Origin of the sequence: Pseudomonas yangonensis (assembly GCF_009932725.1) — a bacterium.
GTDB classification, from domain to species: domain Bacteria; phylum Pseudomonadota; class Gammaproteobacteria; order Pseudomonadales; family Pseudomonadaceae; genus Aquipseudomonas; species Aquipseudomonas yangonensis.
In genome coordinates, this window is the sequence record NZ_BLJU01000002.1 from 1 (window position 1) to 113559 (window position 113559).

103 protein-coding genes and 1 other RNA gene (1 of these 104 only partly in view) are annotated in these 113559 nt (G+C 64.4%); 48 read left to right on the forward strand and 56 right to left on the reverse strand.

The annotated features are described in order from the left end of the window. Nucleotides 1-228: 228 nt before the first annotated feature. Nucleotides 229-846 carry a lipoprotein insertase outer membrane protein LolB gene (gene lolB, locus GYB81_RS01570; RefSeq protein WP_178101892.1) on the reverse strand — a complete coding sequence of 206 codons (618 nt, stop codon included), beginning with the start codon at nt 844-846 and terminating at the stop codon, nt 229-231. After that, the gene (locus GYB81_RS01575) at nt 843-2570 is read right to left on the reverse strand and encodes a tetratricopeptide repeat protein (RefSeq protein WP_161867338.1); all 1728 of its coding nucleotides are present in this window, start codon (nt 2568-2570) and stop codon (nt 843-845) included. Before GYB81_RS01575 ends, lolB begins: the two co-directional genes overlap by 4 nt. Nucleotides 2571-2779: 209 nt before the next feature. Between GYB81_RS01575 and hemA the strand changes: the two genes are divergently transcribed. From hemA to GYB81_RS01605, 6 genes are all read left to right on the forward strand, one after another. Next, the gene (gene hemA / locus GYB81_RS01580; RefSeq protein ID WP_161867339.1) at nt 2780-4060 is read left to right on the forward strand and encodes a glutamyl-tRNA reductase; all 1281 of its coding nucleotides are present in this window, start codon (nt 2780-2782) and stop codon (nt 4058-4060) included. After that, nucleotides 4057-5139, forward strand: coding sequence for a peptide chain release factor 1 (prfA, locus tag GYB81_RS01585; RefSeq protein WP_161867340.1), 1083 nt, complete (start codon nt 4057-4059; stop codon nt 5137-5139). Before hemA ends, prfA begins: the two co-directional genes overlap by 4 nt. Before the next feature lie 274 nt (nt 5140-5413). Further along, nucleotides 5414-6247, forward strand: coding sequence for a peptide chain release factor N(5)-glutamine methyltransferase (prmC, locus tag GYB81_RS01590; protein ID WP_161867341.1), 834 nt, complete (start codon nt 5414-5416; stop codon nt 6245-6247). 4 nt (nt 6248-6251) lie between these two features. Next, nucleotides 6252-7001 carry a molybdopterin-synthase adenylyltransferase MoeB gene (locus GYB81_RS01595; RefSeq protein ID WP_161867394.1) on the forward strand — a complete coding sequence of 250 codons (750 nt, stop codon included), beginning with the start codon at nt 6252-6254 and terminating at the stop codon, nt 6999-7001. A gap of 76 nt (nt 7002-7077) precedes the next feature. Then, complete coding sequence (gene murI / locus GYB81_RS01600) at nt 7078-7869, forward strand: glutamate racemase (RefSeq protein WP_161867342.1); 792 nt, start codon at nt 7078-7080, stop codon at nt 7867-7869. Between the two features lie 94 nt (nt 7870-7963). After that, nucleotides 7964-8479, forward strand: coding sequence for an acyloxyacyl hydrolase (locus GYB81_RS01605; RefSeq protein WP_161867343.1), 516 nt, complete (start codon nt 7964-7966; stop codon nt 8477-8479). A gap of 68 nt (nt 8480-8547) precedes the next feature. On the opposite strand, the gene GYB81_RS01610 is transcribed toward GYB81_RS01605, so the two are convergent. From GYB81_RS01610 to GYB81_RS01680, 15 genes are all read right to left on the reverse strand, one after another. Then, complete coding sequence (locus tag GYB81_RS01610; protein ID WP_161867344.1) at nt 8548-9408, reverse strand: LysR family transcriptional regulator; 861 nt, start codon at nt 9406-9408, stop codon at nt 8548-8550. 113 nt (nt 9409-9521) lie between these two features. Next, nucleotides 9522-10655, reverse strand: a complete 1134-nt coding sequence (locus GYB81_RS01615; RefSeq protein WP_161867345.1) for an HPP family protein — start codon at nt 10653-10655, stop codon at nt 9522-9524. A 179-nt stretch (nt 10656-10834) separates the two neighbouring features. Next, nucleotides 10835-10975, reverse strand: coding sequence for a hypothetical protein (locus GYB81_RS24660; protein ID WP_233787462.1), 141 nt, complete (start codon nt 10973-10975; stop codon nt 10835-10837). Between the two features lie 490 nt (nt 10976-11465). Then, entirely contained in the window at nt 11466-11780 is a 315-nt protein-coding gene (locus tag GYB81_RS01625) for a YkgJ family cysteine cluster protein (protein WP_161867346.1), read from the reverse strand. A 178-nt stretch (nt 11781-11958) separates the two neighbouring features. Then, a complete protein-coding gene (locus GYB81_RS01630; RefSeq protein WP_161867347.1) occupies nt 11959-12486 on the reverse strand; it encodes a DUF2878 domain-containing protein in 528 nt (175 codons plus the stop codon). Beyond that, the gene (locus GYB81_RS01635; protein ID WP_161867348.1) at nt 12479-13753 is read right to left on the reverse strand and encodes an SAM-dependent methyltransferase; all 1275 of its coding nucleotides are present in this window, start codon (nt 13751-13753) and stop codon (nt 12479-12481) included. The genes GYB81_RS01630 and GYB81_RS01635 overlap by 8 nt, the downstream gene beginning before the upstream one ends. Then, nucleotides 13740-14540, reverse strand: coding sequence for a DUF1365 domain-containing protein (locus GYB81_RS01640; RefSeq protein ID WP_161867349.1), 801 nt, complete (start codon nt 14538-14540; stop codon nt 13740-13742). Before GYB81_RS01640 ends, GYB81_RS01635 begins: the two co-directional genes overlap by 14 nt. Further along, a complete protein-coding gene (locus tag GYB81_RS01645; protein ID WP_161867350.1) occupies nt 14540-15787 on the reverse strand; it encodes an NAD(P)/FAD-dependent oxidoreductase in 1248 nt (415 codons plus the stop codon). The genes GYB81_RS01640 and GYB81_RS01645 overlap by 1 nt, the downstream gene beginning before the upstream one ends. Further along, complete coding sequence (locus tag GYB81_RS01650; protein WP_161867351.1) at nt 15784-16539, reverse strand: SDR family NAD(P)-dependent oxidoreductase; 756 nt, start codon at nt 16537-16539, stop codon at nt 15784-15786. The genes GYB81_RS01645 and GYB81_RS01650 overlap by 4 nt, the downstream gene beginning before the upstream one ends. Continuing rightward, nucleotides 16536-16958, reverse strand: a complete 423-nt coding sequence (locus GYB81_RS01655; RefSeq protein ID WP_161867352.1) for a nuclear transport factor 2 family protein — start codon at nt 16956-16958, stop codon at nt 16536-16538. The genes GYB81_RS01650 and GYB81_RS01655 overlap by 4 nt, the downstream gene beginning before the upstream one ends. Beyond that, nucleotides 16955-18391, reverse strand: coding sequence for a deoxyribodipyrimidine photo-lyase (gene phrB, locus GYB81_RS01660; RefSeq protein WP_161867353.1), 1437 nt, complete (start codon nt 18389-18391; stop codon nt 16955-16957). Before phrB ends, GYB81_RS01655 begins: the two co-directional genes overlap by 4 nt. Continuing rightward, nucleotides 18388-19335, reverse strand: coding sequence for a MerR family transcriptional regulator (locus GYB81_RS01665; protein WP_161867354.1), 948 nt, complete (start codon nt 19333-19335; stop codon nt 18388-18390). Before GYB81_RS01665 ends, phrB begins: the two co-directional genes overlap by 4 nt. Nucleotides 19336-19339: 4 nt before the next feature. Further along, nucleotides 19340-20290 (reverse strand): YbgA family protein, encoded by a 951-nt coding sequence (locus tag GYB81_RS01670; protein ID WP_161867355.1) that lies wholly within the window; start codon nt 20288-20290, stop codon nt 19340-19342. A 165-nt stretch (nt 20291-20455) separates the two neighbouring features. Continuing rightward, the gene (locus tag GYB81_RS01675; RefSeq protein WP_161867356.1) at nt 20456-20698 is read right to left on the reverse strand and encodes a TIGR02450 family Trp-rich protein; all 243 of its coding nucleotides are present in this window, start codon (nt 20696-20698) and stop codon (nt 20456-20458) included. Beyond that, nucleotides 20695-21681, reverse strand: coding sequence for an NAD(P)/FAD-dependent oxidoreductase (locus tag GYB81_RS01680; RefSeq protein WP_161867357.1), 987 nt, complete (start codon nt 21679-21681; stop codon nt 20695-20697). The genes GYB81_RS01675 and GYB81_RS01680 overlap by 4 nt, the downstream gene beginning before the upstream one ends. Before the next feature lie 203 nt (nt 21682-21884). Here GYB81_RS01680 and GYB81_RS01685 point away from each other — a divergent pair, with 203 nt between their 5' ends. The 4 genes from GYB81_RS01685 to GYB81_RS01700 all read left to right on the forward strand — a co-directional run bounded on the left by GYB81_RS01685 (nt 21885) and on the right by GYB81_RS01700 (nt 26235). After that, a complete protein-coding gene (locus GYB81_RS01685; protein ID WP_161867358.1) occupies nt 21885-22787 on the forward strand; it encodes a TIGR01777 family oxidoreductase in 903 nt (300 codons plus the stop codon). A gap of 12 nt (nt 22788-22799) precedes the next feature. After that, nucleotides 22800-23822 (forward strand): ferrochelatase, encoded by a 1023-nt coding sequence (gene hemH / locus GYB81_RS01690; RefSeq protein ID WP_161867359.1) that lies wholly within the window; start codon nt 22800-22802, stop codon nt 23820-23822. Between the two features lie 164 nt (nt 23823-23986). Continuing rightward, entirely contained in the window at nt 23987-25318 is a 1332-nt protein-coding gene (locus GYB81_RS01695; protein WP_161867360.1) for a spinster family MFS transporter, read from the forward strand. A 143-nt stretch (nt 25319-25461) separates the two neighbouring features. Then, nucleotides 25462-26235, forward strand: coding sequence for a hypothetical protein (locus GYB81_RS01700; protein WP_161867361.1), 774 nt, complete (start codon nt 25462-25464; stop codon nt 26233-26235). 35 nt (nt 26236-26270) lie between these two features. Here GYB81_RS01700 and GYB81_RS01705 read toward each other — a convergent pair whose 3' ends face one another. Beyond that, nucleotides 26271-26612, reverse strand: a complete 342-nt coding sequence (locus tag GYB81_RS01705) for a zinc ribbon domain-containing protein YjdM (RefSeq protein ID WP_161867362.1) — start codon at nt 26610-26612, stop codon at nt 26271-26273. A 460-nt stretch (nt 26613-27072) separates the two neighbouring features. Here GYB81_RS01705 and GYB81_RS01710 point away from each other — a divergent pair, with 460 nt between their 5' ends. Beyond that, nucleotides 27073-27882, forward strand: coding sequence for a gamma-glutamyl-gamma-aminobutyrate hydrolase family protein (locus GYB81_RS01710; RefSeq protein ID WP_161867363.1), 810 nt, complete (start codon nt 27073-27075; stop codon nt 27880-27882). A gap of 23 nt (nt 27883-27905) precedes the next feature. Here the strand turns inward: GYB81_RS01710 and GYB81_RS01715 are convergent, their stop codons facing one another. From GYB81_RS01715 to GYB81_RS01725, 3 genes are all read right to left on the reverse strand, one after another. After that, nucleotides 27906-28379: an LEA/WHy family protein gene (locus GYB81_RS01715; protein WP_161867364.1), complete on the reverse strand. Its 474-nt coding sequence runs from the start codon at nt 28377-28379 to the stop codon at nt 27906-27908. A gap of 54 nt (nt 28380-28433) precedes the next feature. After that, the gene (locus GYB81_RS01720; RefSeq protein WP_161867365.1) at nt 28434-29279 is read right to left on the reverse strand and encodes an EamA family transporter; all 846 of its coding nucleotides are present in this window, start codon (nt 29277-29279) and stop codon (nt 28434-28436) included. Between the two features lie 120 nt (nt 29280-29399). After that, nucleotides 29400-30206 carry an outer membrane protein OmpK gene (locus tag GYB81_RS01725; protein WP_161867366.1) on the reverse strand — a complete coding sequence of 269 codons (807 nt, stop codon included), beginning with the start codon at nt 30204-30206 and terminating at the stop codon, nt 29400-29402. A gap of 355 nt (nt 30207-30561) precedes the next feature. Here GYB81_RS01725 and GYB81_RS01730 point away from each other — a divergent pair, with 355 nt between their 5' ends. Further along, nucleotides 30562-31356 carry an SDR family NAD(P)-dependent oxidoreductase gene (locus tag GYB81_RS01730; RefSeq protein WP_161867367.1) on the forward strand — a complete coding sequence of 265 codons (795 nt, stop codon included), beginning with the start codon at nt 30562-30564 and terminating at the stop codon, nt 31354-31356. A gap of 46 nt (nt 31357-31402) precedes the next feature. Here GYB81_RS01730 and GYB81_RS01735 read toward each other — a convergent pair whose 3' ends face one another. Both GYB81_RS01735 and GYB81_RS01740 read right to left on the reverse strand, forming a co-directional pair. After that, the gene (locus tag GYB81_RS01735) at nt 31403-31969 is read right to left on the reverse strand and encodes a TetR/AcrR family transcriptional regulator (protein WP_161867368.1); all 567 of its coding nucleotides are present in this window, start codon (nt 31967-31969) and stop codon (nt 31403-31405) included. A 29-nt stretch (nt 31970-31998) separates the two neighbouring features. Beyond that, entirely contained in the window at nt 31999-32568 is a 570-nt protein-coding gene (locus tag GYB81_RS01740; protein WP_161867369.1) for a PaaI family thioesterase, read from the reverse strand. A gap of 95 nt (nt 32569-32663) precedes the next feature. Between GYB81_RS01740 and GYB81_RS01745 the strand changes: the two genes are divergently transcribed. Next, a complete protein-coding gene (locus GYB81_RS01745; protein WP_161867370.1) occupies nt 32664-33863 on the forward strand; it encodes an MFS transporter in 1200 nt (399 codons plus the stop codon). A 15-nt stretch (nt 33864-33878) separates the two neighbouring features. Beyond that, the gene (gene lpdA, locus GYB81_RS01750) at nt 33879-35279 is read left to right on the forward strand and encodes a dihydrolipoyl dehydrogenase (protein WP_161867371.1); all 1401 of its coding nucleotides are present in this window, start codon (nt 33879-33881) and stop codon (nt 35277-35279) included. Between the two features lie 146 nt (nt 35280-35425). On the opposite strand, the gene GYB81_RS01755 is transcribed toward lpdA, so the two are convergent. From GYB81_RS01755 to GYB81_RS01790, 8 genes are all read right to left on the reverse strand, one after another. After that, nucleotides 35426-35791, reverse strand: a complete 366-nt coding sequence (locus GYB81_RS01755) for a DUF5064 family protein (RefSeq protein ID WP_161867372.1) — start codon at nt 35789-35791, stop codon at nt 35426-35428. A gap of 46 nt (nt 35792-35837) precedes the next feature. Further along, nucleotides 35838-36764, reverse strand: coding sequence for a carbamate kinase (arcC, locus tag GYB81_RS01760; protein ID WP_161867373.1), 927 nt, complete (start codon nt 36762-36764; stop codon nt 35838-35840). 156 nt (nt 36765-36920) lie between these two features. Continuing rightward, a complete protein-coding gene (locus tag GYB81_RS01765; RefSeq protein WP_161867374.1) occupies nt 36921-37931 on the reverse strand; it encodes an ornithine carbamoyltransferase in 1011 nt (336 codons plus the stop codon). Between the two features lie 66 nt (nt 37932-37997). Continuing rightward, nucleotides 37998-39248, reverse strand: a complete 1251-nt coding sequence (gene arcA, locus GYB81_RS01770; RefSeq protein ID WP_161867375.1) for an arginine deiminase — start codon at nt 39246-39248, stop codon at nt 37998-38000. Nucleotides 39249-39319: 71 nt separating this feature from the next. Next, entirely contained in the window at nt 39320-40747 is a 1428-nt protein-coding gene (gene arcD, locus GYB81_RS01775) for an arginine-ornithine antiporter (RefSeq protein WP_161867376.1), read from the reverse strand. Between the two features lie 423 nt (nt 40748-41170). After that, nucleotides 41171-45106, reverse strand: coding sequence for a trifunctional transcriptional regulator/proline dehydrogenase/L-glutamate gamma-semialdehyde dehydrogenase (putA, locus tag GYB81_RS01780; protein ID WP_161867377.1), 3936 nt, complete (start codon nt 45104-45106; stop codon nt 41171-41173). A gap of 248 nt (nt 45107-45354) precedes the next feature. Beyond that, complete coding sequence (locus GYB81_RS01785; RefSeq protein WP_161867378.1) at nt 45355-45957, reverse strand: LysE/ArgO family amino acid transporter; 603 nt, start codon at nt 45955-45957, stop codon at nt 45355-45357. Further along, nucleotides 45957-46370 (reverse strand): ACT domain-containing protein, encoded by a 414-nt coding sequence (locus tag GYB81_RS01790; protein WP_161867379.1) that lies wholly within the window; start codon nt 46368-46370, stop codon nt 45957-45959. Before GYB81_RS01790 ends, GYB81_RS01785 begins: the two co-directional genes overlap by 1 nt. Before the next feature lie 95 nt (nt 46371-46465). Between GYB81_RS01790 and GYB81_RS01795 the strand changes: the two genes are divergently transcribed. Continuing rightward, complete coding sequence (locus GYB81_RS01795) at nt 46466-47362, forward strand: LysR family transcriptional regulator ArgP (RefSeq protein ID WP_161867380.1); 897 nt, start codon at nt 46466-46468, stop codon at nt 47360-47362. A gap of 98 nt (nt 47363-47460) precedes the next feature. Then, the gene (locus GYB81_RS01800; RefSeq protein ID WP_161867381.1) at nt 47461-48459 is read left to right on the forward strand and encodes an NAD-dependent epimerase/dehydratase family protein; all 999 of its coding nucleotides are present in this window, start codon (nt 47461-47463) and stop codon (nt 48457-48459) included. Here GYB81_RS01800 and GYB81_RS01805 read toward each other — a convergent pair. Then, a complete protein-coding gene (locus GYB81_RS01805) occupies nt 48450-48734 on the reverse strand; it encodes a hypothetical protein (protein WP_161867382.1) in 285 nt (94 codons plus the stop codon). The genes GYB81_RS01800 and GYB81_RS01805 overlap by 10 nt on opposite strands. 361 nt (nt 48735-49095) lie before the next feature. Here GYB81_RS01805 and GYB81_RS01810 point away from each other — a divergent pair, with 361 nt between their 5' ends. Further along, complete coding sequence (locus tag GYB81_RS01810) at nt 49096-49947, forward strand: coiled-coil domain-containing protein (RefSeq protein ID WP_161867383.1); 852 nt, start codon at nt 49096-49098, stop codon at nt 49945-49947. Between the two features lie 193 nt (nt 49948-50140). On the opposite strand, the gene GYB81_RS01815 is transcribed toward GYB81_RS01810, so the two are convergent. After that, nucleotides 50141-51190 (reverse strand): alkene reductase, encoded by a 1050-nt coding sequence (locus GYB81_RS01815; RefSeq protein ID WP_161867384.1) that lies wholly within the window; start codon nt 51188-51190, stop codon nt 50141-50143. A 26-nt stretch (nt 51191-51216) separates the two neighbouring features. After that, nucleotides 51217-51519, reverse strand: coding sequence for an ArsR/SmtB family transcription factor (locus tag GYB81_RS01820; protein WP_041769672.1), 303 nt, complete (start codon nt 51517-51519; stop codon nt 51217-51219). A gap of 122 nt (nt 51520-51641) precedes the next feature. Between GYB81_RS01820 and GYB81_RS01825 the strand changes: the two genes are divergently transcribed. Beyond that, on the forward strand, nt 51642-52241 hold the full coding sequence (locus tag GYB81_RS01825) for an acyl carrier protein phosphodiesterase (RefSeq protein WP_161867385.1): 600 nt from the start codon (nt 51642-51644) through the stop codon (nt 52239-52241). A gap of 105 nt (nt 52242-52346) precedes the next feature. Here GYB81_RS01825 and GYB81_RS01830 read toward each other — a convergent pair whose 3' ends face one another. Then, nucleotides 52347-55064: a cation-transporting P-type ATPase gene (locus GYB81_RS01830; RefSeq protein WP_161867386.1), complete on the reverse strand. Its 2718-nt coding sequence runs from the start codon at nt 55062-55064 to the stop codon at nt 52347-52349. Nucleotides 55065-55215: 151 nt separating this feature from the next. Between GYB81_RS01830 and GYB81_RS01835 the strand changes: the two genes are divergently transcribed. Beyond that, entirely contained in the window at nt 55216-56064 is an 849-nt protein-coding gene (locus GYB81_RS01835) for a universal stress protein (protein WP_161867387.1), read from the forward strand. Nucleotides 56065-56142: 78 nt separating this feature from the next. Here the strand turns inward: GYB81_RS01835 and GYB81_RS01840 are convergent, their stop codons facing one another. Both GYB81_RS01840 and olsB read right to left on the reverse strand, forming a co-directional pair. Further along, the gene (locus tag GYB81_RS01840; RefSeq protein ID WP_161867388.1) at nt 56143-56925 is read right to left on the reverse strand and encodes a lysophospholipid acyltransferase family protein; all 783 of its coding nucleotides are present in this window, start codon (nt 56923-56925) and stop codon (nt 56143-56145) included. 91 nt (nt 56926-57016) lie between these two features. Then, nucleotides 57017-57748 (reverse strand): L-ornithine N(alpha)-acyltransferase, encoded by a 732-nt coding sequence (gene olsB / locus GYB81_RS01845; protein ID WP_161867389.1) that lies wholly within the window; start codon nt 57746-57748, stop codon nt 57017-57019. Between the two features lie 147 nt (nt 57749-57895). On the opposite strand from olsB, the gene GYB81_RS01850 reads away from it, so the two are divergent. The 10 genes from GYB81_RS01850 (at nt 57896) to GYB81_RS01895 (ending at nt 70467) form a co-directional block, all read left to right on the forward strand. Next, a complete protein-coding gene (locus tag GYB81_RS01850) occupies nt 57896-58786 on the forward strand; it encodes an acyl-CoA dehydrogenase family protein (protein WP_161867390.1) in 891 nt (296 codons plus the stop codon). Between the two features lie 66 nt (nt 58787-58852). Then, complete coding sequence (locus GYB81_RS01855; protein WP_161867391.1) at nt 58853-59638, forward strand: oxygen-binding di-iron domain-containing protein; 786 nt, start codon at nt 58853-58855, stop codon at nt 59636-59638. A 108-nt stretch (nt 59639-59746) separates the two neighbouring features. Then, nucleotides 59747-60865, forward strand: a complete 1119-nt coding sequence (locus GYB81_RS01860) for a serine hydrolase domain-containing protein (RefSeq protein WP_161867392.1) — start codon at nt 59747-59749, stop codon at nt 60863-60865. Next, a complete protein-coding gene (locus GYB81_RS01865) occupies nt 60862-61182 on the forward strand; it encodes an amidase (RefSeq protein ID WP_161867393.1) in 321 nt (106 codons plus the stop codon). Before GYB81_RS01860 ends, GYB81_RS01865 begins: the two co-directional genes overlap by 4 nt. Nucleotides 61183-61325: 143 nt before the next feature. Continuing rightward, a complete protein-coding gene (locus GYB81_RS01870; protein WP_161864619.1) occupies nt 61326-61898 on the forward strand; it encodes a YceI family protein in 573 nt (190 codons plus the stop codon). 2 nt (nt 61899-61900) lie between these two features. Continuing rightward, nucleotides 61901-63055 (forward strand): phospholipase D-like domain-containing protein, encoded by a 1155-nt coding sequence (locus tag GYB81_RS01875; protein WP_438810694.1) that lies wholly within the window; start codon nt 61901-61903, stop codon nt 63053-63055. 154 nt (nt 63056-63209) lie between these two features. Continuing rightward, a complete protein-coding gene (locus GYB81_RS01880; RefSeq protein WP_161864617.1) occupies nt 63210-64226 on the forward strand; it encodes an alpha/beta fold hydrolase in 1017 nt (338 codons plus the stop codon). A 273-nt stretch (nt 64227-64499) separates the two neighbouring features. Further along, the gene (locus tag GYB81_RS01885) at nt 64500-66293 is read left to right on the forward strand and encodes a DUF1302 domain-containing protein (protein WP_161864616.1); all 1794 of its coding nucleotides are present in this window, start codon (nt 64500-64502) and stop codon (nt 66291-66293) included. A gap of 27 nt (nt 66294-66320) precedes the next feature. Further along, nucleotides 66321-67688, forward strand: a complete 1368-nt coding sequence (locus GYB81_RS01890) for a DUF1329 domain-containing protein (RefSeq protein ID WP_161864615.1) — start codon at nt 66321-66323, stop codon at nt 67686-67688. Nucleotides 67689-67860: 172 nt separating this feature from the next. Next, nucleotides 67861-70467 carry a LuxR C-terminal-related transcriptional regulator gene (locus GYB81_RS01895; protein ID WP_161864614.1) on the forward strand — a complete coding sequence of 869 codons (2607 nt, stop codon included), beginning with the start codon at nt 67861-67863 and terminating at the stop codon, nt 70465-70467. A gap of 290 nt (nt 70468-70757) precedes the next feature. Here the strand turns inward: GYB81_RS01895 and GYB81_RS01900 are convergent, their stop codons facing one another. From GYB81_RS01900 to GYB81_RS01915, 4 genes are all read right to left on the reverse strand, one after another. Then, on the reverse strand, nt 70758-72101 hold the full coding sequence (locus GYB81_RS01900) for a short-chain fatty acid transporter (RefSeq protein WP_161864613.1): 1344 nt from the start codon (nt 72099-72101) through the stop codon (nt 70758-70760). Nucleotides 72102-72458: 357 nt separating this feature from the next. Then, nucleotides 72459-73640 carry an acetyl-CoA C-acetyltransferase gene (locus tag GYB81_RS01905; RefSeq protein WP_161864612.1) on the reverse strand — a complete coding sequence of 394 codons (1182 nt, stop codon included), beginning with the start codon at nt 73638-73640 and terminating at the stop codon, nt 72459-72461. A gap of 146 nt (nt 73641-73786) precedes the next feature. Then, nucleotides 73787-74443: a CoA transferase subunit B gene (locus GYB81_RS01910; protein WP_161864611.1), complete on the reverse strand. Its 657-nt coding sequence runs from the start codon at nt 74441-74443 to the stop codon at nt 73787-73789. Between the two features lie 155 nt (nt 74444-74598). After that, entirely contained in the window at nt 74599-75297 is a 699-nt protein-coding gene (locus tag GYB81_RS01915; RefSeq protein ID WP_161864610.1) for a CoA transferase subunit A, read from the reverse strand. 102 nt (nt 75298-75399) lie between these two features. Here GYB81_RS01915 and GYB81_RS01920 point away from each other — a divergent pair, with 102 nt between their 5' ends. Continuing rightward, a complete protein-coding gene (locus GYB81_RS01920) occupies nt 75400-76293 on the forward strand; it encodes a LysR family transcriptional regulator (protein WP_161864609.1) in 894 nt (297 codons plus the stop codon). A 34-nt stretch (nt 76294-76327) separates the two neighbouring features. Here the strand turns inward: GYB81_RS01920 and GYB81_RS01925 are convergent, their stop codons facing one another. The 4 genes from GYB81_RS01925 to ssrA form a co-directional block, all read right to left on the reverse strand. Beyond that, nucleotides 76328-76909 carry a nucleotidyltransferase family protein gene (locus GYB81_RS01925; RefSeq protein WP_161864608.1) on the reverse strand — a complete coding sequence of 194 codons (582 nt, stop codon included), beginning with the start codon at nt 76907-76909 and terminating at the stop codon, nt 76328-76330. 2 nt (nt 76910-76911) lie between these two features. Next, nucleotides 76912-79110 carry an OsmC domain/YcaO domain-containing protein gene (locus GYB81_RS01930; RefSeq protein ID WP_161864607.1) on the reverse strand — a complete coding sequence of 733 codons (2199 nt, stop codon included), beginning with the start codon at nt 79108-79110 and terminating at the stop codon, nt 76912-76914. 112 nt (nt 79111-79222) lie between these two features. Then, complete coding sequence (locus GYB81_RS01935; RefSeq protein WP_161864606.1) at nt 79223-79492, reverse strand: hypothetical protein; 270 nt, start codon at nt 79490-79492, stop codon at nt 79223-79225. A gap of 68 nt (nt 79493-79560) precedes the next feature. After that, nucleotides 79561-79917: a transfer-messenger RNA gene (gene ssrA, locus GYB81_RS01940) on the reverse strand. Between the two features lie 129 nt (nt 79918-80046). On the opposite strand from ssrA, the gene GYB81_RS01945 reads away from it, so the two are divergent. Beyond that, nucleotides 80047-82962 (forward strand): hybrid sensor histidine kinase/response regulator, encoded by a 2916-nt coding sequence (locus GYB81_RS01945; protein ID WP_161864605.1) that lies wholly within the window; start codon nt 80047-80049, stop codon nt 82960-82962. Between the two features lie 11 nt (nt 82963-82973). Here the strand turns inward: GYB81_RS01945 and GYB81_RS01950 are convergent, their stop codons facing one another. Together GYB81_RS01950 and GYB81_RS01955 are read right to left on the reverse strand one after the other, a co-directional pair. After that, nucleotides 82974-83219 (reverse strand): PA2433 domain-containing protein, encoded by a 246-nt coding sequence (locus GYB81_RS01950; RefSeq protein ID WP_161864604.1) that lies wholly within the window; start codon nt 83217-83219, stop codon nt 82974-82976. Nucleotides 83220-83284: 65 nt separating this feature from the next. Then, nucleotides 83285-85117, reverse strand: a complete 1833-nt coding sequence (locus GYB81_RS01955; protein WP_438810695.1) for an Lnb N-terminal periplasmic domain-containing protein — start codon at nt 85115-85117, stop codon at nt 83285-83287. 164 nt (nt 85118-85281) lie between these two features. Between GYB81_RS01955 and GYB81_RS01960 the strand changes: the two genes are divergently transcribed. From GYB81_RS01960 to GYB81_RS01975, 4 genes are all read left to right on the forward strand, one after another. Continuing rightward, nucleotides 85282-85605, forward strand: coding sequence for a TraR/DksA family transcriptional regulator (locus GYB81_RS01960; RefSeq protein ID WP_161864602.1), 324 nt, complete (start codon nt 85282-85284; stop codon nt 85603-85605). Between the two features lie 80 nt (nt 85606-85685). Further along, on the forward strand, nt 85686-86204 hold the full coding sequence (locus GYB81_RS01965; RefSeq protein ID WP_161864601.1) for a sigma-70 family RNA polymerase sigma factor: 519 nt from the start codon (nt 85686-85688) through the stop codon (nt 86202-86204). Further along, nucleotides 86191-87114, forward strand: coding sequence for a DUF4880 domain-containing protein (locus tag GYB81_RS01970; RefSeq protein WP_161864600.1), 924 nt, complete (start codon nt 86191-86193; stop codon nt 87112-87114). The genes GYB81_RS01965 and GYB81_RS01970 overlap by 14 nt, the downstream gene beginning before the upstream one ends. A 101-nt stretch (nt 87115-87215) precedes the next feature. Continuing rightward, nucleotides 87216-89678, forward strand: coding sequence for a TonB-dependent siderophore receptor (locus GYB81_RS01975; protein ID WP_233787464.1), 2463 nt, complete (start codon nt 87216-87218; stop codon nt 89676-89678). A 6-nt stretch (nt 89679-89684) separates the two neighbouring features. On the opposite strand, the gene GYB81_RS01980 is transcribed toward GYB81_RS01975, so the two are convergent. Beyond that, nucleotides 89685-91325 (reverse strand): cation:proton antiporter, encoded by a 1641-nt coding sequence (locus tag GYB81_RS01980; RefSeq protein ID WP_161864598.1) that lies wholly within the window; start codon nt 91323-91325, stop codon nt 89685-89687. Between the two features lie 175 nt (nt 91326-91500). Between GYB81_RS01980 and GYB81_RS01985 the strand changes: the two genes are divergently transcribed. The 7 genes from GYB81_RS01985 (at nt 91501) to bamJ (ending at nt 98059) form a co-directional block, all read left to right on the forward strand. Continuing rightward, entirely contained in the window at nt 91501-93984 is a 2484-nt protein-coding gene (locus GYB81_RS01985) for a Lon protease family protein (protein ID WP_161864597.1), read from the forward strand. A 164-nt stretch (nt 93985-94148) separates the two neighbouring features. Further along, a complete protein-coding gene (locus GYB81_RS01990; RefSeq protein WP_161864596.1) occupies nt 94149-94502 on the forward strand; it encodes a PA4575 family protein in 354 nt (117 codons plus the stop codon). A gap of 142 nt (nt 94503-94644) precedes the next feature. Next, the gene (locus tag GYB81_RS01995) at nt 94645-95136 is read left to right on the forward strand and encodes a TIGR00645 family protein (RefSeq protein WP_161864595.1); all 492 of its coding nucleotides are present in this window, start codon (nt 94645-94647) and stop codon (nt 95134-95136) included. Nucleotides 95137-95268: 132 nt separating this feature from the next. Continuing rightward, nucleotides 95269-95571 carry a DUF6482 family protein gene (locus tag GYB81_RS02000; RefSeq protein WP_161864594.1) on the forward strand — a complete coding sequence of 101 codons (303 nt, stop codon included), beginning with the start codon at nt 95269-95271 and terminating at the stop codon, nt 95569-95571. An 11-nt stretch (nt 95572-95582) separates the two neighbouring features. Beyond that, entirely contained in the window at nt 95583-97136 is a 1554-nt protein-coding gene (locus GYB81_RS02005; RefSeq protein ID WP_161864593.1) for a cryptochrome/photolyase family protein, read from the forward strand. Next, on the forward strand, nt 97133-97270 hold the full coding sequence (locus GYB81_RS02010) for a DUF2256 domain-containing protein (protein ID WP_161864592.1): 138 nt from the start codon (nt 97133-97135) through the stop codon (nt 97268-97270). Before GYB81_RS02005 ends, GYB81_RS02010 begins: the two co-directional genes overlap by 4 nt. A 159-nt stretch (nt 97271-97429) precedes the next feature. Then, on the forward strand, nt 97430-98059 hold the full coding sequence (gene bamJ, locus GYB81_RS02015) for a BamJ family beta-barrel-assembly machinery protein (protein WP_161864591.1): 630 nt from the start codon (nt 97430-97432) through the stop codon (nt 98057-98059). A 128-nt stretch (nt 98060-98187) separates the two neighbouring features. On the opposite strand, the gene GYB81_RS02020 is transcribed toward bamJ, so the two are convergent. Together GYB81_RS02020 and GYB81_RS02025 are read right to left on the reverse strand one after the other, a co-directional pair. Then, a complete protein-coding gene (locus tag GYB81_RS02020) occupies nt 98188-98418 on the reverse strand; it encodes a PA4570 family protein (RefSeq protein WP_161864590.1) in 231 nt (76 codons plus the stop codon). Between the two features lie 269 nt (nt 98419-98687). After that, nucleotides 98688-100313, reverse strand: coding sequence for a methyl-accepting chemotaxis protein (locus GYB81_RS02025; protein ID WP_161864589.1), 1626 nt, complete (start codon nt 100311-100313; stop codon nt 98688-98690). Nucleotides 100314-100534: 221 nt separating this feature from the next. On the opposite strand from GYB81_RS02025, the gene GYB81_RS02030 reads away from it, so the two are divergent. Then, nucleotides 100535-101689 (forward strand): L-talarate/galactarate dehydratase, encoded by a 1155-nt coding sequence (locus GYB81_RS02030; protein WP_161864588.1) that lies wholly within the window; start codon nt 100535-100537, stop codon nt 101687-101689. Nucleotides 101690-101692: 3 nt separating this feature from the next. Here the strand turns inward: GYB81_RS02030 and GYB81_RS02035 are convergent, their stop codons facing one another. The 6 genes from GYB81_RS02035 to GYB81_RS24440 form a co-directional block, all read right to left on the reverse strand. Then, a complete protein-coding gene (locus GYB81_RS02035; RefSeq protein ID WP_161864587.1) occupies nt 101693-102598 on the reverse strand; it encodes a LysR family transcriptional regulator in 906 nt (301 codons plus the stop codon). Nucleotides 102599-102769: 171 nt separating this feature from the next. Continuing rightward, complete coding sequence (locus GYB81_RS02040) at nt 102770-104290, reverse strand: tripartite tricarboxylate transporter permease (RefSeq protein ID WP_161864586.1); 1521 nt, start codon at nt 104288-104290, stop codon at nt 102770-102772. Nucleotides 104291-104299: 9 nt separating this feature from the next. Beyond that, complete coding sequence (locus GYB81_RS02045) at nt 104300-104812, reverse strand: tripartite tricarboxylate transporter TctB family protein (RefSeq protein WP_161864585.1); 513 nt, start codon at nt 104810-104812, stop codon at nt 104300-104302. 66 nt (nt 104813-104878) lie between these two features. Then, nucleotides 104879-105856 carry a tripartite tricarboxylate transporter substrate binding protein gene (locus GYB81_RS02050; RefSeq protein WP_161864584.1) on the reverse strand — a complete coding sequence of 326 codons (978 nt, stop codon included), beginning with the start codon at nt 105854-105856 and terminating at the stop codon, nt 104879-104881. Between the two features lie 35 nt (nt 105857-105891). Beyond that, a complete protein-coding gene (locus tag GYB81_RS02055) occupies nt 105892-107286 on the reverse strand; it encodes an enolase C-terminal domain-like protein (RefSeq protein WP_161864583.1) in 1395 nt (464 codons plus the stop codon). Nucleotides 107287-107342: 56 nt separating this feature from the next. After that, nucleotides 107343-107504 carry a hypothetical protein gene (locus GYB81_RS24440; protein ID WP_178101761.1) on the reverse strand — a complete coding sequence of 54 codons (162 nt, stop codon included), beginning with the start codon at nt 107502-107504 and terminating at the stop codon, nt 107343-107345. Nucleotides 107505-107833: 329 nt separating this feature from the next. Here GYB81_RS24440 and kdgD point away from each other — a divergent pair, with 329 nt between their 5' ends. From kdgD to GYB81_RS02080, 5 genes are all read left to right on the forward strand, one after another. Continuing rightward, nucleotides 107834-108745, forward strand: a complete 912-nt coding sequence (gene kdgD, locus GYB81_RS02060; protein ID WP_161864582.1) for a 5-dehydro-4-deoxyglucarate dehydratase — start codon at nt 107834-107836, stop codon at nt 108743-108745. Nucleotides 108746-108861: 116 nt separating this feature from the next. Next, nucleotides 108862-110211 carry a glucarate dehydratase gene (gene gudD, locus GYB81_RS02065; protein ID WP_161864581.1) on the forward strand — a complete coding sequence of 450 codons (1350 nt, stop codon included), beginning with the start codon at nt 108862-108864 and terminating at the stop codon, nt 110209-110211. Between the two features lie 88 nt (nt 110212-110299). Beyond that, nucleotides 110300-111625 (forward strand): MFS transporter, encoded by a 1326-nt coding sequence (locus GYB81_RS02070; protein ID WP_161864580.1) that lies wholly within the window; start codon nt 110300-110302, stop codon nt 111623-111625. A gap of 22 nt (nt 111626-111647) precedes the next feature. After that, nucleotides 111648-113204: a galactarate dehydratase gene (gene garD, locus GYB81_RS02075; RefSeq protein WP_161864579.1), complete on the forward strand. Its 1557-nt coding sequence runs from the start codon at nt 111648-111650 to the stop codon at nt 113202-113204. A gap of 1 nt (nt 113205) precedes the next feature. Beyond that, nucleotides 113206-113559, forward strand: the start of a protein-coding gene (locus tag GYB81_RS02080; protein WP_161864578.1) for an FAD-binding oxidoreductase. The gene runs 1065 nt beyond the window's last position; 354 of the gene's 1419 nt are visible here — the first part of the coding sequence; its start codon is at nt 113206-113208; its stop codon lies off the right edge, out of view.

A 113559-nucleotide genomic window follows, 5' to 3' on the forward strand; every position in this document is an offset into this window, starting at 1 on the left:
GGATGCAATCCGGGGCTTGGTGGCGATGGTTCGCGGATTTCATCCGGGTGACGGCCGTGTGCGCGAAACCGGTAGGAGCGAGCTCTGCTCGCGAAGCGGTTGGCGCCTTGTCGGGTTGCAGGGGGATTTCGGCGTGGTTGGGGATGGTGCTTTCCATCCGCCAGCTGTGTGCTGTGGAAGGGCTGGGCAAGCTGTCGCGGCTAAAGCCCCTCCCACAGGATAGTGAGCTTATTGCCCCAACTGGCGCGGCTGCCAATCCTTGATCACCAGGGTCACTTCCAGATCCTGGCCGTATAGCTTCATCCGCTCTGGCAGGGCGTAGCCGTTCTGCTCGGTATAGCGCTGGTATTCGACTTTCCAGCCGTCCTGCTCCAGCTGCGCCAGGTGGCTTTCGCCGTCGAGGGTGATGCGGCTGCGGCTTTCCGGGGCGGGCAGGCCGCGAATCCACCAGAGCAGGTTGGAGACTGGCAGATCCAGGCGCAGTTGCTCGTGCAGCAGGGCCTCGGGAGATTCGGCGCGGAAGCGGCCACGGTTGGACACTTCCAGCAGAACGTCACCCGGGCGCCCGGTCAGGCGCGCGGCGCCACCGCCCAGCGGGCCGGACAGGCGGATGTCGTAGTAGTCCTGGCGCTGCAGCCAGAACAGCGTGGCGCTGCCGGAGTCCTGCGGGGCGCGGATGCCGATCTTGCCGTTGATCTGCCAGCCGTCGAGCTGGGTGATCTGCTGTTTGTGGGCTTTCCACTGGGCCGGGTCGCCCTGGCCTTCCAGCGCTTCGTGCGAGGTGAGGCCGGCGCAACCGGCGAGCAGGGCGAGAAGGCTGAATACGAGTAGGTGACGAAGCATCAGGGAGTCTCGGAACCGGTCAGGCGCAACAGCGTGTCACGCAGGATGGGACTATCGGGCGTTTTACGCAGTGCGTCGCGCCAGATGCCACGGGCTTCACGCTGCTTGCCCTGGGCCCAGAGCACTTCGCCGAGGTGGGCAGCGACTTCGTGGTCGGGGAATTTCTCCAAGGCCTGGCGCAGCAGACGTTCGGCCTCGTCGAGATTGCCCAGGCGATAGTTGACCCAGCCGAGGCTGTCGAGAATCGCCGGGTCATTCGGGTTGAGCTGATGCGCCTTGGCGATCAGCTCGCGCGCTTCTTCGTAGCGCGTGGTGCGGTCGGCCAGGGTGTAGCCCAGGGCATTGAGGGCCATGGCATGCTCCGGCTCGCGCTCGATGATGTAACGCAGGTCGGTTTCCAGCTGAGCCAGGTCATCGCGTTTTTCCGCCAGCATGGCGCGGGTGTAGAGCAGGTTGAGGTCGTTGGGGTACTGCTCCAGGCCCTCGTTGATGACCTTCCAGGCCGGCTCGACCTGGCCGCTGTTGCTCAGCCCTTCGGCCTCGATCAGGTACAGCTGGATGGCGTAATCCGGCTGGGCGTCGCGGGCCTGGGCCAGGCGTGCGCTGGCTTCTTCGCTGCGCTGTTGGGAGAACAGCAGTTCGGCCTGGCGCTGCTGGGCTGGCAGGTAGTCGTTGCTCGGACCAACCAGGGCGTATTCCTGCAGGGCGCTGTCGTCGTCGTTCAGCTCTTCGTAGGCGCGGCCGAGGTTGTAATGGGCGGCATCGACATGACTGCGACGTTCGACCAGCTCCTCCAGATAGACGATGGCCTCTTCCCAGGCTTCGGCTTCCAGGCACACCAGGGCCAGGGAGAAACGCAGGTCGTCATCGTTGGGGTTCTCCTGCACCAGCTTGGAGAACTCGCCCTTGGCGTCGTCGAGGCGGTCCTGTTCGACCAGCAGGCGCGCGTAGGTCAGGCGCAGACGTTTGTCATCGGGGTTCTTGCGGATGCCTTTCTGCAGCAACGGCAGGGCCTCGTCGCCACGACCGAGGCTTTGCAGCAGGCGGGCGCGCAGCAGGATCGGCGAAACCTGATCGGCACTTGCGGCACTGTCTTCGAGCAGCGCCAGGGCCTCTTCGGAACGGCCATCCTGTTGCAGGAGAATGGCCTTGCCGAACAGCAGCTGGCTGTTGTCCGGGTTCTTGCTCAGCAGGCGGTCAAAGCCTTGCAGCAGACCGGCACGGGTGTCCGGGTCGGTTTCCGCGGCAGAGAGCGCAAGGAAATCGAAGTGGGTATCACCCTGGCGCTGCAGCACCTGCTCCATGTAGGTCATGGATTCGTCGTAGCGGCCGGCGCGGGCCAGCTGTACGGCGGCGGCGCGTTGCGCATCGATGTTGCCCGGTGCGTTGCTGGCCCAGATCAGCGCGCTGTCCAGGGCAGCCTGTTCGGCGCCAAGGTATTCGGCAATGCGGAAGGCGCGTTCGGCTACGCCGGCATCGCCTGTGCTCTGCGCCTGCTGCACGTAGTTGCCGAGGGCGATGTCGAAGCGGTTGCGCTGCCCGGCCAGCTCGGCGGTGAGCAGGGCGAACAGGGTTTCCTGACTGAACGAGCCGTACTCGCTCGGTTCCAGTTGGGTGGCCTGGTCGGCTTCCTGCACCGGCGGCGTACCGTCCGGCTCGCTGGGGGCGAAGGTTTGGCAGCCGCTGAGGAAGGCGAATGCGGTGAGCAACGCGAGGGGTCTGTTCATAGTGCCTTGTCGTGCGTTATTCCGGGGCGAGGGCCTTGCTGGCTCGTGCCCTGCGACGTTCGCGGCATCATGACACAAGCCTTTGAGCAAGCCCACTGGCCAGCACGATGCGGCGAACCGTCTATTGGGACAATAGGTCGCAGGAGTTGTTCTATCGGGGGCGAAGTAGGACAATTGCCGGCTCCCGTATTGCCCCTCAGCGACTCTGCATGGCCTTTATCGCCCTCGGCATCAACCACAAGACCGCCTCGGTAGAGGTGCGCGAGCGCGTTGCCTTCACCCCTGAGCAACTGGTCGAGGCGCTGCAGCAGCTGTGTCGGCTGACGCCCAGCCGTGAAGCGGCGATCCTCTCCACCTGCAACCGCAGCGAGTTGTACCTGGAGCAGGATCAGCTGAGCAGTGACGACGTGCTGCAGTGGCTGGCCGACTACCACCGCCTGAGCATCGATGAACTGCGTGCCTGCGCCTACGTGCACAGCGAGCAGGACGCGGTGCGCCACATGATGCGCGTGGCCTGCGGTCTCGACTCGATGGTCCTCGGCGAGCCCCAGATTCTCGGTCAGCTCAAGTCCGCCTATGCCGTAGCGCGTGAGGCCGGTACCGTCGGCCCGCTGCTCGGCCGCCTGTTCCAGGCCACCTTCAGCACCGCCAAGACCGTGCGCACCGACACCGCCATCGGCGAGAACCCGGTGTCCGTGGCCTTCGCTGCGGTGAGCCTGGCCAAGCAGATCTTCGCCGACCTGCACCGCAGCCAGGCGCTGCTGATCGGCGCTGGCGAGACCATCAGTCTGGTGGCGCGCCACCTGCATGACCAGGGCATCAAGCGCATCGTCGTCGCCAACCGTACCCTGGAACGTGCCAGCCAGTTGGCTGAGCAGTTCGGGGCGCATGCGGTGCTGCTCTCGGATATTCCCGATGAGCTGGCGCACAGCGACATCGTCATCAGCTCCACGGCCAGCCAGTTGCCGATCCTCGGCAAGGGTGCGGTGGAAAGTGCGCTGAAAAAGCGCAAGCACAAGCCGATCTTCATGGTCGACATCGCCGTGCCGCGCGATATCGAACCGCAGGTGGGCGAGCTGGATGACGTCTACCTCTATACCGTCGATGATCTGCACGAGGTCATCGAGGAAAACCTCAAGAGCCGCCAGGGTGCGGCGCAGGCTGCCGAGGAGCTGATCGCTGCCGGCACCGACGATTTCATGCAGCGCCTGCGCGAGCTGGCCGCAGTCGACGTGCTCAAGGCCTACCGCCAGCAGGCCGAGCGCCTGCGCGACGAGGAGCTGGCCAAGGCCCAGCGCATGCTGGTCAATGGCAGCAATCCCGAGGACGTGCTGGCGCAACTGGCGCGCGGCCTGACCAACAAACTGCTGCACGCGCCCAGCGTGCGCATGAAGAAACTTACCGCCGAGGGGCGCGTCGATGCGCTCAGCCTGGCCCAGGAATTGTTCGCCCTCGACGAGAGCGCGCCGCAGGACAAAGGTCTGCAATGAAAGCTTCACTGTTGAACAAGCTGGATAACCTCAGCGACCGCTTCGAGGAACTGACGGCGCTGCTCGGCGATGCCGAGGTGATTTCCAAGCAGACGCAGTTTCGCGCCTACTCCAGGGAATACGCCGAGATCGAGCCGGTGATCGCCACCTTCCGCGAGCTGCGCAAGGTGCAGAGCGATCTCGAAGGCGCCCAGGCGCTGCTCAAGGAAAGCGACCCGGACCTGCGTGAGATGGCCGAAGAAGAAGTGGCCCAGGCCAAGGAAGCTTTGACCACCCTGGAAGACAAGCTGCAGCGCATGCTGCTGCCCAAGGACCCCAACGACGGCCGCAACGTCTACCTGGAAGTGCGCGCCGGTACCGGCGGCGACGAGGCGGCGATCTTCTCCGGCGATCTGTTCCGCATGTACTCGCGCTACGCCGAGAAGCAGGGTTGGCGCGTCGAGGTGCTGTCGGCCAACGAGGGCGAGCACGGCGGCTTCAAGGAGGTGATCGCCCGCGTCGAGGGTGAGAACGTCTACGCCAAGCTCAAGTTCGAGTCCGGCGCCCATCGCGTGCAGCGCGTGCCGGAAACCGAATCCCAGGGCCGCATCCATACCTCCGCCTGCACCGTGGCGGTGCTGCCGGAGCCGGACGAGCAGGCGGCCATCGAGATCAACCCGGCCGATCTGCGCGTCGATACCTACCGCAGCTCTGGCGCTGGCGGCCAGCACGTCAACACCACCGACTCGGCGATCCGCATCACCCACATTCCCACCGGCACCGTGGTGGAATGCCAGGAAGAGCGCTCGCAGCACAAGAACCGCGCCAAGGCCATGGCCTGGCTGGCGGCCAAACTGCAGGACCAGCAGGAAGCGGCGGCGCACAAGGAAATGTCCGACACGCGCAAGCTGCTGGTCGGCTCGGGCGACCGTTCCGAGCGCATCCGCACCTACAACTTCCCGCAGGGCCGGGTCACCGACCACCGCATCAACCTGACACTGTATTCGCTGAGCGAAGTCATGGCCGGCGGCGTGGAGGCAGTGATCGAGCCCTTGCTGGCCGAGTACCAGGCCGACCAGCTGGCGGCGCTGGGGGACTAAAAAGCGGCTGCAGGCCACAGGCTAAAAGCCGTAGCCCGGATGCAATCCGGGAAGAGCTGACAGCAAGCGCCAACGTAGCGCCTAACAGTCCCCTCTCCCCTCGGGGAGAGGGTTAGGGAGAGGGGGGCGCAACGACACACCCTCTCCCCCGACCCCCGCTCTGCGTCCCAGCCCCTCGCAGAGCCCAGGGCGCTTGAGCGGGCGAAGTGATGCTTCGCTATCTCCGCTCAAGCGCCGCAAGCGGGAGAGGGGAGAAAAGCAGTCAGGATGAACCATGGCCACCATCGAATCTCTGCTCGACAACGCCGATCTGCCCGACTCGCCCACGCCGCGGCTGGACGCCGAGCTGCTGCTTGCCGCCGCGCTGAACAAGCCGCGCAGCTACCTGCGTACCTGGCCGGAGCGCGAGCTGGATGACGAGCAGCTGGCGCTGTTCCAGGCGAATCTAATGCGTCGCTGTCAAGGCGAGCCGGTGGCCTATATCCTCGGCCTCCAGGGTTTCTGGAGTCTGGAACTGGAGGTGGCGCCGCATACCCTGATCCCGCGCCCGGACACCGAACTGCTGGTGGAAACCGCTCTTGCTCTGCTGCCGGCTGCACCCTTGACCATGCTGGATCTCGGCACCGGTACCGGCGCCATCGCCCTGGCCCTGGCCAGCGAGCGGCCGGCCTGGCGGGTGACCGGGGTGGATCGTGTCGAGGAGGCCGTGGCGCTGGCCGAGCGCAATCGCCAGCGCCTGCAACTGGACAATGCTGCGTTCATGCTCAGCCATTGGTTCTCTGCCCTGAGCGGGCAGCGTTATGGCCTGATCCTGAGCAATCCGCCCTATATCCGCGCCGACGACCAGCACCTCGTGCAGGGCGACGTGCGCTTCGAACCAAGCAGCGCGCTGGTAGCTGGTTGCGACGGGCTGGACGATATTCGTGCGATCATCCAGGCCGCGCCGCAGCACCTGCTATCCGGTGGCTGGCTGCTGCTGGAGCATGGCTTCGACCAGGCCGAGGCGGTGCGCGGGCTACTGGCCGCCGCCGGCTTCGCCGAGGTGCATAGCCGGCGTGACCTGGGCGGCCATGAGCGCATCAGTCTGGGACGTTTCGACCATGAGTGACGATATGCTGAGCGATGACGAGCTGCTGCGCTACAGCCGGCAGATTCTGCTGAAACAGATCGATGTGGACGGCCAGTTGCGCCTGAAACAGGGCCGCGTGCTGATCGTCGGCATGGGCGGGCTGGGCTCGCCGGTGGCTCTGTACCTTGCTGCCGCCGGCGTCGGTGAACTGCACCTGGCCGACTTCGACACGGTGGACCTGACCAACCTGCAGCGGCAGATCGCCCACGACACCGCCAGCATTGGCCAGGCCAAGGTGGATTCGGCCATCGTGCGTCTGGCGGCGATCAATCCGCAGATCAAACTGGTGCCGCATCGCCAGGCGCTGGATGCCGACTCGCTGGCTGCCGCAGTGAGCAGTGTCGACCTGGTGCTGGACTGCTCGGACAATTTCTCTACCCGCGAGGCGGTCAATGCCGCTTGCGTCGCAGCCGGCAAGCCGCTGGTGTCCGGTGCGGCGATCCGCCTGGAAGGGCAGCTGTCGGTGTTCGATCCGCGCAATGCCGCCAGCCCCTGTTACCACTGCCTGTACGGCCACGGCAGCGAGGCCGAGCTGACCTGCAGCGAGGCCGGCGTGGTCGGCCCGTTGGTGGGCCTGGTGGGCAGCCTGCAGGCGCTGGAGGCGCTCAAGCTGCTGGCCGGTTTCGGCGAGCCGCTGGTCGGTCGCCTGTTGCTGATCGATGCACTGGGTACGCGCTTTCGCGAACTACGGGTCAAACGCGACCCGGCCTGCGAGGTGTGCGGTGGGCGTTAAGGACCGTAGGAGCGAGCTCTGCTCGCGAATGTCGCCGCAGCCTCAAGACGCTTCGCGAGCAGAGCTCGCTCCTACAATGAGCCGGTCACAGGCGCCGGTTGGCGTTTTCGATTCCGGCGTCGGCGGTCTGTCGGTGCTGCGCGAGATTCGCCAGCTGCTGCCCAACGAGTCGCTGCTCTACGTGGCCGACAGCGGCCATGTGCCCTACGGCGAGAAGAGCGCGGAGTACATTCGCGAGCGCTGCGTGCTGATCACCGAGCACCTGCTGGCGCAGGGCGCCAAAGCCCTGGTGCTGGCCTGCAATACGGCGACGGCGGCAGCTGCTGGAGAACTACGCGAACGTTATCCGGATTTGCCCATCGTCGGTATGGAGCCTGCGGTTAAACCGGCGGCAGCGGCGACCCGCAGCGGCGTGGTCGGTGTGCTGGCGACCACCGGTACGCTCAAGAGCGCGCGGTTCGCTGCGCTGCTCGATCGCTTCGCCAATGATGTGCGGGTGATCACCCAGCCTTGCCCGGGGCTGGTGGAATGCATCGAGGCCGGCGAGCTGCAGGCGCCGGCCACCCGTGAACTGCTGCAAGGTTATGTGGCGCCGCTGCTGGCAGAGGGCTGCGATACCTTGATTCTCGGTTGCACCCACTATCCCTTCCTGCGCCCGCTGCTCGCTGAGCTGGTGCCGGCATCGGTGAGCCTGATCGACACCGGTGCTGCGGTGGCGCGCCAGCTGCAGCGCCTGCTCGCTCACCACGATCTGCTGGCCACTCAGCCTGCCCTGTCAACGCGTTACTGGAGCAGTGGAGAAGCCTCGCAACTTTGCCGAGTATTGCCGATTTTGTTGGGTGAACAGGCCAAGGTTCATTCGATTTAGTGAATCTTTTTCAAATTGCGCTTTCATTGACACTAGATGTTTCTATATTTTGTTACAGGCCTGATAAAACCTCTCGCTATTAAAGGAATGACTCATGAAGAAGTTGTGTGCCTTTGCTGCAGCTACGGCCCTCTCGTTCGGAACCATGGGCGCTGCGCAGGCTGCGGATGTAACCGCGGCTATTGGTCAGAGTGGCGATTCCACCATGGTTTACCGTTTGGGCGCGCAGTGGGACTGGAACCATAGCTGGCTGGAAAGCAGCTACGGTCGTCTGACGGGTTACTGGGACCTGGGCTACACCTACTGGGACGGCGACGACACGGCGAGCAACCACAGCCTCTCCTTCGCTCCGGTGTTCGTTTACGAATTCGCCGGGCAGAATGTGCGCCCCTATATCGAAGCCGGTATCGGCGTTGCCGCGTTCTCCAGCACCGAGCTGGAAAGCAACGATCTGGGCTCTTCCTTCCAGTTCGAGGACCGCATCGGCGTAGGCCTGCGTTTCGCCGGGCAGGAAATCGGCCTGCGTGCGATCCATTATTCCAACGCCGGTCTGAAGAAGCCGAACGATGGCGCCGAAGCCTACACCGTGCATTACCGCATGAGCTTCTAAGCGGTCATCGACGTCGCCATAAAGAAATCGCCCCTCTGTACGAGGGGCGATTTCGTTTCAGATGGCGTTCAGATCATCGGGTCCCAGCGCTGCGACCAGTCGGTGTCTTCGGCGATGATCTCGCGCAGCAGATCGAACGACTGCTGCAGCACTGCCGAGTCGCGTTCCCGGGAATACACCAGGTAGGTCGGGTAGCTGAACTCCGGCGCGCGAGGCACGCGTTTGAGCACCTTCTTGTCCAGGTAGCTCTGCACCACCCGCGTGCGGAAGTAGCCAGAGCCACCGTGTTCGAGGATGTACTGCAGGGCCAGCGGGCCGAGGTTGAAGGACACCGGCGCCTTGGCCCGATCCGGTAGCGCGCTGTCGTGCTGCAGGCGGAAGGCCTCGCCCCAATCGACGTACACGTAGGGTTCGGGATTCTTCGCGCGCACCAGGATCAGCTTTTCTTCCAGCAACTGCTCCACCTGCATGCCCGGCCAGTAGTTGGGCTGATACACCAGGGCGGCATCCAGCACGCCCAGCTCCAGCTGACGCAGCAGCTCCTGGCCGTCGCCGATATGGGTGTGCACGGCGTAGTGGTCGATGTTGGCGCGGATGCGGCTGACCCAGCGCAGCATCAGCGGGTTGCACAGGCTGACTTCGCCGCCGACGTGGACCACGTTGTTATAGCCGTCCGGCAGGGGCAGGTCGCGCTGCGCCGCCTCCCAGGTTTGCAATATCTGGTTGGCATAGGCGACGAAGGCTTCGCCGTCGGCAGTCAGCTTGGCCCCGGCTCGGTTGCGTACGAACAGCGTGCAGTTGAGGTGACCTTCAAGCTTTTGGATGCGCGCCGTGACGGCTGTCTGGGTAATGTGCAGGCGTTCGGCGGCGGCGATGAAGCTGCCGCTGCGAACGATTTCCAGAAAGGTGCGAGTCAGATCGATGTCCATGTCGTGGCGGGGCTCAGCAAGCGGGCAGACGCGCAGTGTAAGGGCTGCTCTGGCACTTTTCGATGCGCAGCCGCATTACGCCGTCACGAGCTGCGTCACTACAGATCGTCGTTTCAATCGAAGTGGGCCAGCAGATCTCGTTGCAACGCGGCGATCACGTCGGTCTGGGTGATGATCCCCACCAGCTTTTCGTTCTCCAGCACCGGCAGGCAGTGCAGACCGCGGTCGGACAACACGCCGATCAGGTCGACCACGTGCGTATCGACATCGGTGCAGCGCACCGGGCTGCTCATCAACTCGCCCAGGCGCGGGCGAGGGCGCCGCCTGAACAGGCCGAAGCGCCTGGCCGGCCGGCGATGTATGGGAGCAATCAGGTCGCTGAGGCTGACGATGCCGACCAGTCGCTGGTTGTGGTCAAGGATCGGCAGCGCCTTGAGGTGGTGGTGGCGCAGCAGGTGCAGGCCCTGTTTGATGCTGGTGCCCGGCGTGGCGCAGACCAGGTCGCGTGACATCACCTGGCCGGCGCGTATGTCGCCCATGCTGCGACGCAGCGCATGGCGCTCGGTGCTTTTCACGATCATGGCCAGGTCTTCGCGAGTCACGTCGACGAAGGCGCCGAGTTCATCGAGCGCCTGGTCGAGGTCGGTATCGCGAATGCCCACACGCTCGCCGGGCAACGGGTCGCGGGTATGGTGGGCATCGGCGGGAGGGGGGGGCTGGCGCGGGTAGCGCATGCCGGTGAGGTTGTTGTAGATCAGCGCGCTGCTCAGCAGGCCCAGCGCGGCCATCACCGCCGTCACGGCCGGGTGCCAGGCGGGTATTCCCGGCGCCACCGGCGCGAACACCACGCAGAAGGCGATGGCGCCACCCGGCGGGTGCAGACAGCGCAGCGGGCACATCAGCAACAGGCTCAGGCTTATGGCCAGGGCTGCGCCGATCAGGCTGTGATCGAGCCAGTGGCCGACCAGCAAACCAACCAGCGTGGCGCACAGATAGCTGCCGAGTATCGACCAGGGCTGCGCCAGCGCGCCCGAAGAGACGGCGAACAGCAGCACCGCAGAGGCGGCCAGCGGGCCGGAGAAATGCACGGCCAGCTGCAGGCCGAAGAGCTGGCTGCATAGCCAGGTGCTGAAGGCAAAACCGATGCAGGCACCGAGTGCCGCGCGCAGCCATTCTCGTGGGCGGGTGTGCGCAGCGTCGGGGATAAAGGCGATGCACCATTGGTACAGGCGTGATGATGTGTTCATGGTTTCCGGTAGAAAAAAGTGGGCTCTTCACTGCTGAAAAGCCCATAGGGTGCCGCAGGCGGCACTTCTGGACGCCCGTCCATGGGCGGAGCATCAAACGAGAAGGTGCTCTCCGGTCGTATTGCCGGGTTTTTCGCGTGGCTGCGTGGTGATCTCCCACGGCCGGCCCGCTGCATGCCTCATGCGCGCCGCCGCCTCCGGCGGGCGGCAAAGGGCTGCAGGCTGGCCTGGTCGAGCGTCGACGGAGTGCGACCGCTCAGCCAGCAACCGAGCAGGCAACCCAGCGTGGCGAGGACCTGCAGAATCAGGGCGTCAGGCATGGGCTGCGGCTCCACCAGCCTGGGGCGAGAGCCCCGACATGTCATGGCCGATGGCCCGGTCGGCGTAAGGGGAAAGCGCGTTGACCGTCCTGAGGGCCATTTCACGGCGCAGGGCGGTGAGGGTGAAACGGCGAACGATCTCGTAGGGGTGAGAGTGGGGGCAGTCGCAAGGGCAGCCATCATCATTCCGTCTTGCTGAGAATTCAGGCGTGCTCTCCTGTCGCTCGGAGTGGCCGTCGGTGGGGCACGTCAGGTCCGTAAGGGAGAGCCCCGAAAGTGTGCGCGACGGTTATGAATTCGACTAATTAATAATAAATTCAGTTTTGTTCTATTTTTTTGATATCAACCCGTGAGGTGCGTATGAGTAACGCACTGGATTGGTGCTGGCGCACTGAAATGGCTCGGTTTTGAGCCAGGGAATTCCTCGCCGTCGCCGGTGATGTATTTATAGAAATGCACTTATTCAGCATTAAAATTCATACATAAAATGTTACTGACTGTAGGCGGTGGCGATGCCGCGGCGTTCTTCCAGGCATTCGGCGGCGCCGAGTTCGAACTCACGGCAGATCAGCGGGCGCTGTGCGTAGATGGTGCAGCGCATGGTGTCGCGATCAAGCGCTATGCACCAGCCATCGTCCAGGCGGCGCATGACTTCGCCGCCCCAGTCGTCGGTCTCGATGTAGCGTTGGGGCACCCCGGTGTCGCCAATCAGCATCACTTCCAGCTGGCAGCAGCAGGCCGCGCAGGTGCTGCAACTGACGGTGGGGGCGGTCGGCAGTTGGGTGTGGGGGATGGTCTCGCTCATGGCGCGGCAGTGTACGCCATGCTGTGGATACGCGGGGTTTGGGCTGACAGGGTGCAGTGGACAGTGCCGCCAGTTCAGCAGGCCGGCCAGCGGCTTTTCGTAGGCGCCTCGGGGCGAAGCTGTCGTACCCGAAGCAAAGCGGTTCGCGGCGAGGCGCCGCTCCAGCAGAGGCTATCGGCTAGGCCGAGCGGCGGCTGCGCAGGCGCTGTTGGTACTGCTCACGATACAGCTTGGCGAAACCATGCAGCACCGGCATCACCAGCGCCCAGACCAACGCAAGAATCGCCAGGGTCGGCCAGGTACCGAGCGGCAGGGTGACGCCGGCGATCTTGGCGCCGCCGTAGTAGGACAGTGGTGCCGCAAGCGCGCCCAGCAGGCTGCCGCGCCACCAGGGCTGCGCGGTCCAGGCCAGGCAGTGGTTGAGCGTGCTGGCCAGCAACAGCCAGAGCAAGGCCAGCCACAGCGGGATCAGCTGGCGCGGTTCGCCGAAGTCGAACACCCCCAGATTGAGCAGAAAGCTGTCCAGCGCGCTGCCGGCGAGGAACACGCTGAGCAGCAGCTTGCCTTCCGCCGCCCAGCTACTGATCCACAGCAGGTGCACGCCGATGATCGCCGCCACTACCAGCAGCCAGGGGCCATCGCCGGCGAACACGCAGACGAGCCAGCCGAGCTGGAACAGGAGGGCATTGGCGATCAGCTTAGGCATCGAAGTTTCCCAACAGTGGCGCAGGGCGAGCGGCCGGTTTGGCCAGCAGCAGTTGCGCGGTGCCAATGGTGCGTTCGAGGAAGCCGCCTTCGCAATAGCAGAGGTAGAACTCCCACAGGCGATAGAAGTAATCGTCGTAGCCCAGCTGCTCCAGACGCTGGCGGGCCTGGCGCAGGTTCTCGTGCCACAGGCGCAGGGTGCGCGCGTAGTGCAGGCCGAAGTCTTCCATGTGATGCAGGTTGAGGTCGGTATGGCGGGTGACCACGTCGAGCATCTTCTGCATCGACGGCAGGGCGCCGCCGGGGAAGATGTAGCGCTGGATGAAATCCACCGATCGGCAGGCCTGCTCGTAACGCTGGTCGCGAATGGTGATGGCCTGTAGCAGCATCAGCCCTTCGGGCTTGAGCAGGCGCGCGCACTGCTCGAAATAGGTGGGCAGGTAGCGGTGGCCGACGGCCTCGATCATCTCGATGGAAACCAGCTTGTCGTACTGGCCGTCGAGGTCACGATAGTCCTCCAGCAGCAGGGTTACGCGGCCCTCCAGGCCCAGCTCGCGGATGCGCCGCTCGGTGTAGGCGTATTGCTCGCGCGACAGCGTGGTGGTGGTCACCCGGCAACCGTAGTGGGTTGCGGCATAGAGCGTCATGCTGCCCCAGCCGGTGCCGATTTCCAGCAGATGATCGGACGGCTGCAGGGCGAGCTTCTGGCAGATGCGTTCGAGCTTGTTCAGCTGGGCCTGCTCCAAGCTGTCGTCTTCGCCTCTGAACATGGCCGCCGAGTACATCATGGTCGGGTCGAGAAACTGCTCGAACAGGTCGTTGCCCAGGTCATAGTGCGCAGCGATGTTGCGCCGTGAGCCCTGCCGGGTGTTGCGGTTGAGCCAGTGCAGGCCCTGGATCAGCGGCCGTCCGAGGCGCGCCAGGCCGCCTTCCATGGCGTCCAGTACATCGAGGTTGGCGACGAAGATGCGGATCACCGCCGTCAGGTCCGGCGTGCTCCAATAGCCGTGGATGTAGGCCTCGCCCGCGCCGATGGAGCCATTGCCGGCCACCAGCCCCCAGACGGCAGGATCGCTCACCCGGATCTCGGCGCGCAGCTCGCTCTGCGGCGTGCCGAAATGCAGGGTGTCGCTGCCTTCCTGGATCAGCAGCAGGCCATGGCGCAGATTTTCCAGCTGGCGCAGTACGGCGCGCCGCAGCAGGCCGGCGCCGATGCCATTGCCACTGCGTACCAGGCTTCGGGTGGAGGTCAGGCTAGAGCTCTTCATGGGGCATGTCCTTCACGTGCGGGCGGGCAACGCGGAAGCTGCCTTCCGCGGGGGAGTGGTCGAAAATCGGGATGCGCTTGAGCAGCAGGCGCAGGGCCTGCCAGTAGATGGCCGCCACGGTCTTGCCGGTCATCCAGGGAAAGCTGAGCAGATAACGCTGCAGGCTGGCGCGGTCGAGCGCCTGGCGCTGCAGACTGAGGCTGGCATCGAACAGCTTGGTTGCGCCTTGCCAGTCGGCCATGTGCACGCCAAGGCGTTCACCGACAGGGCTGAAACTCATGCGGTATTCCAGCTCGCGCGGCAGAAAGGGCGATACGTGGAAGGTCTTGTCCACGCTGACCCGGTGACGCCCGTCGCCCTCAGTCGGCAGCACGTAGTGATAGCGCTCGCGCCACGGCGTATTGCTGACTTCGCAGAGAATCGCCACCAGGCGTTCTTCGCTGTCATGACAGTAGAAAATGCTCACCGGGTTGAAGGCCAGGCCCCAGCTGCGCGGTTGCGTCAGCACGCAGATGCGGCCTTGCGGGCGTGTGCCCAGAGCTTCTTGCACGCGGTTGCGCACCGCCTCGTGCAGTGCCACGCCCTGGCGGGTGGATTCGGGCAGGTAGTCGGTTTCGCGAAAGGCGAACGGCGCAAAGCGGCCGCGTCCGGCCAGCTTCGAGAGGGCGAACAGCTGCGCCTGCTCGCTCAGATCGAGATACAGCAGACCCATGCGATAGCGAAAGGCATGGGCGCGTGGGGCGAAGCGACGATGCTGCACCCAGCCGCTGTACAGGGCGCTGTGCATCACAGCGTCTCTCCGAAGGCGCGTGCCACGCGCAGCGCGCTGACCACACCGTCTTCATGGAAGCCGTTGGCCCAGTAGGCGCCGCAGTAGTAGCTGTGCTGGGCACCGAGCAACTCTTCCCAGCGTGCCTGGGCGGCGGTGCCGGCCAGGCTGTACTGCGGGTGGGCGTACTGGAAGCGTGCGAGGATCTTGGCCGGATCTATGGCGGCGGTCTGGTTGAGGCTGACGCAGAAGTTGGTGTCTGCCTCGACGCTCTGCAGGATGTTCATGTTGTAGGTGACGGCTGCAGGCTGATCGGTCGGCCCGCCCAGCCGATAGTTCCAGCTGGCCCAGGCCAGCTTGCGCTTGGGCAGCAGGCGTGTGTCGGTGTGCAGCACCACGTCGTTGTTGGCGTAGGGCAGGGCGCCGAGAATGTCCCGCTCCTGTTCGCTGGGCTGATCGAGCAGGGCCAGGGCCTGGTCGCTGTGGCAGGCGAAGATCACCTTGTCGAAGCGCTCGCTGCCGGCTGCGCTGTGCAGGGTGACGCCCTCCTGATCACGGACGACGCGGCTGACCGGGCAGTTGAGGCGAATACGTTCGGCGAAGCTTTCGGTCAAGGGCGCCACGTAGCTGCGCGAGCCGCCTTCGATCACCTGCCAGGTCGGGCGGTCGCTGACCGAGAGCAGGCCGTGGTTCTTGCAGAAGCGCACGAAGAACTGCAGCGGGAAACCGAGCATGTCGGCCAGCGACATCGACCAGATGGCCGAGCCCATCGGCACGATGTAATGCTCGATGAAGCGGCGGCCATAGCCGTTGCGTTCGAGGTACTGGCCGAGCGTGGTATCGGCGCTGATGCGGTTGTTGGCCAGGTCGTCGAGCGACTGACGATTGAAGCGCAGGATATCGCGCAGCATGCCCCAGAAGGCCGGCGACAACAGGTTGCTGCGCTGGGCGAACAGGGTGTTGAGGTCGTGGCCGTTGTACTCCACGCCGGTGGCCGGGTCGCTCACCGAGAAGCTCATTTCGGTGGGCTTGAAGCCGACCCCGACCTGCTCCAGCAGGCGAATGAAATTGGGGTAGGTCCAGTCGTTGAAGACGATGAAGCCGGTGTCGATGGCGTAGTTTCGCCCCTCCACCTGCACGTCGACGGTGTGGGTATGGCCGCCGATCCAGTCGCTGGCCTCGAACACCTGGATGTCGTGCCGGCGGTTGAGCAGGTAGGCGCAGGTCAGGCCGGCGATGCCGCTGCCGACGATGGCGATTTTCATGCGTTGTCCTCGTTACGCGCCAGGCGGCGACCTATGGCCAGTTGCAGGCTGCTGGGCAGGCTGCCGAGCAGTTTCAGTACGGCGATGAAGGGAGTGGGAAAGGCGATTTCGTGCGGGCGCTTGTCCAGGCGCGCGGCGATATGCCGGGCTGCGCGCTCCACGGGCCAGCGCATGGGCATGGGAAAGTCGTTCTTCTGCGTCAGTGGGGTGTCGACGAACCCCGGACTGACCAGGGTGACGTCGATGCCTTCTGCCGCCAGATCGATGCGCAGCGTCTGCATCAGGTAACGCATGGCCGCCTTGGAGGCGCCATAGGCCTCGGCACGCGGCAGCGGCATGAAGGTCACCGAGCTGCCGACCCCGACCAGGTGCGGGCGATTGCCCTGGCGCAGCAGGGGCAGGGCGGCTTCGATGCAGTAGCTGGCGGAAAACAGGTTGGCGTTGACCACGCGTTGGATCATCGCCGCCTCGAACTGGCGAACCTCGACGTATTCGCAGGTGCCGGCGTTGAGGATCGCGCAATCCAGCGCGCCCCACTGCTGAGCGATGCGTTCGCCGATGGCGCGCACCTGCTCGGCGTCGGTCAGGTCGCCCGGGGCCACCAGCACTTGCTCGCCATAGCGCGCGGCCAGTGCCTGCAGCGGGCCGCTGCTGCGCGCGCTGAGTGCCAGGCGATGGCCGGCGCGCAGCAGTTCTTCTGCCAGTGCGGCACCGATGCCGCTGCTGGCGCCGGTCAGCCAGATGCGCTTCATGCCAGCCTCCGTTTCAGCCAGGCGATCACGCTGCCGAGTACGGGCAGGTGTTCGTAGAGCAGGGCGCCGGCATCGAAGTAATCCCGGTGCCGGTAGACGCGCTCGCGCCAGAGCAGATGCGAGCAGCCTTCCACGGCAATTTCGGCGCCGCCGCGCAGGCGTGGATGGCGGTAGTACATGGTCCAGCGCAGGTAGCCTTCGCCGTCCGCGACCTGGTCGAAGCCGTGAAACTCGAAGCGCAGCGCCTCGACGTTGGCATACAGCTCGGCGAAGTAGCGACGCATCTCGCTCAGGCCGCGCACTTCATGCAACGGGTCGCGAAACAGCACGTCGTCGCTGTACAGCTCGCCCAGGCGGTCGAGGTTGTCCTTGTTCAGCGCGGCGAAGCGCTGGGCGAAGTCGTGCAGGAAGTCGCTCATGCCGGCAGCTCCTGCGCCGAAAGGTTCTTGAACGCCGTCAGTGCGCGCTCGCGCGAGCGCGACAGCTCGACGATCGGCCGCGGATAGCCGGACGGCGCGAACAGGCCGCCGAGCGCGGACGGATCGTGGATGTCGCGCTTGTTCAGGCCCGACAGTTCAGGCACCCACTGGCTAATGAAATGGCCGTCGGGGTCGAACTTCTGCGACTGGGTGATCGGGTTGAAGATGCGGAAGTAGGGCGCGGCGTCGGTGCCGGTGGAGGCGCTCCACTGCCAGCCGCCATTGTTCGCGGCCAGGTCGCCATCGATCAGATGGCGCATGAAGAAGCGCTCGCCCTCACGCCAATCGATCAGCAGGTTCTTGGTCAGGAACATGGCGACGATCATGCGCAGGCGGTTGTGCATCCAGCCGGTTTCCAGCAACTGGCGCATGGCTGCATCGATGATCGGCAGGCCGGTGCGACCTTCCTGCCAGGCGGCCAGTTCCTGCGGCGCGTTGCGCCAGGGCACTGCCTCGGTTTCCGTGCGGAAGGCGCGATGCCGCGAGACCCGCGGGTAGCCGACCAGGATGTGCTTGTAGAACTCGCGCCAGAGCAGCTCGTTGATCCAGGTGACGACGCCCTGGTTGCCACTGTCGAACTCGCCGCGGTTGGCCGACAGGGCCGCGTGCAGGCATTGGCGGGGCGAGAGAACGCCAGCGGCCAGGTAGGCCGAAAGCTGGCTGGTGCCCGGTTTGCCGGGGAAGTCGCGCTCGTCCTTGTAGAAGGCCACCTGCTCGTCGGTGAAATGCTGCAGGCGCTGCAGTGCCGCCTCTTCGCCGGCTGGCCAGAGCAGGCGCAGGCTGTCGCTGGGAGTAGCGAAACCGTCCACTGCGGAGGGGATGGCGTCGCTCTTCACTGCCAGCGGCGTCTGCGCCTTGGGCAGCGTGACCAGGCCGGGCAGGGCACTGTGCAGACGTTCGTAACAGACCTTGCGGAACTGGCTGTAGACCTGGAAATAACCACCGGAGCGGGTCAGCACGCTGCCCGGCTTGAACAGCAGTTGGTCCAGGTAACTGTTCCAGGCGATGGCCTGCTGGCTGAGGTAGGCGCACACCTGTCGGTCACGCAGGCTTTCGTTGATGCCGTATTCCTCGTTGACGTGCACGGCGCAGATGGTGTGCTCGCGGCACACATCGGCGATCAGTACCGGCACCTCATTCCAGTCATGGCACTGGCGCACCAGCAGCGGCACGTTGAGTGCGGTCAGGGCCTTGCTCAACTCGACCAGGTTGCGCAGCCAGAAGTCCACCTTGCACGGCGCATCGTCATGACGTTGCCACTGGCCGGGCGTGATCAGATACAGGGCGATGGTCGAGCCGCGACTCATGGCCTGGCTCAGGGCGGTGTTGTCCTGAACGCGCAGGTCACTGCGAAACCACATCAGTTGCTTCATGGGGTTACCTCTTGTGCGCTTAGCAGACCCTGACGCTGCAGCCAGGCATGCGCTGCGAGCGGGTCGTTGGCCGACTCCAGACCGGTCAGCGCATCACGGTGAATGTGCGCAGAGGGGCCGGCGATCAGCAGCGGCACCGGGCATTGTTCGGCCAGACGGGGCAACTGGCGGCGCACCAGCGTGCCGTCCAGTGCATCCTCGGCGTAGAGCAGCACGGCACGCGGTGCGATGTGTTCCAGTGCCGTCAGCAACTCATTGGGCGGTAGCGGCCAATCGAAGACCTCCACCGGGCAATCGCTGGCACTGGCCAGCCAGGCGCACAGCCACAGGCCCGGTTCCATCGGTGCTTCACCCAGATTGATCAACAGCAGGGGGGCGCCACCGACCTGTCGGTTGCAGTGGTAGATGCGCGTGGCCAGCTTGCTGCGCAGCCAGGAGAAAAAGAACACCTGCTCCGCGCGTGCACCGAACTGACCCTGCCAGCGCTGGCGCAGATCACCGAGCAAGGGCCAGAACAGCTGCTCGACCAGGGTGCAGGCCGGGTAGAGCGCCAGTGCCGCGTTGAAGCGATCATCCAGGCGGCGCTCGTTGAACTGGACGATGCAACCGAGGATGTCGTTGCGCTGGCGTGTCCAGTTGTCGCCGCTGGTGGCCTGCGGCACCTGGCCATGGTCGAGCAGCGCCTTGACCTGGCCTACGGCCACGCCGCGGGCCAGCCAGGCGAGAATGGCGTTGATGCGTTCGACGTTGGCCGGCGAGTAGAGGCGATGGCCCTTGGGCGTGCGGTACGGCACGATCAGGCCGTAGCGGCGTTCCCAGGCGCGCAGGGTGACGGCGTTGATGCCGGTACTGCGCGCCACCTCGCGAATCGGCAGGTAGCCCTCATCGAGCGCCTGGCGGTAATCGTGGCTGGTGTCTTCGTCGGCGATGGTTTCGCGGGTCATGGCGTCACAGTGCGTTGCGCAGGGCAAGAGGTTCGGGGTGCGGCTGCAGATAGGCCTGCTCGGCGATGTAGCGATCCGGGTGGCGGCGGAAGTGGTGCTTGAGCAATGTCAGCGGTACCACCAGCGGCACGATGCCCTCGCGGTACTGGCCGATCAGCTGCTGCATTTCCTGCTTTTCGTCGGCGCTGAGGGCGCGCTTGAGGTAGCCGCTCAGGTGCTGCAGCACATTGCTGTGGGTACGGCGCGTGGCGCATTTCTTCAATGCGCTCATCAGCTCGCTGAAATAGCGCGGTGCCAGTTCGCCAAGATCGTGCTGGCTCAGCTCACCAAGCATGCGCCCCAGTGACTTGTAGCGCAGCGGATCGGTGGCCATCAGCAGGTACTTGTAACGCGAGTGGAAGGCGATCAGCGCGCGGCGCGTCAGGCCCCGCTGCAGCAGGCGCTGCCATTCGGCGTGGGCGTAGACACGGGTGATGAAGTTCTCGCGCAACACCGGATCGTTGAGGCGGCCGTCTTCCTCCACCGGCAGATCCGGATGCCGCGCGCAGAAGGCGGCGGCGAAGATGCCACGGCCCGGCTCGCTCGGGCGTCCGCCCTCCTGATAGACCTTGACCCGTTCCAGGCCGCAGGAGGGCGATTGCTGCATGAAGATGTAGCCGCTGATGCCTTGCAGTTCCTGCGCCATGCGCTCGCCGTAGACGGCCAGCGCGTCGGTCACGTCGCGCGAGCGGTCCACCGTGCCAACGGCGCGCGGCGCCTGCGGGTCACCCACCAGGCGGATCGGCTCGCGCGGGATCGGCATGCCGATGCCGACCTCCGGGCACACCGGGACGAAGTCGAAGTACTCGGTCAGGCTGCGGCTGCACAGGGGTGACAGCTTGTGGCCGCCGTTGTAACGCACTTCGGCGCCCAGCAGACAGGCGCTGATCCCCAATTTGGCTTTGCTCGCTTGCATAACCTGACCTCATGATCCTTATACATGGACTGATCCATGTACAACTTGTGTCTATCATAGGTGCGCAGTTATACAAGTCAAATTATTTGTATAGCTTTCGTATTGCTTTGTGTGTGGCGGCGGGTGGCGCCAGTTGAACCTGGCGCCATGGAGGAGCGGGGCAGGTCAGCGCCAGCCTTGCAGCCAGTGCTCGGTGTCTTGCAGTTGGCGCCAGTCGAGCTGCTGACTGCGCTGGGTGAGGACGGCCTGAAGCTCGACGCCGAGAATGGTGTCCGCTTCGTCGCGGATCAGCTCGGTTACCAGAAAGTGGCGCTCGCGGTTCTGCGGCTGCGCTGCCGTCCACTTCGAAAGCAGGAGCTTGCGCGGGTTGAGGCGACGCTTGCCAGGCTTGTCGTTGAACGGGGTCATTGCAGGTGCTCGAGCAGGCGACGCGCCGCATCCTGGCCGCTGAGCCAGGCGCCTTCGACGCGGCCGGACAGGCACCAGTCGCCGCAGGCATACAGCCCCAGGTCGGCATCGGCCAGCGCCCCCCACTGATGCGCTTGCGCCGGCCGAGCGTAGAGCCAGCGGTGGGCGAGGGTGAAGCTAGGGGGCGGCACAGCGCAACCGATCAACTCGGCAAAGGCCCCGTGCAACTGTTCGATCACGGCTTCCTTGGCCAAATCCAGATGCTGTCGGCTCCAGGCGCTGCTGGCGTGCAGTACCCAGGTATCGAGGCGGTTGTCGCGCCCTGGTTTGCTGCGGTTGCGGGCCAGCCAGTCGAGTGGGCTGTCCTGTACGAAGCACCCTTCCACGCGGGTATCCAGCGGGCTGTCGAAACCCAGTGCCACTGCCCAGGTCGGTTCCATGATCACGCTCGCTGCGGCGCCGGCCAGCTTGGGGGCGGCCGCCAGCAGGGCGCTGGCTTGCGGGGCGGGTGTGGCGACGATGACGTGACTGTAAGGGCCGTGGCTGTTGCCGTCGGCGTCCAGCAGACTCCAGTAGCGATCGCCGCGGAAAACTTCGGTGATGCGGCAACTGAACCTGACCGGCAGGGCGCCGAGCATGGCGCGGGTGATGGCGCTCATGCGGGGGCTGCCGACCCAGCGTACCTGCTCATCCGGCGAGGCGCTGAGCTGCGCGTCCTGAGCGTTGTACAGGCTTGGCTGCCACTCGGCGACCCAGCCGCGTGCCTGCCATTGCTGTACCACTTCGACGAAGCGCCGGTCGCGGGCGGTGAAGTATTGCGCGCCCAGATCCAGGCTGCCGGCGTCGCTGCGTTTGCTCGCCATGCGTCCGCCGCTGCCGCGGCTCTTGTCGAACAGCTCGATGCCTTGCCCGGCGGCATGCAGAGCCTGTGCGGCGGAGAGTCCCGCGATGCCGGTGCCAATGATGGCGATGGGTGCGTTCATGGTTACCTCGTCAGCGCAGAATGCTATACAGGCTAAGGTTTGGACAAAAGCTATACAAGAGTGTTTTCATGTATAGATGTCGCTGGAAGTCGCGCTCCTTGCTTTAGGTTTAGGACAAACGCGGCATTCGATAAAGGCACGTGTGCGCGTCATGAACCAGACTAAAGGTGAAGTCTCATCAATTGCCATGCGAGGACGATGCCATGCATATCCTACTGACCGGCGGTACCGGCCTGATCGGGCGTGCGCTTTGTGCGCACTGGGTCGAGCACGGCCATCGCCTGACGGTCTGGAGTCGTGAACCTGGCAAGGTCGCCGGCCTGTGCGGGCCTGAGGTCAGGGGCATCGGGCGGCTCGAGGAGCTGGCCGAGGAGCCGCTGGATGCGGTGGTCAATCTGGCCGGAGCGCCCATCGCCGACCGTCCCTGGAGCAGCAAGCGCAAGGCGTTGCTGTGGTCCAGCCGTATCGGTTTGACCGAGCAGTTGCTGACCTGGTTGCAGGGCCGGACCCAACGTCCGGCGGTACTGCTGTCGGGCTCGGCGGTGGGGTGGTATGGCAACGGCGGCGAGCGCGAATTGCACGAGGAAACGCCGCAGGTCACCGACGACTTTGCCGCGCAGCTCTGTGGAGCCTGGGAAGAAACTGCACTGCGCGCCGAGGAGCTGGGTATCCGTGTGGTGCTGATCCGTACCGGTCTGGTGCTGAGCGCCGAAGGTGGCATGCTCAAACGCCTGCTGCTGCCATTCAAGCTCGGCCTGGGCGGGCGCCTCGGGGATGGTCGGCAATGGATGCCGTGGATTCATATCGCCGATCAAATCGACCTGATCGATTTTCTCTTGCAGCAAGACGATGCCCGCGGTCCTTATAATGCCTGCGCGCCGACACCGGTGCGCAATGCAGAGTTCAGCAAAGCGCTGGGTCAGGCGCTGAGCCGCCCGACCATTTTCCCTGCGCCGGCTTTCGTCCTGCGCGCTGCACTCGGTGAGATGTCCGAGCTGCTGCTGGGCGGTCAGCGTGCCGTGCCGACGCGCCTGCTGGAGGCGGGCTTCAGTTTTCGTTTTACCCATCTGGATGTGGCTCTGGCCGATCTGCTGGGCCACCCCTGACTAGGATTTCGCATGACCGATCACGCATTGTTGCTGGTTAACCTGGGTTCGCCCGCGTCCACCGAAGTAGCCGATGTCCGCCGTTACCTCAATCAGTTCCTGATGGATCCCTACGTGATCGATCTGCCCTGGCCGCTGCGTCGCCTGCTGGTGTCGCTGATCCTGATCAAGCGCCCGGCGGCGTCGGCGCATGCTTATGCATCGATCTGGTGGGATGAGGGCTCGCCGCTGGTGGTGCTCAGTCGGCGCCTGCAGGAAGCGATGAAGGCGCACTGGTCGCATGGACCGGTGGAACTGGCGATGCGTTACGGCGAGCCGTCCATCGAGGCGACCCTGCAACGCCTTGCTGACCAGGGCATTCGCCAGGTGACCCTGGCACCGCTCTACCCGCAGTTCGCCGACAGCACCACCACCACGGTGATCGAGGAGGCCAAAAGTGTGGTGCGCCAGCGTGGCCTGGATTTGCGTTTCTCCATTCTGCCGCCGTTCTACGACCAGCCGGAGTACCTCGATGCCCTGGTGGCCAGTGCCAAACCCTATCTGCAGCAGGGCTTCGACCACCTCCTGCTGAGCTTTCACGGCCTGCCCGAGCGCCACCTGCACAAGCTCGATCCCAGTGGTCATTGCCTGAAGGGCGACGACTGCTGCCGCAGCGCTTCGCCCGAGGTGCTCGCCAACTGTTACCGCGCGCAATGCCTGCGCAGCGCCGAGCTGTTCGCTGAGCGCATGGGCCTGCGTCCGGAACAATGGTCGGTGAGCTTTCAGTCGCGCCTGGGTCGTGCCAAGTGGATCGAGCCCTACACCGAGACGCGTCTCGATGAACTGGCAGCGCAGGGGGTGAAGAAGCTGCTGGTGATGTGCCCGGCCTTTGTCGCCGACTGCATCGAGACTCTCGAGGAGATCGGCGACCGCGGCCGCGAGCAATTCGTCGAGGCCGGTGGCGAGAGCCTGCAGCTGGTGCCCTGCCTGAACGATCACCCGGACTGGGTGGCGGCACTCAAGGTACTTTGCGAGAGGGCGCCGCAAGCCCTCTGATGCATGCCTCTGCTCGCCGCGGTGAAGCATTCGCTGCGGCGGGTATGAAGCATTCGCCGGCCTGATAACACCTTCGAGCGATACTCACCGCCGTTTATATCGTCCTAAGCTGACGCTACTTTCAACCGCCGCGCACCGCGTCAGCGGTGCCGAGGAGAGCGTCCGTGCATAACAACAATAACGGCTATCCCTCCAGTGCCCGAGCCTGGGTCACTGTCGCCATCCTGATGGTCGCCTACGTGCTGTCCTTCGTCGATCGGCAGATTCTCAACCTGCTGGTCGAGCCCATCCGCCGCGATCTTGCGATCAACGACACGCAGATGAGTCTGCTGATGGGCCTCTCGTTTGCGCTGTTTTACACGATATGCGGGATTCCTCTCGGGCGTGTGGCCGATACTCGCAGCCGGCGGGGCTTGATCGCCGTGGGCATCCTGTTCTGGAGCGCTGCTACTGCCGCCTGCGGCATGGCCAAGATGTACTGGCAGTTCCTGCTCTGCCGCATCGGTGTCGGTGTGGGCGAGGCGGCGCTTTCGCCTGCAGCCTATTCGCTGATTGCTGACAGCTTTCCCGCCGAGCGCCGGGCCACGGCGATCAGCGTTTATTCGATGGGCGTTTATCTGGGCTCGGGCCTGGCCTTTCTGGTGGGCGGTCTGGTCATTCAGTTCGCCTCGGCGCAGGGCGACGTGACGCTACCGGTGCTGGGAGAGGTGCGTCCCTGGCAGCTGATCTTCCTGATTCTCGGTGTGGCCGGCGTGCTGTTCACCCTGCTCATGCTGGCGGTCAAGGAGCCCGCTCGGCGTGGCGCCGGTGCCGGCGTGGCGGTGCCGCTCAGTGAAGTGGGTCGCTATATCCGCGCCAACCGGCGTACCGTGCTGTTGCACAACTTCGGCTTCGCCGGCCTGGCCTTCGCCGGTTATGGCAGCGCGGCCTGGGTACCGACCTTTTACATTCGCACCTACGGCTGGGACGCCGGCCAGGTGGGTATCGTCTATGGCAGCATCGTCGCGGTGTTCGGCTGTCTGGGTATCGTCTTCGGCGGCCGGCTGGCTGACTGGATGGCGAAACGCGGGCGCAGCGACGCCAACATGCGCGTCGGTCTGTACGCCGCGCTCGGCGCGTTGCCGCTGGTAGCGCTGTTCCCACTGATGGACACCGCGTTCTGGGCCAGCCTGCTGCTGGCGCCGACGGTGTTCTGCCTGAGCATGCCGTTCGGTGTGGCGCCTGCGGCGATTCAGGAAATCATGCCGAACTCGATGCGCGGCCAGGCTTCGGCCATCTATCTGTTCGTCATCACTCTGTTCGGCCTGGGAGTAGGGCCGACCGCCGTGGCGCTGGTTACCGACTTCGTCTTCGCCGATGACGCGGCGCTGCGCTATTCGCTGCTGATCGTCACCACCCTGGCGGTGCTGACGTCGGTCATCCTGCTGGCCAAGAGTCTCAAGCCTTATCGTGAGAGCGTGACGCGACTGGAGCAATGGGCTGCCAGCCCGGCCTGAGCCTGCGCGTTTTTCTGCGGTGCCGAGCGTTGTTCGGCACGGTTCATGCGCCAGCGCACGGCCAGCATGGAATTTTTGCGCTTTACTGAGGTTCTGAGTGTTGCGCGCGTCACTCCGGCGCGTGCCAGCCAGGGAACTTCCATATGGGAGCTAGGCCAGCATCTGCCAGCCAGGGCAGGGCATTCAACGACTCGGTAAATTTTCGACGGTTATTGCTGCCGGGGCTGGCTGCGCTCTTGTTGCTGAGTGGCTGTACCGGCCGGTTGGACAATGACTCGATCGTCCACACGCGCAGCCCGCTCAAGCCTGCCGAAGTGCTGCAAACCGATGTCGACCGCATGGCGACCCTGGCCATGCGCAACAACCTCAACAGCCTGTACCGGCTGATGAACAAGCTGTATCAGCGCAACCCTCGCGAGTGGCGCAAGAACTCGCTGCCCGACGCCGCGGCGGCCGAGCGCGCCATCCAGTACGCCATCGAACACAATCAGGATTGGCCCACGCTGGGCGGTCGGCGCGATGTCGCGGCGCTGGATTACTCGCTAAGCCCGGCGTTTCAGGGCGATCGCGTGGCAGCTTTCACCTATGCCATCGGCAGCATGCTGGTCACTGCGCACGGCGGTCGCACCGAGTTCTACCTGACCGACAGCTTCGATGCGCAATTCATCCACAACGCCGCACGTAACCTGGAGAAAGCCGGCTGGATGCTGTCGCAGCGGCGTGACGCCACGGGCCAGCCGCTGCTGTTGTCCAACGAATTCACCGAGCAGGGCGCCAACCTCAGCTATGCGGTGGAGTTCGGCAAGATGGTGGCGCGCCTCGATCTACTCACGCACGTGCTGGAAGAGCGCTACCGGCGCATGGGCGCCAACTATGCGCAGAGCCTGTTCCTGCTGAACTTCCTGCCGGTGCAGTGAGCGGGACGCCGCCCATTGCGGGCGGCGGCGGAGCGTCAGACCTTGCGCACGAACTCCGACTTGAGCTTCATGGCGCCGATGCCATCGATCTTGCAGTCGATGTCGTGATCGCCATCGACCAGGCGAATGTTCTTCACCTTGGTACCGACCTTGACCACCAGTGACGAGCCCTTGACCTTGAGGTCCTTGATCACGGTGATGGTATCGCCGTCCTGCAACAGGTTACCGACCGAGTCCTTGATCACGCGCGCATCGTCGCTGGCATCGGCATTTTCGCCGGCTTTCCACTCATGGGCGCATTCGGGGCAGACCAGCTGGTCGCCGTCTTCGTAGGTGTATTCGGAGTTGCATTTGGGGCAGGGCGGCAGAGCGGTCAAGGGGCGTCCTCGGGCTGATGAGAAAACCGTAGATTATATAGGGTTTTGTTGGCTGGCGCCGCTCTAGGACGAGGCGCTCTTGATGGGGGTGTTTTAAATATTGGACCTTTCGCCTCTGCTCCATTTGCCAGAAATTTCGTTGGGCGCCTTATGAAGGGCGCTTTACGGATGTTCGGGAACAACATTGTCAGAAAAAGTTGAGCGGATTTGTTTGACATATTTTACGGCTCGGGCAGACTGGCTGCAGATTCCGTTGCCGAACCGGGTAACGGGCAGCCTCGCTGCAGCCCCTCTCTGGATGGAGCTGACCCGGTTCGAGCCGCCGTCGGAAGGCGACACTCTGGCTCAGGAAGAGCGTGGGTGCACGGAGTTAGCCAAACAGGCCATGGTGGCGGCAGAACCTTCTGCTGGGCACAGGTCTGCACAGCAACGACAGGCCCGGCCTGTCCCAAGGTGACGTATGTCCGACAACAAGATCCGCAACGATTCCTGCAAGAACAATCCCCGCAAACCCGTCGTGTTGATGTCCATGGGCGCTCAAGAGCGCAAGGGCCACGACTATCAAGTAATGACCCATAAATACATCCAGCCTCTGGTTGAGTTCTCCGGTTGCGTGCCGATGCTGGTGCCCACCTGCTGTGGCACCGCGGACCTCGAGCAGTATCTGGACATGGCCGATGGCGTGTACCTGACCGGGGCCGGCAGCAATATCGATCCAGCGCTCTACGGGCAGGAGAACGAAACGCCGAACAAGGGCCAGGATCGTGACCGCGACCTGTTCGACCTGCCGCTGATTCGTGCCGCCATCGCCCGTGGCCTGCCGATCTTCGGCATCTGTCGGGGCATGCAGGAAATCAACGTGGCGCTGGGCGGCGACATCTATCAGAAGGTCTACGCCGAGCCCGGCTTCAACGATCATCGCGAAAATCCCGATGACCCGGTCGAGGTGCAGTACGCACCCAGCCACAGCGTGCGCCCGGTACCCGGAAGCTGGTTCGCCGAGTTGCTGGGCAAGGACGAGATTCAGGTCAACTCCCTGCATGGCCAGGCCATCCGCAACCTGGGCAAGGGCCTGGAGGTTCTGGCCACCGCCGAGGATGGGCTGATCGAGGCGGTTCACGCGCCGAGCCTGTCGCCTTTCCTGTTCGCGGTGCAGTGGCACCCGGAATGGCAGGCGGCGCTGAACCCGGACTCGGTGAAGATCTTCCAGGCATTCGGTGACGCCTGTCACCGCCGTGTGGCCTCGCGCAACAGCCGTCAGGCTGCCTGACCCCGCTCAGCCGTCGGCCCTTATCAGTAAGGGCTTGGCGGCTGTGGCCAGTTCAGGGTGCCGCTGTCGCTGAAGCGGCGGGTGCCGAACAGGCCGTCTGCCAGCTTGCCGCGCAGCCTGTAAGGCACCTCTTGGCCCGGTTGGTAGCCGGCCACGCCCCAGGCTTGGCGCATCACCGAAAACGCGGAAATGCTCACCGGCACGCTTACCACCGTTTCACCGAAGCGCGGCACGCTGCCGCTCTGGTCGCTGACGCCACTGGCCAGCGGCTGGCCGTTGACGTCCAGATCCAGCGCCATGCCGTTGAAGCTTACCGCGCTGTCGTTGGGGTTCTGCACCCGCAGCTTGACCGCAAAGCGCACCTCCAGGCCCTGACCGGGCAAGGGCTCCAGGCCGACCAGATCGACCCGCAGCGGATCACGATTGCCCAGGCTGGCACAGGCGCTGAGGCCGGCCACGAGCAGGCTGACGAGGCAAAGACGGAGCAGGCGGGGCATGGCGATCTTCCCTGGATTTTGTGGGTTCAGGATAGAAGACCGCTGCGCGCGCCATTAGCTCCCGGCACGTTGCCGGCTGCCCAGTACCAGCGCGATCCCGCCGAGCACGGCAACGGCGCTGAGCAGCAGACGCAGGCTCAGCGCTTCGCCCAGCAGCAGGCTGCCGCCGAGTGCGGCGAGAATCGGTACGCTCAATTGCACCGTGGCCGCCTGGCTGGCGCGCAGGCCGGGCAGGGCGCTGTACCAGATGGCGTAGCCGATGCCCGAGGTCAGCGCGCCGGACAGCAGTGCGTAGAACAGGCCGGGCCCGTCCCAGTCGAGCTGTCCCCATAGTAGCGCCGTCAGCAGCAACGCCAGCGGTGTGGCGCGCATGAAATTGCCGGCGGTTACTGCCAGCGGATCACCCTGGCCGCGACCAAGCAGGGAGTACGCACCCCAGGCGATACCGGCCAGTAGCATCAGCAGTGCGGCCTGCGGCGGTGGTGCGCTGGCGCCCGGTAGCAGCAGCGCCAGCAGGCCTGCGGTGGCCAGTGCTGTACCGAGGCTGGCGGCGAGGCCCAGGCGTTCGCCGCGCAGCAAGCCCCAGAACAGCATGCTCAACTGCACCGCACCGAACAGCAGCAGGGCGCCGGCACCGGTATCCAGTTGCAGGTAGGCGAAGGAAAAGGCGGCCGCATAGGTGAACAGCGCCAGCGCGCCAGGCCAGTTGCCGGCCATGGGCTGCGTGCCTTGTCGCAGTTTCAGCAGCAGCCAAAGGGTCACCGCGCCGCAGAGCAGGCGAATGGCGGTGAAGCTGGCTGCGTCGATTTCGGTTTCACGCAGTGCCAGGCGGCACAGCAGCGAGTTGCCGGCGAAGGCCAGCATGGCGAGGGTGGTGAGCAGCAGGATACGCGCAGGCATCGTCCATCCTTGGGTGAAGGTCTGGTGATGCCTTGCAGCTAACCATGCCAGGCGGGTGCTGGGCATTGGCAGAAGGTCGCAAGTGACTGCGACCTTGGCCATTCACCCGCTGGGCATCGATCAGAAGTGCGCCTTGACCAGCAGGCTCGCGGTGTTCTGGTCGGTCGGGCCAACGAAGTTGTCGCTGACGAAGCCGCCGTCCTTGATGCCGTACTTGTTCTTCCAGTAATCGTACTCGATGCCGACGTAGAGCTGTTTCTCGCCCCACTTCATGGCCTTGCCCAGGTCGTACTTGATCTGCGGATTGAAGTGCAGGTTGGCGTGGTAGTCGCCACGGCGGTTGCTGTCGTTGTCCACCACCCAGTCCATGAAACCGTCGATGAGGATGTCGGACTCGCCGACCGCAATGGTGTAGCTCCACACCGGGGTGATCTGCCAGACGTTCTTGCCTGGGCGGCTGCCGTCCGGCTTGCGCAGGTAGGTATTGAGCTGGAAGTAGTCGAAACCGGGGATATCCAGGTCGAAAGCCGGACCGAGCAGATAGGCATCGACGTCCTTCTCGCCGAACTCGTAGGTGAAGGCCAGCAGCACGTCCTTGATCGGGCCGAAGGACAGGTCGGCACCGCTGATCTTGCCGAACGACAGGCGCGGGCTGAATTCACCGTAGTAGGTGTGGCCGTCGCCGTTACCGTTGCGTGCGTCGGTGTTGTACTTGATCAGGTCGGTAAAGAAGAACAGGTCACCGAAGCTCCAGCCGCTGGCGTGCTCGAAGGTAACGGTCTGCTGGATCTCCGGATCGATCTTGAAGTCCTGCCCATAAAGGTAGGTCAGGCTGTTGTTCTGCCAATGCAACAGATCGCCGGCGATGGCCTGGCCGCCGGCCAGCAGACCGCTGGCGAGCACCAGCGAAGAGAGGGTGCGGTTCATGGAAGCTCCTGGTGGTTAAGACGTGTCGTTATGGTTGTTAAACCTGTCCGCCTGGTCAGGCTGGTGCTGCCAGAGCAAAAACGGCGCCAATTCTGGTGATTGCTGATATCCGTTGCAATTCAATTGGATGCGAAGCTCTTTCGGATGTTTGTGATTGGCTTTTCTGCACCCTTTCTGACCGGGAGGACAAGTGCAGCCATAACTTGGTGCGCAACCCTTCTGGTCGATGCAGTGCTGCTGCTTCCCGCTGTGCTTGTTTATTTTGATTATGGTTGTAATATGATAATTGAATTATGGTTGTAATCTAATCAGTGAGAGGATGTCCTCTCACTCATCACACCCCTGGAGAATCACCATGAATACCCAAGCCACCCGCGGGACCGCTTTGATCACAGGCGCCTCAACCGGTATCGGCGCGACCTATGCCGAGCGCCTGGCCCGGCGCGGTCACGATCTGCTGCTGGTGGCACGCGATGCCCAGCGCCTCGATACCCTGGGCAAGCGCCTCGGTGCCGAGTACGGCGTTGCGGTCGAGGTAATGCCTGCCGATCTGACCCACAAGGACGACGTGCTCAAGGTAGAGCAGCGCCTGAGAGGGGATTCGACTATCACTCTGCTGATCAACAATGCCGGGGTTGCCATGAACGGCACGCTGGCGGCCGCCGATCTGGATCAGGCCGAGGCGATGATTCAGCTCAATGTAGTGACCTTGACTCGTCTGGCCGCCGCCGCGGCAGCCAATTTCTCCGCCGCCGGACGTGGCGGCATCATCAACCTTGGCTCGGTGGTGGCTCTGGCGCCCGAGATGTTCAACGCCGTATACAGCGCGACCAAGGCTTACGTACTGAGCCTGACTCAAACGCTGGCTGGCGAGCTGCGCGAGCGCGGGGTGCAACTGCAGGCGGTGATGCCGGGCGTGACCCGCACCGAAATCTGGGAACGCAGCGGCACCGATGCCTCGGCGCTGCCGCCGTCGATGATCATGGAAGTGGGGGAAATGGTCGACGCGGCACTCGCCGGCTTCGATCAGAAGGAGCTGGTGACCATTCCGTCGCTGCCTGACGCCGCCGATTGGGATGCCTTCGTCAAGGCGCGCGCAGCGTTGGGGCCGAATCTGTCGCGCAATCAGGCGGCTGCGCGCTACAAGTGATGCCAAGCGGCGCACCCGGGCTGCAGGGTGCGCCAAGTGGCTCGCGTTACTGCTTCTGCGCCTGTTCGATCAGCAGGCGTCGAGTCGTTTTCAGCAGGCGGTCGGACAGTTCCGGGTCCTTGACGCTGCGCGACAGCAGCAAGGCGCCGACCATGGCCGAGAGCATCAGCACACTTTCATCTTTCGCATCATCGCCTGGCAGATTGTTCTCGATCAGCGCCAGGCGGTTACGCACCATCGCATCGGTGGTGGCGCTGGGCTCGCCACGCTGGCCCAGCTCCGCAGACATGGTCGGCAGTGGGCAGCCAGCGCCCGGATTGGCGCGGTGCGCACTGGATAAATAGTTCGCGATAAAGTTCGGCAGCGGTGCCTCGGCATCCTTCTCCAATGCCTCGGTGCTGCTGGCCAGTTCCTGCACGGCATGTTGCAGGGCGGTTTCCACCAGATCGTCCTTGGATTTGAAATGGGCGTAGAAGCCGCCGTGGGTCAGGCCCAATGCCTTCATCAGCGGCTGCAGGCCGGTAGCGCCGACACCGTCGCGGCGAAAACGCAGGGCCGCTTCCTCGATGATGCGTTGATGAGTCCTGGCCTTGTGGTCTTCCGAATAGCGCATGGGCTTTCCCGTCGTTCAGATGCTGCTCGTCATCTTACACCTGTGTCGCTGTTCTGGCGTGGGGCATTCATGTCGAGAATCAGGCAGGTGGTGGAGGCCACGGCGTAGAGGCGTTCGTCGACGTCGTACAGGCGTCCCTCGGCCAGGGCGGTGGAACGACCGAGGTGAATGATGCGGCCCTCGGCGCGCACCGGGCCGGCCTCGCTGCGCAGCGCACGGATATAGCTCACCCGCAAGTCGGCGGTGGTGTAACCCTGACCTGGTTTGAGCAGGGTATGCACCGCGCAGCCCATGCAGGAGTCGAGCAGGGTAGCGATGTAGCCGCCGTGCACGCTGCCCAGCGGGTTGTAATGACGGTGATCCGGCGAGCCCTGGAATATGAACAGGCCGCTGGCCCATTGCACCGGAGTGAAGTCGAGGACGCTGTTGATCGGCGGGGAGGGCAGGTCGCCGCGACCGATGGCGTCGAAGAAATCCATTGGCCTCATGGCGGCCACCTCGGCCAGGCTGAGGGTGCCGGGCGCGGCGAGCTGGCTGCGAATGGCCTTTTCCTCGGCGATCCAGGTGGCGAGACGGGCATCTCGTGAAAGGTCGGTCATGCGGGCTCCAAGTAAATATGATGGACGACATTTAATGCTTCATATTATGGTTGAAATATAAATAGCCGCCAGTCGTTGTCGAACGGAGCTTTGCCATGCAGCCGTCCCGCGTCCTGTTGATCATCCTGATGCTACTCACCGCGCTCGGGGAAACCTCCACGCAGTTGCTGATCCCCGCACTGGGCGAGCTTGAGCGCGGGCTGCACGCCCAGCCCGGCAGCAGCCTGCTGGCGTTGTCGTTGTTCGTCGGTGCTTTCGGCCTAGGCCAGCTGTGGCTCGGGCCGCTGTCGGATCGCCTGGGGCGCCGGCCGGTATTGCTCGTCGGCCTCAGCCTCTATCTGCTGGCGACTCTTGGCATGCTGCTGGCGCCGAATATCGAGGTGCTGATCGGCATGCGCGTGCTGCAGGGCCTGGGCGCCTGCGCGGCGCTGGTGCTGGCGCGTGCCATCGTGCGTGACGTATGGCAGGAGCGGGCAGGACCGGCCCTGGCGCTGACCGTGCTGGGCATGTTCGCCGCCATCGTCCTGTCGCCGGTGGTCGGTGGGCTGCTGACCCAGTACGGCGGCTGGCGTGCGCCTCTGCTGGCCACCCTGGTGCTTGGCAGCCTGGCCCTGCTATCCGTTTTTGGCGGCTATCGCGAGACGCATCTGCAACCTGATCCGCATGCCGGTCGCCTCAAGGGGCTGCTGGCCAACTATCTGCAGGTTTGGCCCAGCTGCCGCGCGCTGGCGCTGACCATCGCCTGCACCTACGGCGCGATGTTCGTCGTGGTGGCCGGCTCGTCGTCGGTATACATCGGGCTGCTGGGGCTGAGCGCCGCGCAGTACGGGCTGACCTTTGCCCTGATCGTTTCCGGCTTGCTCGGCGGTGCGCTGTTCACCCTGCGCAACGTGCAGCGCATGGGGCCGCAACGGGTAGTCGGCATCGGCGTGGCGGTGGTGCTGCTCGGGGCGTTGCTGACCCTGGCGGTTTATCAGTTGTCCGGTCTGTCGCTACTGGGACTGTCGTTACCGCAGGTACTGGTGACGCTGGGCGGTGGCATGCTGCTGCCCGCCGCCGTGGCCGGCGCGGTGATTCCCAATCCGCAGCGTGCCGGACTGGCGGCGGGGCTGATGGGGTTCTCGCAGATGGCCGGCGCCACTCTGTCGGGCCTGCTGCTCGGCGCGCTGCAGGATGGCTCGGCCTGGCCTATGGTTGCTCTGAACGCGCTGTTCGCCATGCTGGCGTTTCTGTTCTTCCACCTTCTGCGTACCCGCCCGGTCGTTACGGCTGCGGTGGCCGGCAAACTTCCCTGATTCGAGGACAAAGCAATGAGCAGCTATGACGTGGTCATCATCGGCGCCGGACCCGGCGGTTACAACGCCGCCATTCGGGCTGGCCAACTGGGCCTGAAGGTGGCCTGCGTGGAAGGACGCGAAACCCTCGGCGGTACCTGCCTGAACGTCGGTTGCATGCCGTCCAAGGCGCTGCTGCATGCCTCCGAACTCTACGAGGCGGCGGCCGGTGGTGAGCTCAGTGCGCTGGGTGTGGAAGTCACACCAACGCTCAACCTGGCGCAGATGATGAAGCAGAAGGAAGGCAGCGTCGAAGCGCTGACCAAGGGTGTTGAATTCCTGTTTCGCAAGAACAAGGTGGAATGGGTCAAGGGCTGGGCACGCATCGACGGCCCTGGCCGTGTGCAGGTCAAGCTGCACGAGGGGGGCGAGCGCCTGCTGGAGACGAAGAACATCGTCATCGCCACAGGCTCGGAGCCGACACCCTTGCCTGGCGTGAGCATCGACAATGCGCGCATTCTCGACTCCACCGGTGCGCTGTCGCTGCCCGAGGTGCCCAAGCATCTGGTGGTGATCGGTGCCGGGGTGATCGGCCTGGAGCTGGGCTCGGTATGGCGCCGCCTGGGCAGCCAGGTCACGGTGGTGGAGTACCTCGAACGCATCTGCCCCGGCCTGGATGGCGAGACTGCCAAGACCCTGCAGCGCACCTTGGGCAAACAGGGCATGAGCTTCAAGCTGGGTACCAAGGTCACCGGCGCGAAGACGAGCAAGTCCGGCGTGATCCTGAGTCTGGAGCCTGCTGCTGGTGGCGCGAGTGAAACCCTGGACGCCGATTACGTGCTGGTAGCCATTGGCCGGCGTCCCTATACCAAGGGGCTCGGCCTGGAGAGTGTCGGCCTGAATACCGACAAGCGCGGCATGCTGGACAACGAAAAATACCAGAGCGGCGTACCCGGTGTGTGGGTGATCGGTGACGTCACTTCCGGACCGATGCTCGCCCACAAGGCTGAAGACGAGGCTGTGGCCTGTATCGAACGCATCGCCGGGCATAAGGCAGAGGTCAACTACGGGGTGATTCCAGGCGTGATCTATACGCGCCCAGAGGTGGCCAGCGTCGGCAAGGGCGAGGAGGAGCTGAAGGCAGAGGGACGTGCCTACAAGGTCGGCAAGTTTCCCTTTACCGCCAACAGCCGGGCGAAGATCAACCACGAGACCGAAGGCTTCGTGAAGATCCTCGCTGACGCCAACACCGACCAGATTCTCGGCGTGCACATGATCGGCCCGAGCGTGGGCGAGCTGATCGGCGAGTACTGCGTGGCCATGGAGTTCTCCGCCTCGGCCGAGGACATCGCGCTGACCTGCCACCCGCACCCGACCCGCTCCGAGGCCGGGCGCCAGGCGGCGATGGGCGTGCATGGATGGACGATGCAGGCGTGAGAACGGAAAGGGGCGGCCCAGCCCAGACCTTGCGCGCCGGGCGTTGAGCCGAATGACTGATGGCATAGGTGCGGGCGGCACGCCCTACCTGGAGACGCGTGGCCCGGATGCAGTCCAGGCCCCGTTATCCTGATGGGCGTGCTGTTTCAGGGCACGTGATCGAGGTTCACCGGTTCGCCCGGTTGGACGTGCAGCTTGTTGCGGATATCGGCGAACACCTTGTCGTACTCGTCATGGCCACGCATGACCGGGCTGCTGTTGGGCGGCAGGCCATGGCGGGCGGCGATGCGGGTGGCGACGCTGGCAAAATTGAAGGCTACGTCGCGGTGCAGCTCGAAGGTTTCTTCGAAGTGCCGACCGTCCACTTCGCCGACCATGCGCATATGCAGCATTGGTCCCTGCTGTGGGTCGTTGCGCACTTCGTAGTAGAAGTCCACCGAGAAGGGCGGCGCCAGGCGCAGGCCTTCAGGGCGGTCTAGGTTATCGCGGTGCAGATGGCCTGGTGTGAACATTTCTTTGCTCCTGCGAGACGCGACAAGGCCTTGGCCTCGTCACGGATCAGCGGTAATCGATGCCTTCGGTATCCAGACCGATGCGGGTACCGGAGCTGCCCTGAACGATTGCCTCGATGTTTTCCAGCGAGCCAATCACGGCTGTTTTGCCGGTGTTGCGGGCGAATTCGCAGGCAGCCTGTACCTTTGGTCCCATCGAGCCGGCGGCGAAGCCGAGCTTTTCGATTTCCTCAGGGTGGGCGGCAGCGATGGATCTCTGTCCGGGTTTGCCCCACTCGATATAGGCGGCGTCGACATCGGTGGCGATCACCAGCAAATCGGCGTTCAGTTGTTCGGCCAGCAGGGCCGAGCACAGGTCCTTGTCGATCACTGCCTCGACGCCGCGCAACTGTTTGCCGTCGTACATGGTGGGAATACCGCCGCCACCCGCGCAGATCACCACGCTGCCCTTTTCCAGCAGCCATTTGATCGGGCGGATCTCGAAGATACGCTGCGGTCTGGGGCTGGCCACCACGCGGCGGAACTTGTCGCCGTCCGGGGCGATGCTCCAGCCTTTCTCGGCGGCCAGACGTTCGGCCTCTTCCTTGCTGTAGACCGGACCGATGGGCTTGGTGGGTTTCTTGAAGGCCGGATCGCCGCTGTCCACTTCGACCTGGGTGAGGATGGTGGCGAAGGGCACCTCGAAGGGCAGCAGGTTGCCCAGCTCCTGTTCGATCATGTAGCCGATCATGCCTTCGGTTTCGGCGCCGAGCACGTCCAGCGGGTAGGGGTTGGCCGCGTCATAGGCGTTGCCCTGCAGGGCCAGCAGGCCGACCTGTGGGCCGTTGCCGTGGGCGATCACCAGTTCGTTGCCGGGCGCCACCTTGGCGATCTGCCCGCAGGCGATACGCACGTTTTCGCGTTGGTTTTCCGCAGTCATGGCTTCGCCGCGGCGAAGCAGGGCGTTGCCGCCCAGAGCGATGACGAGTCGCATGGTGTTCTCCTTGTTCGTGTTCGTAGCCCGGATGCAATCCGGGCAGTGGAACAGACCTTTCCCGGATTTCATCCGGGCTACGGGCTGCGTTGCCGGCCAGACCCTCTCCCCCGGCCCCTCTCCCATTAATGGGAGAGGGGAGACAAGTGCGCAGCGTCAGATGTCAGCCAGGGTCGAAACCAGAATCGCCTTGATCGTGTGCATGCGGTTTTCCGCCTGCTCGAAGGCGATGTTCCAGGGCGATTCGAAGACGTCTTCGGTGACTTCGATGCCGTTCTTCAGGTTCGGATATTGTTCGGCGATCTGCTTGCCGACCTTGGTCTCGCTGTTGTGGAAGGCGGGCAGGCAGTGCATGAACTTCACCCGCGGATTACCGGCGGCCTTCATGATCTCGGCGTTGACCTGATAGGGCAGCAGTTCCTGGATGCGCTCGCCCCAGGCCTCGACCGGCTCACCCATGGAAACCCAGACGTCGGTGTGAACGAAGTCCACCCCCTTGACCGCTTCCTTCGGGTCTTCGGTGAGCAGGATGCGTGCGCCGCTTTCCTCGGCGAATTTCTTGCACGCAGCAACGTGTTCGTCGCTCGGCCACAGTGCCTTGGGCGCGGCGATGCGCACGTCCATGCCGAGCTTGGCGCCGATCAGCAGCAGCGAGTTGCCCATGTTGTTGCGCGCATCACCCAGGTAGGCGTAGGCAATGTCGTGCAGCGGCTTGTCGGCGTGCTCGCGCATGGTCAGTACGTCGGCGAGCATCTGCGTCGGGTGATATTCGTCGGTCAGGCCGTTAAAGACCGGCACGCCGGCGTACTGGGCCAGTTCTTCGACGATTTCCTGCTTGAAGCCGCGGTACTCGATGGCGTCGTACATGCGCCCGAGCACACGGGCGGTATCCTTCATCGATTCCTTGTGGCCGATCTGCGACGAGTTGGGGTCGATGTAGGTGACGTTGGCACCCTGATCGTATGCCGCTACTTCGAAAGCGCAGCGGGTACGGGTGGAGGTCTTCTCGAAAATCAGCGCGATGTTCTTGCGCTTGAGGTGCTGTTGCTCGGTGCCGGTGTACTTGGCGCGTTTGAGATCGCGGGACAGGTCGAGCAGGTAACGCAGCTCGCGGGTGCTGTGGTGCATCAGGCTGAGCAGGTTACGGTTGTGCATGTTGAAAGCCATGGTTCTATCTCCTTGTGGGCAGCTTGAAACGGGCCCGGCGGCGGGTCGCCGCCGGGGCTGGCTTGTTCAGTAATCGATGGGGTCGCGGATGATCGGGCAGGTCATGCAGTGTCCGCCGCCGCGACCACGCCCCAGCTCGCTGGCGCTGATGGTGATGACCTCGACGCCGGCCTTGCGCAGCAGGGTATTGGTGTAGGTGTTGCGGTCGTAACCGACCACCACGCCCGGTTCCAGGCAGACCACGTTGTTGCCGTCATCCCATTGCTCGCGCTCGGCCTCGTAGGCGTCGCCACCGGTTTCCACCACGCGCAGTTGCTTGAGGCCGAGGCACTCGGCGACGACGTCGACGAACGGCTTGTCCTCGCGGCGCACGTCGATGCCGCCGGGGCGGCTTTCGTCCGGACGCAGGATGAAGGGCACGATGCTGTTGGCCACTTCCGGGAAGATGGTCACCAGATCGCGGTCGCAGAAGCTGAACACGGTGTCCAGATGCATGGCCGCGCGTGAGCGGCCGAGGCCGGCGACCACCACCTTGTCTGCCGCGCCCTTGGCGAACAGCGCGCGTGCCACCTGGCCAATGGCCTGGTGCGAGGTGCGCTCGCCCATGCCGATCAGCACGGTGCCGTTGCCGATGGGCATCACGTCGCCGCCTTCAAGGGTGGCCGAGCCATGATCCTTGTCCGGATCGCCGTACCAGATCTCGAAGGGTTCGTTGGCGAAGTCCGGGTGGAAGGTGTAGATGGCGCTGGTGAGCAGGGTTTCCTGACGGCGTGCCGGCCAGTACATCGGGTTGAGGGTGACGCCGCCATAGATCCAGCAGGTGGTGTCGCGAGTGAACTGGGTGTTGGGCAGCGGTGGGAAGATGAAGCTGGCTTCGCCCAGGTAGGCGTTGAACATCTTCGCCGCCTCGGAATCCTTGTGCCTGGCCAGATCGGCACCGGATACACCGCCGATGAGGAACTCGGCGATGCGCCGCGGTTCCAGACCTTCGATGAAAGAACGCACTTCGTTCTGCAGGCCGAGGCCTACGCTGTTGGGAGTGATCTTGCGGTCGAGAATCCACTTCAGCGCATGGGGATCGCTGACGGTTTCTTCCAGCAGGTTGTGCATTTCCACGACCTCGATACCGCGTTCGCGCATCTTGGTCATGAAGTCGAAATGGTCGCGCTTGGCCTGCGATACCCAGATCACGTCGTCAAACAGCAGTTCGTCGCAATTGGCGGGGGTCAGGCGCAGATGGGCGAGGCCCGGCGAGCAGACCATCACCTTGTGCAGTTTGCCGGCTTCGGAATGAACGCCGAGGGGCTTCTTGGACATGTCGAACTCCTTCTCGTAGAGCGAGTTTTCAGGCTGGCCGGCAGCCCGTTGCGGGCCGCCGGCCAGCGGTGTTACAGACTCAGGAAGCCGTCATACAGCCCGTAGGCGGCGATGGCGGCACCGATCAGCACGACGACGAAAATCAGCTTCTCGACGCCGGTGAAGATGGGTTGACCCAGTTCGCGCTTGGCCTTGGCGAATAGAATCGCGCCAGGCGCATACAGCAGTGCCGAGAGCAGCAGGTACTGCACGCCAGCGGCGTACACCAGCCAGACCGCATAAAGGGTAGAGATACCCGCGATCAGCAGATCCTTGTTGCGCTCGCCAGCGGCGTTTTCGTAGGTCTCGCCGCGCACGGCCAGCAGCACTGCATAGGCGCTGGACCAGAAGTACGGCACCAGAATCATCGAGGTGGCCAGGTACAGCAGGCTGAGGTAGGTGGAGGCACTGAACAAAGTGATGATCAGAAAAAGCTGGATCAGCCCGTTGGACAGCCACAGCGCATTGGCCGGAACCTGGTTGGCGTTCTCCTTGCGCAGGAACTCCGGCATGGTGTGGTCGCGCGCGCTGGCGAAGAGAATCTCGGCGCACAGCAGCGTCCACGACAGCAAGGCTCCAGCCAGTGAGACGATCAGGCCGATGGCGATCAGCTGTGCGCCCCAGGGACCCACTACCTGCTCCAGTACACCGGCCATGGAGGGGTTCTTCAGGCCGGCCAGTTCGGCCTGAGCCAGAATGCCCTGGCTGAGCACGTTGACCAGCACCAGCAGCAGGAGCACGCCGACGAAGCCGAGCACCGTGGCCTTGCCAACGTCGCTGCGTTTCTCGGCTCGGGCCGAGAAGATGCTTGCGCCTTCGATGCCGATGAACACCCAGACGGTGACCAGCATCATGTTGCGCACCTGATCCATCACGCTGCCCAGTTCACTGTTGCCATGGCCCCAGAAATCCGCGGTGTAGACGTCGAACTTGAAGGCGATGGCGGCGATGATGATGAACAGCGCCAGGGGAACCATCTTGGCGATGGTGGTGACGGTGTTGATGAACGCCGCCTCCTTGATGCCGCGTAGCACCAGAAAGTGCAGCAGCCAGAGCAGCAGCGAGGCGCAGATCACCGCCGGCAGGGTGTTGCCTTCACCGAACACCGGGAAGAAGTAACCCAGGGTGGAGAACAGCAGCACCATGTAGCTGACGTTGCCGATCCAGGCGCTGATCCAGTAGCCCCAGGCCGATGAGAAACCCATGTAGTCGCCGAAACCGGCCTTGGCGTAGGCGTAGACCCCGCCGTCGAGTTCGGGCTTGCGGTTGGCCAGGGTCTGGAACACGAACGCCAGGGTCAGCATGCCGACACCGGTGATCAACCAGCCGACAAGCGTGGCCCCGGCGCTGGCGCTGGCAGCGATGTTTTGCGGAAGGGAGAAAATACCGCCGCCGACCATGGAGCCGACGACCAGCGCAATCAATGCGCCGAGGCGGAGTTTTTGTGTCGAATCAGACATCTCAATTACCTCCGTGTCACAAGGGGACATAGGTATTGAGCGCGTTTGACGAGCACTGCATCCTGACTTGAATCAATAGTCAGGATTCGTCAACGCACATCCCTGTATGCAGGCGTTGTCGAGCACCTGAACGAGTCAGGAATGCAGCTCCGACCGGCGCGCCTGGGCGCACCAGTCCTGACACGATAGTCCGAACTTTTCGTTACGCAATGATGGCTAACTGAGATGGAGTTTCGAGGGGGGAAGAGCGGGCGGGGCGTTTGGCCCCGCTCGATGCGCCGGCCGGGTAGGCTGGCGCAGACCCGAAGGTCGGAAGGAGAGAACGCGGTGCCGGGCGGGTAGCCCCTGCAGGCAGTTGCGCCGCGTGGGTACAGCATGGCGTGGAAAGCTTTCAGCCAGCTTTCCACGAGATGACAGCGGCGTTTAACCGATGGTCATCAGGCTGGCGTTACCGCCGGCCGCTGCGGTGTTGACGCTCAAGGCGTGCTCGATCAGCAGGCGCTCCAGCGCAATGTCGGTTTCGCCCTTGTTCAGCCCGTGCACGCCGACGATGGCGCCCTTGCGCTGCGCTGCCTGCTCGCTCACCGCGCGCAACTGGTCGGAATCGCCGTGGTGCAGGATGGCGTCCAGCTCCACATCGATGCTGTTCCAGTCGGCCACCAGCTGGATGTGCTTCTGCACCTCCTTCGGCAGTTCGGCATGCAGCGCGCGTTGGCTTTCCAGCCAGATCGCCTTGCTGCCCACCGCCAGGGTGGCGGCCAGTTGGGCCAGCAGGTCGCTGCGCTCGTCGGCCAGGTTGAGCACGCGCTCGCGCGGCAGCAGGCTGTAGCTGTTGCGCTCGCCGGTCGGGCCGGTCAGCGTGTGGCTGCTGTAGCTCTGCGACAGCGCGCGGTACTGCTCGAACAGCGCGCCGATGCCCGGCTCCTGCTTGCCTGCCCACTCGGCGAAGGCGGCGCGCACCTTGTCCAGTTCGCTCGGAACCGGCAGGGTCTGCACCTCGGCCTGTTGCAGGTACTGGGCGACCGCCTCCTGCGGACGGGTCGACAGCAGACGATACAGGTACAGCGGGCCACCGGCTTTCGGGCCGGTGCCGGACAGACCTTCGCCGCCGAACGGCTGCACGCCGACAACGGCGCCGACCATGTTGCGGTTGACATACAGGTTGCCGACCTTGGCGGTGCCGACCACCTGGGCGATGGTCTCGTCGATGCGGGTGTGCACGCCGAGGGTCAGGCCGTAGCCGCTGTCGTTGATCTGCTGCAGCAGCTTGCCAAGGTCAGCGCGCTGGTAGCGCACCACGTGCAGCACCGGGCCGAAGATCTCGCGCTTCATTTCGTCGAAGCTGTCCAGCTCGATCAAGGTCGGTACGACGAAGGTGCCGCGCTTGATCTCCTCGCCGTTGACGCGTGCCAGTTGAGTGACCTTGCGGCCTTTCTCGCGCAGCTTGGCGATGTGGGTTTCGATGCCGGCCTTGGCTTCGGCGTCGATCACCGGGCCGATGTCGGTGTTCAGACGCTCCGGGTTGCCGAGGCTGTATTCGGCCATGGCGCCCTTGAGCATGGTCAGCACGCGATCGGCCACGTCGTCCTGCACGCACAGCACGCGCAGGGCCGAGCAGCGCTGGCCGGCGCTGTCGAAGGCAGAGGCGACCACGTCCATCACCACCTGCTCGGTCAGCGCCGAGGAGTCGACGATCATGGCGTTGAGGCCGCCAGTCTCGGCGATCAGCGGAATGGTGCGGCCCTGGGCGTCGAGACGACCGGCGATGTTGCGTTGAAGGATGCCGGCCACTTCGGTGGAGCCGGTGAACATCACGCCACGCACGCGCTCGTCACCCACCAGGCGCGCGCCGACGGTTTCGCCACGGCCCGGCAGCAGCTGCACGGCACCGGCTGGTACGCCGGCTTCGAGCAGGATGCGCACGGCCTGGGCGGCGATCAGCGGGGTCTGTTCGGCCGGCTTGGCCAGCACGGTGTTGCCGGCGGCCAATGCGGCGGCCACCTGGCCACTGAAGATCGCCAGCGGGAAGTTCCACGGGCTGATGCACACCACCGGGCCCAGCGGACGGTGGCTGTCGTTGCCGAAGCTGCGCGCCTGGATCGCGTAATAGCGCAGGAAGTCCACCGCCTCGCGCACTTCGGCGATGGCGTTGGCGAAGGTCTTGCCGGACTCGCGTACCAAGAGGCCCATCAGCTGCTGCAGCTCGGCTTCCATCAGGTCGGCGGCGCGCTCCAGTACGGCGGCGCGCTCGGCCGGCAGGGTCGACTGCCAGATCTGCCCGCTGGCCAGGGCGCAGAGCAGGGCGCTGTCGACATCGGCAACGCTGGCTTCGCGCACATGGCCGACCAGGTCACGATGATCGGCCGGGTTGCGCACCGGCTCCGGCTCGCCCGGGTTGGCGCCATCGCAACCGAGCATCGGCTCGGCCAGGTAGCTGTGGTTGACGGTGGACAGCAGCGCCGAGGACAGCGAGCCGAGGCGATGTTCGTTGGCCAGATCCAGGCCTGAAGAATTGACCCGCTCCTTGCCGTACAGGTCGCGCGGCAGCGCGATGCGCGGGTGCGGCAGACCGACGGCGCCTTCCTGCGCGGCCATCTGCTCGACCTGCTGCACCGGGTCGAGCACCAGATCCTTGAGCGAGATGCTGTGGTCGGCGATGCGGTTGACGAAGCTGGTGTTGGCGCCGTTTTCCAGCAGGCGGCGTACCAGGTAGGCCAGCAGGGTTTCGTGGCTGCCCACCGGCGCGTAGATGCGGCACGGGCGGTTCAGCTTGCCGTCCTTGAGCTTGCCCACCACCTGCTCGTACAGCGGCTCGCCCATGCCGTGCAGGCACTGGAACTCGTACTGGCCCGGGTAGTAGTTCTGCCCGGCCAGGTGGTAGATGGCCGACAGCGAGTGGGCATTGTGGGTGGCGAACTGCGGGTAGATGGCTTCCGGCGCGGCCAGGAGCTTGCGCGCACAGGCGATGTAGGACACGTCGGTGTACGGCTTGCGGGTGTACACCGGGTAGCCTTCCAGGCCGTTGACCTGAGCCAGCTTGATCTCGCTGTCCCAGTAAGCGCCCTTGACCAGGCGGATCATCAGGCGATGACGGCTGCGCTTGGCCAGGTCGATGACGTAGTCGATGACGTACGGGCAGCGCTTCTGGTAGGCCTGGATGACGAAGCCGATGCCGTTCCAGCCGGCCAGGCTCGGCTCGAAGCACAGGCGCTCGAGCAGGTCCAGCGACAGCTCCAGGCGGTCGGCTTCCTCGGCGTCGATGTTGATGCCGATGTCGTACTGCTTGGCCAGTTGGGTCAGGCCCAGCAGGGTCGGGTACAGCTCGTCCATCACGCGCTCGTACTGGGCGCGGCTGTAGCGTGGGTGCAGGGCAGAGAGCTTGATCGAGATGCCCGGGCCTTCGTAGATGCCACGACCGTGCGAGGCCTTGCCGATGGCGTGGATGGCCTGCTCGTAGGAGGCCAGGTAGCGCTTGGCGTCTTCCTCGGTCAGCGCGGCTTCACCGAGCATGTCGTAGGAATAGCGGAAGCCCTTGGCTTCCAGATTGGCGGCGTTGGCCAGGGCTTCGGCGATGGTCTCGCCGGTGACGAACTGCTCGCCCATCAGGCGCATGGCCATGTCCACGCCCTTGCGGATCACCGGCTCGCCGCTCTTGCCGATGATGCGGTTGAGCGCCGAGGTCATGCCGGCCTCGTTGTGGGTGGACACCAGCTTGCCGGTGATCAGCAGGCCCCAGCTGGCCGCGTTGACGAACATCGACGGGCTCTGGCCGAGGTGCTGACTCCAGTTGCCGTTGGCGATCTTGTCGCGGATCAGCGCGTCGCGGGTGGCCTTGTCGGGGATGCGCAGCAGGGCTTCGGCCAGGCACATCAGCGCCACGCCTTCCTGCGACGACAGCGAGAACTCCTGCAGCAGGCCCTGCACCAGGCCCTGACGGCCGCTGGCGTTCTTCTGGTTGCGCAGCTTCTCGGCAATGCCCAGCGCCAGCTTCTGCGAGGCCTCGGCCTGCTGCGGGTTCAGGCGCGCCTGCTCCAGCAGCATCGGCACCACTTCGGTTTCCGGGCGACGGTAGGCGCTGGTGATGGCAGCGCGCAGTACCGACTGCGGCAGGATGCTCTCGGCGAAGTCGAGGAACACCTGCAGACCCTGCTCGGTCAGCGACTCCAGGGCTTCCTCACCGGCAGCAGCGGCCAGGCCGGCATGCTCGGCGGGCGTCAGGCCACTCTCGACCTGCTCCAGATAATTGAAGATCGCCTGCTTGATCATCCAGTGCGGGGTGCGGTCGATCTTTGCTGCGGCGGTCTTCAAGCGCTCGCGGGTGGCATCGTCGAGTTTTACGCCAAGGGTCGTGGTAGCCATGGGGGAAGTCCTACTTGTTCGGGTTATTCACGGCAAAAAATCTGCGCGAGATTAAACCCGTAAAAAAGCGGGTGCAACCAGGTGCAACCATTATTTTCAATGACCCGACGGACGTCGCTCGATGCCCGGAACCACTCTGATCGGCTTGATAAGGTAAAAGGTGCAACCCGCCGCCATGGCCTCGGTATTTGAGGATAGACCATCGTCAGGGTAGCGGTTGCGACACGTCCTGACCGGCGGCGGGCCTTTCAGATTGTTCCGACTATCAACTGGGCCGCCACCGCGAACATCATCGCCGCCACGCCCAGGTCGATCAGGCGCCAGGTCAGCGGCCTGGCCAGCCAGGGCGCAAGCCAGGCCGCGCCAAGCGCCAGGGCGCTGAACCAGAGCAAGGAGGCGCTGGCAGCCCCCGCCGCATAGGCACCGGGTTCGGGCTGCTGGGCGCCGAGCGAACCGATCAGCAGCACGGTATCGAGATAGACGTGCGGGTTGAGCAGGGTGACCGCCAGCGCTGCGAGCATCACCGCTCGAAGCGAACGCGGTTCGCTGCCAGCCGCCTGCAGTGATTGTGGGCGGGCGGCGCGCAGCAGCGCCTGGCTGCCGTACCAGAGCAGAAACGCGGCGCCGCCCCAGCGGGAGATGGCCAGCAGCGTCGGGCTTTGCGCAAGCAAGGTGGCGAGGCCGAACACGCCCGCCGCCACCAGCACCGCGTCACAGACGATGCACAGCGCCGCCACCGACAGGTGATGTTCGCGACGCAGGCTCTGCGCCAGAACGAAGGCGTTCTGGGCGCCGATGGCCATGATCAGACCGATGGCCACCAGCAGGCCATTGCTGTAGCTCTGCCACATCAGGCTGACTCCGGCGTGGCGGCGGCTGCAAGCGCGCGCAAGGTGGACAGCGCCCGTTCGGCGCGTTCGATGGGCACGAAGAGATGGTCGTGATGAAAGCCGGCGACCACGTTGCAACTGATACCGGCCTGAGCCAGGGCGGCGGAGAACGCCGCGGTCAGGCCCACGGCCGCCAGCGACGAATGGACCTGCAAGGTGATCCACGCGGCGATGTAGTCGTAACCCAGACCGTGGGCGTCGGCGACGTCGCGCTGCAACACCAGGCTCAGGCCCTCGGCTTCGCGCAGGCTGGCGATGGGTTGCAGGCCGCTGCAGTCGTGGTCGGCGGCGACGCAGCAAAATACGTACTGCCCGGGGTTGAGTCGCGGCGTCATGCCCTGCAGCAAACGTGAGAGATCGGTTTCGCCGGCCATGCTGGGCTCCAGAGGTAAGGTGGATGCTGGCGAGTCTGCGGCGCGAAGGTGTATAAGAGAAACAAATAATGCTGATTGCACATTAGGAAAATCGATTGTTCGATTACAAATTGCTGGCCGCCCTGGCAGCGGTGGTGGAGCAGGCCGGTTTCGAGCGGGCGGCGCAGGTGCTGGGCCTGTCGCAGTCGGCGGTATCGCAACGCATCAAGCTGCTCGAGGCACGGGTCGGCCAGCCGGTGCTGGTGCGTGCAATGCCTCCGGCGCCCACCGAGATCGGCCAGCGTCTGCTCAACCACGTGCAGCAGGTGCGCCTGCTCGAGCGCGACCTGCAGGCTCAGGTTCCCGCGCTGGATGAACAGGCCTTGCCGGAGCGTCTGCGCATCGCCATCAACGCCGACAGCCTGGCCACCTGGTGGGCGGCGGCGACGGCCGAGTTCTGCGCCACCCGGCGGGTGCTGATGGAGCTGGTGGTAGAGGATCAGGAAGTGGGCCTCAAGCGCATGCGCGCGGGCGAGGTGGCCGGCTGCGTATGCGCCGCCGAGCGTCCGGTAGCCGGCGCGCGCAGCCTGGCACTGGGGGCGATGCGTTATCGCGCGCTGGCCAGCCCGGCCTTCATCGCGCGGCACTTTTCCACTGGCGTCACGGCCGAGGCGCTGGCGCGGGCGCCGGCCATCGTCTATGGCCCGGACGATCAGTTACAGCACCGCTACCTGGCGGGATTAGGGGTTACCGGCGCCTTTGCCTATCACCTGTGTCCCTCATCGGAAGGTTTCGTGCGCCTGACCGAAGGCGGCCTGGGCTGGGGCCTGGTGCCGGAGTTGCAGGTGCGCGAGGAGTTGGCCTGCGGCAGGCTGGTAGACCTGGTGCCGGAGCGCTTCATCGACGTGCCGCTGTACTGGCACCACTGGCGCAACGGCGGTGAGCTGTTCGGCGAGCTGACCGCGCAGTTGCGTCGCCACTCGGCTTCGGTGCTGGTACCACAGCTTTCATAAGCGGCCTGCCGGGTCGTCGTTCTGGCCTTCGCCGACAGCGCAGTCCGGAATGAGCGCTGCTAGAGTGCGGCCATTATAAAAAACATGTTGGGGGGACGATGAGGATTCTGGTCACTGGCGCGAGTGGTTTCATCGGTGGGCGTTTTGCCCGTTTCGCCCTCGAGCAAGGCCTGACGGTGCGGGTTAATGGCCGCCGTGCCGAGGGTGTGCAGCACCTGATCAAGCGCGGCGCCGAGTTCGTTCAAGGCGACCTGGGCGATGCCGAGCTGGCCCAGGCGCTGTGCCGGGACGTAGAGGCAGTGGTGCACTGCGCCGGCGCCGTTGGCGTGTGGGGCGACTATGCGCATTTCCATCAGGCCAATGTGACGGTCACCGAGAACATCGTCGATGCCTGTCTCAAGCAGAAGGTGCGGCGTCTCGTGCATCTGTCTTCGCCATCGATCTACTTCGATGGCAAATCCCATGTCGATGTCCGGGAGGAGCAAGTGCCCAAACGCTTTTCCGATCACTACGGCAAGACCAAATACCTGGCCGAACAACAGGTATTCGCCGCGCAGGAGTTTGGCCTGGAGGTGATCGCCCTGCGCCCGCGATTCGTCACCGGAGCCGGCGACACCAGCATCTTCCCGCGACTGATCGGCATGCAGCGCAAGGGCCGCCTGGCGATCATCGGCAATGGCCTGAACAAGGTCGATTTCACCAACGTGCACAATCTCAACGAGGCCCTGCTCAGCTCGCTGCAGGTCGGTGGTGCGGCCCTCGGGCAGGTGTACAACATCAGCAATGGCGCGCCGGTGCCATTGTGGGATGTGGTCAACTACGTGCTGCGCCGCCTGGAGCTGCCACCGGTGACCCGGCATGTGCCGTTGCCGCTGGCCTATGCTGCGGCGACGCTCAACGAGGGTGTGTGTCGCCTGCTGCCCGGGCGGCCCGAACCGAGCCTGTTTCGCCTGGGCGTGGCGGTGATGGCCAGGGATTTCTCCCTGAACATCGATCGTGCCCGTGAATACCTGGGCTACGAGCCCAGGGCCAGCCTGTGGGAAGCGCTGGACGAATTCTGCACCTGGTGGCAGGCGCAGATGGGGCCTCAGGCGTAGATGCGCTGGCCGCGATAGATGCGCACCGAGCCGGTTGCGCCGCCGGCCGGCAACTCCGCTGCCGCCTCGGGCGTCGCGACGCCCCGGGGTTGATCGGAGAGCTCGGCCAGGCGCCTGCCCAGGCTGCGGGTTTCTTCGTCATCGGACTTGAGGCTGCCATCGAGCATGGCACCGATGGCGTCGGGCTGGCTGAGGCGAATGTCCACTGCCTGCTCTTCGCGCAGGCGACGACGCAGCGCTTTCATGCAGTCCAGTACTTCTTTGTTCAGTTCCATCGCGACTTCCCCCGGTTGGTTGAAGGGGCACGGGGTGCGGCATTCCTCGCCCGCCGTGACCTGGCTAGCCACTTCCTGGTGGCTTTCACACGTATTTTCGTGCTGAGTGCATTGAAGAACTTTCAGGCCGCTTGCTGGCTCGTGAGCGACGCACCATGAGCGCGTTCAGGACGAGATCAAAAAAGCAAAGTGCGTACCAGTTCAAGTTTTGCGGAACTGCCGGGCTGCAGGCGAGTCGATGGCCCTGTCGCGCCCTTTGTCGGTGCGCCACGCACCTGCTTGGCGCGACGCTGATGCCATAGTGGCGAATCGGTATACTGCGCGGCATTTCCGTTTCTACGTTCCAGCCATAGGTCCGACCATGCGCAATGACGCCAATGATGAGCTCGACAACCTGCCCAGCCTGACCCCGGAGCGCCGCGAGGATTTCGCCGAGCCACGCGAGGAGCCGGCCCCGCGCAGCGGCCGCGTGACCAGCAGCAAGGCGCCGGCGGCCAGGGGGCCCAGCACCGGGCCGTTGTGGGCGTTGGTTGGTGCGCTGAGTTTCGCCCTGGCCGGCCTGGGCTGGTGGAGCCTGCAACAGATCGGCCTGATGGAGCAGCGCCTGGTGGCGACCCAGGAGAGCTTCGCGCGTATCAGCGAAGAGGCCGCCGGACGTATTCAGGATATTTCCGGCAAGGTGGTGGCCACCGAATCCAGCGTCACCAGCGGCAGCGAGGCGCTCAAGCTGCAGGTCAAACAGTTGGAGACGCGCCTGGCCGAACTGAGCAAGCAGCAACAGCAGAGCGCAACCGCTCAGGCCGCGCTGGACAAGCGCGTCGAGCAACTGGGTAGCGAACTGAAGAGTGGCGTTGGTGCCAGCGCCGATTTCGACAAGCGCCTGCAGGCGCTGAGCAGCGAGCAGGCAGCGCTGAAGGCCGCGCAGGGTGACGCCAAGGCGACGCAGGCCGAACTGGCCAAGCTCGATACCCGTATCAAGGCGCTCGGTGGCGATATCGATGCGCTGAAGAAGCAGGGCAACCCGGCCCAGGCCATCCGCAGCCTGGAGCAGGATCTGCTGGTACTGCGCAGCGAGCTGGACAATCGCCCGGCCGCCACCGGCGCGGGCCCGACTACCGCCGAGTTCGATGCCTTCCGTGCACAGATGACGCGCAACATCAACACGCTGCAGAGCCAGGTGGCGAATCTGCAGCAGCAGATCAATCAGCGCTGAGTGCTGATAGTTCGATAAACAACGCCCCGCATTGCGGGGGTTGGCTTATTGGTCGCGGCTAAAGCCCCTCCCACAGTGAAGCGCTTGAGACCCGCGACTCGTGAGCGGAGCTCGCTGCTACCTTGAGCAGCAACAGAAACGCCGCGCTCCTGCAGGGGAACGCGGCGTTTTGCTGTTCAGAAGCGCAAGCGCGTTACAGCCTTGGATAGTCGATATAGCCGACCGGGCCGGAACCGTAGAAGGTTTCCGGATGCGGCTCGTTCAGCTCTGCGTCCTGCTGCAGGCGCTCCGGCAGGTCCGGGTTGGCGATGAAGGGGATACCGAATGCCACCGCATCGGCCTTGCCTTCAGCCAGCCAGGCGTTGGCCTGGTCCTTGGTGAAACGCTCGTTGGCGATGAACACGCCGCCGAATTCCTTCTTCAGTTGCGGTGTCAGGCTGTCGTCGCTTTCCTTCTCGCGGGCGCAGATGAAGGCGATGCCGCGCTTGCCCAGTTCGCGGGCGACGTAGCCGAACGTTTCGGCGCGGTTGGCGTCGCCCATGTCGTGCGAGTCGGCACGCGGCGCCAGGTGTACGCCAACGCGGCCGGCTCCCCACACGGAAATGGCGGCATCGGTCACTTCCAGCAGCAGACGCGCGCGGTTTTCGATGCTGCCGCCGTAGCGGTCGGTGCGCTGGTTGGTGCTGCTCTGCAGGAACTGGTCGAGCAGGTAGCCATTGGCACCGTGGATTTCCACACCGTCGAAGCCGGCCGCCATGGCATTCTCGGCACCTTGACGATACGCCTCGACGATATCGGCGATCTCTTCGGTTTCCAGTGCGCGCGGGGTGACGTAGTCCTTGATCGGCCGCACCAGGCTGACATGGCCGGCCGGCTGGATCGCGCTGGGCGCGACCGGCAGTTCGCCGTTCAGGTAGATCGGGTCGGAGATGCGCCCGACGTGCCACAGTTGCAGGACTATCTTGCCGCCATTGGCATGCACCGCCTGGGTGATGTTGCTCCAGCCACGCACCTGCTCGTCGGACCAGATGCCGGGCGTGTTCGGGTAGCCCACGCCCATCGGCGTGACGGCGGTGGCCTCGCTGATGATCAGGCCGGCCGAGGCGCGCTGGGTGTAGTACTCGGCCATCAGTGCATTGGGCACACGGCCTTCGTCGGCACGGCAGCGAGTCAGCGGCGCCATGATGATGCGATTGTTCAGGTGCAGATCACCGATCTGGATAGGGTCGAACAGTGTGGGCATGTGATTTCTCCGAAGGAAGAGTCAAATCAGAGTTGCTGGCCTAGGCGCTCGACGAAGGCCTGGATCAGCTCGTCGTTACGCTTGAAGAAGTGCCACTGGCCGACCTTGCGGCTGGTCACCAGACCGGCGCGTTGCAGGGTGGTCAGATGGGCGGAAACGGTGGACTGCGAAAGCCCGGTGCGCAGGAAGATCTTGCCGGCGCACACGCCGATCTCCAGCGGGTGATCCTGTTCGGCGAAGTGGCGTTCGGGCTCCTTCAACCAGTCGAGGATGTCGCGGCGTACCGGGTGGGCGAGGGCCTTGATGATGGCGTCGAGATCGATGTCCATGGCGTGATCGTTGCGTATCGGCATGTGGCGAACCTTATATCGTCTCTGAGCGATATACAGATCGTTTGTTCCGATAGTCTCCATCAACCGTTTCGATGTCTTGTCAGTGCTAAGCTCGCCGGATGAACTACCTCGCCCATTTGCATCTCGGCGGCGATGCGCCGGCACAGCTGCTTGGCAGCCTCTATGGCGATTTCGTCAAAGGCCCGCTCAACGGACGCTGGCCGGCGCAGATCGAGGCCGCCATCCGTCTGCACCGGCGTATCGATGCCTTCACCGACAGTCACCCGCTGCAGGCACGCGCACGAGCGCGTTTCCCGCTTGAGCGACGGCGCATGGCCGGCATGCTGCTGGACCTGTTCTTCGACCATTGCCTGGCGCGTGATTGGCAGGCCTATGCCACTTTGCCGCTGGAGCGCTTCACTGGTCGGGTGTATCAGGTGCTGGCTGCCGAACCGGAGTTGCCGGGGCGTCTGGCTCTGATGGCGCCGCGCATGGCTGCGCAGGACTGGCTGGGCAGCTACCGCGAGTTCGCGGTGCTGGAGCAGGTGATTGCCGGCATGCAGCGGCGGCTGTCCAGACCACAGTTGCTCGACGGCAGCCTGAGCGAACTGGAGCGTCTGTACGAACCGCTCAGCGAAGACTTTCGCGCCTTCTATCCGCAGCTGATGGCATTCGCCGCGGCCGAGCTGGGGCGTGGCCCGGAGGCAATCCGGGGGTGAGCAGCATTCCCGCTCGCCGCTGAAGCGCCTCCCACAGAAGCGGATGTCTGGCACCGTGGGAGGGGCTTCAGCCGCGACGACATCACTGCATCGTTGCTCTGGCGTTCAGACCGCCTGCGGATGCAGGTGATAGCGCCGCACCACCCATTTCTCCAGCTCTGCCAAGGCAAATAGCGCCAGGCCCGCCAGCAGCACCCGCAGCCATTGCTCCAGGCTCATGCCGACCGAGCCGAATACGCCTTGCAGCGGCGGCGCGTAGGTGAACAGCCCCTGCAGCACCAGACACAGGGTGATGGTCAGCAGTACCGCTCGGTTGCCCAGCAGGGCTTCGCGGCTGAGCACCGAGCCGAACAGGCTGCGGCAGTTGAGCAGGTAGAAGATCTCGCACATAACCACGGCGTTGACCGCCACGGTCCTTGCACTGCCCAGGTCGTTGCCAAGCTGCAGTTCCCACAGGAACAGGGCTATGCCGGCACCGGCGATGAGCACCGAGATCATCACCACCCGCCAGACGAAGAAGCCGGACAGTAGAGGCTCGTTCGGCGCCCGCGGAGCGCGGTTCATAAGGCCGCGCTCGCTGGGCTCGAACGCCAGCGCCAGACCCAGGGTGCTGGAGGTGACCATGTTGATCCACAGCACCTGCGCCGGTGTCAGCGGCAGCATCACCTGGAACAGGATGGCGAAAATCACGATCAGCGCCTGGCCGCCGTTGGTGGGCAGGGCGAAGAGGATGAATTTCTTCAGGTTGTCGTAGATCGCCCGACCCTCGCGCACGGCGCCGGCGATGGAGGCGAAATTGTCGTCGGCCAGCACCACTTCGGCCGCTTCCTTGGCCGCTTCGGTGCCCTTCAGGCCCATAGCGACGCCTACATCGGCGCGTTTCAGGGCCGGCGCATCGTTGACTCCGTCACCGGTCATGGCCACCACCTGGCCGCTGTCCTGCATGTTCTGCACCAGGCGCAGCTTGTGCTCCGGGCTGGCCCGAGCGAATACCTCGACGCCGGGCAGCACCTCGCGCAGGCGGCGGTCATCGAGCAGCTCCAGCTCGGCGCCGGTCAGCGCCGGCAGGCCGACGCCGATGCCCAGTTGCGCGCCGATGGCGCGTGCGGTTTCGGCGTGATCGCCGGTGATCATCTTCACTCGAATGCCGGCGCGCTGGCATTCGGCCACGGCGGCGATGGCTTCTTCCCTAGGCGGGTCGATGATGCCGACCAGGGCCAGCAGCGTCAGCCCATCCTCCACGTCGGCGAAGTTCAGCGTGCGCTGTTCAGCCGGTGCGGCCTTGCTGGCCAGGGCCAGCAGGCGCAGCCCACGGGCGGCCAGGTCGGTGGCCTGGCGTCGCCAGTAATCGGCGTCCAGTGGCACGCTGCCGCCGTCTGCGCTGCGCTGGCTGGAGCACATCTCCAGCACGCGCTCCGGAGCGCCCTTCAGATAGATCAGACCATGGCCGGTGTGATCGTGATGCAGGGTCGCCATGAAGCGATGCTCGGACTCGAACGGAATCGCGTCGCTGCGTGGCAACTGCATCTGCAGGCTGTGAATATCGAGGCCGCTTTTCAGTGCCAGAGTCAGCAGCGCGCCTTCGGTGGGGTCGCCGTGCAACAGCCAGTGGCCGGCTTCGTTCTGATGCAGGCGGGCGTCGTTGCACAGTTGCGCGGCGCGGGCGATCTCCAGCAGGTCGGCGTCGGGCTCGTGCAGCGTGCCGTCCTGGTGGAAGGCTCCTTCCGGGGCGTAGCCAACACCGGAGACATCGAGAACGCGGCTGGCGCTGACCACGCGCTGCACCGTCATCTCGTTGCGGGTCAGGGTGCCGGTCTTGTCCGAGCAGATCACCGTCACCGAACCCAGGGTTTCCACCGCCGGCAGGCGCCGTACGATGGCGTTGTGACCAGCCATGCGCTGCACGCCGAGGGCCAGAATCACCGTCATGATCGCCGGCAGCCCTTCAGGGATGGCCGCTGCGGTCAGGGCCACCACCATCATGAACATGTCGCCGGGGTTCTGACCGTTCCACAGAATGCCGAGGACGAAGGTGGCGAAGGCCAGGATCAGGATGATCACCGCCAGCCAGCGGCTGAATTGTTCGATCTGCCGCAGCAGCGGGGTCGACAGCGCCTGAACCTGTTGCAGCATGGCGCCGATGCGCCCCAGTTCGGTGTCGGCGCCGGTGGCCACCACCACGCCGGTGGCCTGGCCGCTGCTGACCAGCGTGCCGGAATAGGCCATGCAGCGACGGTCACCGAGTGCGGCGTCGAGGCTGCAGTGGGCTACGGATTTTTCCACCGGGACCGATTCGCCGGTCAGTGCGGCTTCCTCCACCAGCAGGTTCTTCACGCCGAGCAGGCGCAGATCGGCCGGCACCTTGTCGCCGGATACCAGCAACACGACGTCGCCGGGCACCAGGTGTTCGGCATCGATTTCGTGGCGTTCGCCGCCGCGCAGCACCATGGCGTGAGGCGAGAGCATGTTGCGGATGGCGTCCAGCGCATTCTCCGCCTTGCCTTCCTGGATGAAGCCGATGATCACGTTGATCAGCACCGCGGCGAGAATTACCGAGGTGTCGATCCAATGGCCGAGCAGGGCGGTGATCAGCGCGGCCACCAGCATCAGATAGAGCAGCACGTTGTGAAACTGATAGAGCAGGCGCAGCAGCGGCCCACGGCGTTGCGGTGGTGGCAGGCGGTTGGCGCCATGGCGCTGCAGACGTCGTTCGGCTTCGGCCTGGCTGAGGCCGCTGGCGCTGCTGTGCTGCGCCTCGAGCGCCTGTTGTGCAGTCAAACCGTGCCAGGCGTGGTCACTATCTACAGAGGGTGAGCCGGACATGGACGCATCTCCTTCGGCGAGTCGGGTGATCTCACGGGCTTTCCTGGCAACCCTAGAGCGCTTTGCTGCGCTGTGCCTGACCTGCATCAAGGAGTGGACCGGCAGGAGCGGCTTGAATGTAACTCGGTGTGAATCCCATGGAGGAAACGAGATGATCAAGATTCTGGTAGCGACCGACCTGTCCGAGCGTTCGGCGCACGCGGTGCAACGCGCCGTACAACTGATCCGTCGCCAGGGTGGCGGCGAATGGAGCCTGCTGCATGTGATCGACGACGATGCGCCGGCGGCGCACGTGCAGCGTCAGGTGCAACAGGCAGAAACGCTGTTGCAGGCGCAGGCCGAGCGCCTTGGCGAACAGGCCGGCAGCGTGCCGCGGGTGATCGTGGCCACCGGCGAGGCCGCCACTCTGATCGTCGAAGGTGCCCAGGGCATGGGCGCCGATCTGCTGGTGGTGGGGGCCCATCGCAAGTCGGCATTGCGTGATTTCTTCGTCGGCACCACGCTCGAACGCGTTGTGCGCAGCAGCCATCTGCCGGTGCTGCGGGTCAATGGTCCGGTGACCCACGAGTACCGTCACGCGCTACTGGCGATGGACCTGTCGCGCACCTCGCAACACGCCCTCAAACGCGCACGCGACCTGGGTCTGGCGAGCCTGGACAACCTGCATGTGGCCAGCGCGGTTGAGCCGCTGGCAGCGGGGGCGATGATGGAGGCGGGTATCAGCGCCGAAGTGATGGAGAACCAGCGCAAGCTGCTGCGTGAGCAACTGGTGGAGCGTCTGGATGCAGTCGGCGCGACGCTGAGCCACGAGCGCCTGCTGGTGCAGATCGGATCGCCCGAAGGGGTGATCGGTGAGGCCTTGCGTCAGTCCGGTGCCGATCTGCTGGTACTCGGCACCCATGCCCGTGAGGGCGTCTCGCGCTTCTTCCTGGGCAGCGTGGCCAGCCGCCTGTTGGGTACGCTCGACAGCGATGCCTTGATCGTGCCGCCGGCTGGCTGAACGGCTATGGCCTGTAGCCTGGATGAAATCCAGGGAGCCCTTGCAAAGCCCCGGATTGCATCCGGGCTACGCGGTGGATCAGGCGGCTTCGGCTTCGGTCGGCACCATGGCGGGCGTTTCCAGCTGCAAGGCGCAGGCGATTGCGGCCTGGCTGTGCCGGGCCAGTTCGTTGCGGCTGCGTGATTCGCTGGAAATCGGCTCAAGCAGGTGGATCTCCACCTCGCAGGCGGAACTGGAAAGCAGGCGCAGCAGGTGCGAGAGCATGTCATCGTCGCCCACGAAAGGCGCCACTGGGCAGGGCTGACCATCGCGCAGGTAGCGGATGGCCACGGGCTGTACGGCCACGCCACTGTCGATGGCGCTGCTCAGCAAACGGCCGTGGAAGGTGCGCAGGGCCAGGCCATCGGTGGTAGTGCCTTCAGGGAAGATCAGCAGGTGATGGCCCTGCTGCAGGTGACGGGTGAGCTGCTGGCCGACCTGGCCGCTGTCGCCCGCGCCGCGACGGATGAACAGCGTACCGCCCTTGTGCGCCAGCCAGCCGGCAACTGGCCAGGCGCGCACTTCCGCCTTGGACAGGAAGGACAGCGGCTGCAGGGCGCCGAGCAGGGGAATGTCGGTCCATGACACATGGTTGGCGACCCACAGCATCGGCTTTTCGGGCAACTCGCCTTCGACCCGCACGCGAAACGGCAGCGCACCACCCAGGCGTGCCAGGAACCAACGCGTCAGGCGCTGGCGCAGCGGCATCAGGTCGTGCCGTACCACGCGTTCGCACAGGCTGACGACGCCGGCCAGCAGGGTGCCGAAGGCGATGACCAGGGCCAGGTGGAACAGGCGTAGGGATAGACGCAGTCTGGCCATCGAGGCCTCCGGTTGAAAGCAGGTGCCGGCATTATCCACGGGTTTCGCCGTTTGGCCATTAGCGGCAGTCATGTCGCTCCTGCAACCGGGTTCAGACTGCGGCCTTGAAGTGCCGGGCGTAACGCGGGCACAGCTCGTCGCGCTTGAGCAGGATGAACACGTCGGCCACCTGGAAGTCCCTGTCCCAGCAGGGTTCGCCGCAGATCTTCGCGCCCAGGCGCATGTAGGCCTTGAGCAGCGGCGGCATTTCGGCGATGACGTTGCCCGGCAGATCCAGCTGCGGCAGTGGGTGCTTGGGTTCGGCACGCAGGTGCTCGGTGCACAGGTAGCGCTCGCGCAGGCGCTGCATCACGGCATGGGCCTGGATGCCGCCGTCCTGCATGGAGATGCTGGCGCAGCCCATCAGGTAGCGATAGCCGCCCTCGTTGAGCACTTCGGCCAGTTCGCTCCAGAGCACGGCGATGGTGGCGCCGTTGCGGTAGGCGATATCGACGCAGGTGCGGCCGATCTCCAGCACCGGGCCTTCGAGGCCGGCCAGGCCGTGCAGAGCGAATTCCTCTTCGCTGTAATAGCGCCCCAGGCCTGCGGCGGCCTGGTGGTCGAGCAGGCGGGTGGTGGCTACCAACTGGCCGCTTTCCAGGTCACGCACGCCGATATGGCGGCAGTGGATATCGTAGTCGTCCATGTCCAGACCCAGTTCGGCGCCGTTGAGCTTGGCGTCGAATTCTGCGCTGAACACGCGATAGCGCAAGGCCTGAGCTTCACGCAGGGCGGCGGGGCCTTGCAGGCGTTCGGCCTGCAGACGGCGAGCGTTTTGAGTCATGCCAGATCCTCCGTGTGCCGGCTGGGTGCTTGCAGCCGGTCGATCTTGTTGGGCAAGCTCAGGCTAGGTAGCTGCGGTGTCACCACCGTGAAGCTTTTTTGATGCTTGTGTGACGGCAGTCGGAAGCTGCCCACGAGGAGAGCCGCGATGCCCTGGTCGAGCCTGTTTCAGCCCATCGAGCGTCTGACTGCCGAAGCCGGGCTGGAGGATTGGTATGCACGTCTGCTGGCGCGACTGGGCGGCACGCCGCAGCCTTTCGAGCTCGCTTTGCTGGGCGGTCTGCAGGCGGCCACGCCGGGCCTGGCCTTTCTTGCCGGCTATCAGGCGGCGCTGCGCATGCTCTGGCCGGCGGCGCCCTGGACGGCCGGCGCGCTGTGCGTAACGGAGAGTCGCAGCACGCGACCTGCCGACATGACCACGCGCATCGAAGGCCTGCAGATCAGCGGTCGCAAGGATTTCGTCACCGCCGCCGAATGCGCCGACTGGCTGCTGGTGGCGGCGCGCGAGGAGGGCGAGGGACAACCGCCACGCCTTGCCCTGGGTGTGGTGCGCCAGGGGGCACCGGGCGTGCGTATCGAGCCACTGCCTGCGCTGCCGTTGATGCCGGACATCGGCCATGCGCGACTGCATCTGCAGCAGGCGCAGAGCGAGCGCCTGGCCGGCGATGGTTGGGACGACTACGTGAAACCCTTTCGAACCCTGGAGGACGTGCACGTGCTCACAGCGGTGAGCGCCTGGCTGTTCGGCATCGGCCGTGAATGTAACTGGCCGGACGCCTTGCTCTTGCGTCTGCAGGCGCTGCTCGCCGGGTGCGCCGAGGTGGCGCGGCAGGCGCCCAATGCGCCGACCACACACTTGCTGCTGGCCGGCCTTTTCGCGGAGCAGCAGGCCTTGGCCGACGAGGTCGAGGCCGCTCTGGCGACCGGGCCGACGCATTGGGCGGAACTGTGGCGGCGTGACAGGGGCTTGCTGCGTATTGCCGAGGCGGCGCGCGCTAAACGCCTGGAGAAAGCGCGGCAGATTGTCGCCGGCTGTTGATCCATATCAGTACCGGCTGGCTGAGGCGCGCATAAGGTTGCCTGGTGAATCATCCAAGAGGTTTCCATGCGCCGCGAGCCCATCGTGCTGTTCGATAACGGCAGCCACCAATGCCTGATGTTCGATGACCTGGTCAGCGGCGAAGGCGTGCAGTCCAACCAGTTTCTGATCACCGACAACGAGCAGTATCTGCTGCTCGATCCGGGTGGCGACCTGACCTACACACCGCTGTCGCTGGAGCTGTCCAAGCATATTCCGGTGCAGGATCTGACCTACATCTTCGCCTCGCACCAGGACCCTGACATCATCGCCTCGCTGGACAAGTGGCTGCTGCACACCCGCGCGCGGGTGATCTGCTCCAAGCTGTGGGCGCGCTTTCTGCCGCACCTGACGGCCAACTACCTGGTGCTGAGCCGCGGCATCAACACCTTCGACCGCATCATCGCCCTGCCTGATCGCGGCCAGAGCATTCCGCTCGGCAAATGCTCGCTCAAGGCCGTGCCGGCGCACTTTCTGCACTCGGTGGGCAACTTCCAGGTGTACGACCCGGTGAGCAAGATCCTCTTCTCCGGCGACATGGGCGCCTCGATGGTCGACGACGCTACGCCGGTGCGCGATTTCGTCAACCACGTGCCGAACATGGAGGGCTTCCATCGCCGCTACATGGCCGGCAACAAGGCCTGCCGCCTGTGGGCGGCGATGGTGCGCGAAATGGATGTGGAAATGATCGTGCCGCAGCACGGCCGGCCCTTCGTCGGCGCGGAAATGATCAGCGCCTTTCTCTACTGGATCGAGAACCTCGAATGCGGTCTCGATCTGATGGGGCCCGAGGATTATCAACTGCCCAAGTAACGGCAGAGGCGCGCTGCCCGAAAGAGCCGCGGAGATGGCGCAACAGGCCCTTCAAGCCGTCATCTTCGCCATGCTAGGGTGCGCCACGATTTCTGATCGAGGCCGCCCATGCCCACTTCCTTGCTTCGCCGACTGAGCCTGGCGCTCGCTCTCAGCCTGGCTGCCAGCGCCGCTCTGGCGGAAACCTGGCCGCAACCCGACTGGCAGAGCCAACCCCGTATCGACAGCGCCGCGCTGGCCGAACTGGAGCAGTACGCCTTTCCCGAGCGCGATGACGTCGAGCGCACGGGCGTGCGTACCGATGCCCTGCTGGTGATACGCGACGGGCAGATCGTCTACGAGCGCTACGCCGAGCCCACCACGGCGCAGACCGCACACCTGACCTGGTCGATGGCCAAGAGTCTGCTCGCCACCACCCTCGGTGTGGCCTATGGCGAAGGGCGCTTCAAGCTCGATGCGCCGGCCGCGCAGTACTACCCGGCGATGGCCGAGCATGCGCAGATCAAGATCGGCCACCTGCTCAACTGGGCCTCGGGCCTGGCCTGGGAGGAAGACTACGAATACGCGCCGCTGAAATCCTCGGTGGTGGCCATGCTCTATACCCGTGGCCGCGCCGACATGGCCGCGTTCACCGCCGCACATGAGACCGATGCCGCGCCTGGCGTGCGCTTCCGTTACTCCAGTGGCGACAGCAATGTGCTGGCTGCCGCGTTGCGCGGCATGGTTGGCGACCAGGCTTATGCCGATTATCCCTGGACGGCGCTGTTCGAGCCGCTGGGCATCACCAGCGCGACCTGGGAGCGCGATGCCAGCGGCACCTTCGTCGCCTCGTCCTATGCCTACCTGAGCGCGCGTGACCTGGCCCGGGTCGGCCTGCTGATGCAGCGCGGCGGACGTTGGGGCGAGCGCCAGTTGCTGCCGACGGCCTGGGTCGATTTCGTCTCCACGCCGTTTGCCGGTTATCAGCCACAGCATTTCGCACCGGGCGACGCGGTGCCGGGCGGGCACTGGTGGCTCAATGCCGAGTTGCCGGGCGCCGCGCGGCCCTGGCCGGATGCGCCGGCCGACACCATCGCCGCGCTGGGCCACTGGGGGCAGGGGTTGTACGTGATGCCGCAGGAGAAGCTGGTGGTGGTGCGCTACGCCGATGACCGCGACCGCAGTTTCCAGCACAACGAATTGCTCAAACGCGTGCAGGCGGCCTTCGCCACGGAGGTGCAGCCATGATTCGTCGTCACCCGATCCTCAGCATGCTGGCGCTGCTGCTGATCCTGCTGCTGGCCTGGGCCTGGCCGAACCGCGCGCATCTGGCGGCGTTTCCCGACATCATCGGTGCCTACACGGCCAAGGAGTATTGCTCCTGCCGTTACGTCAGTGGTAACCCGGCGGCCTATTGCGAGGGCTATGTGAAGCAGTACGTGCCGATCAGCAGCCTGCTCGATGACGAGAACGCCAGGCGCGTGACCGCCAGCGGGCTGGGCCGCACCCACAGCGCGGTATGGCTGGGCGAGCGGCAGGGCTGCCAGTTGTTGCCGAACGAGTAGAGCCGGCCCTCTCCCCCCCAACCCCTCTCCACCAGGCGTGCCCCCATAAAATTAATAGGAGAGGGGAGCCAGGCGCGTCTTGCTTTGCAACGCCGGCCTTGGCGACTATCGTTGCCGCCTGGTCATGCCTTTATCGAGTTTTCATGCGCCGTTCGCTCCTCGCCCTGTTGCTTGCTGCCGCCTTGCCCGTTCACGCCGACTGGTATCTGGACAACGAGTCCTCGCGGCTGTCGTTCATCTCCACCCATTCCGGCAGCCAGTCGGAGGTGCATCGCTTCCTCACCCTGCACGGGCAGATCGCCGCCGATGGACGTGTGCGCCTGCGTGTGGATCTGGACTCGCTGAGCACCGGCATCCCACTGCGTGACGAACGACTGCGAACCCTGCTCTTCGACACCTCGCGTCTGCCCGAGGCGCGCGTCAGTGCCCAGGTCGAGCTGCCGCAACTCACCGACCTGGCGCCCGGCGCGCAGTTGGAATTGCGTATGCCGCTGCAGCTGACCCTTAACGAGCGCACACAACAGCTGGACAGCGAGCTGTTGGTGACCCGCCTAGATGATCGCCGCTTTCAGGTCGTGACCCTGGCGCCGTTGGTGTTGCACGCCGAGGACTTCGCCCTGGGCAGTGGCATCGAGGCGCTACGCAAGCTCGCCGACCTGCCGGCCATCAGCCTGTCGGTGCCGGTGGGTGCCGTGCTGATCTTCACGGCGCGTTGAGCGTGCACAAGCGCGGCCGCATATTTCCCTGGCGCGGTGGCAATCGCTTCGAGTTGCTGCTGGACGGGCCGGCGTTCTTCCCGCGCATGCTGGCAGCCATCGAGGGCGCCAGGCGGCAGGTGGAGATCGAGCTGTACCTGATCGAGGACGGGCGCTGCAGCGAGCGTCTGGTCGATGCCCTGTGCCGGGCGGCTGAGCGTGGGGTGACGGTGCGCGGCCTGTTCGATGCCTTTGGCGCGGCCCGCCTGGGGGCCGCGCTGCGTGAGCGCATGCAGGCCGCGGGGGTGCAGTTGCGCTGGTATAACCCGGTGCGTTGGCGGCGTGGCATCCGCAACTTTCACCGCGATCACCGCAAGCTGCTGCTGGTGGATCAGTGTCTGGCATACGTGGGCGGCACCGGTTCCACCGACGAGTTCTGGCTGCCGGATGAAGCCCGCAGCCCCTGGCACGAAGCCATGGTGGAAATCGAGGGGCCGCTGGTGGGCGACTGGCAGCAATTGTTCGAGCAACTCTGGCGTGCACGGTTTTCCTGGCGCCCGAGTCATCAGCCGGTTGCGCTGAGCCTGCCCGAATGTCCGCCAGCCGGCGTCGGTCTCGGGCGTGTCGCTTATGCCGATGCGGCGCAGCATCGCGACATTCTGCTTTCACTGCTGCGCGCGCTACGAGGCGCCAGGCAGCGCGTCTGGCTGGCCACGCCGTACTTCCTGCCCACCTGGAAAATTCGCCGTGCCCTGCGCCGCGCGGCGGCCCGAGGTGTCGAGGTGCGCCTGTTGCTGGCCGGGCGCAACACCGATCATCCACCGGTGCGTTTCGCCGGTCAGCGCTATTACCCAAAGCTGCTTAGGGCCGGCGTGCGCATCTTCGAGTACCAGCCGCGTTTCCTGCATCTGAAGATGGTGCTGGTGGATGACTGGGTCAGCGTCGGCTCGTGCAATTTCGACCACTGGAACCTGCGCTTCAACCTCGACGCCAACGTCGAGGCTCTCGATCCGGCCTTCGCTAAGGCGGTGGCGGCCAGTTTCATCGAGGACTTCGGTAACAGCCGCGAGATCACGCTCGACGACTGGCGCCGGCGCCCCTGGTGGCGCCGCGCGCAACAGCGCCTCTGGGGCTGGCTGGATCGCCTGACGGTAAACCTGCTGGACCGTTGGCGCTGAGGCTACGAAGGCTCTATCTCAGACGTTTCGTTCACATTCGGAAAAGCATTGCCGCGTTGGCGCAGCAGGGTGGTTGCTATAGTCGCCAGCTCAGTGACGTCTGCGCCTGGCCGTAGCAGGCGTTCAGCCGCGAAACCGCCATAGGAATGCGCACGTGAAGAAATCCCTGCTCATCGCGACACTTTCCGCCAGCCTCCTTCCCCTCTCCCTGCTCCAGGCTGCACCTCAGGCCGGTTATGGCCCGCAGTTGGAAGGCTTCGACTATCCCCATCCCATCGAACGGTTCGAATTCAGTTCGCAGCAGCAGAAGCTGTCGATGGGCTACATGGACGTGAAGCCAGCCGGCGAGGGCAATGGCCGCACGGCGGTGCTGCTGCATGGCAAGAACTTTTGTGGCGCCACCTGGGAGGCGACCATCAAGGCACTGAGCGATGCCGGCTACCGTGTGATCGCCCCGGATCAGATCGGTTTCTGCAGTTCGAGCAAGCCGCGCGGCTATCAGTTCAGCTTCGGCCAACTGGCCAGCAATACCGATGCGCTGCTGGAGTCGTTGGGGGTGGAGAAGGCCACGGTGATCGGCCACTCCATGGGCGGCATGCTGGCCGCGCGCTACGCACTGGCGCATGCCGATCGGGTGGAAGGGCTGGTACTGGTCAACCCCATCGGTCTGGAGGACTGGCAGGCCGAGGGCGTGCCCTACGTGACGGTCGATCAGCTCTATCAGGGCGAGCTGAAGACCTCCTACGAGAGCATCAAGAACTATCAGCTGAAGTTCTACTACAACGGCGTGTGGAAGCCCGAGTACGACCGCTGGGTCGATATGCTCAACGGCATGTACAGCGGTCCGGGCAAGGAGATCGTGGCCTGGAACCAGGCGCAGACGGCGGAGATGCTTTTCACCCAGCCGGTGGTGCATGAGTTTGCCAACATCAAGGCGCCGACCCTGCTGTTGATTGGCGGCAAGGATCGCACCGCACCGGGCGCCAACCGTGCGCCGGAGGATGTCGCCAAGCGTCTTGGCAATTACCCGGAACTGGGGCGCAAGACTGCCGAGACGATTCCCGAGGCGAAACTGGTGGAGTGGCCGGAGCTCGGCCATTCGCCGCAGGTGGAAGCGCCGGCGCTGTTCCACGAAGTGTTGTTGCGCGAACTGGCAGCCAGCGGCAACTGATCGACCTGGCAGAGCCTGGCCCCAGGCTCTGCCCCTTCTTCAGGACGCCATTCGCTTCGTCCTCTGGCAGAGTCATCGGTGTCTGCCTGCAAATAGTTCCCCACCCGCCTGATGGTCCGTCATTCAGCAAGCTGAGGTCGGCCCGCGTGCGCCCGTTTCAGGGCGCCGTTCATCCTTTCGGGCGACAGGTGAAATCCCTCCTTGGTGCGCTTATCCGGGGCCTGTTCCCCGCCTAGGGTTGGCGCTGCAGTACCCAATACCTAGGAGACCCGCATGACAACAACAACAGGGCCCGGACTATTCCAGCCGCACACCTTGGCTTTGGCCGTCGCCGTCGGTTTCGCCGCTCCGGCGCAGGCCGTCACTTTCAATATCGGTGAGATCGAAGGGCAGTTCGACAGCGCGTTGTCGATCGGTGCCAGTTGGTCGATGCGCAGCCCCGATCGTGACCTGATCGGCCCCAACAATGGTGGCCAGGGCCAGGCGCAGACTGGCGATGACGGGCGCCTGAATTTCAAGAAGGGCGAGACCTTCTCGAAGATCTTCAAGGGCATTCACGACCTGGAGCTGAAGTACGGCGATACCGGCGTCTTTGTGCGCGGCAAGTACTGGTACGACTTCGAGCTCAAGGACGAAAGCCGCCTGTTCAAGGACATCAGCGACCACAACCGCAAGGAGGGGGCCAAGTCCGCCGGGGCGGAAATTCTCGACGCCTTCCTCTACCACAATTACGCCATCGGCGATCTGCCGGGCACGGTACGGGTCGGCAAACAGGTGGTGAGCTGGGGCGAGAGCACCTTCATCGGCAACAGCATCAACTCGATCAACCCCGTCGACGTGGCCGCCTTCCGTCGCCCTGGTGCGGAGATCAAGGAGGGCCTGATTCCGGTGAACATGCTCTACGTTTCGCAGAGCCTCACCGACCGTTTGAGCATGGAGGCCTTCTACCAGCTGGAGTGGGACCAGACCATCCTCGACAACTGCGGCACCTTCTTCTCCACCGCCGACGTAGCCGCCGACGGTTGCGACAGCGGCTATCACATCGGCTCGCCGGCCATCGCACCGCTGCAGCCGGTCGCAGCTGCGTTCGGTCAAGGCTTTCGTGTCGACAGCGAAGGGGTGATCCTGCCGCGCGCCGGTGATCGTGATGCGCGCGACAGTGGCCAGTGGGGTCTGGCGTTGCGTTGGCTGGGTGACGAGACCGAGTACGGCGCCTATTTCATCAACTATCACAGTCGCACGCCGATCGTCGGCACGCAGAACGCCGGCCTGGCGACTCTGGCGGCGCTGCCGGGGATCATCGGCGCCGCCGAGGGCATCGCACCGGGAAGTGGTGCCGGTCTGGCACAGAGCGTGATGCTTGGCAACGGCCGCTACTATCTGGAGTACCCGGAGGATATACGCCTCTACGGGCTGAGCTTCTCCACCACGCTGCCCACCGGCACGGCCTGGAGTGGCGAGATCAGCTATCGGCCCAATCTGCCGCTGCAGATCAACACCACCGACATGACCCTGAGCCTGCTCAACCCCATCGCTCCCGGCACGGCGCCGGTCACGGCCGGCCCCGGCCAGGACAACGTCGGCTACCGGCGCAAGGAAGTCACTCAGCTGCAGACCAGCTTCACCCACTTCTTCGATCAGGTGATGGGTGCGGGGCGCTTCACCCTGGTCGGCGAGATCGGCATGGCCCACGTCGGCGGGCTGGAGAGTCGCGAGGACCTGCGCTATGGCCGCGATTCGCTGTTCGGCGCCTACGGCTTTAACGGCGACACCCACGGCTTCACCACCAGTACCTCCTGGGGCTATCGAGTTCGCGGTATCTGGGAGTACAGCAACGTCTTCGCCGGAGTGAACCTCAAGCCGAACATCTCCTGGTCGCACGACGTCGACGGCTATGGGCCCAACGGCCTGTTCAACGAGGGTGCCAAGGCCATCAGCTTCGGTATCGACGCCGACTACCGCAATACCTACACCGCCAGCCTGTCGTACACCGACTTCTTCGGCGGCGATTACAACGTCGCGGTCGACCGCGACTTCCTGGCGCTCAGCTTCGGCGTGAGCTTCTAGGCCATCAGGATCAGTTGAGGAATGCAGATGAATACAACCCTGAAGATGCTCGGCGCACTTTCCCTGAGCCTGCTGGCCAGCGGCGTGATGGCCGCGGTCAGCGAGCAGGAAGCGGCCAAGCTCGGTAACAGCCTGACCCCGCTGGGCGCGGAGATGGCCGGCAATGCTGCCGGCACCATCCCCGCCTGGGACGGTGGCCTGGCGGCCGATGCCGGGCAGGTGGACGCCCGCGGTTTTCTCAGTGACCCCTTCGCGGGCGAGCAGCCGCTTTTCACCATTACCGCGCAGAATCTGGATCAGTACCGTGACCGTCTCACTGCGGGACAACTGGCGATGTTCCAGCGTTATCCGGAAAGCTACCGCATGGCGGTATACCCGACCCACCGCAGCGCCGCGGTGCCGGACAACATCTATGCCGCGGCCAAGACCAGTGCGCTGAACACCGGGCTGGTGGCAGGCGGTAACGGTTTGACCAACTTCGGTCAGAGCCGTTACTACGCGTTCCCGATTCCGCAGAGCGGCCTGGAGGTGGTGTGGAACCACATCACCCGCTATCGCGGCGGCAACCTGCGCCGCAGCATCGTCCAGGCTTCGCCACAGGCCAATGGATCCTACACGCTGGTCAATTTCGAGGATGAGGTCGCCTTCCCGGACAACATTCCCGACATGGACCCGGCCAAGGCGGAAAACACCCTGCTGCTGTTCAAGCAGCGGGTCACCGCGCCGCCGCGCCTGGCGGGCAACGTGCTGCTGGTGCACGACTCGCTGGATCAGGTTCGCGAACCACGCATGGCCTGGATCTACAACGCCGGCCAGCGTCGCGTGCGGCGTGCCCCGCAGGTGGCGTACGACGGCCCGGGCACTGCAGCCGATGGTCTGCGTACCACCGACAACTTCGACATGTTCAGCGGTGCTCCGGATCGTTACGACTGGAAGCTGGTCGGCAAGCGCGAGGCGTTCATCCCGTACAACAACTACCGGCTGGCCTCGCCGCAGGTGAAGTACAGCGACATTCTCAAGGCTGGCCATATCAACCAGGATCTGGCTCGTTACGAGTTGCACCGTGTGTGGGAGGTCGAGGCCACGCTCAAGAGTGGCGAACGCAACATCTACGCCAAGCGGCGCTTCTACGTGGATGAGGATTCCTGGCAGATCGCCCTGTCCGAGCATTACGACGGTCGGGGGCAGATGTGGCGCGTCGGTGAGGCCCTGCTGTTCCAGCAGTACGACAAGAAGGTGCCGGTATACGCGCTCGAAGCACTGTATGACGTGATCGCCGGACGCTATATCGCCATCGGCATGGCCAATGAGGAAAAGACTGCCGTGCAGTACGGTACTCAGGCCTCGGCCAAGGACTTCACCCCGGCAGCGCTGCGCAACGCCGGCGTGCGCTGACCACCAAGCAAGCCGAAGCAAGCCGGTGTCGCCCTGTGCGCCGCCGGCTTTTTTGTGCGCGCGCCTCTCTCACGTGAATCTCGCACCATAAGCGCCAAGGGGTGGTCGCGCGCGGTCAGCGGGGTACCATCGCTGAGTGGTTCAACAATGACAAGCAGAGAGAACCGCTGCCATGCCGACCCTTGCCATCGCCCGTACGAGTGCGCTGCAGGTGCAACCTGCAGACCTGCCGCGGCTGCCACCCTGTGTGGTTTCCCGTCCCGCCCTGCAGCAGCGTCTGCTCGCCAGCGAGTCGCGCCTGCGCCTGCTCTGCGCGCCTGCCGGTACCGGCAAGAGCGTGCTGCTTGGCCAGTGCGCGCGACACACGCCTGCCGCCATCGAGCGGGTATGGCTCGATCTTGCCGGGCGCAATCTGAGCCCCGCGCAGCTGTGCAAGCGGCTGGCTGCTGCCATGCAGCTGTCGGGCGAGGATGTCAGCGAAGCCGCTCTGATCGACCGTCTGCATGAGCGGGCAGGGCGGTTGTGGATCTTTGTCGATGACTATCCGCGGCAGGCCGACGAGGCGCTCGATGCCTGCTTCGATCGCTTGTTCGCCGCAGCGCCGGCGCAGGTCACCTGGTGGGTCGCCAGCCGCCGGACGCCGGCCTGGAATCTGCCGCGCCTGCTGCTGGAGGGCGATCTGCTGGAGCTCAAGGGCGAGGAGCTGGCGCTGGACAATACGATGCTCGACGAGCTGCTGGCAACGCTGCAGGTGGATCTGGCCGATGACCTTCGGCAGGCCCTGCTAAAGGGCAGCGAGGGGTGGCTGGCGGCGATTCGTCTGCTGTTGCTCGATGCCGACGAGGACGCGCTGCGGCAGCGCTTGCAGGATGGTTGCCCGGTGCTGCATGACTACGTGCAACGGGAGGTGCTGGCCGATCTGGACGAAGAGCTGCGCAGCGATCTGCATGCGCTGGCCTTGCTGCCACGTTTTTCCCGGTCGCTGTGCGAGCACCTGCTGGAAGGCCGCGGTACCTTGTTGCTGAGCGAGCTGCAACGGCGTCAGTTGTTCATTCGCAGCCTGGACAGCAGTGGTAGCTGGTTCCGTCTGTGGCGACCGCTGGCCGATGTGCTGCGGCGCTTGCCGGGCGCTCCGGCACCGGCCTCGATCCATGTGCGCGCCTGCCAGTGGTTCGCTCAGCATGGCGATATCCGCGAGGCGGTCGAACATGCCTTGCAGGCGGGTCAGGTCGAGGTCGCGGTCAATTACCTGCAGCGCTTCAGCCAGGAGCAACTGTTGCAGGGGCACTCGGTGGCGCAGCTGCTGCAATGGCGCGAGGAGCTGCCGGACTGGCTGTTCGCCAGTTCTCCGCGGCTGATCGTGCTGCAGGCCTGGGCGCTGATCATTTGTGCCCGGTTCGACGAAGCCAGTACCTGCATCCAGGGGCTGACGCACTTCATGCCGCAGCCCGATGCGCGACGTCAGCGCAAACTGATCGCCCACTGGCAGGCATTGATGGGCGTGCTGGCGCGTCAGTGTGGGCGCCGCGATGCCCGGCGACATTGCGAAGAGGCGCTGCAAATGCTTGACGATGACAGCTGGTCGCAGCGCGTGCTCTGTTATCAGGCACTGGCCCAGCAGCATATGGCCGAACATGCCCTGGAACAGGCCAAGCAGGCGCTGGATCATGGCCTGCGTCTGGCGCGGCTGCGTGGCAGCCTGATCTACGAAGCCTTGCTCAATACCGATCACTGCCTGTTGTTGCAAATGCGTGGCGAGGCCGGGCGCGCGGCCGAGCTGGCCGAGCAGTCGCTGGCGCTGTTGCGAGAACGCTTCAACCACAGCCCGGTGGTTGCCCGCCTGTTGCTGGTACGGGCCAGCCTGCTGGCGCGCCAAGGCCTGGACGAGGCGGCGCAGCAGGCGTATCGCCAGGGGCTGCAGGAAGCCGAACATTGCGAGGATGCCTACATCATTTCCGGCTACCTGGGATTGCTGGAGCTGGCCGAGAGCCGTGGTGATCTTGAAGAAGCGCATCAGTGGTTGCAGAAAGCCGAGCGGGCCATGCAGTGGTCGCATGTGCCGGAAGTGCGTTACCGCTCGGTTTTGCGGCTGCAGGCGGGGCGTCTGCTGCTGCGTCAGGGACAGACCGGGCGCGCGCGCGAGTTGTTCGCCCAGACCCTGCAGCATTTGCAGCAGCGCCAGCAGCTGGCGCCGTCCGAGTTCTATGATTTGCTGCCGCGTCTGCGCCATTGTCTGGCGATCAGTGACCTGCTGCTCGGTCATCAGGCGGCTGCCGAGCATGCGCTGCGCCTGTTGCTGGACGAAAGCCAGCTCGCCGGACATCGCAGCCTTGCCTGTGAGTGCCGGGTCAGCCTGGCCGAAGCGCTGCTGGTACAGGGCCAGGTGGAACAGGCCGATGCCCTGTTGCAGCAGGCCATCGGCGAGGCGCGGCAACTACGCCTGCTGCGACCCTTGCAGGAGCTGCAACAGCGCCAAGGGCAGTGGCTGGATCGTATGTTGCCAGGGGAGGTGGGGCAAAGCCTGCATCAGCGTCTATTCGAGCCTGCGCCGCGGTTGGATGAACCGGCCAGCGCCGGCACCGCGCTGCTCAGCTCGCGCGAGCTGGCAGTGCTGCAGTTGATCGCCCAGGGCTGTTCCAATCAGGAAATCGCCGATCGCCTGTTCATCTCGCTGCACACGGTCAAGACCCATGCGCGGCGGATCAACGTCAAGCTCGGTGTGCAAAGGCGCACCCAGGCGGTGGCCATGGCCAAGGCCCAGGGGCTGATGGGGGATTAAGTTAGGCACAGCCTGCTGCGCGTCGGCGCTGCTGCGTTAGAAGCAGGCTGGAGCGCCAGCCCGGTCGAATGCTCATGTACAAAAGTACAGTCGCCCGCGACTCCGACCGTTGCTCGCCTCCTTCTGCCTTGCATCGCTCTAGCTCGCGAGGCTTCACAGGGAGTTGATCGCGAGAGGGTAAAAAGGTGAACGCTTAGCCAGTAAGGTGGGCTGGGCGGCGATCCGCTTTAGCCCACCAGATTTGGTCCGCATGGGCCGAAGCAGATCACCGCCCGGTCATCGCTGCATGCTCAGCCGAGCAGATAGAACGCGCCGCAGATCACCACGCCCGAGTACAGCAGCATGATCAGGCAGTAGCCCATGATGTCGCGCGCGCCGAGGCCGACGATGCCCAGCAGCGGCAGCGCCCAGAACGGCTGGATCATGTTGGTCCAGGCGTCGCCCCAGGCAATCGCCATGGCGGTGACGGTGGGCGATACGCCCAGGGCCTGGGCAGCCGGCAGCATAATCGGGCCCTGCACGGCCCACTGGCCGCCACCGGAGGGGACGAACACGTTGACCACACCGGCGCTGAGGAAGGCCAGCAGCGGGAAGGTGTCAGCCGACGACCAGGAAATGAACGCCTCGGTGATCTGCCGGCCGAGGGAGATGCCGTCGGCGTTGGCGCCCATCATCATGCCCATGATCCCGGCGTAGAAGGGAAACAGCAGGACGATGCCGCCGATGCCGCGCACGCTCTCGTCCACCGCACGCATGTAACGCTCCGGGGTGCCGTGCATCAGCAGGCCGCTGAACAGAAAGATGGCGATGACCACGTCCAGACCGAGCACGAAGCCCTTGCTGGCGAAGTGGTTGAACAGGTAGATGCCGGCCATGGCCACCAGCGCCAGACCCAGGATGCGGCTGTCATCCAGGCGCTGCGCCGGGGTTTCACGGGCCGGCAGCTCGGCCTGCGATTCCACCAGCTTGGCCGGGTCGGCCACCTTGGCGCCCTGACGCGGATGCATGGCGCGGTTGAGCAGCGGCAGGCCGATCGCCAGCAGCGCAACGATGGTCAGGTTCAGCGGGCTGAACAGCGTCTGGGTGATGCTCACCGGTTCGGTCAGTACACCGGCGGTGATGCGTGCCAGATCGGGGCCGCCGGTGGCCATGGACAGCGGCACCGAACCGGCGAGGCCGCCGTGCCAGACCAGAAAGCCCGAGTAGGCCGAGGCCACCAGCAACGGGTAGTCGACGCCTGCGACCTTGCGCGCCAGGGCGCGGGCGAACACTGCGCCTATCACCAGGCCGAAGCCCCAGTTGACCCAGCAGCCCACCAGCGCCACTAGGGTGACCATGATGATCGCCTGGCCCGGCGTGCGCGCGATCGCGGCCAGGCGGTCGAGCTGGCGGTTGATGATCGGCGCGCTGGCCAGGGCGTGGCCGGTGACGAAGATCAGCGCCATCTGCATGGCGAAGCCGAGCAGCGTCCAGAAGCCGCCGCTCCAGTGCTGCACCATGGCCGGCAGCGACTGGCCGGTGGCGGTCATGCCAGCGATCAGCACGCCCAGGGTGAGCAGGGTGGAAAAAACGAAGGGCGAGGGCAGGTACTTCTGTACCAGGCCCACGCTCATGCGGGTGAGGGAGTTGAACATCGAAGGTGCCTCTTTCTTATGGTTGTGTAAGGGCTTTGACCAGGCATTTGGAGGTTGGCTAAGCCTGGGTGTTGCAGTGGATATGACAAAGCCCGGCACGAGGCGGTAACGCTGTTCACTTAAGGTTGCACACGTTTTGCTCCCCCTCTCCCATTCATGGGAGAGGGGCTGGGGGAGAGGGCCAAAAACACCGAAACCGCCGATTTCCCCTCTCCGTACGCGGCCCGCCCTAACCCTCTCCCCAGAGGGGCGAGGGGACTAATCGTGTTTGACCGTTCTTAAGTGAACAGCATTCCGGCACGAGGCCGAGCTGTTTGCGTAGCCCGAATTGCATCCGGGCTACGGTGTTCGGGTTGCTTAATTGCGCTCGATAGCCAGCGCCACGCCCTGACCGCCGCCGATGCACAGGGTGGCCAGACCCTTCTTGGCGTCGCGGCGGATCATCTCGTGCAGCAGGGTCACCAATACGCGGCAGCCCGAGGCGCCGATGGGATGGCCCAGAGCGATGGCGCCACCGTTGACGTTGACCTTGTCGGCGTCCCAGCCCAGCTCCTGGCCGACCGATAGCGCCTGGGCGGCGAAGGCCTCGTTGGCTTCGATCAGGTCCAGATCGGCCAGGCTCCAGCCGGCCTTGTCCAGGCAGCGACGGGTGGCCGACACCGGGGCGATACCCATGATCGCCGGGTCGACACCGGCGTTGGCGTAGCCGGCAATCTTCGCCAGCACCGGCAGGCCCAGCTCGTGCGCCTTGGCCGCGCTCATCAGCAGTACGGCGGCGGCGCCGTCGTTAAGGCTGGAGGCATTGCCGGCGGTGACGCTGCCATCCTTCCTGAACGCCGGTTTGAGCTTGGCCAGGGATTCGGCGGTGGTACCGGCACGTGGCTGCTCGTCACGGGTGAAGGCGACGGGGTCGCCCTTGCGTTGCGGGATCAGCACTGGAGTGATCTCGGCATCGAAACGACCGGCTTCGATAGCGGCCACGGCCTTGCGCTGCGACTCGGCGGCGAAGGCGTCCTGCGCTTCACGGCTGATGCCGTATTTCTCCACCAGATTCTCGGCGGTGATGCCCATGTGGTAGTCGTTGAAGGCATCCCACAGGCCGTCGACGATCATGCTGTCGAGCATCTGGGCGTGGCCCATGCGCAGGCCGGTGCGGGCCTTGGGCAGCACGTAGGGCGCCAGGCTCATGTTCTCCATCCCGCCGGCGATCACCACCTCGGCATCGCCACAGCGAATGGCCTGGGTGGCCAGGTGCAGGGCCTTGAGGCCAGAGCCGCAGACCTTGTTCAGGGTCATGGCCGGCACGGCATGCGGCAGGCCGGCGCGAATGGCGGCCTGGCGTGCGGGGTTCTGCCCGGAGCCTGCGGTGAGCACCTGACCGAGGATGACTTCATCGATCTGAGCGGCGTCGAGGCCGGTTTGTTCGAGCAGGCGCTTGATGACGATAGCGCCGAGTTCTGGGGCGGGAATCTCGGCCAGGCTGCCCTGGAAGCTGCCGATGGCGGTGCGTGTGGCGGCGACGATGACGACGTCTTGCATGGGAAATCCTCTTGGCGGGTGGGCCGCGTATTGTGGGAGGCGCTTTAGCGGCGAGCCTTTCTTGTCGCGGCTAAAGCCCCTCCCACAATGTAGAAAAACGCTCTGTAGGCGCCGTGCGTGGTGGCGCCTACAGAACGGTAGACAACTTAGAAGCTCATTTCCGGCACGTGTTCGGGGACGATCAGCTTGCCGGCGGTCTTGGCCACGATTTCCTCGACGCTCACACCCGGCGCGCGTTCGCGCAGGATGAAGGCGTTGTTCTCGATCTCCAGATAGGCCAGGTCGGTCAGCACTTTGCGGATGCAGCCGCAGCCGGTCAGCGGCAGGCTGCAATGCTCCAGCAGCTTGGATTCGCCGTCCTTGGAGGCGTGGGTCATGGTGACGATGATGTTGTCGGCACCGGCCACCAGGTCCATGGCGCCGCCCATGCCCTTGACCAGCTTGCCGGGGATCATCCAGGACGCGATGTTGCCGCGCACGTCCACCTCGAAGGCGCCGAGCACGGTGAGGTCGACATGGCCGCCACGAATCATGGCGAAGGACTGCGACGAGTCGAAGATCGCCGCGCCCTTGATCGCGGTGACGGTCTGCTTGCCGGCGTTGATCATGTCGGCGTCCACTTCGTCTTCAGTGGGGAAGGCGCCCATGCCGAGCAGGCCGTTCTCCGACTGCAGCATCACCTGCATGCCTTCGGGTACGTAGTTGGCGACCAGGGTGGGAATGCCGATGCCGAGGTTGACGTAGAAGCCGTCCTGCAGCTCGCGAGCCACGCGCTGGGCCATTTGTTCACGGGTTAATGCCATGGTCTTTATCCTCTTAGCAGGCTGCTGAAAACTACCTGCGTTGCCGATACGGCGTTAAAAGCAGGCTCAAAATGCTCATTTACAGCTCGTAAACTCCGCTTTTTCGCCTGCTTTTGCCTTGTCTCGGCTGCCTCGTTAACGTTTTCAACAACCTGCTAGCTGCGCAGGGTGCGTTTTTCGATGCGTTTCTCGAAGCTGCCGCAGATCAGCCGGTCGACATAGATGCCGGGGGTGTGAATCTGCGTCGGATCGAGTTCGCCGGGCTCGACGATCTCCTCGACCTCGACCACGGTGATGCGCCCGGCGGTGGCGACCACCGGGTTGAAGTTCTGCGCGGTGTGCCGGTAGACCACGTTGCCGAAGTGGTCTGCTTTCCAGCCCTTGACGATGGCGAAGTCGCCGGTGATGGCCGGCTCGAGGATGTAGTGACGGCCGTTGATCTCGCGCGCCTCCTTGCCTTCGGCAACCGGGGTGCCGTAGCCGGTGGCGGTGAAGAAGGCGGGAATACCGGCGCCGCCGGCGCGCAGCTTCTCGGCCAGGGTGCCCTGCGGGGTGAGTTCGACTTCCAGCTCGCCGGAGAGCAGCTGCTGCTCGAACAGGGCGTTCTCACCGACGTAGGAGGCGATCATCTTGCGGATCTGCCGGTCTTCCAATAGCACGCCGAGGCCAAAACCGTCGACGCCGCAGTTGTTGGACACCACGGTCAGATCGCGCACGCCGCGACGGCGGATCTCATTGATCAGATTTTCGGGGATGCCGCACAGGCCGAAACCGCCGGCCAGCACGGTCATGCCGTCCTGCAGGCCGTCCAGGGCTTCTGCATAGCTGCCGACGCGTTTGTCGAGTCCGCTCATTCGGGGCTGCCTCTTGTTGTTATCTGTTTGGGCCAAGCTTCTGCGCTACAGGCTTATTTGTTAAGTTTGTTTTTCCTCTTGATTGATCAGGTAAATAAATCAATGACCGTCAAGCAGCTACGCGCCTTTCTCGCCGTGGCGCAGAGCTTGAGCTTCGCCCAGGCCTGCGAGCGCCTGCACCTGTCGCAGCCGGCGCTGAGCCTGGCGATCAAGAACCTGGAGCAATCTCTTGGTGGCCAGTTGCTGGTGCGCACCACCCGCAGCGTGGCGCTGACGCCGGAGGGCGAGACGTTGCTGCCCATCGCCGTGCGTCTGCTGGCCGACTGGGACAACGCCGAGGACCTGCTGCGCCAGCACTTCACCCTGCAAATGGGCAAGGTGGCGGTGGCGGCCATGCCGTCGTTCGCCGGCAATCGCCTGCCGGCAGCGCTGCGCGCCTTCCGTGACGCCTACCCGCGGGTCAACGTGGCGGTGCACGACGTGATCAACGAGCAGGTGATGGAAATGGTGCGCGACGGCCGCGTCGAGCTGGGCATCGCCTTCGAGCCGGCGACCCTCGACGGCTTGCAGTTCACGCCGCTGTACGAGGATCGCTTCGTCGCGGTGGTGCCGGCCAACAGCGAGCTGGCCGAGCGCGAGGCCTTGAGCTGGGTGGATCTGCTCGACCGGCCCTTCATCACCCTGCAGCGGCCCTCGGCTGTGCGCCTGCTGCTGGAAGACAGCGTGATCGCCCGCCACGGCAGGCTGCCGGTGGCGTTCGAGAGCCATCAGCTGGTCACGGTAGGGCGCATGGTCGCCGAAGGTCTGGGCGTCAGCGCGGTGCCGCAGCTGTGTCGGCAGCAGATGGAGGAGTTGGGCGCGCGCTGTCTGCCGCTGGGTGAGCCGCAGGTCACGCGGCGTGTCGGCCTGCTGCACCAGGCCGGGCATCAGCTGTCCAGCGCGGCGCAGGCGTTGAGTGAGGTGCTGTTGCGTCAGACTGGGCAGTGGGGCGGGTGAAACCCGCCGTCTGCATTGTGGCGAGCCTGCGGACCTAGAACCGAATCAGGTCGGCCGGGGTGTCGATATCCTGCAGTACGCCTGGGTCGTCCAGCTCGACGATACGCACGGACTCAGCATGCTGCTGCAATACCTCACGAGCGCCAGTATCGCCAGCAAGCGCCGAGAGCTGCGGCCAGAAATGGCGGCCGAACACTACCGGATGACCGCGTTTGCCCTGATGGCTGGGCAGCACGATGCGGTCCGGGGCGGCGCAGGCCATCAGCGCCTCGAGGCTGTGGCGACGAATCGACGGCATATCGGCAAGAAAGATCGCCACGGCGCCAGCGCGCGATTCGGCCAGCAGGCGCTCGGCCCCTGCGGCCAGGCTATGGCCCATACCCTGGGCGGTGGCCGGGTTCTGCACGATATGCACGCCCTTTGGCAGCTCAAGCTCTGTCAGCGCTTCGTCCGGACGCAGCACCAGCCAGACGTCTTCGAGCATAGAACAAGGCAGAGCCAGGCTGGCGGCCAGCAGCGAGCGGCCATCGGCGAGCACGAGCCGGCGCTTGTCGGCACCGAAGCGGCGGCTGTAACCCGCGGCGAGCATCAGCGCGGCGACGGCCTGGCCGGCCATGCTCAGCCGGCCAGACCCGCCGCCCTGGCGCGGGCGGCGTGCAGTTTCTTGTAGCTGTCGATCAGGCGCAGGTGCTTGTCCAGGCCTTCGAGCTTCATGCTGGTCGGGGTCAGGCCATGGAAACGCACGCTACCGTCCACCGAGCCGATCACCGCGTCCATGCGCTCGTTGCCGAACATGCGCCGCAGGTTGTGCTCGTAGTCGGCCAGCTCCAGCTCGTCGTCCAGCTGGATCTCCAGCACCGCGTTGACCGCCTGGTAGAACAGGCCGCGCTCGACGGTGTTGTCGTTGTACTGCAGGAAGGCCTCGACCAGCTCCTTGGCGTCGTCGTATTTCTTCAGCGCCAGGTTGATCAAGAGCTTCAGCTCGAGGATGGTCAGCTGGCCCCACACCGTGTTGTCGTCGAACTCGATACCGATCAGCGTGGTGATGTCGGTATAGTCGTCGACCTCGGTGTTGTTGAGATTGCGCAGCAGTGACTTGAGTTCGCGGTCGCTCAGAGCGTGCAGATTGAGAATGTCCTTGCGAAACAGCAGCGCCTTGTTGGTGTTGTCCCAGATCAGGTCCTCGACGGGGTAGATCTCCGAGTAGCCCGGCACCAGGATGCGGCAGGCGCTGGCGCCGAGGTCGTCATAGGTGGCAACGTAGACTTCCTTGCCCATGTCCTCGAGGATGCCGAACAGGGTCGCGGCTTCCTGCTCGTTGGAGTCGGCGCCTTCGCCGGAAAAATCCCACTCGACGAATTCGAAATCCGGGGTGGCGCCGAAGAAGCGCCAGGACACCACGCCGCTGGAGTCGATGAAGTGCTCGACGAAGTTGTTCGGCTCGGTCAGCGCCAGGCTGTCGAAGGTCGGTTGCGGCAGGTCGTTGAGGCCCTCGAAGCTGCGGCCCTGCAGCAGTTCGGTAAGGCTCCGCTCCAGCGCTACTTCCAGGCTCGGGTGAGCGCCGAAGGAAGCGAACACGCCGCCGGTGCGCGGGTTCATCAGGGTCACGCACATCACCGGAAATTCACCGCCGAGCGATGCATCCTTGACCAGCACCGGGAAGCCTTGCTCCTCCAGACCCTGGATGCCGGCGAGGATGCCCGGGTACTTGGCCAGCACGTCCTGCGGCACGTCCGGCAGGCACAGCTCGTTCTCCAGAATCTCGCGCTTGACCGCCCGCTCGAAGATCTCCGATAGGCATTGCACCTGCGCCTCGGCCAGGGTATTGCCAGCGCTCATGCCGTTGGACAGGTACAGGTTCTCGATCAGGTTGCTGGGGAAGTACACCGTCTGGCCATCGCTCTGGCGCACGAACGGCAGCGAGCAGATGCCGCGCGCAGTGTTGCCCGAGTTGGTGTCGAACAGGTGAGAGGCGCGCAGCTCGCCGTCCGGATCGAAGATGGCGCGGCAGTGCTCGTCGAGGATCTCCTCGGGCAGCGCATCCTTCGGCCCCGGCTTGAACCAGCGCTCGTTGGGGTAATGGACGAACTCGGCGCTCGCGATGTCCTCGCCCCAGAACTGGTCGTTGTAGAAGAAGTTGCAGTTCAGCCGCTCGATGAACTCGCCCAGCGCCGAGGCCAGGGCGCTCTCCTTGGTCGCGCCCTTGCCGTTGGTGAAGCACAGGTTCGACTGCGCGTCGCGGATATGCAGCGACCATACGTTGGGCACGATGTTGCGCCAGGAGGCGATCTCGATCTTCATCCCCAGCTCGGCGAGGATGCCCGACATGTTGGCGATGGTCTGCTCCAGCGGCAGGTCCTTGCCCGGGATGTAGGTGGTGGTGTCACTCACCGGCATCAGCAGCGCCTGGGCATCGGCGTCGAGGTTGTCGACTTCCTCGATGATGAATTCGGGACCCTGCTGCACCACCTTCTTCACCGTGCAGCGATCGATGGAGCGCAGGATGCCTTGGCGGTCTTTCTCGGAAATGTCCGCCGGCAGTTCGACCTGGATCTTGAAGATCTGCGCGTAGCGGTTTTCCGGGTCGACGATGTTGTTCTGCGACAGGCGGATGTTCTCGGTGGGAATGTCGCGCGTCTGGCAGTACAGCTTGACGAAGTACGCCGCGCACAGCGCCGAGGAGGCCAGGAAGTAGTCGAACGGCCCCGGCGCCGAACCATCGCCCTTGTAGCGGATCGGCTGATCGGCGATCACCGTGAAGTCATCGAACTTGGCTTCGAGGCGAAGGTTGTCGAGAAAGTTGACCTTGATTTCCATGGAGCGGCACCGGCAAGCAAAACGAAATGGCCGCCATTATCCGGGTTTTCGCCGGCCTGTCTTGCTTGGTCTTGGACTATGGGCGAGCGCCGGACCGGCGGCGGGCAGCTCGTCATTTTCCTTGAGAGACTGCTTCTTTCTTCGCGTTCCTTTGCAGCCGCTCAACATGGAGCGGCGCCGCCATCGGCAGACCGCTGGCCGTGCGTCTGGCCCCATTCGCCTCGGCGCTGGCCTTGATCACCGACAGGTCAGGCTGCTGACCGCCTTTGGCCGTGACGGGCGCCACTGTCAGAGCGAGTTGGACGTGGTTATTCCTGACCACCGGAAGCGTCACCGCCAGCTCACAAGGGTTTGATTCCGCCTTGTAACAGTTTCGGGACATCGCTATCCCTGAAAACACAAAACCCCTGAGATTCTCTAGGAAAGTCAGGGGTTTATGCTTGCTTCAATTGGTGGAGCCGGGGGGATTTGAACCCCCGTCCGCCAGCTCTCCGCTATTGGTTCTACATGCTTAGCCATCTCTACTGAGTTAACTCCGCGCCGCCCGAGTGGCAGGGTGCTTGGAGCGAGCTGCATGAGTTTTAGCCGTTACGTCTGCAGCGAACTTGGCGGCGATCCTGTTCTATATGACTGACCAGATCTTCGGGTTTACAGGCATCCCCTAGGGTCAGCTGGCGCCCTTAGGCGGCCAGAGCGTAGTTGTCGTCGTTGGCAACTATGAAATTGTGGCAGCGGATTTACGAGAACTGTCACCTACTCGGCATGCCCCTCAAGTTTCGCTACCGGCGTCGAATCCTAATCGGCCCCAAAACTTTTGTGGTTACAGCTAGGACGCGGAGTCTACGCCAAAGGTTCCTCAGCGTCGACTGCGGATTCCGTCTCGGGAAGCTATGATGGCCCTTCGCGTCTGCCCGCGACCTCTGGAAAGGAGCCGTAATGCCGAGTTCTAGCCGCTACCCCTTGCGTCAGTGGATCTGGCGAGCGTTCGTACAAAGCGCGCTGATCCCGCTGATTCTCGTGGAGTCGGTGCTTATTGCGGTGTATCTGCTAAGTAACCAGGCGATTCGTGACGCGCAGGTCGGGCATTTGCAGGAGACCGCCGTGAAGGATCTGGCCAGCGCCGCGTTGCGTGAGGGACAGGTCATCGACGGGCGCCTGCGCTCCATCGAGTCGTTGGTACAGGTTTTTCGCGATGCAACGCATGAGGCGCTGCTTGATACCGATTTCCAGGCCGATGCGCTCGAACGCCAGCGTCATGCGGTGACTGAGAGCGGCGTGTTCTACACCCGCAGCGATGACGGGCGGGCCGCGTCCTTCTATGCCAACAGCACGCCTCTGGCGCAGCAGGATCACGCCAAGGTCATGCGCCTGTCGCAGATCGACCCGCTGATGCGTTCGATCCAGACGTCCAACCCCCTGGTGGCTGCGCTGTATTTCAATACCTGGGACAGCTACAACCGCATCTACCCCTGGTTCGATACGCCCGCGCAGTATCCCCATGACATGGTGATACCCGATTACAACTTTTATTACCTCGCCGATGCTCAGCACAACCCGCAGCGCAAGGTCATGTGGACCGAGGTGTACCTCGATCCGGCCGGTCTCGGCTGGATGCTGTCGGCCATCGCGCCAGTGTATCGCGATGATTTTCTCGAAGGGGTGGTCGGCCTGGACGTGACCGTAGGCCAGGTACTGGGCGAGATTGCCGAGCTCAACGTACCGTGGCACGGCTACGCGATGCTGGTCAGTCATGATCACAACATCATGGCGCTGCCGAAGGCTGGCGAGCTGGATTTCGGCCTACGCGAGCTGACCCAGTATTCCTACGATGAGGCCGTGCGCCGTGAGGTGCTCAAGCCCGAGGACTTCAACCTGGCCAAGCGCGAGGGCATGGCGCCGTTGCTGCAGGCGATGAACGAGGGCAACGGCAACGTTCAGGAGGTGGTGCTCGGCGGACGCAAGCAACTGGTGGCCTGGAGCGAGATTCCGCAGACCGGCTGGCGCTTGCTGCTGGTGGTGGATGAAGAGCAGATCTTCCATGACACCAACCAGCTGGCCGAGCGTTACATGCACATCGGCTACCTGCTGATCGCTGGTCTGGCTGCGTTCTATCTGTTGTTCTTTGCCCTGATGTGGCTGCGCTCGCGCAACCTGAGCAATCAGTTGGCCGAGCCTATCGACGGCATCGTCGACATGGCCGCCAGTCTGGGGCAGGGTAAGTACCTGCCCACCGCACCGGACAGTCGCATCGCCGAGGTCAGTCGCCTGGCCGAGGCCGTGCAGCAGGCCGGCAAACAGCTCAAGGCCAGTGAGCATGAGCGGCTGGAGGCGCAAAGCATCCTGCAGCTGGTGCTGGAGAGCACCACCGAAAGCCTCTGGCAGATCGACACCCGTGATCTCACCATCGATCTCAGCGAGCGCTTCGTACGGCGTTTTGGCCTGGGGGCGAGCCACCTGACGCTGAGCGAGTTCAACCAGCGCGTACACCCCGATGATCTGGAGCGCCTGCGCCACCTGCGCAAGCTCTTTGCCGACAACGGCGAGGAATATTTCGACGCCGAGTATCGCTATCTCGATTGCCGCGGCGAGTACGTCTGGCTGCTCAGTCGAGGCAAGGTCCTGTCGCGTGACGACAGCGGCTGGCCGCTACGCATCGCCGGTACGCATGTCGACATCACCCGGCTCAAGCAGGTGCAGGACGAGCTGCGCCATGCCAGCCTCGAGGCGCTGGCCGCCAGTCAGGCCAAGAGTCGTTTCCTGTCGAGCATGAGTCACGAGTTGCGTACGCCGCTAAATGCCATCCATGGATTCGCCCAATTGATCGAGATGGAGGCGCAGGAAAAGCCCGACGCCAAACTGGAGACCGACTACTCGCGCGAAATCGTCAACGCCAGCCGTCACCTCACCTCGCTGGTGGACGATATTCTCGACCTGTCGAGTATCGAAAGCCGGCGCCAGCAGCTGCAACTGCAACCGATCGAAATCGGCGCGCTGCTCAGCGGCTGTGCCGAGCTGGTGCAGCCCGAAGTGCAGCAGAAACAGCTGCAGTTGCAGGTCATGGAGGCGGCCGACCCGCCGTTGTTCGTGCAGGGTGATCCGCGTCGGGTGCGGCAGATCCTGCTCAATCTGCTTTCCAACGCGATCAAGTACAACAGCCCGCGCGGCATGATTCGCCTGGGCTACGAGGTGCGCGCCGATTGCGTGCGCTTGTGGGTCGACGATACCGGGCCGGGCCTGTCGCGCGAGCAGCTGGCACAGCTGTTTCAGCCATTTCAGCGTCTCGGTCGCGAGAGTTCCAATATCCCCGGTACCGGGATCGGTTTGGTGCTGTGTCGCGAGCTGGCCACGCTGATGGATGGTGAGATCGGTGTGCGCAGTGAGCCCGGCGTGGGCAGCCGCTTCTGGCTGGACATACCCAGTGCTGCCAGTCCTGAAGGCGCTCGCGATGAAGCGGTCGAGGTGCCGGCGCAAGAGGCACGCAGCCTGGTACAGGTGCTGTGCGTGGAGGATCATCCGGCCTGCATGAAGATCCTGCAGGCATCGCTGCGAGAATTCGCCGAGGTCCGCGGTGTGAGTTCCTGCCAGCGGGCGTTGGCCGAACTGCACGACAGCGAACCCGCGCTGGTGTTGCTGGATATCGACCTGCCTGACGGTAACGGGCTGGAGGTACTCGACGCCATGCGCGCCGAGCCGCGTTTACGGGGCGTGCCGGTAATAGTGATCAGCGCGGTAGCCGATGATCGCCTGTTCGAGGATGCCAGAGCGCGCGGCGCCTCCGCCTGCCTGAGCAAGCCGGTGGATCTGCAGGAAGTCAGGCAGGTGGCGCTGAGCCTGCTCTACAGCGGTTTCTGAGGCCGCTGTGCTTATTCGCTGGCGGAGAGCAGGTCCAGCGCTTCGCCGAGTACCTTGACCGACTCGCTGTGATCGCCAGCCTTGTGCAGCGCCTCGCCCTCGGCGCGCAGTTCCTTGACCCTGGCCAGCACATCAGGATCGGCAGGCGGATCGCTTTGCAGCAGCGCATCGATCTTGGCCATGTCCTGTGGACAGTGCATGGCCCACAGCGGCAGGCTGATCAGGGCGGCGGCGAGAAACATGAGTGTGCGACGCATGATGACTCTCCTGAAACGGGCAGCGGGAATTTCAGTATAGAAGCCTGTCGTCTGCCTGCTGGCGTTCAGTAGTGATACCAGCGCAGCTCCAGCTTCACCTCGTTGACCGGGCTGGCGATCTGGCTGAACTCGCGCTGGGCGCTCAGGCGCAGGCCAAGGTTGCGCGACATTTCCCATTGCTGGTTGAGCGACAGGCGACGGCGCACTTCGCCGTTATGGAAGTAGTCGCCGGCTGCCTCCAGCGTCAGGTTGCCCAGCGGGTTGCGCCACAGCAGGCCGCTGTTGAAACCCAGGGCGGGAGAGACGACGGCGGCAAAGTCCTCGTTGTATTCCAGTCGCGCCGTGCCGAGGGCGAAGCCGAGCAGGTCGTCGTGCAACTGCCAGGTGGCACCGGCGCCACCGCTGATATGGCCGACCAAGCGGCTATCGCCGTCCTCGCCGAGTACCCGCTCCAGGCCACCGCCAACCTGCCAGGACAGTGGCTGGAGCAGGTCGTTGCGCGGTGTCAGCGAGCGGATGTTGGCCAGGTCCAGGCGCTGCAACTGCCAGTGGTTGTTCTCGTACTGGCGTAGCTTGAGCTGGAATATCTCGATCTGTGCACCCAGCGGGAAACCGGCGAGGTTGTCGTTCAGGTCATGGTAGGCCATGCGCAGGCCGTATTCGGCGAAGGCGCGATCATCACGGCTGCCGCCGGCCAGTTGCCAGGTGCGTGATTCGTGGCCTTCCTCGGGCAACGGCGGGCGCTCGACCTTCAACGGTGGTGGCGGGTTACGGTTGATCGCGCCAAGCAGCTGGAAGCTGCGCTGGGCGTTGCTGCTGCGTTCTTCGTCGTTGGCGTGATAGCGCACCAGGCGAAAGGCGGCGTCCTGGATCAGCGCACGCCGTTCAGCCGGAAGGGTGAGAAAATTGGCATTCTCGAGCTGGGTCGGATCTTCGCTCAGGCGCAGCACCCAGCTCTGTTCGTCATTGTCCAGCGGTTCGGCGCGCGCCAGCAGCTCGCGCTCACGCGAAGGGCGATAGTCGATGCGTTCCACCAGCCCGGCGTCCTTGACGGCGCGCACGGTGTCGGTCGGGATGGCGGTAAGCGGAAAGTGCTCGGTCAGTTTGATGCCGGGGCGGGCGATTTCCAGCAGCTCGAGCAGGCGGTAGGAGCAGTTCTCGTCAAAGAAGAAATAGTCGAAGCGGATCTGCTTGAGTTCCCAGACGTGCTCGACCATGCGCGTGGTTTCTTCTGCCGTCAGGTTCAGGCGGTACTCCCACAGGTCGCGGTTTTCCAGACGGTTGTACTCGCTGAGTTTCTCGCGGTACGGCACCAGGGCGAACAGGCCCGGGTAGCCGCCCATCAGCCCGCGCCAGGCGTAGAGGATGCTGTTGTCGTTACCTTCGATGAAGGCACCGAAGTTCAGCGCGTAGCTGAGCAGCGCGGTGTTGTGGCTGTCGATGTCGGGCTGATCGATGCGCAGCAGGGTGTGACCGAACATCGATGACGGGCTGTTCAGATAGGCGGCCGGGAACACCAGCACCGTGCTGTGCGGATTGACGTCGGCGATCCACTCTCGGTACTCGGCGCAGTCGGGGCTGGGTAGGTCGTCGAGCTGCAACTGGGCCTTGAGCCAGCGCGTGCGCGCCGGGTACACGCACTGCGGGTGGCGGTCGCCCAGTTCGGCAGGCTGGTACAGCGCCTCGAGGGTCGCCTGCAATTCGGCGGACGGGTTGCTGTCGCCATCTTCGGCGAGAAAGAAATCCTCGTCGTCGACATAGCTGCGCCAACCTCCGAGCTTGCCGGTTTCGTAGTGGCCGAGGGCGATCCAGTAGGGATCGTTGGCCAGACGTTCGGCCGTGGCGGCATGCAGGGGGAGGCTGAGGCTCAGGGCGAGGACGGCGAATGTCCGTTTCAAGGTCGCTGTTCTTCTGGTCATGGCGATGGGCGAGCTTTGGCCAGCCTGCCGACCGGTGTCAAGGCAGTCGAGCAAGACATTTTGCGCAAGTGCTGACTGGCGTCAGTCATGGGCTTGGCGCTGCGCGTCACACTGAGCACCGTTGATAGGCAAGGAGGTTGATCATGGCTCACCGTGATGTGCTGGACGCGCTGTTGCACGAATACACCACCCGCGCCGAGGCGATTGCCCGCTGCCTCGAGCGCAGGCACCCGGCCAACGGCGCCGAGCAGGCGCAGCAGCGGCAAAACGACGAGGTGCTCGAAGCCCTACTGGCCGAGGCCGAGCAAGGCCTGCTGCTGGTGCGCCAGGCCCAGCAGCGCCTGGCCGAAGGGCGTTATGGCGAATGCCTGTGCTGTGGCGAGCCGATCGAGGCGGCGCGCCTGGCCGCTCTGCCGGTTGCCGAGTGTTGCCTGAGCTGCGTGGGCATGATGAGTCCCGAGTTCTGAGGCGTTACCGGCGCGGGATTGCAGGTGCTGCGACGAAAGGATAAATTGAGAAGTATTATCAATTGATTTTCTGCCGCCTCATGTCCCGCGATTCCTCGGCTGCCGACACGGCCCTCGACCAGCTTTACCGTGAACACCGCTCCTGGCTGCACGGCTGGATCAGCCGGCGTGTCGGCTGCCGCGACAACGCTGCCGACCTGGCTCAGGACGTGTTCGTGCGCCTGCTGCGCAGCGGCAAGCCGAGCGGCCTGTTGCTCAATCCGCGTGCCTATCTGGGCAGCGTCGCCCGTGGTCTGATGATCGACCAGTATCGGCGGCGGGCACTGGAGCAGGCCTATCTGGAAAGCATCAGCCATTTCGACGAGGCGCAAGCGCCGTCCGAGGAAGAGCGCCTGCTGCTGCTGGAAACCCTGGAACAGCTCGACCGCCTGCTCGACGGGCTGAAGCCGCGGGTGCGCCAGGTGTTCCTGCTGGCCCAGCTCGATGGCCTGACCTGCCCGCAGATCGCCGAGCGTATCGGCATGTCGCGGGCCACGGTCGAGCGCGATCTGGCCAAGGCGCTGATGGCCTGCTATCGGAGCTGCCATGAGCCGTACTGACGACCCGGTCGAGCAGGGCATCGCCTGGCTGGTGCAACTGCAGTACAACCAGCCGGACGCGCAGACCCTCGAGCGTTTCGAGCGCTGGCTGGCCGCTGCGCCGGAGCATGCGCTGGCCTGGCAGCGCGTCAACCAGGCCAGCGAGCGCTTTGCCAACCTGCCGCCGGCGTTGAGTCGCAGCACCCTGGAGGGCGCCAGCCGGCGCATGAGCCGTCGCCAGGGCCTCAAACTACTGGGGTTGTGCGCTGGCATCGGCATGCTCGGCTGGGCCGGAGCGCGAACGCAGGCGCTGCCAGGGTTGATGGCCGACTATCGCAGTGGCGTCGGCGAGCGGCGCCACCTGGCGCTGGGCGACGATATCAGCGTGCAGATGAACAGCGCCACGGCGCTGGATGTCGATCTGGCACGCCGGCGCATCGAACTGTTCTACGGCGAGTTGCTGGCCGAGGCCGGCCCGCGCCCGCTGCAGCTCAGCGCGCGCGATGGTTCGTTGCGGGGGCAGGGGCGCTTCCTGCTGCGTCAGGAGGAGGCCGGCGGCAGCCTGCTGGCGGTGCGCGACGGTCAGGTGGCGCTGACCGTGGCCGGAGCTTCGGCGATCGTCGCCGCGGGCGAGCGCGTGCAGTTCGATGGGCTGGCCATCCGCCCGGCGGCTGATAACGGCCTCGATCCCTGGGGCTGGAGCGATGGTGTACTCAGTGCGCGCGGCATGCCGCTGCGTGCCTTCCTCGCCGAGCTGTCGCGCTATCGCCGCGGCCTTCTGTACTGCCGCGATGAAGTGGCGCAGCTCCGTGTCTCCGGCACCTTCCAGCTGGGCGATACCGATCGGGTGCTGGCGCTGCTCGGCAGCACGCTGCCCATCCATATCGACTACCGCACCGATTACTGGGTGACGGTCAGTGGCAAAGCCTGACGGTTAATCGAAAAAATAACTGAGGTGGATTCTCATTTCGTTCGACCAGTAAGAGAAGGCCGACGACAGGCCACTCTGCTGATCTCGACATGGAGTATGTGATGACCGCTTCAGTTTCTCCCCTGGCCGGTGCCCTGCGCGCGGCGATCCTTGGTTTGGCTCTGGGCGCAGCGGCAGGCCCCGGCTGGGCCGCGGATGACCTGCCTGTCAGCGAGCAGCGTCAGCACTGGCGGATCGCTCCCGGGCCGCTGGTCGATGCGCTGGATCAGCTGGCGCGCCAGGCGGGTATCAGTCTGTCCTACAGCGAAGCGGACGTCAGTGACAAGCTAAGCCCCGGGATCGACGCCGAAGTGGGCCTGCAACAGGCGCTGGACACCCTGCTGCAAGGCAGCGGCCTGCGTAGCCAGGCGCAGTCACCCGGCTCGTTCGTGCTGGTGCCGCTGGCCGGCAGTGGCGATGCTCTGGACCTGGGCTCAAGCAGCGTGATCGGCAGCCGGCTGGGCGGCGTAACCGAGGGTAGCGGCTCCTACACCACCGGCAGCGTGAGCATCGGCAAGACGCCGCAATCGCTGCGGCGTACGCCGCAATCGGTGACGGTACTGACCGAACAGCGGATGAAGGATCAGAACCTCACCAACCTCAAGCAGATGCTGCAGCAGACGCCCGGCGTGGTGGTGGACCAGACCGACAGCGAGCGAGTCAACTACTACTCGCGCGGCTATCAGATCGATGCCCTGCAGTTCGATGGTTCGACCATCAATGTCGATTGGCGCAGTGGCAACTTCATCCAGCCGGATGTAGCCACCCTCGATCATGTGGAAGTGTTGCGTGGCGCCAGTGGCATGCTGCGTGGCTCGGGCAACCCGTCCGGTATCGTGAACATGGTTCGCAAGCGTCCGACACGTGATTTCCAGGGCTCGGCCAGTTATACCCTCGGTTCATGGGATGCCAATCGTTACGTGGCGGATATCTCCGGGCCGCTGACCGAAGGCGGCAACATCCGTGGGCGGGTGATCGCGGTACACGATGACAAGGATTTCTTCCAGGACACCCGCATGGAGCGCAAGAACGTGCTCTACACGGTACTGGCCGCCGACCTGAGCGATCGCACCACGGTGACCGGCGGGCTCGAGTACAGCGAGATCGATGCCACTGGCGCATGGGGCGGGCTGGTCCCCGATTTCGACGGCTCGCCGTTGTCGTTTTCCCGCTCGACCTTCCTTGGTGCCAACTGGGCTCGCTGGGACCGCACCAACACCCATGCTTTCGCCGAACTGGAGCATACCTTCGACAATGACTGGAATCTGAAGCTGAACGCCAACCGCAGCCGTCTGGCATACAAGGATCATGGTTTCCAGCAAACCTCGCTGGCGAGAACGGCGGGCGCTACCAATCCCTATCTGTGGGACGTGAACTACAACTTCAACGATGGCGGTGGCCGGACCAACTACAGCAACGTCGCTGCGGTACTGGACGGTCCGTTCCAGTTGCTGGGGCGCGAACACCGGCTGACGCTGGGCGCCGAATGGAACGAGGCCGATGCCATCGGCGTCGAGTCCGTGTGGGGCTACAACGCACGAGGAGTGGACGTGCGCAACTGGAACCCATCGGCTGTGAACAAGGAGCGCACCGGTGCCCAGGTGAACCCACAGGCGCACGCCATCACCACTCAGAAGGCCACCTATGCCAGTCTCAACCTGTCACTGGCCGACCCGCTGACCGCCATCATCGGTGCGCGTCTGAACTGGTACGACTTCGAGAATCTCACCAGCACCACCGGAGACTACAAGGTCACCCGTGAGGTCGTTCCCTACGCGGCCTTGATCTACGACCTGACCGACAACATCAGTGCCTATACCAGCTACACCGAGATCTTCGCCCCGCAGGCCGCGTTCGATGCCACCGGTTCGGTACTCGAGCCGATGACGGGCGAGGTGTATGAGCTAGGCCTCAAGGGCGAGTTCTACGACGGGCGCCTGAACAGTTCGGTTGCCCTGTTCCGCACCAACCTGATCGGCAAGGCGCTGGACGACCCGTCCATCACCAACGGCGTGCAGCAGTGCCTGCCGTACTATCCCAGCGGCTACTGCAAGACCGCTGCTGGCAAGAGCCGTAGCGAAGGTGTCGAGCTGGAAATATCGGGTGAAGTGCTGCCGGGCTGGCAGGTGGGTGGGGGTTACACCTACACCACCACCGAGTACCTGAAGGACACCGCCAACAACCAGGGTAATGCACTGCGCACCACCGACCCGAAGCACCTGCTGCGTTTGTTCACCACCTACAAGCTGCCGGGTCAGTTCGCCAACTGGACGGTGGGTGGTGGCGTGCAGGCGCAGAGCGATATCTACGCCACCAACGCCGCCGGCAGCGCTCGCGCCGAGCAGGCGGGCTACGCGATCTACAACGCCGTGCTCGCCTATCGCTTCAACGCCCATTACTCGGCGCAGTTCAATGCCAACAACCTGTTCGACAAGTACTACTACGAGAAGATCGGCATCACGGGCGCCAACTACTACTATGGCGAGCCGCGCAACTTCGCTCTGACCCTGCGCGGCGAGTTCTGAGGCCGCTCAGGCAGGCGTCTGACCGATCTCCTCCTGGACCCTGCGCGCCGCCGACTCGGCGGCATCGATGTAAGGCTGCAGCACGCTGGCGGCGCCGGCACGGGTGAAGGCTTCCAGGTCGCCCTCGCGGAATGCGCTGAGGGTGACGTTGCCACGGAAGCCGCTACTGCGTGCGGCGCGCAGGAGGATGGCATTGACCTCGCGTTGCGGGATGGTGCTGACCAGAGCACGCGCCTGCTGCAATGGCAGGTGGGCGATGAAATCGGCGTCTTCGGCATCGCCGTAGCATACCGCCAGCCCCGCCTGCCGGGCGCTGGCCAGGGCCTGCGGATCGAAGTCCACCCCCAGCACGCGCAGGCCGCCATCCTGCAGGCGATGCGCCAGCTGGCGGCCGTAGCGGCCCAGGCCGTAGACGATGACCTCAGGTTGGGCCTGCTCAGGAGCATTGTCTTCGGCGTTTTCGCGGTGGGCGACGCGCCGCTCGAATATGCCAAGCCAGGGGGAAAGGCGCTCGAACAGCGGCTGCGAGTAGAGAATCATGTAGGTGGACAGGGTGATGGTGATGATCCCCACCAGCGTTGTCAGGCCCAGCGCTGCCCCGCCCACATGGCCGAGGCTGATGCCCATGGCGACGAAGATGATGGAGAACTCGCTGATCTGAGCCACGGTTAGCCCGGCCATGAAACCGGTGCGCTTGCGGTAGCCCATCGCGCCCATGATGGCCATCACGATCAGCGGGTTGCCGATCAGCACGAACAGCGACAGCAGCAACGCGCTGCCGATCTGTTGGTGCAGATAGGTGAAGTCCAGCTGAATACCCAGGTGCAGGAAGAAGAACAGCAGAAGAAAGTCGCGCAGACTGGTCAGGCGGCTGGCGATGGCTTCACGCAATGGCGTCGAGGCCAGGCAGAAACCCGCGATGAATGCGCCCAGTTCCTTGGACAGCCCCAGGGCCTCGGCGCCCCCGGCCAACAACGTACCCCAGGCGATAGCCACTAGCATCAGCAGTTCGGGCGAGCGGGCCATGGGCGCCAGCAGGCGTGGCAGGGCAAAGCGTACCAGCAGATAGAGCAGCGCCAGGCTGGCCAGCAGGGCGCCGATCAGCGCCAGCGGGGATAACCCCTCGTGGGTGCCGTGGCTTGGCTGATACAGGCTGATGACCAGCATGGCCAGCACCACGGCGATGTCCTGCACGATGAGAAAGCCCATGGCGATGCGGCCGTGCAGTGAATCGATTTCGCCTTTGTCCGACAGCAGTTTGACGATGATGATGGTGCTGGAAAAGGTCAGCGCCACGGCCACGTAGCCGGCACTCGCCCAGTCCAGGCCCAGCAGACGACACAGGATCAGGCCGGCGACGATGGTGAAGCTCAGTTGCCCCAGACCGGTGGCCAGAGCCACCGGGCCCAGCGTGCGCACCAGGTGCATATCCAGTTTCAGGCCGACGACGAACAACAGTACCGTGATGCCGATTTCCGACAACAGACTGATCGAGCTGTGATCACCCGCCAGATTCATCACCGCCGGGCCGGCGATGATGCCGACCAGGATATAGGCGATGATCAATGGCTGGCGCAGCCTGACGGCGAGCATGCCCAGCAGCGCGGACAGGCTGAGCAGGGCGGCGATTTCCTGGAAGGCACTCATAGGCAAGGTTCCCGAGGGTGGCGCCTGTCGTTTGCAGGCTTGATGGCTACAAGACAGATTATCCCGGCATCGATTTTGCGCATTGCCTTGAATCAAGCCTTGATCCTGCTTGTGCCACAGGCCCAGAATCAGCCCATGTTTTTGCGGAACGTCCGCCCGCTATAAAGGATCGCCAATGTCCAAGCGTAGCCTCGATGCTTTGCGCCTTGCCCCCGAATCTCTGACCCGCCCCTTCGCCCCCGAGCAGTTCAACTTCAGCAGCACCGATGACCTCGAACCTTTCCGTGGCGTGCTCGGCCAGGCCCGCGCAGTCGAGGCCCTGCAATTTGGCGTGGCCATGCCGCGTCCCGGCTATAACGTGTTCGTCATGGGCGAGCCCGGCACCGGGCGCTTCTCCTTCGTCCAGCGCTACCTCAAGGCCGAAGCCAAGCGTATGGAAACACCGGCCGACCGGGTCTACGTCAACCATTTCGACGAGCCGCGCGAGCCGCGTGCGCTGGAGCTGCCAGCCGGTACGGCGAGCGACTTCATCGCCGATATCAATCAGCTGATCGACAACCTGCTGGCCACCTTTCCGGCGGTGTTCGAAACGCCGACCTACCAGCAGAAGAAGAGCGCCATCGACCGCGGCTTCAACAAGCGCTACGACCAGGCGCTGGACGTGATCGAGCGTCTGTCGCTGGAGAAGGGCGTGGCCCTGTACCGCGACAGCACCAACATCGCCTTCACCCCGATGGCCGACGGCAAGGCGCTGGACGAGGCCGAGTTCGCCCAGTTGCCGGAAGCCGACCGCGAGCGCTTCCACGCCGATATCGCCGCGCTGGAAGAGCGCCTCAACGAGGAGCTGGCCAGCCTGCCGCAGTGGAAGCGTGAATCGAGCAACCTGCTGCGTCAGCTCAATGAAGAGACCATCACCGTCGCCTTGCAGCCACTGTTGGCGCCGCTGTCGGAGAAGTATGCCGAGAACGCCGGCGTCTGCGCCTACCTGCAGGCGATGCAGATCAACCTGCTGAAAACTGCCGTCGAGCAGCTGGTGGATGTCGACAAGGCTGATCCGCAACTGCGCAAGCTGCTGGAAGAAATGTACTGCCCGAGCCTGGTGGTCGGTCACCATGCCAATGGCGGTGCGCCGGTGGTGTTCGAGTCGCACCCGACCTACGACAACCTGTTCGGCCGCATCGAGTACAGCTCCGATCAGGGGGCGCTGTACACCAGCTACCGCCAGTTGCGCCCGGGTGCGCTGCACCGCGCCAATGGCGGTTATCTGGTGGTCGAGGCGGAAAAACTGCTTGGCGAGCCCTTCGTCTGGGAGGCGCTCAAGCGCGCCCTGCATTCGCGCCAGTTGAAGATGGAGTCGCCGCTGGGCGATCTCGGCCGCATCGCCACCGTCACGCTCAACCCGCAGGTCATCCCGCTGCAGCTGAAGGTCATCATCATCGGCTCGCGGCAGCTGTATTACGCGCTGCAGGATCACGATCCGGACTTTCAGGAGATGTTCCGCGTTCTGGTCGACTTCGACGAGGACATCCCGCTCGCCGAAGACAGCCTGGAGCAGTTCGCCCAGTTGATGAAGACGCGTACCTCGGAGGAGGGCATGGCGCCCATGACCGGCGCTGCGGTGGCACGCCTGGCCACCTACAGCGCACGTCTGGCCGAACACCAGGGGCGCCTGTCGGCGCGTATCGGGGATCTGTTCCAGCTGGTCAGCGAGGCCGATTTCATTCGCCAGCTGGCCGGCGAGAAGATCACCGACGTCGGCCATATCGAGCGCGCGCTCAAGGCCAAGGCTACGCGCACCGGGCGTGTGTCGGCGCGGATCATCGACGACATGCTGGCCGGCATCATCCTCATCGACACCAGCGGCGCCGCCGTCGGTAAGTGCAACGGCCTGACCGTGCTGGAAGTCGGCGACTCGGCCTTCGGTGTGCCGGCGCGGATTTCCGCCACGGTGTATCCGGGAGGCAGCGGCATCGTCGATATCGAGCGCGAGGTCAGCCTCGGTCAGCCGATCCACTCCAAGGGCGTGATGATCCTCACCGGTTTCCTCGGCAGCCGCTACGCCCAGGAATTTCCCCTGGAGATTTCCGCGAGCATCGCCCTGGAGCAGTCCTACGGTTACGTCGACGGTGACAGCGCCTCGCTCGGCGAGGTCTGCACACTGATTTCGGCGCTGTCGCGCACGCCGCTCAAGCAGTGCTTCGCCATCACCGGCTCGATCAACCAGTTCGGCGAAGTGCAGGCGGTCGGCGGCGTCAACGAGAAGATCGAAGGCTTCTTCCGCCTGTGCGAGGCGCGTGGCCTGACCGGCGAGCAGGGGGTGATCATCCCGCATTCCAACGTCGCCAACCTGATGCTCGACGAGCGCGTGTTGCAGGCGGTGCGAGACGGGCAGTTCAACGTCTATGCCGTGCGCCATGTCGACGAGGCGCTGAGCCTGCTGGTCGGCGAGGCGGCCGGACACCCGGACGAGAAAGGGCGTTTCCCCAAGGGCAGCGTCAACGCCCGTGTAGTCGAGCGCCTGCGCGATATCGCCGAGATCGGCCTGGAAGAGGAAGGCAAGCCTGCCGAGGAGAAGGCGAAAGCCGAGGCCGAGGCAGCGGCCGCCAAGCCGGCCAAGACGCCACGACGCAAGAAAGGCGAGGGCGACGTCGCAAGCTGATCAGAACTTGCACGATTGTCCCGGATTGCCCGGGACAGGCGCACCGGTCTTGTTGCTAACGCCTCATGCACAGAGTTATCCACAGATTGCGTGGATAACTTTGGCTTCACAGTGCGGGCGCTCGGGGTGTAGGCTGGAGCCTGGATTCCGCGAGGGTCGCCGCCATGTCGCGCAGCCTCTGCCTCACCCGCCAATGCCTGGGCCTGGTCACGCGCATCGAATGCGTGGTTCGGCCGATGGCCGGTCACAACGGACGCTGGATACTGCTTTGCGCTGCCGGTATGACAGGCGCGCAGCCCTCTGCGATCAAGGCGCAAGGCCCGTTCTATGGGCCTCTTGTCGCAGAAGGCGTGCTTGACTCGATTGCCGAAAGCCTGGCCTTGCAGGGCTATGTCGAATGCAGCGAACCGCCCATCTGGCGTTTGCATATGCAGGCCGAATTGCGCCGCGTCAGCGGCGAACGCAGCAGTCCGTTCGGCGCATTCCACAGTCAGCCCGAGACTGACGGGCATAGCTGAATCGTCCCAAGCAGAGCGCCCGGGAACGGTCGCAGCGCAGGCCTGGTGCTGGGGGTTATCCACAATACGCGGGGCGCTTCTGCTGATGCAGGCCGATGGGTATACTCGCCGCGATTTTCTCCCTTCCTTCAGTGAGTCTTCCATGGAACGCTTTATCGAAAACGCCATGTACGCATCGCGTTGGCTGCTGGCGCCGATCTACTTTGGTCTTTCTCTGGGTTTGCTGGCGCTGGCGCTGAAATTCTTCCAGGAAGTCTTTCATATCCTGCCGAATGTGTTCGCCATGGCAGAGTCCGACCTGATTCTGGTGCTGCTGTCGCTGATCGACATGGCCCTGGTGGGTGGCTTGCTGGTCATGGTGATGATCTCCGGCTACGAGAACTTCGTTTCGCAACTGGATATCGATGACAGCAAGGAGAAACTCAGCTGGCTGGGCAAGATGGACTCCAGCTCGTTGAAGATGAAGGTGGCGGCCTCGATCGTGGCCATTTCCTCGATCCACCTGCTGCGGGTTTTCATGGATGCACGCAACTACGAAACGGACCATCTGATGTGGTACGTGATCATCCACATGACCTTCGTGGCCTCGGCATTCGCCATGGGCTATCTGGACAAGCTGACCAAGCACGATTGACCCTGGCTGGCTGAAGACCGCCCGTCCGGATAGGACGGGCGTTTTGCTTTCTGGGCTTGAGCTTTTTCTTTATTGTACAAGAATCTATTTTGTATAGGTTCTTGTATAGTTAATGGCAGGAGAAAGCTCAAAATGAATCTGCAGGATCTGGCCACTCACGCCCAGGCCGGGCGCATCGATGAACTCAATCTGATCTCGCTCGAAGGGGGCATCTACTTGCTCGAAGCGCGGATGGACGGGCGTGCGCATCCGATTCTCAACGAACACGGCAGTACGCTGAGCCTGCGATCGGTCGAGCATGCGCGCGATGTGCTGCAGGAAACGCCGACGCTGCCGTTCTTCCTGGTACACAGCTCGGTACACGACGAGATGTGTGGCATGCCCTCGGCCGCCAACAGCCTACGCGTGCCCATCGCGTTTCGCTCCGGCTGGTGACAGCGCAGCAGATGGCCTCCGATATCGACGGCGGCGTGCGCCGCCTGATCCTGATTCTTGGCGACCAGCTCACGCCCGGCCTCGGTGCCCTGGAGGATATCGACCCGCAGCGGGATCATGTGCTGTTGGCCGAGGTGATGGAGGAGGCCAGCCATGTGCCGCATCACCCGAAGAAGATCGCCCTGATTTTCAGCGCCATGCGCCATTTCGCCGAGGCCCTGCGCGCGCAGGGCGTGCAGGTGCACTACGTGGCTCTGGACGATCCTCATAACAGCGGATCCTTGCCCGGTGAGCTGCAGCGCTGGACGCAACAGCTCAACCCCGCCGAAGTGCATCTGACCGAGTGTGGTGACTGGCGTCTGGAACAGGCGTTACGCCACTGTGGCGTGCCGATACACTGGCATCGGGATGGCCGCTTTCTCTGTTCGCGCGAGGCCTTCGCCGCCTGGGCGAAGGATCGCAAGCAACTGCGCATGGAGTTCTTCTACCGCGAGATGCGCCGCACCAGTGGCCTGCTGCTCAACCCCGATGGCACCCCCGAGGGCGGTGCCTGGAACTTCGATGCCGACAACCGCAAGGCCTTGCCCAAGGGCGTGCACCCGCCTGCGCCGCTGCGTATCGAGGCGGATGCGATCACGACCGAGGTGCTGGAGCTGGTATCGCGGCGTTTCGCCGATCACTACGGCAGCCTGGACGGTTTCGATTACCCGGTCACTGCCGAGCAGGCCGAGCGTCTCTGGCAGCATTTTCTCGCCCATGGCCTGGCGGATTTTGGCGACTATCAGGACGCCATGGCCGACGACGAGCCTTTTCTCTTTCACTCGCGCATCAGCGCCGCGCTGAATATCGGCCTGCTCGATCTGCGGCGCATCTGCGCCGAGGTCGAGGCGGCCTATCGCGCAGGCGACGTGCCTCTGAACGCAGCCGAAGGTTTCATTCGCCAACTGATCGGCTGGCGCGAATACGTGCGCGGCATCTACTGGCTGCGCATGCCTGAGTACGCCGAAGGCAACCGTTTCGGCAATTCACGGGCGCTGCCCGAGTTCTACTGGACCGGCCGGACGCGCATGAACTGCATGCGCCAGGCCATCGGTCAGACCCTCGAGCATGCCTACGCCCACCATATCCAGCGGCTCATGGTCACCGGCAACTTCGCCTTGCTCGCCGGCATCGCGCCCAAGGTGATCTGCGACTGGTACCTGGCCGTGTACATGGACGCCTTCGACTGGGTGGAGCTGCCCAACACCCTGGGCATGGTGATGCACGCCGACGGCGGCTATCTCGGTTCCAAGCCCTATTGCGCCAGCGGCCAGTACATCAAGCGCATGTCCAACCATTGCCAGAGCTGCAGCTACAAGGTGAGTGAGAGCACCGGCGAGTCGGCCTGCCCGTTCAACGCGCTGTACTGGCATTTCCTCATGCGTCACCGTGAGCCGCTGGAACATAACCCGCGCATGGGCATGGTCTACCGCAACCTGGCGCGCATGAACGAGGCCAAGCAGCAGGCGCTGTGGGAGTGGGGCGAGCACCTGCTGGCCCGTCTCGATGCCGGGGAAATGCTGTGAAGAAGGCCCAGTTACCGGTGAAGACCTGCTTGGTCTGCGGCTTGCCATTCGCCTGGCGTAAGAAGTGGGCACGCTGCTGGGACGAGGTGCGTTACTGCTCCGAGCGCTGTCGGCGTGGGCGCAACTCACCATAGATACGAGGCTGTCGCCGCTAAAGCGCGTCCCGCTGCAGGCGTGTTCGGCTTACGGTTGTGGGAGGGACTTCAGCCGTGACAGGCAAGGGCGCGCTGCCGTGACCTGGCTTCTGTGCTAGGCTGGCCGGCCTTTTTCATAGCCCCTAGCGGAGCCTTTTCATGTCCGAATTCAACTTCAGCCCCGATCTGTCCTCCGATGAGGGTCGCGTCAGCTACGGCATCGGTCGTCAACTCGGTGGTCAGTTGCGCGACAACCCGCCGCCCGGCATCGACCTCAATGCCATCCTCGCCGGTCTGACCGACGCCTTCACGGGCCAGGCCAGCCGCGTATCCGAGGCCGAGCTGGGCGCAAGCTTCAAGGTCATCCGCGAAATCATGCAGGCCGAGGCGGCTGCCAAGGCCGAAGCCGCTGCCGGCGAAGGCCGTGCCTATCTGGCCGAGAACGCCAAACGTGAAGGCGTGACCGTGCTGCCGTCCGGCCTGCAGTACGAAGTACTGGTCGCAGGCGAGGGCGCCAAGCCGTCCGCCGAGGACCAGGTACGTACCCACTACCATGGCACCCTGATCGACGGCACCGTATTCGACAGCTCCTACGAGCGCGGCCAGCCGGCTGAGTTTCCGGTCGGCGGCGTGATTCCGGGCTGGGTCGAGGCCCTGCAACTGATGGGCACCGGCAGCAAATGGCGCCTGCACGTGCCGAGCGAGCTGGCCTACGGTGCTCAAGGCGTCGGCAGCATTCCGCCGCACAGCGTGCTGGTGTTCGATGTCGAGCTGCTCGATATCCTGTAAGCGAAATGCGTAGGTAAGTCGTAGGGTGGACAACGCTGTTCTTGTCCACCACGGCGACGGTGGACGGGTGAAGCGTCGTCCACCCTACGATCGAGCGGCCCCTTGCATTGCAGGGGGCCGTTTTGTCTTTAGGACGGCCGCAAGGCCCGTGCGTAGCAGTACAGGAACAGGCTGCGCACCAGTTCCTTGAGCACGACGGGCTCACTGGAGTTCAGTTCCTGCAGGTCCAGGTCGCCCTGGTCGCGCAGCTCGTCCAGGGCTTCTTCTTCGAGCATGGCGCAGACTTCGCCGGTTTCGCGGTTGAGGATGCGCAGGTAGGGATGCGGGCGGTCCAGCCAGGCATCAATCAGGTAGGTCATGGCAGGTCTCCTTGGCCGTCGTTACGTAACTGAGAATAATTCCTATTACATAAATAGCAAGGACTAATTGCGACCTTTTGTCGTTTGCCTTGTGAAGGTGCCACCGCTTGCGGCGCGGAGCCACTGTGCAGCGCGCATTCTGCGCTCAGGTATTGGGCAATACCCGGGTGAGGGCTGTGAAGGTGAGCACGCGGCTCACCCGAGCGCCAACGCAGGGCAGGGCGAGGCTGCCGGTGCTGCCCTGCTGATCATGTCGGGTCGCTGCTGCCCTAGGCACCTAGACGACGGGTCACCTCGCCCAATTGTCCGGACATGTCGTGCAGGTTGCGGCTGGCCATCTGCGTGCGTTCCACGTTGTCCTGATTGGCGCTGGCGATAGCGGTCAGCTCGGTGAGGTTGCGCGAGATGTCCTCGGCCACCGAGGTCTGTTCCTCGGCAGCCGTGGCGATCTGCTGGTTCATGTCGCGAATGGCCTCTACCGCCTCGGTGATGCGCTGCAGCATGGCGCCGGCTTCGGTGACCTGGGTGACACCCTGTTCGCTGCGCTGCTGGCCGCTCTCGATGGCGCGCACGGCATTCAGGGCGCCGGTCTGCACGGTGTCGATGATCTGGTTGATCTCGGCGGTGGATTCGGCCGTGCGTTGGGCGAGGTGGCGCACCTCGTCGGCGACTACGGCGAAGCCGCGTCCCTGCTCGCCGGCGCGCGCGGCCTCGATGGCGGCATTGAGAGCGAGCAGGTTGGTCTGTTCGGCGATGCCGCGAATCACTTCCAGCACCTTGCCGATGCGCCCGCTGTCGCTTTCCAGGCGACGGATCACTTCCGCCGTACTGGCAATCTCGCCGCGGATGTCGGTGATGGTGGCGATGGTCGATTGCATCACCGTGCTGCCCTGGCGCGCCGAGTCGTCGGCGTCGTTGGCCGCGTGCGCGGCATCGGCGGCGTGGCGCGCCACTTCCTGAGCGGTGGCGGACATCTCGTGCATGGCGGTGGCGACCTGATCGGTGCGTTCGAACTGCTCGCTGACGCCTTCGGTCATGCGCGAGGCGATGGCGTTGAGCTCGCTGCTGGCACTGTCGAGGTTCTGCGTGCTCTGGTGCAGGCGCTCGGTGGTACTGGCGAGAAAGTCACGCAGGGTGTTGGCCGCACGCGCCAGCAGGCCCAGCTCGTCCTGGCGGGTACTTTCCACGCGCTGGCCGAACTGCCCATGGCTGAGCTGGTCGACGTGGCCAATCAGGTGGCGAATGGGGATGATCAGGTTGCGGTTGACCAGCCACAGGCTGAACAGGGCAATGATCAGCGCGGCGACCAGCATCAGCACGGTGCCGCTGAAAATGGTACGGGCGGCGCTGGCGTTGATTTGTTCGGCCTGGCTCAGGCTGTTCTGGCGCAACTGCTCGACCAGCGCGCTCATCTGCTCGCTGGCGGCGCGGTCGATGCCTTTTACGGCCTCATCGCCGGCCCTGGCATCGGCGCCGGCGCTGACGAAGGCATCGCGGCCCTTGCGGTAGTTGGCGCCGAGGGCCTGGTGTTCGCTGCGCAGGCGCTCGACCTGGTTCCTCAGCGCCGGGTCGGCAGCGGCGACCTGAGCGAGCTGGCCGAGAATCTCCTGCACCTTGCGTTCCTGCGCTTCGAACTGGCTCCAGTAGCGTTGCAGGCTGGCGTTGTCCTGGCCACGCAGCAGTATGTTCTTCCATTCCTGTACCTGGATCTTGAATTCGACGTTGGCCGCATCGATCAGTCGCGAGGACTCCAGCGGACCATCGAGAAGGCCACGGTAAGACTGGATGCCGCTGGAAAGGAAGCTGAAGCAGGCCAGGGCGGTAATCAGGATCAGTGCCAGACTGCCGCCGAGCAGGGCGAGAATCTGCGCGCGCAGGGATTTTTGCAAAAACATGATGGGGGTGCCTCGGAAGCCAGGCGTGGCGGGACGCGCTCAGCCTAGTGGGCGAATGTTGCAGATTTGTGAAAGGTCTAGACGACTTGTCACGATGCCGGGATGCGCCTGGTGTCGGTGAATACCAACGCTTGAATGATTGCGCAATCATCATAATCTGGCTCGGGTTGCCCATTTTCGGCGGCCCGAGAGGGGCGCCGAGTCATCACGAGGAAGCAGTCATGACCGATAACGCCGCCCCATCCGCCGACGACGACCGCATTGCCTGGCTGAGCCTGCGCTCCGTGACGCTGCCGCTGGCCAACCCGATTAGTGATGCCAAGGTACTGACCGGCCGGCAGAAGCCGATGACCGAGATCGCCATCCTGATCGCTGAAGTCGAGACCCGTGACGGCCACCGTGGCCTGGGCTTCAGCTACTCCAAGCGTGCCGGTGGTCCCGGCCAGTTCGCCCATGCCCTGGAAATGGCGCCGAACCTGATCGGTGAGAACCCCAGCGATATCGCCAAGCTGTGGGACAAACTGTGCTGGGCCGGCGCATCGGTCGGCCGCAGCGGCCTGGCGAGCCAGGCTATCGGCGCCTTCGACGTTGCCTTGTGGGACCTCAAGGCACGGCGCAGCGGTTTGTCGCTGGCGCGCCTGCTCGGCAGTCATCGCGATTCGGTGCGCTGCTACAACACCTCTGGCGGCTTCCTGCATACACCGCTCGACCAGCTGCTGAAAAATACCGATATCTCCCGCGAAAAGGGCATCGGCGGGATCAAGCTCAAGGTCGGCCAACCCGACTGGGCACTGGATATCCACCGCGTCAGCACGGTGCGTAAGCATCTGGGCGAGGGTTTTCCGCTGATGGTCGATGCCAACCAGCAATGGGATCGCCCGACCGCACGGCGCATGTGCCGGCGCCTGGAGCCCTTCGACCTGATCTGGATCGAGGAGCCGCTGGACTGCTACGACGCCGAAGGCCATGCCGAGCTGGTGCGTCAGTTCGATACGCCGATCGCCACCGGCGAGATGCTCACCAGCCCGGCCGAGCACTGGGAGTTCATCCGCCAGCGCGGCGCCGATTTCCTCATGCCCGATGCGCCGCGCGTAGGCGGCATCACTCCGTATCTGCGCGTGCAGACCCTGGCCGAGCAGGCCGGCATGACCCTGGCGCCGCACTTCGCCATGGAGCTGCACGTGCACCTGGCCGCCAGCCATACGCGCGAGCCCTGGGTCGAGCATTTCGAGTGGCTGGAGCCGCTGTTCAACGAGCGCCTGGAAATTCGCGACGGGCGCATGCTGGTGCCGACCCGTCCTGGCCTTGGGCTGAGCCTGAGCGAACAGGTCGCCGGCTGGACGGTGCAGCAGGCGGAGATTGGCAAGCGCGGCTGATCTTCAGCTCTGCGGATAGATGTCGCGGGCAGCCTGGCGCACGGCTTCGATCACCGCCGGCAGTGCGGGGTTGTCGTTGTCATCGCGCCAGAGCAGATGCAGCTCGCCGCACACGCCTGTAGGTAGCGACAGCTCACGGAACCGCACCTGCTCGAAGCGAATGGCGCTGGCGCTACGTGGCACCAGCGCCAGCCCCATGCCCGCGTTGACCAGCGACAGGATGGTCAGGGTCGAGCCCAGCGACTGCACGAATTCCGGCTGGATGCCCCTGGCGCGAAACAGGCCGGTGTGAAGTTCGTTGAAGGGCTGCCAGGCGGTATGTGCATAAAGGATGAATGGCTGGCCGTGGAGCATCTCCAGGGTCGGCCGTTCGTGCTGCGCCAGCGGATGTTCGGCAGGCGCGGCCAGCACGAAGGGCTCGCGCAACAGGCATTCGCTGATCAGCCCCGTTTGCTGCAAGGGCGCCCGCACGATGGCCAGGTCAACACGCCTGGCGCGCAGTGCCTGCACCTGTTCGAAGGTGCTCATTTCCAGCAGCGCGATGTCCACGCCAGGGCGTTCACGCTTGGCAGTGGTGATCGCGCGCGGCAGTACGTCATACACCGCGCTGGCGACGAAGCTGATGTTCAGCGAACCGCTTTCACCGATGGCTGCCAGTCGGGCGCTCTGTGCCGCGCGGTGGGCCTGATCGAGCAGAGCCTGGGCTTCTACGAAAAAGGCGCGACCGGCCGCTGTCAATGCAACAGAGCGGGTACTGCGGGTGAACAGCGTGACGCCCAACTGATGCTCGAGCAGCTGAATCTGCCGGCTCAGCGGGGGCTGGGTCATGTGCAGGCGTTCGGCGGCGCGGCGGAAGTTCAGTTCGGCGGCCAGGGTGGTGAAGCAGCGCAGCTGCGCCAGGTCGAACATTGATTCATTCCGGGTATCAATCAAGTGGATGATTAGATTAGACCTGGATCAATGCAAGCGTCCATCATCTGCCACGAGTCGTTGTAGATGGCGTGCCAGAGGGGTTGGGCACGGAAAGAGGCGGGAGAGGAAAAAGAACCGCCCCCTGAGCAGAGGGGGCGGTGGAGTGGATCAGGTACGCAGGATCTGGTTGATCGCGCTGGGTTTGGGACGCAGCGCGCTGAACACCTGCCAGAGCACGAACACCAGCGCCATACCGAGGAAGGTCCCGGCAATTGGGTTGGTGAAGAAGTCGACGAAACTGCCGTCCGACAGCATCAGCCCGCGGCGCAGATTGGTTTCCGCCATGGGGCCGAGGATGAAGCCGATGATGAAGGGGGCCGCCGGCATACCTGCCTTGACGAAGGCGTAGCCGAGCAGGCCGAACAGCAGGATCGACCAGACGTCGAACAGGCGGCTGGACAGGCCAAAGGCACCGACTACGCAGAGCACCAGAATGATCGGCAGCAGGATGTGCTTGGGCACGTCGAGCAGCTTGATGAACAGGCGCAGGCCGTAGAACTCCATGAACAGCATCATGCAGGTGGCGACGATCAGCGCGGCAAAGATGGTGTAAACCAGCGGTCCCTGGCTGATGAACAGCAGCGGTCCGGGTTGGATGCCGTGAATCAGGAAGCCGCCCAGCAGGATCGCGGTAACGGTGTCGCCGGGGATGCCCAGGGTCATCAGCGGCATCATGGCGCCGCCGACGCCGGCGTTGTTGGCGGTTTCACTGGCGACTACGCCACCAATGTTGCCCTTGCCGTAGGTGTCCCCATCCTTGGCGCGCTTCTTGGCAATGATGTAGGAAACCAGGTTGGACGTACCGGCGCCGATGCCCGGCAGGATACCGATGCCGAGGCCGATCAGACCGGAGCGGCCAGCGTTGGGCAGTTGCTCGCGGAACTCCTTGAGCGAAAAGCCAAAGCCCTTGATGTTCTTCATGCTCACCGACTTGGCTTTGCCCTGCACGGCATGGCGGCCGGTTTCAGCCAGCTTGATGATCTCGGCCACGGCGAACATACCGATCATCACGGTCAGCATCGAGAAGCCACCGTTGAGCTCGCTGAAGCCGAAGGTGAAGCGGCGGATGGCCTCGACCGGTGCGATGCCGACGGTGGATACGGCGATACCCAGCGCACCGGCGAACAGGCCCTTGACCATGGAGCCGGCCGACAGGGTGGCGATCAGGGTCAGGGAAAACACCGCGATGGCGAAGTATTCATGCGGGCCGAAGCTCAGGGCCACCTTGGCCAGCTGGGGGGCGATGAACATCAGCGCGACGATACTGAAGATGGTGCCGAGGAAAGAGAACACGATACCGACGCCAAGGGCCTTGACGCCGTGGCCCTGCTCCATCAGCGGACCACCGTCGAACACCGTGGCGATGGAGGAGGGGGTTCCGGGAATTTTCAGCAGGATCGCCGAGATCAGACCTCCGGACGTTGCGCCGATGAACAATGCCACCAACAGCGACAGGCCGGCCTGCGGGCCCATGGTGAAGGTCAGTGGCAGGCACAGGGCGACGGCCATGGTGGCCGACAGGCCGGGCACGGCGCCGAAGACGATGCCCATGGCCACGCCAACGGCCATCAGCATCATGATGTTCAGTGAAAAGACGGCACCGAAGCCTTGCTGCAGTAATTCGAGCATGGTCGATCCTCAGATGTAGTCGTTCAGCAGGCCAGCGGGCAGCAACAGGTCGAAGGCCTCGCGGAACAGCAGGAAAATGAGCGCCGAGCAGCTAACGGCGATCAGGAGATAGGTCAGGTGTCTGGCTTTCTGGTTTGCCGGGGTCAGCACGAGGAACTGCAGATACAGATAAACCACGGTCATGATCGGGAAACCCACAGGGCCGAGCAGGGCCATGTAGCCAAGAATCAGGCCGAGGGTCTTGAAAACGGTCTTGGGTTCGACGATTTCGGCAGCCGGCTCTTCAGCCTCTGTCTGCGCGGGGGCCGGGGTGCTGGGCTCGGTGGCAGCCTTGGGCTTGGCGAAGGCGCTGGCCAGTTGCATCAGACCAAGCAAAGACAGGAAGCCGGCCAGCAGTTTGGGCACAGTGGCCGCATCGACGCCAGCATGGCCGGGCAGCTGTTGGGCCAGTACCAGATAGGCAAGGCTGGCGACGAGCATGGCAATGCCGATGATCAGTTCTTTCTTGTTCAGGGTGTTCATCGCGTACCTCGATGTTCTGAGGTGCAGCGCCGGCACGAATCGATCGGGCCGGCGCTGCGTTGTGGCTTACTTGGACTTGCGCAGTTCATCTTTGAACTGCATGAAGTCTTCGCGGGTCTTCGCCAGGATCTGCTTGGCTTCTTCGGTAGGGAAGAAAGCGACGGGTTGCTTGAATTTCTTCAGGTCTTCGGCGTACTCAGGCTTCTCGGTGATCTGCTTCATGATGTCGGACATCTTCTTCACGATGGCCGGATCGGTGCCTTTCGGGAAAGCCACTACGTACGGTTTGTCCATGGTGATGTCGAGGCCTTGCTCCTTGAGGGTCGGCACGTCACCCAGCATGGCGTTGCGTTCGTCGTTAGGCTGGCCCAGTGCGACCATCTGCCCGCCCTGCACATAGTCTTGTACGGAACCATAGGTGATGGCTCCCATGTCCAGACGACCGCCGAGCATGCCCACCACGCGGTCGGATACGGTGCCGCCGTCGACCATCTTCAGTTTGGCGCCGCTGAGTTTCTCCAGCATCAGGCCCTGAATGTGCGAGAAGCTGCCCATTTCGGTGCCGTAGGTGATGCTGCCCGGGTTGGCCTTGGATTTGTCGACCAGGTCTTTCATGCTGGTCACGCCGGACTGCTTGGAGGCGACGAACACGGTGCTCTTGTCGACACCGGCGATGCAGGACACGTCGAAGGCCTCATAGCTGTCTTCGGTCAGGCCGGCGACTTCGTTGACGATCAACTGGCCCGGGTGGGTGAAGAGGATGGTGTTGCCATCGGCCGCAGCGCCCTTGACCTGTTCGGCCGCCAGGGTGCCCCCGCCGCCAGCGACGTTGGTCACCACCATGCTTTTGCCGGTGATTTCGTTGAAGTACTTGGCCATGGTGCGGGCATTGAAGTCGGTATCGCCGCCGGGGTTGGCGATGACCACCACCTGGACCGGACGAGTTGGCCACTTGACCTCATCGGCGAAGGTGGCGGCGTGGGTGACCAGGGCACCCATTCCGACCAGGGCAGAAAGGAGGGAGGCGCGGAATGTTTTTTTCATTGGAATACTCCGGGTTGGGATGAAAGCCGCGCGAGTCAGTCGCGGCCGAGGCTGGGACGTTTCGGGTCGTACTGCCAACCCGGAACCAGGTACTGCATGGCCATGGCGTCGTCACGCGCGCCGCTGGCCACCTTCTTGTAAAGCTCGTGGGCGGCCATGATCCGCTCCATGTCCGGCTCGATACCGAGGCCGGGCTTGTCCGATACCTGCACCTGGCCACCGATGATCTGCAGCGGTTCGCGGGTCAGGCGCTCCTCGCCTTCCTGCCAGATCCAGTGCGTGTCGATGGCCGTGACGCGGCCCGGTACGGCCGCGGCAGCATGGGTGAACATGGCCAGGGAAATGTCGAAGTGGTTGTTGGAGTGCGAACCCCAGGTCAGGCCGAACTCCTCGCAGACCTGACCGAGGCGTACGGCGCCCTGCATGGTCCAGAAGTGCGGGTCGGCCAGCGGAATGTCGACCGCCTCGAGACGCAGCGAGTGGCCCATCTGCCGCCAGTCTGTGGCGACCATGTTGGTGGCGGTGGGAATGCCGGTGGCGCGCTTGAACTCGGCCATCACCTCGCGCCCCGAGTAGCCGTTTTCCGGGCCGCAGGGGTCTTCGGCATAGGCCAGTATCTGGTTCTGGCCCTGGCACAGGGCGATGGCTTCATCCAGTGACCAGGCGCCATTGGGATCGAGGGTGACGCGTGCATCGGGGAAGCTTGCCTTGATCGCGCGGATCGCGTCCATCTCTTCGGCGCCGCGCATCACTCCGCCCTTGAGCTTGAAGTCGTTGAAGCCGTAGCGTGCATGGGCCGCTTCGGCCAGGCGGGCGATGGCCGCCGGGGTCAGCGCGGCCTGGTGGCGCAGGTGGTACCAGTCATCCGCCGCGCCATTGCCGGCGAGGTAGGGCAGGTCGGTGCGCTGACGATCACCTATATAGAAGAGGTAGGCGAGCATCGGCACATGATCGCGTTGCTGGCCGCTGCCGAGCAGCTCGGCAACCGGAACGTCCAGATGCTGACCGAGCAGATCGAGCAGGGCGGCTTCGACCGCGGTAATCACGTTGTCCAGGCGCAGGTTGATCTCGTGCGGTTGCTTGAGTACGCGTGCTTCGGATTCGGAGGTGACCTGATGCTGAGTGGTCTGCGGGCCCTTGGCCGGGCCGGAGATGGCCTGGCGCAGGCGATTGAGCACGCGGTTGTAACGGCCGACCGACTGGCCGATCACCAGTTCACGACAGCGCTCCAGCGCCTGACGGATGCCTTCGCCGCCGGGGACTTCGCCACAGCCGATACGCCCGGCATTGTCCTTGAGCAGTACCAGGTTGCGGGTGAAATAGGGGGCATGGGCGCCGCAAAGGTTGAGCAGCATGCTGTCATGGCCGGCGACCGGAATGACCTGCATCTCGACGATCTGAGGTGTGCTGCTGCGGGGGGCTTCGTACATCTTGGCTGGGGCTCCGAAACTGGCGCGGCCCTTGGCCGCAAAGGCGAAGGTACGGTTCAGTCGTGCACCGGGGTCAGGCGATCCTCGCTGCAGCGAGTGAGAGCATGGGCAAAGACGGCAACGAAGCCCGCGCGGGCAGCGCGGTTCGGGCAGCTGCTGGCAGCGTTGCAATGACCCGCACGAGGGCAGGGCAGGGCGGCAGTGAAGGTCTGAGACATGACCTGGGCCTCGTTTGTTTTTATTGGAATGTCATAGGTTGTCGTATGACTTGGTGAAATTAGTACCAGCCTGTTCCTGGCCTGTCAACGCTGCTCAAGGCGAATGATGATTGCGCTGCCATCTCAACTGGCGCCATGATCGAGCCTGCTCTACGCTTGGCTCTAGCGCTTGAGGTCCGGTTTTGTGCTCAGGTCGGGCGACGGTGAAAAAAACTTCGACGAACGGACGATGCGAAAACTGGTGTTTTTTTTGTTGTTGTACGATAACGTATCTCTACAGCTGCGGCTGACGTCATTCCTCACAACTCGCTTTACAGGGTGTTCGCATAATGAATCCACAAGAACTTAAGTCCATCCTCTCCTCCGGTCTGCTGTCTTTCCCGGTAACCGACTTCGATGCTGCCGGCGATTTCAATAAGGCCAGCTACGTGCGCCGCCTCGAGTGGCTGGCACCTTACGGTGCATCGGCGCTGTTCGCAGCCGGTGGTACTGGCGAGTTCTTCTCCCTGGCGCCGGACGAATACAGCGCCGTGATCAAGACGGCCGTCGACACCTGCGAGAAGTCCGTACCTATCCTGGCCGGCGTTGGCGGCCCCACCCGCGTGGCCATTCAGATGGCTCAGGAAGCCGAGCGCCTGGGCGCCAAGGGCCTGCTGCTGCTGCCGCACTACCTGACCGAAGCTTCGCAGGACGGCGTTGCCGCTCACGTCGAGCAGGTGTGCAAGTCGGTGAACATCGGCGTGGTGGTTTACAACCGTAACGTCTGCCGCCTCAATGCCAACCTGCTGGAGCAACTGGCCGAGCGTTGCCCGAATCTGATCGGTTACAAGGACGGTCTGGGTGACATCGAACTGATGGTCTCCATTCGCCGCCGCCTGGGCGAGCGCCTGACCTACCTCGGCGGCCTGCCGACCGCTGAAGTCTACGCCGCCGCCTACAAGGCGCTGGGCGTGCCGGTTTATTCCTCGGCCGTGTTCAACTTCATCCCGAAAACCGCCATGGACTTCTACAAGGCCATCGCTGCGGAAGATCACGCCACCGTTGGCAAGCTGATCGACGACTTCTTCCTGCCGTACCTGGATATCCGTAACCGCAAGGCCGGTTATGCCGTGAGCATCGTCAAGGCCGGCGCCAAGATCGTCGGTTACGATGCCGGCCCGGTACGCGCGCCGCTGACCGATCTGCTGCCGGAAGAGTACGAGGCCCTGGCCAAGCTGATCGAAGCGCAAGGCGCGCAGTAACCGATCGGCTCGCCGCTCACCCTGGTGAGCGGCCAGACCTGAGTGTCGCGTTCGCAGAGTCGGGCGCGACAGTCTGCAACATTTGTCGAACCCATAAGAACAACAGGGTAACGCTCATGAATTCATCAACCCCTGCCGCTGTCGGCACTCCGCTGATCACCGAGCTGCAAGTCGTACCGGTCGCCGGTCAGGACAGCATGCTGCTCAACCTGAGTGGTGCCCACGGCCCTTATTTCACCCGCAACATCCTCATTCTCAAGGACAGCGCCGGCCACGTCGGTGTCGGCGAAGTCCCCGGCGGCGAGGGCATCCGCAAGACCCTCGAAGACGCCCGCTCGATCCTCGTCGGCCAGCCGGTCGGCAACTACAACGCCTTGCTCAACCAGGTACGCCGTGCGTTCGCCGATCGTGATTCCGGCGGCCGTGGTTTGCAGACCTTCGACCTGCGTATCACCATCCATGCCGTCACCGCGCTGGAGTCGGCGCTGCTCGATCTGCTCGGCCAGCACCTGGGCGTGCCGGTGGCCGCCCTGCTCGGCGAAGGCCAGCAGCGCGATGCGGTGGAAATGCTCGGCTACCTGTTCTTCATCGCCGACAAGGACAAGACCGATCTCGGCTACCGCGACGAGCGCGACGCCGATGACGCCTGGGAGCGCGTGCGCAACCAGGCCGCGCTGACCCCCGAGGCCATCGTCCGCCAGGCCGAGGCTGCACATGCGCGTTACGGCTTCAACGACTTCAAGCTCAAGGGCGGCGTGCTGCATGGCGAGGCCGAAGTCGAGGCGATCCGCGCCCTGGCTGCGCGTTTCCCTGACGCCCGCGTGACGCTCGACCCCAATGGTGGCTGGTCGCTGGATCAGGCCATTGCCCTGTGCCGCGATCTGCATGGCGTGCTGGCTTATGCCGAAGACCCGTGCGGTGCCGAGAACGGCTACTCCGGCCGCGAGGTGATGGCCGAGTTCCGCCGCGCCACCGGCCTGCCCACGGCGACCAACATGATCGCCACCGACTGGCGGCAGATGGGCCACACCATCTCCCTGCAGTCGGTGGACATCCCGCTGGCCGACCCGCACTTCTGGACCATGGCCGGCTCCGTGCGCGTGGCGCAGATGTGCAACGACTGGGGCCTGACCTGGGGTTCGCATTCCAACAACCACTTCGACATCTCCCTGGCCATGTTCACCCACGTCGCCGCCGCAGCTCCGGGGCGCGTGACCGCCATCGACACCCACTGGATCTGGCAGGACGGCCAGTACCTGACGCGCAATCCGCTGCGCATCGAAGGTGGTCTGGTACAGGTGCCGAAAACGCCGGGCCTCGGCGTCGAGCTGGATTGGGACGCGCTGGCCAAGGCGCACGAGCTGTACCAGGCCAAGGGCCTGGGTTCGCGCGATGACGCTATCGCCATGCAGTACCTGATCCCCGGTTGGACCTTCAATAACAAGAAGCCCTGCCTGGTACGCTGACGGAGAAGGTCGCCATGCGACCTTCATGTTGACTCTATGGCCCGGTGCACTGCGCCGGGTCTGTCATATCCCTGTGCGAGCCTTGCCGATGCCAGATGCCAAACCGGGGCGGGTGCGCTACAGCATCCTGCTGATGCTGTTTCTGGTCACCACCATCACCTTCGCCGATCGCTCCAGCCTCTCCGTCGCCGGTTCGGCGATGCAGGCCGGCCTGGGTATCGACGCGGTGACGCTCGGCTACATCTTCTCGGCATTCGGCTGGGCCTACGTGATTGGACAGATTCCGGCAGGCGCGCTGTTCGACCGCTTCGGCACCAAGCCGGTCTATACCCTGGCGCTGTTCGTCTGGTCGTCGCTGACCCTGCTGCAGGGCTTCGTCGGCTGGCTGCCGACGACCTGGGCCGTAACCTCGATGTTCCTGCTGCGGCTGCTGGTGGGGTTCGCCAGCGCGCCGTGCTTTCCCGGCAATGCGCGGATTACAGCCTCCTGGTTTCCCACAGCCGAGCGCGCTACCGCCACGGCTATTTCCAGTTCGGCGCAGTACGCGGCCACGGCATTGTTCGCGCCGTTGATGGGCTGGGTGGTGCAAACCATGGGCTGGCAATCGGTGTTCGTCGTGCTCGGTTGCCTCGGTCTGGCGCTGTCGTTGCTGTGGTTGAAACAGCTACACGGGCCGCGCCAGCACCCGCGTATCGAGGCGGCCGAGCTGGCCCATCTGGAGCAGGGTGGGGCGCTGATCGATCTGGAAGGGCAGCGTGGCGGCAGTGGCGGTTCGCAATGGCGCTACCTGGGCCTGCTGTTGCGCCAGCGCACCATGATCGGCATCTACCTAGGCCAGTACTGCAACAACGCCATTACCTACTTCTTTCTCACCTGGTTCCCCGTTTACCTGGTGCAGGCGCGCGGCATGAGCATTCTCGGCGCCGGTTTCGCCGCCGCCTTGCCGGCCATCAGCGGTTGCGTCGGAGGCGTACTGGGCGGCTTGCTGTCCGACGGCGTGCTGCGCCGTGGCCATTCACTGACTCTGGCGCGCAAGCTGCCGATGGTGCTCGGTCTGCTGCTGTCGAGCGCCGTGGTGCTGTGCATTTTCGTCGAGAGCGACACGGCTGTGGTGGCGCTGATGGCCCTGGCGTTCTTCGGCAAGGGCCTCGGCTCGCTGGGCTGGACGCTGGTGGCCGACACCTCACCACGGCAGATCCTTGGCCTGTCCGGTGGGCTGTTCAATACATTCGGCAACCTGGCGGCGATCACCACACCTATCGTTATCGGCTACCTGGTCAGCCGTACCGGATCATTCGACTGGGCATTGGCCTATGTTGGCCTCAATGCCCTGCTGGCGGTCGTGAGCTTCGGCCTGATCGTCGGCCGTATTCACAGGGTCGAGCTGGACGCCGCGTCTGGCTCGGCACCCTGAACGCACAACAGGAGCAAGCGTCATGCAGTTGATTCCCCATCAGGATTCGCCCCGTTACATCCGCCTGCACCCGAGCGACAACGTCGGCGTGGTGGTCAATGACCAGGGCGTGGCCGCTGGCGGTCAGTTCGATGATGGTCTGACGGCTATCGAAGGTATCCCGCAGAGCCACAAGGTGGCGCTGGTGGATATCGCCGAAGGGCACGAGGTGGTGCGTTATGGCGAGGTCATCGGTTATGCGCTCAAGTCCATCGCCGCCGGCAGCTGGGTGACCGAGCAGGTGCTGCGCATGCCGGAGCCGCCCGTGCTGGACAACCTGCCCAAGGCGACCATCAAGGCCACGCCGGGCGAGCCGCTGGAAGGCTATACCTTCGAAGGTTTCCGCAATCCGGATGGCAGCGTCGGCACGCGCAATATCCTGGGTGTGACCACCACCGTGCAGTGCGTGGTCGGTGTGCTCGATCACGTGGTCGAGCGCGTGCGCAAGGAAGTGCTGCCCAAATACCCCAATGTCGACGATGTGGTGGCGCTGTCGCACAGCTACGGCTGCGGCGTGGCGATCAACGCACCGGACGCCGTGGTGCCGATCCGCACCCTGTATAACATCAGCCGCAACCCCAACCTGGGTGGCCAGGCACTGGTGATCAGCCTCGGCTGCGAAAAGCTGCAGGCCAACCAGTTGATGGATGGCGACCAGCTCACCAACGGCATGGACGAGGAAGACTGGCTGTTCCGCCTGCAGGATTCCGGCACCGGCTTCGCCGGCATGGTCGAGCAGATCATGGGCATGATCGAGGAGCGCCTGAAGGTGCTCGACCAGCGTCGCCGCGAGACCGTACCGGCTTCCGAGCTGGTGGTCGGCATGCAGTGCGGCGGCAGCGACGCCTTCTCCGGCATCACCGCCAACCCGGCTTTGGGTGTGGCCGCGGACCTGCTGGTGCGCGCCGGCGCCACCGTGATGTTCTCCGAGAACACCGAAGTGCGTGACGGCATCCACCTGCTCACGCCGCGCGCCGCCAGCGTCGAGGTGGCCGATGCGCTGATCCGCGAGATGGACTGGTACGACCGCTATCTCGCGCGCGGTATGGCCGATCGCAGCGCCAACACCACGCCGGGCAACAAGAAGGGCGGGCTGAACAACATCGTCGAGAAGGCCATGGGCTCCATCGCCAAGTCCGGTAACGGCACCATCGCCGGCGTCGTTTCGCCGGGCGAACGCATTCGCGGCAAGGGCTTGTGGTTCTGCGCCACGCCGGCCAGCGACTTCATCTGCGGCACCCTGCAACTGGCAGCGGGCATGAATCTGCACATCTTCACCACCGGCCGTGGCACGCCCTATGGCCTGTCCATGGTGCCGGTGATCAAGGTGGCCACGCGCACCCAGCTGGCCGAGCGCTGGCCGGATCTGATCGATGTCGACGCCGGGCAGATCGTTTCCGGGCGCATGACGCTGGAGGAAATGGGCTGGCACATCTTCCAGCTCTATCTGGACGTGGCCAGCGGGCGCAAGCAGACCTGCGCCGAACACCTGCGTCTGCACAACGATCTGGTGCTGTTCAACCCGGCGCCGGTGACCTGAGATGAGCGGCCTGTCCGATGACCTGCTCCAGGCCTTGCGCGACGCAGTCGGCGAGGCTGGCCTGATCCTTGACGCCGAGCGCATGCAGAGCTACCTCAGCGACTGGCGCGGCGCCTACCGTGGCCAGGCGGCTGCCGTGCTGCGCCCAGCCTCGACCGAGGAGGTCGCCGCCGTGGTACGGCTGTGCGCGCAGGCTGGCGTTGCTCTGGTGCCACAAGGCGGCAACACCGGCCTGTGCGGCGGCTCGATTCCGGATGATTCCGGGGCGCAGATCGTGCTGTCGCTGACGCGCATGAAGCGCATCCGCGAAGTGGACGTGGCCAACGCCACCATCACCGTCGAGGCCGGCGTGATC

Coding starts and splice junctions, on each gene's coding strand:
- GYB81_RS01575 (WP_161867338.1), bottom strand. CDS start 2,570: ATGAACAGACCCCTCGCGTTGCTCACCGCATTCGCCTTCCTCAGCGGC.
- hemA (WP_161867339.1), top strand. CDS start 2,780: ATGGCCTTTATCGCCCTCGGCATCAACCACAAGACCGCCTCGGTAGAG.
- prfA (WP_161867340.1), top strand. CDS start 4,057: ATGAAAGCTTCACTGTTGAACAAGCTGGATAACCTCAGCGACCGCTTC.
- prmC (WP_161867341.1), top strand. CDS start 5,414: ATGGCCACCATCGAATCTCTGCTCGACAACGCCGATCTGCCCGACTCG.
- GYB81_RS01595 (WP_161867394.1), top strand. CDS start 6,252: ATGCTGAGCGATGACGAGCTGCTGCGCTACAGCCGGCAGATTCTGCTG.
- murI (WP_161867342.1), top strand. CDS start 7,078: ATGAGCCGGTCACAGGCGCCGGTTGGCGTTTTCGATTCCGGCGTCGGC.
- GYB81_RS01605 (WP_161867343.1), top strand. CDS start 7,964: ATGAAGAAGTTGTGTGCCTTTGCTGCAGCTACGGCCCTCTCGTTCGGA.
- GYB81_RS01610 (WP_161867344.1), bottom strand. CDS start 9,408: ATGGACATCGATCTGACTCGCACCTTTCTGGAAATCGTTCGCAGCGGC.
- GYB81_RS01615 (WP_161867345.1), bottom strand. CDS start 10,655: ATGAACACATCATCACGCCTGTACCAATGGTGCATCGCCTTTATCCCC.
- GYB81_RS24660 (WP_233787462.1), bottom strand. CDS start 10,975: ATGCCTGACGCCCTGATTCTGCAGGTCCTCGCCACGCTGGGTTGCCTG.
- GYB81_RS01625 (WP_161867346.1), bottom strand. CDS start 11,780: ATGAGCGAGACCATCCCCCACACCCAACTGCCGACCGCCCCCACCGTC.
- GYB81_RS01630 (WP_161867347.1), bottom strand. CDS start 12,486: ATGCCTAAGCTGATCGCCAATGCCCTCCTGTTCCAGCTCGGCTGGCTC.
- GYB81_RS01635 (WP_161867348.1), bottom strand. CDS start 13,753: ATGAAGAGCTCTAGCCTGACCTCCACCCGAAGCCTGGTACGCAGTGGC.
- GYB81_RS01640 (WP_161867349.1), bottom strand. CDS start 14,540: ATGCACAGCGCCCTGTACAGCGGCTGGGTGCAGCATCGTCGCTTCGCC.
- GYB81_RS01645 (WP_161867350.1), bottom strand. CDS start 15,787: ATGAAAATCGCCATCGTCGGCAGCGGCATCGCCGGCCTGACCTGCGCC.
- GYB81_RS01650 (WP_161867351.1), bottom strand. CDS start 16,539: ATGAAGCGCATCTGGCTGACCGGCGCCAGCAGCGGCATCGGTGCCGCA.
- GYB81_RS01655 (WP_161867352.1), bottom strand. CDS start 16,958: ATGAGCGACTTCCTGCACGACTTCGCCCAGCGCTTCGCCGCGCTGAAC.
- phrB (WP_161867353.1), bottom strand. CDS start 18,391: ATGAAGCAACTGATGTGGTTTCGCAGTGACCTGCGCGTTCAGGACAAC.
- GYB81_RS01665 (WP_161867354.1), bottom strand. CDS start 19,335: ATGACCCGCGAAACCATCGCCGACGAAGACACCAGCCACGATTACCGC.
- GYB81_RS01670 (WP_161867355.1), bottom strand. CDS start 20,290: ATGCAAGCGAGCAAAGCCAAATTGGGGATCAGCGCCTGTCTGCTGGGC.
- GYB81_RS01675 (WP_161867356.1), bottom strand. CDS start 20,698: ATGACCCCGTTCAACGACAAGCCTGGCAAGCGTCGCCTCAACCCGCGC.
- GYB81_RS01680 (WP_161867357.1), bottom strand. CDS start 21,681: ATGAACGCACCCATCGCCATCATTGGCACCGGCATCGCGGGACTCTCC.
- GYB81_RS01685 (WP_161867358.1), top strand. CDS start 21,885: ATGCATATCCTACTGACCGGCGGTACCGGCCTGATCGGGCGTGCGCTT.
- hemH (WP_161867359.1), top strand. CDS start 22,800: ATGACCGATCACGCATTGTTGCTGGTTAACCTGGGTTCGCCCGCGTCC.
- GYB81_RS01700 (WP_161867361.1), top strand. CDS start 25,462: ATGGGAGCTAGGCCAGCATCTGCCAGCCAGGGCAGGGCATTCAACGAC.
- GYB81_RS01710 (WP_161867363.1), top strand. CDS start 27,073: ATGTCCGACAACAAGATCCGCAACGATTCCTGCAAGAACAATCCCCGC.
- GYB81_RS01715 (WP_161867364.1), bottom strand. CDS start 28,379: ATGCCCCGCCTGCTCCGTCTTTGCCTCGTCAGCCTGCTCGTGGCCGGC.
- GYB81_RS01720 (WP_161867365.1), bottom strand. CDS start 29,279: ATGCCTGCGCGTATCCTGCTGCTCACCACCCTCGCCATGCTGGCCTTC.
- GYB81_RS01725 (WP_161867366.1), bottom strand. CDS start 30,206: ATGAACCGCACCCTCTCTTCGCTGGTGCTCGCCAGCGGTCTGCTGGCC.
- GYB81_RS01730 (WP_161867367.1), top strand. CDS start 30,562: ATGAATACCCAAGCCACCCGCGGGACCGCTTTGATCACAGGCGCCTCA.
- GYB81_RS01735 (WP_161867368.1), bottom strand. CDS start 31,969: ATGCGCTATTCGGAAGACCACAAGGCCAGGACTCATCAACGCATCATC.
- GYB81_RS01740 (WP_161867369.1), bottom strand. CDS start 32,568: ATGACCGACCTTTCACGAGATGCCCGTCTCGCCACCTGGATCGCCGAG.
- GYB81_RS01745 (WP_161867370.1), top strand. CDS start 32,664: ATGCAGCCGTCCCGCGTCCTGTTGATCATCCTGATGCTACTCACCGCG.
- lpdA (WP_161867371.1), top strand. CDS start 33,879: ATGAGCAGCTATGACGTGGTCATCATCGGCGCCGGACCCGGCGGTTAC.
- GYB81_RS01755 (WP_161867372.1), bottom strand. CDS start 35,791: ATGTTCACACCAGGCCATCTGCACCGCGATAACCTAGACCGCCCTGAA.
- arcC (WP_161867373.1), bottom strand. CDS start 36,764: ATGCGACTCGTCATCGCTCTGGGCGGCAACGCCCTGCTTCGCCGCGGC.
- GYB81_RS01765 (WP_161867374.1), bottom strand. CDS start 37,931: ATGGCTTTCAACATGCACAACCGTAACCTGCTCAGCCTGATGCACCAC.
- arcA (WP_161867375.1), bottom strand. CDS start 39,248: ATGTCCAAGAAGCCCCTCGGCGTTCATTCCGAAGCCGGCAAACTGCAC.
- arcD (WP_161867376.1), bottom strand. CDS start 40,747: ATGTCTGATTCGACACAAAAACTCCGCCTCGGCGCATTGATTGCGCTG.
- putA (WP_161867377.1), bottom strand. CDS start 45,106: ATGGCTACCACGACCCTTGGCGTAAAACTCGACGATGCCACCCGCGAG.
- GYB81_RS01785 (WP_161867378.1), bottom strand. CDS start 45,957: ATGTGGCAGAGCTACAGCAATGGCCTGCTGGTGGCCATCGGTCTGATC.
- GYB81_RS01790 (WP_161867379.1), bottom strand. CDS start 46,370: ATGGCCGGCGAAACCGATCTCTCACGTTTGCTGCAGGGCATGACGCCG.
- GYB81_RS01800 (WP_161867381.1), top strand. CDS start 47,461: ATGAGGATTCTGGTCACTGGCGCGAGTGGTTTCATCGGTGGGCGTTTT.
- GYB81_RS01805 (WP_161867382.1), bottom strand. CDS start 48,734: ATGGAACTGAACAAAGAAGTACTGGACTGCATGAAAGCGCTGCGTCGT.
- GYB81_RS01810 (WP_161867383.1), top strand. CDS start 49,096: ATGCGCAATGACGCCAATGATGAGCTCGACAACCTGCCCAGCCTGACC.
- GYB81_RS01815 (WP_161867384.1), bottom strand. CDS start 51,190: ATGCCCACACTGTTCGACCCTATCCAGATCGGTGATCTGCACCTGAAC.
- GYB81_RS01820 (WP_041769672.1), bottom strand. CDS start 51,519: ATGGACATCGATCTCGACGCCATCATCAAGGCCCTCGCCCACCCGGTA.
- GYB81_RS01825 (WP_161867385.1), top strand. CDS start 51,642: ATGAACTACCTCGCCCATTTGCATCTCGGCGGCGATGCGCCGGCACAG.
- GYB81_RS01830 (WP_161867386.1), bottom strand. CDS start 55,064: ATGTCCGGCTCACCCTCTGTAGATAGTGACCACGCCTGGCACGGTTTG.
- GYB81_RS01835 (WP_161867387.1), top strand. CDS start 55,216: ATGATCAAGATTCTGGTAGCGACCGACCTGTCCGAGCGTTCGGCGCAC.
- GYB81_RS01840 (WP_161867388.1), bottom strand. CDS start 56,925: ATGGCCAGACTGCGTCTATCCCTACGCCTGTTCCACCTGGCCCTGGTC.
- olsB (WP_161867389.1), bottom strand. CDS start 57,748: ATGACTCAAAACGCTCGCCGTCTGCAGGCCGAACGCCTGCAAGGCCCC.
- GYB81_RS01850 (WP_161867390.1), top strand. CDS start 57,896: ATGCCCTGGTCGAGCCTGTTTCAGCCCATCGAGCGTCTGACTGCCGAA.
- GYB81_RS01855 (WP_161867391.1), top strand. CDS start 58,853: ATGCGCCGCGAGCCCATCGTGCTGTTCGATAACGGCAGCCACCAATGC.
- GYB81_RS01860 (WP_161867392.1), top strand. CDS start 59,747: ATGCCCACTTCCTTGCTTCGCCGACTGAGCCTGGCGCTCGCTCTCAGC.
- GYB81_RS01865 (WP_161867393.1), top strand. CDS start 60,862: ATGATTCGTCGTCACCCGATCCTCAGCATGCTGGCGCTGCTGCTGATC.
- GYB81_RS01870 (WP_161864619.1), top strand. CDS start 61,326: ATGCGCCGTTCGCTCCTCGCCCTGTTGCTTGCTGCCGCCTTGCCCGTT.
- GYB81_RS01885 (WP_161864616.1), top strand. CDS start 64,500: ATGACAACAACAACAGGGCCCGGACTATTCCAGCCGCACACCTTGGCT.
- GYB81_RS01890 (WP_161864615.1), top strand. CDS start 66,321: ATGAATACAACCCTGAAGATGCTCGGCGCACTTTCCCTGAGCCTGCTG.
- GYB81_RS01895 (WP_161864614.1), top strand. CDS start 67,861: ATGCCGACCCTTGCCATCGCCCGTACGAGTGCGCTGCAGGTGCAACCT.
- GYB81_RS01900 (WP_161864613.1), bottom strand. CDS start 72,101: ATGTTCAACTCCCTCACCCGCATGAGCGTGGGCCTGGTACAGAAGTAC.
- GYB81_RS01905 (WP_161864612.1), bottom strand. CDS start 73,640: ATGCAAGACGTCGTCATCGTCGCCGCCACACGCACCGCCATCGGCAGC.
- GYB81_RS01910 (WP_161864611.1), bottom strand. CDS start 74,443: ATGGCATTAACCCGTGAACAAATGGCCCAGCGCGTGGCTCGCGAGCTG.
- GYB81_RS01915 (WP_161864610.1), bottom strand. CDS start 75,297: ATGAGCGGACTCGACAAACGCGTCGGCAGCTATGCAGAAGCCCTGGAC.
- GYB81_RS01920 (WP_161864609.1), top strand. CDS start 75,400: ATGACCGTCAAGCAGCTACGCGCCTTTCTCGCCGTGGCGCAGAGCTTG.
- GYB81_RS01925 (WP_161864608.1), bottom strand. CDS start 76,909: ATGGCCGGCCAGGCCGTCGCCGCGCTGATGCTCGCCGCGGGTTACAGC.
- GYB81_RS01930 (WP_161864607.1), bottom strand. CDS start 79,110: ATGGAAATCAAGGTCAACTTTCTCGACAACCTTCGCCTCGAAGCCAAG.
- GYB81_RS01935 (WP_161864606.1), bottom strand. CDS start 79,492: ATGTCCCGAAACTGTTACAAGGCGGAATCAAACCCTTGTGAGCTGGCG.
- GYB81_RS01945 (WP_161864605.1), top strand. CDS start 80,047: ATGCCGAGTTCTAGCCGCTACCCCTTGCGTCAGTGGATCTGGCGAGCG.
- GYB81_RS01950 (WP_161864604.1), bottom strand. CDS start 83,219: ATGCGTCGCACACTCATGTTTCTCGCCGCCGCCCTGATCAGCCTGCCG.
- GYB81_RS01960 (WP_161864602.1), top strand. CDS start 85,282: ATGGCTCACCGTGATGTGCTGGACGCGCTGTTGCACGAATACACCACC.
- GYB81_RS01965 (WP_161864601.1), top strand. CDS start 85,686: ATGTCCCGCGATTCCTCGGCTGCCGACACGGCCCTCGACCAGCTTTAC.
- GYB81_RS01970 (WP_161864600.1), top strand. CDS start 86,191: ATGAGCCGTACTGACGACCCGGTCGAGCAGGGCATCGCCTGGCTGGTG.
- GYB81_RS01975 (WP_233787464.1), top strand. CDS start 87,216: ATGACCGCTTCAGTTTCTCCCCTGGCCGGTGCCCTGCGCGCGGCGATC.
- GYB81_RS01980 (WP_161864598.1), bottom strand. CDS start 91,325: ATGAGTGCCTTCCAGGAAATCGCCGCCCTGCTCAGCCTGTCCGCGCTG.
- GYB81_RS01985 (WP_161864597.1), top strand. CDS start 91,501: ATGTCCAAGCGTAGCCTCGATGCTTTGCGCCTTGCCCCCGAATCTCTG.
- GYB81_RS01990 (WP_161864596.1), top strand. CDS start 94,149: ATGTCGCGCAGCCTCTGCCTCACCCGCCAATGCCTGGGCCTGGTCACG.
- GYB81_RS01995 (WP_161864595.1), top strand. CDS start 94,645: ATGGAACGCTTTATCGAAAACGCCATGTACGCATCGCGTTGGCTGCTG.
- GYB81_RS02000 (WP_161864594.1), top strand. CDS start 95,269: ATGAATCTGCAGGATCTGGCCACTCACGCCCAGGCCGGGCGCATCGAT.
- GYB81_RS02005 (WP_161864593.1), top strand. CDS start 95,583: ATGGCCTCCGATATCGACGGCGGCGTGCGCCGCCTGATCCTGATTCTT.
- bamJ (WP_161864591.1), top strand. CDS start 97,430: ATGTCCGAATTCAACTTCAGCCCCGATCTGTCCTCCGATGAGGGTCGC.
- GYB81_RS02020 (WP_161864590.1), bottom strand. CDS start 98,418: ATGACCTACCTGATTGATGCCTGGCTGGACCGCCCGCATCCCTACCTG.
- GYB81_RS02025 (WP_161864589.1), bottom strand. CDS start 100,313: ATGTTTTTGCAAAAATCCCTGCGCGCGCAGATTCTCGCCCTGCTCGGC.
- GYB81_RS02030 (WP_161864588.1), top strand. CDS start 100,535: ATGACCGATAACGCCGCCCCATCCGCCGACGACGACCGCATTGCCTGG.
- GYB81_RS02035 (WP_161864587.1), bottom strand. CDS start 102,598: ATGTTCGACCTGGCGCAGCTGCGCTGCTTCACCACCCTGGCCGCCGAA.
- GYB81_RS02040 (WP_161864586.1), bottom strand. CDS start 104,290: ATGCTCGAATTACTGCAGCAAGGCTTCGGTGCCGTCTTTTCACTGAAC.
- GYB81_RS02045 (WP_161864585.1), bottom strand. CDS start 104,812: ATGAACACCCTGAACAAGAAAGAACTGATCATCGGCATTGCCATGCTC.
- GYB81_RS02050 (WP_161864584.1), bottom strand. CDS start 105,856: ATGAAAAAAACATTCCGCGCCTCCCTCCTTTCTGCCCTGGTCGGAATG.
- GYB81_RS02055 (WP_161864583.1), bottom strand. CDS start 107,286: ATGTACGAAGCCCCCCGCAGCAGCACACCTCAGATCGTCGAGATGCAG.
- GYB81_RS24440 (WP_178101761.1), bottom strand. CDS start 107,504: ATGTCTCAGACCTTCACTGCCGCCCTGCCCTGCCCTCGTGCGGGTCAT.
- kdgD (WP_161864582.1), top strand. CDS start 107,834: ATGAATCCACAAGAACTTAAGTCCATCCTCTCCTCCGGTCTGCTGTCT.
- gudD (WP_161864581.1), top strand. CDS start 108,862: ATGAATTCATCAACCCCTGCCGCTGTCGGCACTCCGCTGATCACCGAG.
- GYB81_RS02070 (WP_161864580.1), top strand. CDS start 110,300: ATGCCAGATGCCAAACCGGGGCGGGTGCGCTACAGCATCCTGCTGATG.
- garD (WP_161864579.1), top strand. CDS start 111,648: ATGCAGTTGATTCCCCATCAGGATTCGCCCCGTTACATCCGCCTGCAC.